The following is a 115,343-nucleotide window of genomic DNA, read 5'->3' on the forward strand; positions in this document are numbered from 1 at the left end:
GAAAGGCGGCCCGCAGGGCCGCCTTTCTTTTTTTACACGCTGCAAAATTTGAACTTTGCTCTTTGCTCTTTGAAATTTGAGAAAGCTTACCAAATCTTAATCCGATCTTCCGGCTTCTTATATAGCTTATCGCCTGGTTTCACATCGAATGCCTTATACCAAGCATCCATATTCACTGGAGCACCAATGGTACGGTATTGACCAGGTGAGTGTGGATCTGTTAATACTTGTTGTGCCTCTGTCTCAGGTAGAGAGGAACCTCTCCAAACTTGTGCCCAAGCTAAGAAGAAGCGTTGGTCAGGAGAGAAGCCATCGATTTTCTTCGTTGACTTACCTTGCTTCGTCATTTTGAATGCTTCGTAAGCCATATTCAAACCACCTAAGTCACCGATATTTTCGCCCATCGTTAATTTTCCATTGACGTGGATGGTGTCTTGAACGGTGTACGCATCAAATTGCTTACCTAAAAGTTCCGTTCTCGCTTTGAACTTTGCTAAATCGTCCTTTGTCCACCAGTTACGTAAAGTTCCGTCTTTGTCGTATTGGCTACCTGAATCGTCGAAACCGTGAGACATTTCGTGTCCGATAACAGCACCGATTCCACCATAGTTGATCGCATCATCTGCGTCAGCAGCGAAGAATGGGAATTGTAAGATACCTGCTGGGAAAACGATTTCGTTCATCACTGGGCTATAGTAGGCGTTTACCGTTGGTGGCGTCATACCCCATTTGCTTCTGTCCACTGGTTTGCCTAATTGCGCTAAGTTTTCTTGGAAGCCCCAAGCACCAGCGCGGCGGATGTTTCCGTAGTATTCAGACGCTGAAATTTCTAAGCCATCGTAGTTTTTCCATTTGTCAGGATACCCGATTTTAGGCGTAAAGGCGTTTAATTTGGCCAAAGCCTTTTCCTTCGTCTCCGCGCTCATCCAATCTAATTTGTTGATGCGAACAGCGAAAGCCTTACGTAGGTTAGCGACTAATTCCACCATTCTAGCTTTCGCCTCTGGCTTGAAATATTTAGCCACATACAATTGACCTAATAATTCACCTAAGGTTCCGTCCGTCATCGCTGACATGCGTTGCCATCTTGGGGCTTGTACTTTTTGGCCTGATAATACTTGTGAATACGCAAAGCTCGCTTTTACGAATGGAGAGCTTAAATAGCCTGCGCTACTACGCAAAACATTCCATGTTAAATAGGTTTTCCAAGTGTCTACAGGTGTTTCGATCAATAATTTGTTCGCTGCCTCGAAGAATTTAGGGGCACCTACTAGAATTGAATCTGGAGCAGATGTGCCAAAGTCTTGGAAAGTCAATGCCCAGTTAAAGGCAGGTGTCTTTTGATTGAAATCAGCAAAGGCAAACTTGTTATAAGTCTTGTACGGATCACGCATTTCGACACGAGCCATCTGCGCTTCAGCTAATTTCTTTTCTAATTGGAATACGGTTTCAGCATTCGCTTTCGCTTGAGCCTCAGGAGTTCCAGTTAACGTAAACAAGGTCGCTACGTATTTTTTGAATGCCTCCTGAATCTTTAGGCTACGTGCATCACTCTTTAAGTAGTAATCGCGATCAGGAAGTGATGTTCCACCTTGTCCTAATTGCGGTACCATTTTCTCTACGTTCTTGCGGTCTTGACCGATGTAGAAACCAAATAAAGGAGAAGCAATCCCTGAAGAGCGTAAACGCGCGATTTCAGTAACCACTTGTGACTTGAATTGCAAACCTGCGATGTGTTGTAAGTCCGCTTGGATAGGAGTGTAGCCTAATTTTTCGATAGCTATACTGTCCATTGCTGCCGCATAGAAGTCAGCGACTCTTCTTTCGACTGAACCTGCGGCCGCTTTCGTGCCTTTGGTCTCATCTAAAATCGTTTTAATCGCATTGATGTTGAAATCGCGTAATTGGTTGAAGGCACCCCAACGTGTTTCTTTGGCTGGGATTGGGTTTTTTCTAACCCAAGGTCCATTAGAATATTCCACGAAGTCATCCCCCGCTTTTACGCTCAGGTTCATGTTGTCGCGGTCAATAAATTTCCCCGGTTTTTCTTGCGCATATAGGCTGCCGCTGAATAGCAATGAGCCTGCAAGGACGAGTTGTAAGTAATTATTTTTCATTTGAAAAAGGTTGATGTGACATTAAATTAATTAATTTACTGAATCTAAACTACCCATATGAAGAAATTGTTACTACTACTGTCCTGCTTTTTAGCATTTAGCCTCTCTGTCCACGCTCAAAAGCCCATGTCACATGAGATCATGATCAAGCTGAAGAAAGTAGGAGCTCCTAAAATTTCACCAGATGGTCGCCACGTCATCTATTCCCGCATCGAAACGTCTTACAATCTAGAAGAACAAACATCAGACCTTTGGATTGCTGCCACGGATGGTTCTTCACAGCCTAGAAAATTAACCAATTCAAAAGGCGGAGAAGACAATTACCACTGGTCTGTCGCTTCAGATAAGATTTATTTCATTGCCAAACGCGATGGCGATGAAGCCCCTCAACTTTACGTTTTACCGTTAGCTGGCGGTGAGGCCCAACGTTTAACCACACTTTCCACCGGAGTAAGTGATGTTAAATTCTCATCAGACGGCTCGCGCATTATTTTCTCCAGCCGCGTTTTCCCTACCGCTTTCACGGATTCGGCAAGCAAGAAATTAGCGGAAGAAAAGAAGAAAATCAAGACCAAAGCACGTGTCTATCAATCGTTTCCCGTTCGTTATTGGGATTCTTGGTTAGATGAAAAACAAGGGCACATCTTCACGATGGACCTAAAGTCAGGTTCAAAGCCCGTGAATTTAATGTCGAATCTAACTCTGGTGAATTCCCCAGGTTTCCGTTTAGGTTCTTATAACTTCAGTGCTGACGGTAAATCAGTGGTGTTTACGGCAACTACGGAATACAATACCACCGCTTATCAATCGGCAAAATCGAATATCTATTCGGTGAGTTTGTCTGGTGGTAAAGAAACGGTTTTAGTAAATGATGAGACTTCTTATACTTCAGCGGAATTTACGGCAGATGGGAAATACCTCATTACATCGGGTTCTGCTATCGGCAATAAATTGTATTACCTGAATCGAATTTACCGCTTTGATGCGTCTTCTTTTTCTGCCAAAAAAGAGCTAGCGGCCACCCTCGATCGTCCCATCAACGATATGGAGATGGCTGGTTCCTCCATCTTTGCTAGTATTGAAGACCAAGGCGTGGATCGTATTGTTGAGATTTCAGTCGCTGATGGTTCAGTTAAGCCAGTTTTAGGCGCAGAAATTGGATCTTTTACCGGGTTAAGTTTATCGTCCAATCCCCGTATTTTTGCCTATCAATACCAAAATGTGGCGACTCCGCCAGAGGTTTGGGTCTCAGCAAATGGTTCATTGAAAGCCATTTCAAAAGCGAATGATGCGGTTTTAGCTGGGTTGGAATTACAAAAACCGGAGGTGATTTGGACTAAATCATCCAGAGGTAAAATGATTCGTTCGGTCGTTTTGAAACCAACCGGTTTTGATGCCTCTAAGAAATACCCTCTCTTCGTTTTAATGCACGGCGGTCCAGCTAGTTCATTCAAAGATGTGTTTGGATACCGTTGGAACCCCTACATTTTAGGTTCGGCGGGCTACGTAATCGTGATGACCGACTACACAGGATCTGTGGGATATGGTGAGAAATTCGCTCAAGATATTCAGTTTGACCCGTTCAAAGGTCCAGGGCAAGAAATCCAAGAAGCGGCGGCAGATGCCATCAAACGCTTCTCGTTTATTGATGGAACCAAACAAGCCGCGGGTGGTGCTTCCTATGGAGGACACTTAGCCAATTGGATGCAGGCGACTACGTCTCATTACAAATGCTTAATCTCACACGCGGGTTTAGTGAACTCGGAGGCGCAATGGGGAACATCGGATGTGATTTGGGGTAGAGAATTGATGAATGGGGGAGCACCTTGGGTACCTACTAAAACCTGGAAGGAACAAAACCCGATGCGTTTTGCTGCGAACTTCAAAACGCCTATGTTGTTAACCGTGGGCGAAAACGATTTCCGGGTTCCCATTAATAATACGCTAGAAAATTGGAGCATTCACCAACGTCTTCAAATCCCGAGCAAGTTAATCGTCTTCCCAGGTGAGAATCATTGGATCCTGAATCCAGATAATTCGAAGTTCCACTATTCGGAAATACAAGGGTGGTTAGCGATGTATTTAAAATAAAAAAAAGTCGCTAGTCACTAGTCGCTAGTCTAAAGTGAATGAGTCTAAAATTAGTGACTCCCGACTATCGACTAGTGACTATCGACTACAGCTTCACCATCTCCCCCGTCCTCACCGACTCATCACACGCAAAAGCGATGCGTAAACTGTTAACGGCATCCTCCACGTGATCTGTTAGGTCGATATTTTCAGTTATGGCTTGTAGGAAATAGGCCTGCTCGCGATCGCAAAGACCTTGGTGATCCGGTTCATCCGTTAGGTTAACCCATTCGTCTTCTTTCGTGAATTCGTTTTTTGCATCGATGTCTGCGTGGTGTACACGCAGGGATTCTGTTTTCGTGTGTGATTCCACGTCATCGGATTTTCCCTCGCCGCCGGCATTTTTTGCGACGATGGAAACAGAACCTTTAGGCCCAAAAACATCTTTCACAAAATACGCATTCTGTGAGATCATGGGACCCCAGCCGGCCTCGTACCAACCTACGGAACCATCTTCAAAGTGAATTTGTAATTGACCATAATTATAGTTTCCAGCCGGAATATCTTCCGTCATTCGCGCGCCAATGGCCGAAACACGCAATGGTTTCGAGCGAGTCATTTGGCACATTACATCAATATAGTGTACCCCACAATCGACGATAGGGCTTAGCGATTTCATCAAATTACGGTGCACATCCCACATGTAGCCATGGGATTGTTGATTTAAGTTCATCCGCATGACCAACGGTTTTCCCATCGTCTTAGCGATTTCGATGAACTTGATCCAAGACGGATGGTGGCGTAAAATGTAGCCCACCACGAGTTTCTTGCCACTTTTTTGAACAGCTTCAGCCACCCGAATAGCGCCAGCTAATGAATCGGCGATTGGTTTTTCTAAGAAAACGTGACAATCAGCTTCTAATGCGGCGATGGCATAGGCTTCGTGGGTATCTGGGTAAGTGGAGATACAAACCGCATCTGGTTTGGAGTCTGATAAGGCGGTGTAATAGTCGCTGTACAGCTTTTGGCCCCCACCTAAAGCTTCATTCAATGCTTCCTTGCTATTTCCCGGGGAAACGAGTCCGCAGATTTCAAATCCGGCTACGTTTTGGTAGGCTTTCGCATGAGAGGCTCCCATGTTTCCGCAACCCACCACGAGCACGCGTATATTTTTCATGTTAATCGATTTAGAATCGTAAATTAGGAAGAATGATTAGAATAATCGAAACTTCGCCTTTACAAATTATGCGCATCCTCCTTATTTTCTTGCTTATGGGTTCCTTGAGTCTTCAGGCCCAAAACAAATCAGGCATCACGGGCAAGCCTGATACGTCCTTTACGAATTATGCTGCCTTGCAAATGGTAGTGAAACAGGATCCCACGATTCGCTTAGCCGAAGTTCAAAGTTCAAAGAGCAAAGTTCAAAGTTTTGTTTACAAGACAATAGATAAACGGAAACTCGTGGTGGATGAATATGCGGTCTCTTCCACTCGCAAGCTACCTACGCTCGTATTTTTCCATGGAGGTGGCTGGAGAACGGGGCATCGTTCACAGCATATTCCTTTAGCAAAAGCCTTAGCAGATCGCGGATATCGGGTCTTTTTAGTCGAATACCGTTTATCCACGGAAGCTTTATACCCTGCTGCGATGCTGGATGCACATGCTGCTTTGCAATGGGTTTCGAAACGTCAGAATGTGGGAGAAATCTATGTGGGAGGTTATTCAGCTGGGGGCCAAATGGCTGCGCTCCTAGGTTCCGTTCAAGATGAAAATACCTACGGCAAAGGAGTCAAATTAGCCGGGACCATTGATATCGATGGGATATTGGCTTTTATTCACCCGGAATCAGGAGAGGGAGATGATAGCAAACGTATCTCAGCAGCGACCCATTATTTTGGGTATAACAAGGTAGAGGGCGAGGCAATCTGGAAGGAGGCTTCCGCTTTGAGTCACGTGACGAAAGGCGATCCGCCGGTATTATTCTTAAATTCGAGCGATGAGCGGATGCACGCAGGGCGTGACGATTTTAGGCAGAAAATGGCTGATTTTGGTATACATTCAGAGTATCACACGTTCGAAAATTCTCATCATACCTTCGTATTAATGAATCACTGGTTCAATCAGGTGGTGGACCGAATGGATCGTTTTATGCGCAAACGTTTAGTGGTGGGAACCGATTTCAAGACGATACAATCCGCAGTAGATGTAGCTCGTCCTGGTCAGGAGATTTTCATTAAAAATGGCAATTACCAAGAAAAGGTATTCATCGATTCATTGAAACACCATTTGTCTTTTGTGGGCGAAAGCAGGGATGGCGTGGTGTTGCGGGAGACGATTGCGCGGGATATTTGGCGTTGTTCAAATCCAGATGATTATGGTGCTGGGGTGTTGAATATCAAAGGGCACGATTTGTCATTTCGGAATATGACTATTATGAATGAATATGGATTCAATGCAACAAAAGATATATCGATTCCTTGTTTGAACGAGGCTGGAAAGGAGACGACCACGACCGTCCAAAAATATGCCTTACCAAGGGAAAAGGGAGAGAAAGAAGGGGAGAAGATCGTCCGTGTAGATGGGCATCAATTTGCAGTTCGTACGATGCCCGGTGCCACCCGATTGTCTTTCGAGCATTGTACCATCCGATCAGGTGGCGGTGATACGGTAAGTCCTTGGGACGTGAATGCGGGAATGTATTATTTGAATGACTGTTTGATCGAAGGGGGAGTGGATTTGTATTGTCCGCGTGGCTATGCCTTGGCTGAGAATTGCACTTTTGTCTGCCATAATACGAGTGCGGCGATTTGGCACGATGGTTCAGGAGAACAAGGGGCGAAGACCGTTTTAAAAAATTGTCGTTTTATTGGGGATCCGGGGTATAAATTAGGTCGCTATCATAGGGAGGCACAATTTTATCTTTTGAACTGTTCTTTTGATAAAAATATGGCGGACGCACCTATCTACCAATCGGGCGATCGAGTGCTCAACTGGGGTCATCGCGTGTATTATGTGGATTGCCATAAGGATGGAGGCGACTTCGTTTGGCATAAAAATAATACGTCGGTGAAAGCTAGTGACCTGACCTTCAAGACTATTTTTGGCAGAAATTGGAAAAAATAATTTATTGTATCATTAAAATACATTAACTTTGTTCTGTTACCTCTAAACTTATCAACTATGAACTCGAGAAGAAGATTTCTTCAGCAGTCTAGCGCTTTTCTAGCGGCTAGCGTTTTAGCACCTCGTTTCTTATCTGCACAATCGTTTACCAATCGTCCGGTGGGTATTCAATTGTTTACCTTTTTTGGAAAATTTGACCAAGATGTAAAAGGGAATTTGCAGAAGATTGCGGAGCTAGGCTATACGGAGATTGAATCTGCTTTCTCGATGTTACCCGGTTTTTATGGGATGAAAGGCAAAGAGTTTATGGCCTTGAACAAGGATTTAGGATTGAATTGGGTTTCGCATCACGTGGTGGGAGCACCCTTGAAACCTCGTCCCGGAATGGACATGTCGCGTTTTCCTAAGATGGTTAATTTGCGCGATGATGCGCAGCAAGCGGTGGATAATGCAGCGGAGGCAGGTGTAAAATACCTCGTGTGCGCCAATATCCCGATTGATACAAAAGAGGAAGTTGCTCAGGCAGTTGAAACCTTAAATAAAGCAGGAGAATTAGCGAAGAAAGCAGGACTTACGTTCTGTTACCATAACCACGATGCAGAATTTAAAGCGGTAGAGGGCCCAAAACCTTTCGACGTATTCGCCTCTCAAGTACCTGCCGACTTATTGAAGTTTGAATTAGATTTGGGTTGGGCTTCAAAAGCGGGAGTAGATGTGGTTGAATTGTTCAAACAACATCCTGGCCGTTTCCCTCTATGTCATATAAAAGACTTCGACTCAGAATTTAAAAATATTCTCCCAGTGGGAGAGGGTGTGGTGAACTACAAGCGCATTTTTGATGCGGCTAAATCAGGAGGCCTAGAGCACTTCTTTGTAGAGCATGATTTCCCGAAAGACGCTTTCGAAAGCCTTCGCATCAGCAAGAAGGCTTTGGACGCCATTTTATAATCCGCCTAACGGTTTTTTAGTGTTTAATGATTGAATTTTGATTCTGGAAAAACATCCCTTTTTAGGGGATGTTTTTTTATTTTAAGACATAAAACTGATAGGGTGCGAAAGCCAAATGATCGTGATCCATCCCGATCTGAACCGTTTTGCCTGACCATAAGTCTTTCATAACTGTCGCCCGTTCTCCGAATGCACCTAACATATAATAGGTCACCTCTTGTGGCTCAGCGCTAAAGTTGAATAAGAAGTAGACTTTTTCTCCATTCAGGTAGCGCTCAAAACCGATGATCGAATTGTTGTGCACCTCTAACCAGTGAATATTTTTCAAGTCAGCCACCACTTTTAGTGATTTACGCAGCTTGATCAATTTTTGTAGATTCGAGAATACCTTATTTTCGATGGAATCCGCTTTATCTACTGCCTCATTCTTCTTCCAATCAATGATCGGGCGGTGCATCCAGCGGTTATCGTATGATTTACCTGGATCCTGTAAATAGGTATAGTCGTTCGTGTAGGCGGCCTCGTCGCCATAGAACAACATCGGTACGCCGCCCACAAATAGACTTTGCGCTTGCATCATCGTGATTTTGTCGATGGAAGTCTGGATATCTGCCGCATTTTTAGACGCGATGGCTTTCTCTAAACCACATAAGGAGGCTAACGAACCTGAAAGACGCGCATCCTGTGTTTTGGGATTTACGGCAAACAGGGCTCCAGTCGCAGGAGACTCGATGCCGCCGCTGTAATAGTTTTTGATATAAGAGCGGTGATCGTAGGGATTAAATCCCGCTTGTTCGATCATCCAATCGTCATAACCTAAGCCGATATCATCGTGGCAACGGGTGTAAGTTAACCAGGTCGCGCCTTTCGGTTTGCGCAATAATTCGTTTTGAGCGGTGCGCATCACGCGGATATCGCCGGTAGCCAAGGCATCCCATTGAACGGCCATTTGAGTGGCGTTATAGGCGAAGTCACACTCGTGTGTAGAGAAACGACCCGTTCCGAAGTATTCCATTATCTGGGCTGGAGCCACAATGGCTTCGCCTAAAATGGCCATTCCAGGTGTTGCCACCTCCACGCACATCTTAATTAATTGCAATAATTGGTGTGCTTCGGGAAGGTTTTGGCAGGCAGTTCCCATTTGTTTCCAAATGAAAGCCGGCGCATCGATGCGGACCACGTCTACCCCTAAGTTGGCGTAGTAAAAGACGTTTGCGAGCATTTCTACGAAGACTTTGGGATTCGTATAATTCAAATCCCATTGGTAATGGTGGAAAACCGTCATCACCCATTTATCCATTTTTTCGTCGTACGTGAAACTACCAGGTGAACTTTCTGGGAAGATTTCTGGCATTGTTTCCTCCATCACATCCGGGATGCGACGGTCGTCGTACATGTAGAAATAGTCTTGGTATTCTTTGATGCCAGCCTTCGCAAGCTTAGCCCATTCGTGGTGATGCGACGTATGGTTTAACACGATGTCGATCATCAAGTACATATCTTTTTGTTGCAGGGCCTTTTGGAACTCGCGTAAATCTTCAATTGTTCCTAATTTCTCCTCCACCACTCGGAAATCTTCCACCGCATATCCGCCATCACTCTCGCCCTCGGGGCTTTTGAACAAGGGCATCAAGTGAAGAAAATTCACACCTAATTTCTCTAAATAAGGAAGCTTTGCGGGTAAATCGGTGATCTTTCCGGCGAAGCGATCCACGTATAAACTCATTCCCACCAGATCTTGGCTTAAAAACCAATTCTCTTCTTTCTTCGCCTTGCCTTCATCTCGCTTTTTTAGCTCTGGGCTGCGATCCGCATAGGCTTGAAAAATAGTTTGGATTAAATCGCTAAACAAAGGACTATCCCCGTAGATCGCTCTGAAATGATTTTGAATATCATCCAAATTAGCTGTCAAACGTTCTTGAAAGCTAGCGTCTTTAATTTTATATGATTTCACAAGCGCATTCGCCTGTTTTTGAAGAGCGGAATTGTACACAGTCTATTAATTAAAAATACTATTATTTAAGTTTTTGAAGGCCTCCATCGCACCTAGGTATTCACAGGTTCTGGCACCAGCCTTGTTCGCGTTTTCTATCATTTTTTTCCAAGCAGAAAAATCAAGATCCTGGATGTTTAATCCATCTAATTGATAAAGTACCGCACCCACAAAGGCATCTCCAGCCCCCGTCGTATCGACTGGTTTCACCGGAATACTCGGAATGATATAGGTTTTACCTGCCAAACCCAATAGCGTGCCCTCTTTTCCTAAGGTAATGGCGAATACGCCTGGACATAGGCTTAATAATGTATCTGTCGCCTCTTCTAAGGTCTCCGTTTCTGTGATTAACATCGCTTCTTCATCCGAAAGCTTCGTAAAATCGGCTTCCTTCAAGAAGAGTAGACTTTGCTTAATGAAGGACGGTATTTTGTCGCCAAACAACAAATGGCGGTAATTCGGGTCAAAACTAACGATTTTGCCGTCTTTTTTCGCCCGGTCTTTCAAGGAATAATACGCCGCATTCAAAGGGCCAGCTAAGAAGGCTGTCGCCGATCCGAAGTGAACAATGTTCACACCTGCTAAATCAATAGCCGCTACTTCAGCCTCCGTTAATTCGGCATCTGCGCCCCGGTTAAAAACGAAATCACGTTCTCCATCTAATAGTAAGGAAACGAAGGCAAAAGTCGTAAAGGTCCGAGGGTCCAAGTGAACGTGTTTCGTGTTCACGTTGAATTCTTGCATCACCGAGATCATTTGGCGACCAAAAGGATCATTCCCCACTTTTGCACTCAAGCTCACCTCGCCACCCAACGCGCCGATGGCTGCTGCTACGTTTGTGGGAGCTCCTCCTGGTTTTTTTAAGAAATTTTGACCGTCTGATAGGCTAGAACCTTTGTCAGTACAAATCATATCAATCAAGGCTTCGCCTATACAAATGACACTCATGCGGATTTTTTAGAAGGGGATGGTTGAATAAAGGCAGTCGCTAGGGCTGCAATGGCTAATAAAGCTCCTGCAAAGGTAATCGCATTTCTGGGATCGTTGTCTAAAAAATGCTTTAAAATGTAGCCAAATGATATATTTTGTAAGATCATCGGGATTACAATCATCATATTAATAATACCCATGTAGACTCCGTAACGCTCCTTAGGAATATCGCTAACCACTAGTAAATAGGGGATTCCCATCATACTTGCCCAACCGATTCCGAAGCCAGAAATAGCGAAGAATAACAAGTTCTTGTTTTCGATGTGAGGGAAAGCGAGGAAACCGGCAGCTGCTAAAATGAGGCAGATCATGTGCACGGATTTGGCCCCATATTTCTTTGCAAAACCGGCTAAAGCTAAAGCCGATAAGAAAGTAACGATGTTGTACCATCCATTCACTAAACCCGTCCAGGAAACGGCCTTTTCATACAATTCCGGATTGTCCTTCGGTGTTGCGTTCCAAACAGACAAGGCGATACTCTTCGAGGAATTTTGCCAATAACAAAATAAGGCATACCACTGGAATAAGTACACTAAAGCTAATTGCCACATTACTTTGGGCATTTCCCCGATCGCGTGGAATATCTCAAAAATGGATTCTAAAACGCTCGTTTTGCGCGATCGAATCTCAGCTAATTCCTCAGCGGTCGGTTCAATTTCCGTGGTCGTGTGCATACTCCACCAGATAGACCCGATGGAACAAACGGCCCCTAAGAAGAAGGAAGCATAAACCCAGGTAGGTAACGAACCGGTCTTGCCGATGAATATCATAGGGAAGATGAAGAGGGATAGGTTGGCTAAGGTTTGGCCAAAACCCGTGAAAAAACTCTGCATCTGAAAGCCTGTAGGCTGTTGATCGTCATTTAATTTATCAGCGACAAAAGCACGGTAAGGCTCCATCGCCGTATTATTTCCAGCATCCAAGATCCATAATAAACTCGCGGCCATCCACAACGAAGACGAGAAAGGATAGAGTAAAAGGCAAATGCTACACAATAGGGCGCCTATGAAGAAATAAGGTTTGCGGCGACCCCAATGAGGATGCCAGGTGCTGTCACTCATCGCACCGATGAAAGGCTGTATCAATAAGCCCGTCACCGGGCCAGCTAGGTTTAATAAGGGGATTTCGTCAGGACTCGCTCCTAGGAAATCGTAGATAGGATTCACCGCACTTTGCTGCAATCCGAAACTATATTGAATACCAAAAAAGCCAACGTTCATGTTGACAATCTGGCTAAAACTTAAAGAGGGTTTCCGTAAGGACATGTCTGATAGGTTTATTAGTAGATTAAATTTAATTATTCTACTCAAGACCTGCAAACTGTCCTACACTGTTGACCTTAATATTCTTGATTTAGGGGGTGAATCATCAATTCATCGATCACCACGTGCGCTGGTTGGTTCATCACATAAAAGATGCTATTCGCCATATCTTCTGGACTTAACCAACCTGCGTGCGATGGATCTCCGGCAGGATCCGCATGAAAATGAGAATCTACTAATCCAGAATAAATCGTGCTTACTTTGATGCCGTCTCGTCTCACCTCTTTTCTTAGGGCTTCTGTGAACGCGTGCTGTGCATATTTAGAGGCGCAATAAAGAGATCCTCCGTCAAAAACACGTTTCGCCACATCAGACGCAATCGAGATGAGGTGGCCTTTTTTAGCGGCTTTTAGGTGCGGCAGAGCTTTTTGGCAAAACAAAAAAGTCCCTTTTACATTCGTATCAAACACCTGATCCCATTGTGTCGCAGTATAGGATTCAGTCGGGCCAAAAGCCCCAATCCCTGCGTTATTAATCACAAAATCAATATGCCCAAAAGTATGTACCGTTTTCTCCACCGCATCCGAGACAAAAGCCTCGTCAGATACATCCCCATCGAAATAAAGTGGGCGATGTCCAATCTCGGTAATTTCTGCCGCCAGGTCTTTCAATTCCCCTTTATTACGTGCGACTAAACTTAATTGGAAGTTGTTTTTTGCTAGTAATAAAGCGAGCGCTCGGCCTATTCCGCGCGAAGCTCCAGTGATGATGGCCGTAGGAAGTGAATTTGACATATTGATTTATTTTATGTTAAATTTAAACAATTCTATGATTATGAGTCAAAAAATAGCGTTTCTTATCAATCCCCTCAAGAAGACCGTTGCCATTGCGAACTATTTTTCTTGGGTAATCGAGACCGTAAAGGTAGAGAAATCGGATTGGGAAATTCAGCTTTTTGCGAAAGAATGGCCATCTGAGCTAAGTGATTTTGATCAAGTTTGGGTGATGGGTGGCGACGGGACATTCAATTATTTTGTGAATAAATACCGTTCTATTACGTTACCAATCGCCTTATTCAAAGGAGGTACAGGAAATGATTTTTATTGGAAATTATATGGAGATCGATCGAGACGTGCACATTTAGATGAGGTATTAGCTGGTCACGTGGAAGCATTTGATGCCGGGGACTGTAATGGGCAACTTTTCTTGAATGGGGTTGGGATCGGAATCGAAGGAGAAGTATTGAAGTCGATGGATTCCATTCGCTACTTTAAAGGTGGCCTGGGTTATTATTTAGCCGCTATTCCTAATTTATTAAAGTTTAAGACCTATCAAATTCTAGGCGGCCGAGAGGTATTCCTCTGTATGGTTTTCAATTCTTCTAGGGCAGGTGGAGGTTTTCATTTCTTCCCCAAAGCCTCCGTTCAAGATGGCCTGCTCGATGTATTATATTGTCAACCGATACCGGTTTGGAAGCGGCTTTATTACATGCCCATTATACAATCAGGGAAACATGTGAATCTGCCGATTGTGGAATTCTCCCAAACGAAAAAGATCAGCATTAAAACCAGTCGTGTCCTGAGTGCACAGGTTGACGGAGAAGTCCAAACGTCTGACCAATTTGATTTCCAAGTTCTTCCTGCTAAATTTAAGTTCATTGTACCTCCATTATGAAAAAAATACTCTTATTCGCCTTAGTTAGTCTACAAGCCTTTTCACAAGACGCAGACAAAAAGAAAGTCTTAGCCAGAATTCAACAACAAGAATCACATTACAGTGCCATCGCACAGAAAATCTGGAATTACGCCGAAGTCGGATATAAAGAAAAACAATCCTCTGCTCTCTTGCAGGAAACCCTGAAACAAGCTGGTTTTACGATAGAGTCAGGTGTAGCTGGAATTCCAACTGCTTTCGTGGCGACTTATGGACAAGGAAAACCGGTCATCGGAATTATGGCCGAATACGATGCCTTGCCAGGTTTATCACAAGATTCCATTCCGACTAAACGCTCCTTGGGAGGAGCCTCTGGGCACGCTTGTGGCCACCATTTATTTGGTACTGGTTCCTCTGCTGCGGCTATCGCCGTAAAAGAATGGTTAAAAGAAACCGGCGGAAAAGGAACGATTAAATTATACGGATGTCCGGCTGAAGAGGGTGGATCCGGAAAAGTATACATGGTTCGGGAGGGTTTATTCAATGACGCCGATGTGATGTTGCACTGGCATCCGAGCGATGCGAATTCGGTTTCGACGGGGTCATCTTTGGCAAACAAAACGGGTAAATTCCGCTTCTATGGTCTTTCATCACACGCGGCGGCCTCACCAGAAAGAGGACGATCTGCTTTAGATGCGGTGGAGGCGATGGACTTTATGGCCAACATGATGCGCGAACATGTGCCCTCTTCTACGCGTATTCACTACGTGATTACGAACGGGGGTAAGGCGCCTAATATCGTCCCAGATTATGCGGAGGTCTATTATTACGTGCGTTCACCGCAGCGCGACATTGTTATGGACGTGTGGAATCGCTTGGAAAAAGCGGCAGAAGGTGCAGCTCTAGGAACAGGAACTCGCTATGAATTAGAAGTAATCGGTGGGGTGTATGAGATTTTGCCAAACGAAAAGTTAGCAACTCTTATGAATTCAAACTTGCAAACGGTGGGAGGATATATCTTGAATCCAACGGAATTAGCTTTCGCTAAACAAATTCAACAAACTCCAGGCATGTTGCAGACGGATTTAGCGTCTACTTCTTCTGTAGTTCCGGGTCGTCCTGATCCAAGCGGCGGAGGCTCGACGGATGTGGGGGATGTAAGTTGGGTAGTTCCTACGATTGGTTTAGGAACGGCGACTTGGGTTCCAGGAACGACCGCGCATAGCTGGCAAGCGGTAGCAGCTGGAGGTACGAGTATTGGTAAAAAGGGGATGATGGTAGCTGCCAAAACGATCGCAGGAACGGCCATGGATTTATTTAAAAACCCAGCTTTAATAGAAGCCGCTAAAGCGGAGTGGTCCAAGCGTAAAGGCGCTGAATTTAAATACAAGGCTCTTTTAGGTGATCGCAAGCCGGCTTTGAATTATAGAGATTAAAATAAAATAGGCTTCGGCCTTTTTTATTTACTTCATTCATCGTAATATTGCAATGTAATAATTAAACAAATGGGAATCACCAAAACAGACCTCTTTACAGAAGAACAAAATGCGATTGCGCAGATGGCCAAAGTACTCGGACATCCCGCACGCGTCGCGATTTTGCAGTATTTGGTGAAATCCAACACCTGCATCAACGGAGACCTTGTCCAAGAATTAGGTCTAGCCCAAGCCACTGTTTCCCAGCATCTACGAGAATTGAAAGAAGTGGGGTTTATTCAGGGAACGATTGAAGGCGTCTCGGTTTGTTATTGCATTAACCCGGAAAAGTGGGCGGAGTTTAGCCAGCTTTTTGGGGAGTTTTTCGAAAATTATTTTGTTGCACAAAAATCTAATTGCTGTTAATATGTCAACTTTTCCACGAATGCACGTCTCCTTGTATGTCAGCAATTTAGCGGCATCGGTGAATTTTTACTCGACTTTTTTCGGTCAGCCAGCCACAAAAGTGAAGCCGGGTTATGCGAAATATGTGTTAGATAGTCCCTCTTTGATTATCTCGTTTATTGAAAATCCAGAGCGCGTTCAGGCAAACTTCGGTCACTTAGGTTTCCAAGTAGAAACTTCGGAAGAGATGAATGCCCGTTTAGAAGTGGCTAGAAAACAAGGGATTGTTTCCAAAGAAGAAATAGGGACATCCTGCTGCTTCGCCGTTCAAGACAAATTCTGGGCTACGGATCCTGACGGTGTTCAATGGGAAGTGTATTATTTCCACGAAGATGCAGAATTCAATGACCCACATTATGCAGCGCAGGATGCATCCGCATGTTGCATGCCTCCAGCAGCAGTGGCTGAAGAAAAACCAAAATTAAAAATCGCCGAAGTGCAAGCCGCAAACGCATGTACCCCAGGCTCAGGATGTTGCTAAGATGAAGGATAGTTTAAACCAAAATTTGGAACAAATTCTCTCCCTCGAAATCCCAACCGAGCGCCGAGAAATACTACAAGTCTTGATTGATTACATCAAAGACAAACGCAAAAAAGAGCAGCCGATTCGACTGAATTTTATCTGCACGCACAACTCGCGCCGCTCTCAATTCTCACAAGTCTGGGCCCAAACCGCCGCTGACTATTTCCAAATCCCTGCCCAATGTTATTCTGGCGGGGTGGAGGTGACGGCTTGCAACGAACGCACCGTGGCTTCCCTAGAGCGAATGGGTTTCATTGTCTCTAAACACGGCCATTCCAACCCCATCTATTTCGCCTTGCACACGCAGGATTCACGTCCCATCATTCTTTTTTCGAAACTATATGATGACGTCATAAATCCGCACGGCATTTTTGCGAGCGTCATGACCTGTTCACACGCAGATGAAAATTGCCCTTTCATCCCAGGTGCGGAAGCTCGAATTCCGGTACGTTATGAGGATCCCAAAGCTTTTGACGATACCACAGAGGAGGCTGCGCAATACGATGCAAGATCGAGGCAGATAGCGGGAGAGATGTTTTATGTGTTTTCGAGGGTGACAATCTAGATTTCTTTGCAGTTAATTTACAGGTATTTCTGAAAATGTCCTTCGAAATATTTTCGCGAAATACCTGTAAATTAGCTTGCAAACAGTAAATCTTTCTTCATATCTCTTAATCTGAAGTACGTGGAGGCGGACATCGTTAGTCACTATTCGATAGTCCGGAGAAAATGAGATTAGAGATTATAGAGTCTAGATTGAAAAAATTCACCATTCACCATTTACCATTCACCATTTACCATTCACCATTTACCATTCTCTCTACTCTATAATCTTACGAGGTGTGATCCCTCACCACCAGCCACTTCCCCTTTACCTTCTTCATCAACAACGTAAAATAGCCACCCACATCACCCACGGTTGGTCTTGTCAAATGCCAGCGGCCTAATACCCAAGCCGTTTTTCCTGCTGTAATATCTACTTCTTGAATGTCAAAATCTAACGTGCCCATCGTCTCGCGATTGGGATATGATTTTAAATAGCGTTTCAACGTCGCCTCCCAGCCTGAAACGACGCCAGACTTTCCAATGAACTTTAGATTAGGGGATTTTTCGTAGTATTCCATAAAGCCCTCAATATCGCCCTTGTTCCATAGTTTAATCTGAGTTTGCAGGACAGACTTGATTTCGTTTTCGTCTTTATTTGTTTGAGCGAAAAGAAGGGATGGGATGAAGAGGAGGAGGTAGAGGAGTGTTTTCATATTGTAAGTTTATTTACAAAGTTCAAAGTTCAAAGAGCAAAGTTCAAAGTTTGAATCAGTTTTTCTGAGTTTATCCCTGAAAGGGATTCCATCTTTGAACTTTGAACTTTGCTCTTTGTGATTTTCTGTCTACTGGCCACTGTCCACTGACTACTGATTTTGGCATTTCGTCTCATTTTCCACCTAACAATTTTTAAAATCCGATTATTGTATCATTTTTGTAGAATAATAAATTAGACCTATGATTAAGAAAATTACGCTAGCCATTTTACTGGCTTTTCCTGTGCTTTCTTCGCTTGCGCAGGCCCCCGATGAAAATCGTTTTGTGAAGTCTGTTTTGGTAGACAAATTAGATGAACCAATGGAGTTTACCTTTTTGCCAGATGGACGTATCCTGTTTGTAGAACGCAAGGGAGATGTGAAATCTTATGATACGAAGACCAAAGAGACGAAGACAATCGCTCACTTAAATGTCAACACGAAATACAAGAACCGTTTGGGTCAAGAGCGTGTGGCAGAGGAGGGATTGATGGGTATTGTTTTGGACCCTAACTTTAGCAAAAATCACTGGTTATACCTTTATTATGCGCATCCAACGGAGACTAAGCACATTTTAGCGCGTATGGAATTGCGTGGCGATGAGTTATTAGTAGAGCAACAAAAAGTGCTTTTAGAGGTTCCTACGCAGCGTGAGGAATGTTGCCATACGGGTGGTGGAATGGTTTTTGACAAATCAGGAAATTTATTCTTAACCGTAGGAAATAATACAAGTAACAGTAATTCAGATGGTTATGCTCCTATCGATGAGCGTCCGGGTCAAGCGTATTGGGATGATCAACGTGGTGCGTCGAATACGAATGATTTACGCGGAAAGATTTTACGCATTCACCCAGAGGCGAATGGTACCTATACGATTCCAAAAGGCAATTTATTTGCGCCTGGAACACCTAAGACGAAGCCAGAAATTTATACGATGGGTCACCGCAATCCTTGGAGACCGAGTATTGACTCGAAAACGGGTTTCTTATATTGGGGTGAAGTAGGTCCGGATGCGTCAGTAGATTCAGAAAAAGGTCCACGCGGGTATGATGAGTTTAATCAGGCCAAAGGTCCAGGTTATTACGGCTGGCCGTATTTCATTGGAAATAACCAAGCCTATGCGGATGTAAACTTTGAGACGATGGCGATTGGACCTAAATTCAATCCAGCGGCTCCAATAAACGAATCCCCTAATAATACCGGTTTACGTGAATTGCCAGCGGCGACGAAGGCGATGATTTGGTATCCGTATGGAACGTCAGAGGAGTTTCCTTTAGTGGGTTCATCAGGTCGTTCAGCGACGGGAGGTCCAGTTTTCAGAAAGGCGGATTTTGCAGGTGCGAAACGCGCATTTCCATCGTATTACGAAGGAAAATGGTTGATCGTAGAGTTTATGCGTGGCTGGATTATGGCAGTTACCATGGATGAAAAAGGAGATTACAAGTCGATGGAGCGCTTTATGCCCTCTACGACTTTTGGCTCTGCGATCGATATGGACTTCAGTCCTGAAGGAGATTTATATGTATTAGAATATGGTTCGGCTTGGTTCCGCGGAAATGAAAATGCGCGTTTGGTGAAGATTGAATACCAAGGCGGAAACCGCAAGCCGTATGTAGAAGCATCTTCAGCTAAGAAGGCGGGTGCTGCTCCATTCACAACGACTTTATCTGCAGATGGAACGAAAGATTTCGACGGAGATAAGTTGACCTATACGTGGACAGTCAAGAAGGCCGGCAAATTCGTGAAAAATTTATCAGGAGCTAATCCGACTTTGCAATTGAGAGATGCGGGTAAATACGAAGTGACTTTGAAGGCGGCAGATCCGAAAGGATTATCGAACACGGCTTCTTTGGAAATCTTAGTGGGTAACGAAGCTCCAGTAGTGGATATCGCGGTGGAAGGAAACAAATCGTTCTATTTCGAGGGGCAGCCTTTGAAATACGAAGTGAAAGTTGAAGATAAAGAAGACGGAACGCTAGGTAAAGGTATTGCCAAAGAGGCAGTTGCAGCGACCGTGGATTATGTAGCTTCAGGGTATGACCCGATCGAGATGGCGCAATCGCACCGCAAGGCTGATAGCGATTTATTTGCCTCTGCAGGTCTTCGTTTAATCAATGCAAGCGATTGCAAGTCTTGTCACCAAATGTCTGTTCGCTCAGTAGGGCCATCGTACAAGGAAGTGGCTGAGAAGTACAAAGGCCAAGATATGGTGGAGAAACTTTCTGACAAGGTAATTGTTGGTGGAATGGGCGTTTGGGGCGAACATGCGATGTCTGCTCACCCGAATATCTCGAAAGCAGATGCGAAAGCGATGGTGAACTATATCTTGAGTTTAGGAGATGCCAAAGCAAGTAATGCCATCGCCACCTCAGGAACCTTAGGTTTGAAAAAGCCAGCGGATCAATCATCTTCAAAAGGGGTATTCGTGGTTCGCGCGACTTATTTAGATAAAGGAAATAAGAAGATGGCTCCAGTTCAATCGGAGAAATGGTTGTTCTTGCGTCACCCAGCCTTGAACGTGGAGAAAGCGGATATGACCAAAGGTATTTTGCAGTTGATCACGCCAGGTCGTTCGACGAATATGGTGGGTCAAAATCCACACTTAGGTTACAAGGATTTAGATCTAACTGGAATCTCAACAATTGAAATTTCAGCTTCAGCACAAGTGCGTTCTAACGCCGCGGGTGGTGTGATTGAAATTCGGTTAGATTCTCCTACGGGAACGGTTATTGGTCAAACAGCACCGATCGAAGTGTCACAAGGTGGATTTGGTGGACCTCCTCCAGCTGCGGCTCCAGGAAAGGGTGCGCCACTAGGAACAGGAGTAGCTGCGCCAGCTTCAGCGCCTGCTGCACCTGCAGCTCCAGCGGCACCGGCTGGTCAAGCGCCACGTAGAATGAATGGTCCATCTGCCCAAAAAGTAGCCATCCAAGCCACTTCAGGTTCTCATGATCTGTATTTTGTGGCAGTTAACCCGAAAGCAACCGAACAACAAATCGTCGTGCAGATCTCGGGTATTGAAATGAAAAAATAGTCTTTTGATTATAGTAATTCTGGGGTCCTCTCTGCTTTAATAGAGAGGACCCCTTTTTTTTTATGCGCTATACCTTAATTTTGTTGTTGATTTCTGGCTCCTTATTGGGCCAAAAAAACATCACCACCGCTTCGGACGCCACGGCGCCACTCCACGCATTACAGCCAGATTACCCCACGCCTTACGGTGCGCCTACAGTTGAAAATATCCAAAAAACCATCGACCGCGTCTTCGCTTATTTAGAAACGGCGACACCTGATCGTTTTGTGGATAAGACGAGCGGCGCAGAAGTGAAAACCTATAACGCAAATGCCCTATTTAGCAAGGGAGATTTTCGTCCGATTTCGTACGAATGGGGCGTGACTTATTCCGGAATGCTGGCTTTAACGGAAGTGACCGGAGATGAGAAATACAAAAACTATGTTTTTAATCGCTTGAATCTGATTAATTCGGGTGTTCCGGAAGCTATAAAGATTCCAGCGGAACAATCACACGTATTGAAAGGTTTAGTTCACCCTCGTGCTTTGGATGACATCGGAGCGATGGGAATGGCGGTGATTAAGGCGAAAAAAGCCGGATTTACGACCGATATGTCTTACATCACGAAGCGTGCTTCGGATTTTATCTTGAAAGAAGAGCATCGCTTACCGGATCGCACTTTGGTGCGGATTCGTCCATTACACCACACGATGTGGCTAGACGATGTCTATATGGCCATTCCTGCGTTGTTGCAGTTAGGGGAATACGAGGAGGCGGTTTTTCAGTTCAATGCCTACCGCAAACGGATGTTCAATCCGAACCAAAATATTTACATGCACGGTTATTTAGTGGACGCGACAGAACATCCTGAATTTCATTGGGGGCGCGCGAATGGCTGGGCCTTGTTGACCAACTGCGAATTATTGGAGTATTTGCCGGCGAATCATCCGGCTCGTCCGGAGATTTTGGCCCAATTGAAAAACCACTTGAAAGGGCTGATGGCTTTGCAGGATGGGACGGGATTTTGGCATCAATTACTGGATAAAAACGATTCCTATTTAGAGACATCTTGTACGGCGATTTATACCTATGTTCTTGCCAAAGGCATCAACAAAGGCTGGCTCGACCCTAAAACTTATGGTCCGGCAGCGATATTAGGTTGGAATGCAGTCAATACGAAAGTAAACGAAAAAGGCCAGGTGGAAGGGACTTGCGTGGGAACAGGTTTAGCCTGGGATCCTGCTTTCTACTATCACCGCCCAATTTCACCATTTGCGGCACACGGCTATGGTCCCGTTTTATTAGCTGGAGCAGCCATGATGGATTTAGTGAAACATCACACTTACCAAATCAATGATTCTGCCGTACATTTGAAATAATTATGAAAAACACGTTTGATTTAACAGGAAAAATAGCGCTAGTCACGGGTTGTAAGCGAGGAATCGGAATGGCGATGGCGCTAGGTTTAGCCGAGGCAGGAGCAGATATTATTGGGGTTTCGGCTAATTTAGAATTGTCGGGTTCTCAGGTTTCCAAAGCGGTAGAAGCTTTAGGTCGCAAATTCAAAGCTTACCAAGCTGACTTCTCAAATCGCGATTCAATGTATGCTTTCATCAAACAGTTGAAAGCTGACTATCCTCGTATCGATATTTTAGTGAACAACGCAGGAACCATTTTGCGTAATCCGGCAGCGGAACATTCGGATGAGTTTTGGGATGAGGTTTTAGAAGTCAATCTGTCATCTCAGTTTATTTTGAGCCGCGAAATCGGTGCTCGGATGATTACTGAAGGCAGTGGAAAAATTATTTTTACGGCTTCTCTATTAAGCTTTCAAGGGGGCATCAATGTGCCGGGTTATGCTGCCAGTAAAGGTGGTATTGCTCGTTTAACGATGGCTTTAGCTAACGAATGGGCAGGGAAAGGAGTAAATGTGAACGCGATTGCTCCAGGGTATATTTCCACCGATAATACGACGGCATTGCGCGAAGATAAAGAGCGCAGCGCTTCTATTTTAGGACGAATTCCGGCGGGAAGATGGGGAGAACCAGAAGACTTTAAGGGTCCGGTGGTGTTCTTAGCCTCTGAAGCCTCTAACTATGTTCACGGAACCATTTTGACCGTCGATGGCGGCTGGATGGGCCGGTAACAAATTTCAAAGACCAAAGAGCAAAGTTCAAAGTTCAGAATTTTCCTATTTGCTCTTTGAACTTTGCTCTTTGAATAGTAGCCTCTGAACTTTGAACTTTGGTCTTTTAACTTTGAAAAAAATGAAAAAATTAACTCTATTATTCGCATTAATCTCCACCTCCCTTTTCGCGCAGAAAATCGATGTGGACAAACAAATCGCGTTAGCAGGCCAACAATATCAATTGATGCTGGCGGCACAACCAGATACGAGCACGACGGTGCACTCGGCGAAGCAAGATGGGACCTACAGAAATATGCCATCGAAGTGGTGGTGTTCTGGGTTTTTCCCGGGCGGACTTTGGTTCTTATATGAAAAGACCAAAGATCCGAAATGGGAATCAGCAGCTCGTTTGTGGACGGCGGCAGTGAAGAAGGAGCAGTTCAATACCGGGACGCACGATTTAGGGTTTATGATGTACGATTCTTTCGGGAATGGCCTGCGTCTGACGAAGGATCCGGAGTATAAGAAAGTGTTGATTCAGTCTGCCAAATCTTTGGCGACACGTTTCGATCCCAAAATCGGCTTAATTAAGTCTTGGAATGGTTTCAAAGGAGGATACCAATATCCGGTGATCATCGATAACATGATGAACTTGGAATTGTTGTTCTGGGCGTCACGTGAGACGGGTGATCCGCGTTTTAAGGAGATTGCGATTATTCACGCGGATAATACGATGAAGAATCATTTTAGACCGGATTATTCGAGCTATCACGTGATTTGCTATGATGTAGATGGTAATGTTTTGGCCAAAAAACAACACCAAGGCTACCAAGACGAGTCTACCTGGACGCGTGGACACGCCTGGGCAATGTACGGCTACGTAGAAATGTACCGCAATACGAAGGACAAAAAATACCTCGACTTCGCCCAAAAAATCTCTGATTTCTACTTAAATCACCCAAATATGCCGGCAGACAAGATTCCGTATTGGGATTTCTATGCGCCTAACATTCCCACGGAGGAGCGCGATGCTTCGGCGGGAGCGATTGCGGCGTCTGCCTTGCTCGAATTGAGTACCTATTCAGGAGAAAAAGGCAAGCGCTATAAAGCAGATGCGGTGAAGATGTTGGAATCGCTTTCGTCTCCAGCGTACCGTGCAGCTTTGGGAGAAAATAATCACTTCTTGATCAAGCATTGCGTGGGAGCAAAATCGCTGAATTCAGAGATTGATGTGCCTTTAATCTATGCGGATTACTATTATTTAGAAGGCTTGTTGCGCTACCAAAAAATGGCTAAAAAATAGACGGCTTTTTGGGCTGAATTTCGTACCTTTGAGGCTTCATTTTTTATCAAGCCCCATGTCAGTTAAGAAAATTCAATCAGCCTTAATTTCGGTTTATTACAAGGACGGTTTAGCGCCCATCATTCAAGAACTTCATAAAAACGGAGTGACACTTTATTCTACGGGAGGGACGCAGTCTTTCATCGAAGAATTAGGTATTCCCGTGATTGCAGTAGAAGATTTAACGGGTTATCCGTCGATCTTTGGTGGTCGTGTGAAGACGTTGCACCCGAAGGTTTTTGGAGGAATCTTACACCGTCGTGATTTAGCGTCTGATGTGGAGGTGGCCAAACAATACGACATTCCTGCCTTAGATTTAGTCATGGTGGATTTGTATCCATTCGAGGAAACAGTGGCATCTGGAGCTTCTGATGAGGATATTATTGAGAAAATTGACATTGGTGGTATTTCTTTAATCCGTGGTGGAGCGAAGAACTTTAACGATGTATTAATCGTTTCTTCTCGTGATCAATATGCGGAGGTGGCGGCGATTTTTGCAGCACACGGTTCTACTTCGACTTCGTTGGAGGAGCGTAGAAGCTTTGCAGGAAAAGCTTTCCAGGTTTCCTCTCATTACGATGGAGCGATTCAACGTTATTTTGCAGGCCAAACAGCTGATTTAGCCAACTACACGACCTTGCCAGCGCACGGCTTACGTTATGGAGAGAATCCTCACCAACAAGGTAAATTCTACGGAGATTTAGCGGCTTTATTTGATAAATTACACGGTAAGGAATTGTCTTACAATAACTTAGTTGACGTAGATGCTTGTTTGTCTTTATTAGACGAGTTTGCTGAAACGGCTTTCGTGATCATTAAGCACATGAATGCGTGCGGCGTGGCAACTGGAACAACCGTGAAAGAGGCCTACGATAAGGCACTTTCTTGCGATCCTATTTCGGCTTTTGGTGGTGTTTTAGCCACAAACAATACCGTGGACAAAGCTGCGGCAGAATCGATCAACCCTTTATTCTGTGAGATTTTGATTGCGCCAGACTTTACGGAGGAGGCTTTGGAGATCTTAAAGACGAAGAAAAACCGTATTTTATTGAAGCGTAACCAAGTTGCTTTCCCTAAAGTAATGTTCAAGACCCTGCTAAATGGTGTTTTAGAGCAAGATAAGGACTTAGTGATGGAAGGCGTAGAAGATTTCAAGACGGTGACGAAACGTGTTCCTACAGACGAGCAAAAGCGTGCTTTAGCGTTTGCGTTAAAGATTTGTAAGCACACAAAGTCGAATACGATTATTTTAGCGAATGATGGACAGCTATTGGCTTCAGGTGTGGGTCAAACATCTCGCGTGGATGCTTTAAAGCAAGCAATCGATAAAGCAAAGGAATTTGGATTTGACTTAAACGGCGCGGTGATGGCTTCGGATGCGTTCTTCCCATTCCCTGATTGCGTTGAAATTGCTGGAAATGCGGGTATTGTGGCTGTTACGCAACCAGGCGGATCGATAAAGGATCAAGATTCAATCGATTACTGCGATGCGAATGATTTAGCCATGGTCATGACGGGAATTCGTCACTTCAAACATTAGGATTATTCAGTTAAAATTTATATTTTTAAGGTTACTAATCAACAGTATTTCCGGGCGATTAAAAAGCTCGTTTTAACACACATTAAATTACATTATGTCAGAAGCACAAGATACATCAGCTCAAGATCGGGCAAATTATGGTGCAGATAATATTCAAGTATTAGAGGGTTTAGAGGCGGTTCGTAAGCGTCCTTCCATGTACATTGGTGATACAGGCTTCAAAGGTCTTCATCACTTGATTTGGGAGGTTGTCGATAACTCCATTGATGAAGCGTTGGCAGGTCATTGCGACATGATCAAAGTAACGATCAATACAGATAATTCCATTTTAGTCGAAGATAACGGTCGGGGTATTCCTACGGGCATGCACACGAAAGAGAAGCGTTCTGCCCTAGAGGTAGTTATGACGGTTCTTCACGCCGGTGGTAAATTCGATAAAGATACCTACAAGGTTTCTGGTGGTTTGCACGGTGTGGGTGTTTCTTGTGTGAATGCCTTATCGACGGATTTAAAAGTAACGGTATATAGCCGTGATGGTAAAATTTACCAACAAGAATATAAAATTGGGGTTCCACAATACCCAGTAAAAGAGGTAGGAACAACAGATCGTACAGGTACATCGGTTTTATTTAAGCCAGATGAGACGATTTTCACGGTGACTGAATACAAATACGAAACAGTTGCGGGTCGTTTACGTGAATTATCTTTCTTGAATGCGGGTATTCGTATTCAGTTGACGGATATGCGTGAATTAGATGAGAATGGCGTAGCGAAAACGGAAGAATTCTTCTCTGAAGGAGGTCTTCGCGAATTCGTGATGTTCTTGGATTCTACGCGTGAGCCATTGCTTTCTGAGCCTATCTACATGGAAGGTGATAAGAATGGGGTTCCTGTTCAAGTGGCGATGGTGTACAATACGTCTTACACAGAGAATGTGGTTTCGTATGTCAATAACATCAACACGATTGAAGGGGGGACGCACGTGGCTGGTTTCCGTGGTGCATTGACTCGTACCTTGAAAAACTACGCAGATAAGTCAGGTGCCTTAGAAAAATTAAAGATTGATATCGCGGGGGATGACTTCCGTGAAGGGTTAACAGCGGTTATCTCGGTGAAAGTGGCGGAGCCTCAGTTTGAGGGCCAAACAAAAACCAAATTAGGTAACGGCGAGGTGTCTGGTGCAGTTTCTGCAGCGATGTCTGATATGTTAGAGTCTTGGTTAGAAGAGCACCCGAAAGAGGCTCGTCAAATCGTTGCCAAAGTAATCTTAGCTGCTCAAGCGCGTCACGCTGCTCGTAAGGCGCGTGAAATGGTTCAACGTAAGACGGTTTTAGGTTCGAACTCGTTGCCAGGTAAATTAGCCGATTGCTCGGATTCGGATCCAGAAACATGTGAGATCTACCTTGTCGAAGGGGACTCCGCGGGTGGTACGGCAAAGCAAGGTCGTAACCGTGCATTTCAAGCGATCTTGCCTTTGCGTGGTAAGATTTTGAACGTAGAGAAAGCACAAGAATACCGTATCTACGAAAACGAAGAGATTAAGAATATGATTACAGCGCTAGGCGTTTCTTTCGGAAAAGATGGAGATGAGCGTGCGTTGAATATGGATAAATTGCGTTACCACAAGGTGATTATCATGACCGATGCGGACGTTGACGGTAGTCACATTCGTACCTTAATTTTAACGTTCTTCTTCCGTTATATGCGTGAATTAGTGGATCGCGGCTGTATTTACATTGCACAGCCACCGTTGTACCAAGTGAAAAAGGGACAGCAAGTGCGTTACGTTTGGACAGAAGATCAACGTACCCAAGCGATTCAAGAATTAGCCGGTGGTGGAAAAGAAGACAACGTAGGCGTACAACGGTATAAGGGTCTTGGAGAGATGAACGCGGAGCAATTGTGGGAAACGACGATGAATCCAGAGTCTCGTACCTTGAAACAAGTGACGGTTGAATCTGCGATCGAAGCTGATTTATTATTCTCGATGTTAATGGGAGATGAAGTAGCGCCACGTCGTGACTTCATTGAAAAGAATGCTAAATACGCTAAAGTAGACGTTTAGAATGAATTTTGATTTTAAGTCGTATCATTTGCGTGGCATTCACGCGGAGACGTTGGAGGAAAAGCAGAAGATCAATCAAGAATTGAAAGACTTTTACAATTCCTTAACAGAGGAGGACAAACGCTTGTTTAATTTAGAACTTCAGAAATTCTTGGCCACAGAAATGGGGCGTTTGGGTTCTGATTATCAAGCCATCAAAAATCAAGTTCCTACAGAATAATATGAGTGAATTAGATAAAATACTGAAACACGATGAGTCAAAAGATTCCCTTGCCGGGAATCTTTTGTCATTACTTACGCCTACGAATTGGAAGATTAATCTGATGGCTCCGCGTGAGCAAAATCGGAAAGTAGATAAATCGACCCAAAAGTCGAACGATACCATCGCGAAATCAAAATTCATCTCGCGTGATTTGTCGTGGTTGAAGTTTGACGAGCGGGTTTTGGATCAGGCGCGTGATACGTCTAAGTCACTTTTTGATCGCTTAAAATTCTTAGCGATTACGGCCTCTAATTTGGATGAATTCTTTACCATCCGAATGGGCTCCTTGTATAATTATATCGATTTAGGGAAAGAAAGGACGGATTATTGTGGTTTGCGTGAGGTGCCATTTAAGCAGGCCATCATTAACGATGCGCAGGAGTTTACCCAGGAAAAGCACCGTCTTTTCATGGAGGAAATCTTGCCTTTATTTCCGGAAAATGGGCTTTTATTAGCTTGTTTAGATGATTTAGACGAAGACGAAAAGGAGGAGGTAGCTACGTATTTCCAGCGGACGATTTATCCGATGCTGACACCGATGGTGTTCGATCATACGCACACGTTCCCGAGTTTGCTAGCGAAGACCTTAATTTTTGGGGTAGTGACAGTGGGTCTTTCAGACAAGAAAAAGACGAGAAACGAGAAGGAACAAAAGATCTCTTTTGTGCAGATTCCGTTGAATTTGAAGCGTTTTTACGTGATTGAGAGAGAGGATAAAGTGTTATTTATCCCGATTGAAGAGATTATACGCCATCATTTGCAAGTTTTGTATCGCAATGTGGAAATTGAATCGACGACCTTGTTCCGTATCACGCGTAATGGAGATTTTGATTTAGTGGAACACGAAGATTCGGATACGGATTTTGTGGATGAGGTGAAGAAGAAGATCAAGGACCGTCGTTTGGGTCGAGTGACGCGTGTGGAGGTGGAGAAATTCCATTCGGATTTCTTGTTGACAGAAATGTTAAAGCGTTGGAATTTAGACCGTTCGGATATTTTTGTCAAAAATTCAATTTTGGATTTTACGTCTTTTTGGCAAATCTTAAAACACGCTGAATTTAAGACGCAACTGGCTGTTAATCCGGCTGTGGTTCCGGCTTTAGGTCTGAAATCGGTGGTCATTGATGATATTTTTGATACCATTAAACGCGGTGATATTTTATTACACCATCCCTATAATAATTTCGAACCCGTTATTCAATTATTAGAACAAGCGGCGGATGATCCCAAAGTCTTAGCGATTAAGATCACCCTGTACCGTATTTCTAAAAACTCCCGAATTTCGAGTGCTTTATTACGTGCGGCGGAGCAAGGAAAACACGTTTCGGTCTTGTTTGAGGTGAAAGCGCGTTTCGATGAGGAGAACAATATTAAGGAAGCAACGAAATTACAGAAAGCGGGTTGCTTTGTGATCTACGGTATTCCGGGATTGAAAACGCACACGAAATTATTGCAAGTCATTCGCAATGAAGGCAATCACGTGGTGAGTTATGCCCATCTTTCCTCTGGAAATTACAATGAGGATACGGCCAAATTATACACAGATATTGGCCTTTTAACAACGGATACTAGGATTACGCAAGATATCTCCGAGTTTTTCAATGTAATCACGGGGCACTCGATGCCTACCCATTACGAGCATTTAATTACGGCGCCGCGTGATATGCGGAATCGCTTGATCGAGATGATCGAAAATGAGGTGAAAAATCACCAGCAAGGTTTGCCGGCCGGAGTTTGTTGGAAGATAAACTCTTTACAGGATTTGAAGACGATGGAAGCACTTTATAAAGCTTCTCAAGCAGGTTTGCCGGTGCTTTTGATTGTGCGCGGTATCTGCTGTATTCGTCCACAACGCAAAGGTTTATCAGAGAATATCTTCATTAAATCGATTGTAGGAGAGTATTTAGAGCATACGCGTTTGTATTATTTCCATAATGCGGGTGAGCCTAAAATTTATGGAGGTAGCGCGGATGTGATGGTTCGAAGCTTTGACCGACGTATAGAATCCTTATTTGAATTAGTGAATACACGCGCGAAGAATCTGGCTATTACTATCTTAGACTGGAATCTTCAGGATACGAAAAATTCGTATGAGATGCAGGAGGATGGGACGTATTGGAAAATCGAAAGCGATGTACCATTTGATATCCATACGAAATTTTACGAAATCAAAGACGAGGATTTGGTTGCCGAACTAGCTTTTGATAAATTTACAGTTAGCCTAGATACGAAACTAGAAACAAAATAGGCGAATTACACCAACAAACAACACATGGAAAGATTTACAGGATTGCTCGGTATCGTTTTGATTTTGGGCGTATCATTTTTGATGTCGAATAACCGAAAAGCGATCAATTACCGGACGGTAGGCGTAGGTCTTTTAATGCAAGTGTTGTTAGCGGTGTTTATTTTAAAGACGGAGACAGGCCAAAACCTCTTCCAGTGGTTAGGCGATTCCATCAATACCTTATTAGGTCAGGCAGATAAAGGCGCGCAATTTGTGTTCGGATCGCTCGTGAATCGTGATTTGATGATCAAGGCCTTTGGTCCCGGAAATGATTATATTTTCTTTTTCAAAGTAGTTCCAACGATCATCTTTGTATCTGTTCTAGTGAATATGTTCTACCATTTAGGCATACTTCAGCGCGTTGTTTCCTTTATCGGAAAAGGCGTTCATTGGTTAATGGGCGTGAGTGGGGCAGAGGCGCTTTCGAATGTGGCATCCACTTTCGTAGGCCAGGTAGAGGCTCAAATCATGATCAAGCCTTATTTGAAAAACATGACGAATTCGGAGCTGATGGCTTCGATGACGGGTTCATTTGCCTGCATCGCAGGTGGTGTAATGGCCGTTTATATCTCCTTGGGAGTTCCAGCAGCGTATTTATTAGCGGCAAGTTTGATGGCTGCACCGGGTGCTTTAGTGATCTCTAAAATTATGTTCCCAGAAACGGAGAAGTCGGAGACGGAAGGAGAAGTGAAATTAGAGTTATCAAAAACACACGCTAATTTAGTGGATGCGATCGCGGCAGGTGCGAGTGAGGGTTTGAAAGTGGGGATGAATGTGATCGCGATGTTGATCGGTTTTATTGCCTTGATCGCCTTAGTGGATTTAGGATTAGGACACATCGGTGCTTGGATCAACTATCCCGAATTATCGATGAACACGATTTTAGGAAAAGTATTCTCTGTGTTTGCTTTTGCAATGGGCGTTCCGGCACAAGATATCGAAGTAGCTGGTGCCTTGATGGGTAAGAAAATGGTGGTGAATGAGTTCGTCGCTTATTTAGATATGGTGCATTTGAAAGCAACGTTGGATCCTAAGACGATCGCCATTACGAGTTTTGCTTTATGTGGTTTTGCGAACTTTTCATCGGTGGCTATCCAAATCGGGGGTATTGGAGAATTAGCTCCCTCTCGTCGTTCCGATTTAGCGAAATTAGGCTTCAAAGCCTTGATTGCAGGTACTTTGGCCTCTTATTTATCAGCAACTTTAGCCGGCTTATTACTGTAATATGCGCATTGATCCCGAAACCGTCGAGCGAATAAAGCAAACGGCTGCGGTGGCAGACGTGATCGGGGATTATGTGACGATTAAGAAGAAAGGCGCGAACTATTGGGCTTGCTGTCCGTTCCACGGAGAAAAGACGCCGTCTTTTTCTATTTCCCCAGCGAAGGGAATTTACAAATGTTTTGGTTGTGGAAAAGCCGGTGATTCTGTGCGTTTCATTATGGATATGGAAGGCCTGAGTTACGGAGAGGCTTTACGTCATTTGGCTAAAAAATACGGTATCGACATCCAAGAAGAGGAAATGACCGACGACCAACTCGTTCGTCAAAACGAGCGCGAAAGTCTTTTAATCATCCTCGAATACGCGAAAGAATACTTCAAAAAACAATTATACGATACAGACGAAGGAAAATCGATTGCCCTGCCTTATTTCAAGGAACGCGGTTTCTCTGACGCCACGCTTCAATCATTCGATTTAGGCTATAGCCCAGAAGCCTGGGATGCTTTCTTGAAAGCAGCCCTCAAACAGGGTTTTTCTCAGGAAATTATTGAAAAAGCGGGTTTAGTTACCCAAAAGAATGACGATGGAAAGGTCTACGATCGATTCCGTAACCGCGTCATATTTCCGATTCACAATGTGTCGGGTAAAATCATCGCTTTCGGCGCTCGTATTCTGCGCAACGACGCAAAGAACCAGGCGAAATACCTGAACTCTCCGGAAACGGAAGTCTACCACAAGTCAGCTACTTTATACGGTATCTCACAAGCGAAGAATGAGATCCGGGCAAAAGATGTTTGCTATTTAGTGGAAGGCTACACGGATGTTATTTCTCTTCACCAAGCGGGAATTAAAAACGTGGTGGCGTCATCTGGAACGTCTTTGACCATTGAACAGATTAAATTAATTGGTCGCTTCACCCAGCACGTTACCGTTCTGTACGATGGTGATTCTGCGGGTATTAAGGCCGCCTTGCGCGGGATGGACTTGATCTTGGAAGAAGGTTTGCAAGTGAATTTAGTCGTATTCCCAGAAGGAAATGACCCGGATTCCTTTGTTCGCAAGATCGGTTCTGAGGCCTTCATTGATTACATTAAGAAAGAAGCGAAGGATGTGATTTCGTTTCAAGCGAATCTGTTCAAAGAAGAAGCAGGGGACGATCCGTTCAAGAAAGCGGAAATGATTAAGGAAATGGTGCAATCCATTTCAAAGATACCCGATGCCATTCAACGCAGTCTTTTCCTTCAAAAGACCGCGACGATGATGCGGATGGATGAAGATGTGCTTTTAGCGGAATTGAATAAGATTCAGCTGAAAAAGATGAAAGGCGCTAGTCAAGATCCTCAGCAAATTTCCGCACAGCAATATGCAGAGGTGCGTCAATTGATTGAGCCCACTTTTGCGGATGAAGATGAGCCGGCACAAGTACAGAATTTGGCCTACTACCAAGAATTAGAATGTGTCCGTTTGTTGATTAATTATGGGCATTTGGAAATCAATCCAGAAAAGGCTCCGGGTTTAACGGTAGTCCATTATTTAATCGATGAATTAGAAGGTACAGTTTTCCAAACGCCCTTGTTTATTCGCATTCTTGATCTTTGTAAACAAGAGTTTGGAGCGCAGCGTGCGCCTAAGCCTGATTTCTTCCTACATCATACCGATGAAGAGATTCAATCTTTCTCGATTAATATCTCGTCTGAAAAACATGCTTTGTCTTCTGAATGGAAAGATAAGCACGAGATTCGGGTGAACACAGATGAAGAGTTGTTAGAGGATTTAGCTTACAAGAATGTGTTGCGCCTTAGAAAGGTATACAATGACCAACATTTGCAGGAGATCTTGAGCAAATTAGATTCAATGAAGGCTGATGCGTCAGAAATGGACGAGGTTTTGCTTGAATTTATCCGTTTGAAGGAAATTCAAAAAAATATTTCCCAGGAATTAGGCACAGTCATCGAAAAATAGCCTATTTTTACTCCTGAATGAAAAAAATACTTGCCATAATGCTATTCTCAGTGCTGCTTTACCAAGCAGGCGGTTTCGCGTTGCAGTATTTATCAGAAGGCAATACCGTAGCCGTTGATCCAGAAACGGAAGAGACAGTTGTCGTTAAAATACCCATCAATTTACCTTATCAAACAGATTGGGTTTCTTCAGAAGAAGTAGAGGGTTCCGTTCGCCAAGGCGATGAGTTCTACGAAATGAAGGAGCGTAAAGTGGAAAATGACACCTTAGTAACAGTGATGGTGAAAGACCGCAATGCGCGAGAGAATTTCTTCGACTTGGCAGAGCAAGTAAACGAACATTTAACTGACGAGCCTGGCTCTACTCCCGTTAAAACGAAATTAATCAATACCCTCGTGAAAGAATATTGTGCTCAGTCTTCAGGCTGGGTATTCTATATTATGGAATGGCCTGTTACAACAGAAGCGCCCATTCATGCTATATTATCTACCAAAGACTTCTCGTCTGAATTTTTCGCGCCGCCACGGCAAGCTTAATTTTTCTTTGATTCCCTTTTTATCCTAGGACAAATCTGTCCCAGGAAATCGTGTATTATTTAAAAAATTAAGCAAATGAAAAAGTTATGTACTCTTTTGTTTTGTTTGCTAGCTTTCGTCGAATTAAAGGCTCAAATGCCTCATGACGCTATCTATATGAACAAAAAATTAGCTTGTGGAGCTTTGGTCTATGGCACTAGTTCTTGGACTACTTATTGGGAAAATGGACTAAAACGGGATAACCCTAATTTAGGGAGATTAACCACTCAATCCGCCACTGCTATGATTGCCTACGGAATTACGCGGGATATTAATGTGATGGCGATGGTTCCCTATGTCAAGACAGATGCAAGTCAAGGCAATTTAATGGGCCAGCAAGGTTTACAGGATGCCTCTGTGTTTGTTAAGACAAAAACGAAGGCCTACCATGGTATCACGGCTCATGGTGTGGTGGGATTCAGTATCCCAGTGACGAATTATGTGCCGGATTTTATGCCCATGTCGATTGGATTAGGGGCAAAAACAATGGTGATTCGTGGAATGCTTTCTTATGCTTTACCCAAGCATTTATATGTGAATTCTTCTATTGCTTATCAGGCTAGAAGTCAGGTGAAAGCTGATCGTGATGCGTATTTAGCGGGTTCAAAGTTGTACCAAACTGATCAGGTAGCCGTTCCAGATGCCTTCGATGCAGCTTTTCGTATAGGCTATCTAAAAAAGGATAACCAGATCGAATTTTTCACGGAACATTTCTCTTGTACGAAAGGGGATGATATCCGCAGAAATGACATGCCATTCTTAACGAATGATATGACAATGACGACGGTAGGTATCTATGGTAAGTACCAACCCAAAGCATTTGGCGTAAATGCACGCGTCGCATATGTGACGGATGGTCAGAATGTAGGCCAAAGTACGTCCATTTCAATAGGTGTTTTGTATCAGTTTAAAATCAAATAAGATGAAATATATTTTTAGTTTTTTGATACTAATCAGCTTAGTATCCTGCGATAAATCGGTCTCAGAATCGATGATTGAGCCTTATGCTCCCGCTAAAGTCGATGAAACGGCCGGTAGCTGGAAAACATTTATATTAACTAATTCCACGGAAGTAGTAGTGCCTGCCTTAAATTCAGATGCCGCTTATAAGAAAGAAGTGGATTCCTTGAAGTCCATCGAAGTGACGGCTTCTCAAAAAGCAGCGGTACTCTATTGGGGTGCAGGTTCCGTTTTACGTTGGAATGAAATTGCACGGGAATTAGCAGCAAGGTATAATATTCCTCCTGCAGCGAACGCTGAGGGTGTTTATCCGGTGCCGAATGCGGCAGACCCTTTGGCAGATCCTAAATTTCCTTTTGCAAATCCACCTTACACAGCCAGAGCTTTAGCCTATCTGAGTGTGGCGCAATACGATGCCTTAGTCAGCGCCTGGAAATATAAATACCAATACAATCGCCCTGCACCATCTGTTTTGGATGCCTCTATTAAACCCTTGTTGCCAGTTTCGACTTTACCAGCCTATCCATCTGAAGATGCGGTGGTGGCTCAAGCAAGCTATGTGATTTTATTAGCGATGTTTCCAGGAGAGGGACCTTTTTTAGCGGCTAAACTAGCGGAAGCTAAAAATGTACCGCTTTGGGCTAAGACAAATGTGAATTCGGACGTGATTGCAGGGGCTAATTTAGGTGCTGCTGTAGCAGCTAAGGTAATGGCTAGAGCGAAAACGGATGGTATGAGCACTTCAAATAACCAAGCGATTGTACCAGATATGATCGCACATGCAAAATCACTCGGATTTACGACGGTTTGGGCGAGTCAAGAATTGCCCGCAAGACCGCCGATGTTGCCAAACTATGGTGCGGTAAAAACGTGGAATTTTGACAGAACCACCTTGGAGTCGATTCGTCCGGCTATTCCTTATTTGCCAGGTTCCGAAGCATTTAATAAAGATTTGGCGGAATTGCAGACCATTAACAAAACCCAAACTAGAGAGCAAGCAGCCATTGCTAATTACTGGGCAGATGGACCAGGCTCGTATACGCCACCAGGACATTGGCATCGCTATGCGTGCGAAGCGGGTATAGAGGCAAAATATTCAGAGGTTCGGATGGCACGCATGTTAGCTTATGTAGGAACGGCTTTGATGGATGCAGGTGTGGCTTGCTGGGAAACAAAATATTTTTATTATAGTCCTCGTCCTCAACAGTTCGATTTGAAGACCTCTGTGGGGTTGCCTAATTTTCCTAGTTATACGTCAGGTCACTCGACCTTCTCATTTGCAGCAGCAGCCGTATTAGTAGACTTTTTTCCGGATAGGGCGAATACATTTATGGCGAATGCACAACAGGCCTCTGATTCTCGCGTCTATGGGTTGATTCACTTCCGAGTGGATTGTACGATGGGTGGAAAACACGGAAAGACAATTGGTGATTACGCCGTGCAACGAGCGAAATCAGATGGGGCTAATTAATTGACTAAGGTCATTTTTTGATTTATTCTCAATAAATACTTTTACACTATGGTAACTATTAGCAAAACACGCCTCCAAGCCCTCGTAACGGCGGCTTGGTTAAACCGCGCGATGATCGCGGTGGTGTATATTTGGTTTGGATTTTTAAAAGTCTTAGGTACTTCTCCGGCAGAAGGATTAGTAACAAAGCTTTTCAATCTTACGTTAGAGCCCTTTATGGGCATTCAGACGTTCCTGTTGATTTTAGGCATAGGGGAGTGTGCGATTGGAATGTTGTGGTTGTCTCCTCGTTTGACTAAAATCGCCTTCTGGGTGATGATAGCACATTTGTTTACGACTTTTTTACCGGTATTATTTTTGGTTGAAGATACGTGGCAATCTTTTTTCTCGCTAACCCTGACCGGTCAATACATTATCAAGAACGTGGTGTTGTTATCCGCGGCATGGTTTGTTTATGTCTTTCGAGAGGAAGCGTAAGTGGATAAAAAAAGCCCCTGACGAGTCAGGGGCTTTTTACTTATAGACCTAAGATCTTTTTGTTGAACTCTTCATCTGCTCCAGTTCCGGCGAAATCATCGAAGACCTTTTCGGTTGCTTTGATGATGTGGCTCGCGATGAACGGCGCACCCTCCGTAGCTCCCTGAACCGGATCTTTGATGCAGCATTCCCATTCTAAAACGGCCCAACCGTCGTATCCGTATTGGGTTAATTTAGAGAAGATGCTTTTGAAATCGACTTGTCCGTCGCCCAAAGAACGGAAACGGCCAGCGCGGTTGATCCAAGATTGGTATCCACCGTACACTCCTTGTTTTCCCGTTGGATTAAACTCTGCGTCTTTTACGTGGAACATTTTGATGCGCTCGTGGTAGAAGTCGATGTATTGTTTGTAGTCCAAAGCCTGTAACACAAAGTGCGATGGATCGTACAATAAATTCGCGCGTTTATGCCCTTTTACTTCGTCTAAGAACATTTCGAAGGTTACGCCATCGTGTAAATCCTCTCCTGGGTGAATCTCGTAGCATAAATCTACTCCGCATTCATCGAAGGTATTTAAGATAGGTAACCAACGGCGACCTAATTCTTTGAAGCCTTGCTCTACTAAACCAGCTGGACGTTGTGGCCAAGGATAAACCGTGTGCCACATCAAAGCACCAGAGAAAGTAGCGTGCGCGTTTAAACCTAAGTTTTGGGACGCTTTAGCTGCGTATTTTAATTGTTGGATTGCCCATTCGGTGCGTGCTTTGGGATTTCCTTTCACGGAATCTGGAGCGAATGCATCGAAACCAAGGTCATAAGCTGGGTTAACCGCGACTAATTGACCTTGAAGGTGAGTGGATAATTCGGTGATTTGTAAGCCTTTGGCAGCTAACATTCCTACGATCTCATCGCAATAAGTCTTCGACTCAGCTGCTTTTTGTAAATCAATGCAACGGGAATCCCAAGACGGAATTTGCACCCCTTTGTAACCTAAAGAGGCTACCCAAGTTGTGATGCTGTCTAAGGTATTAAAAGGGGCTTCATCGCCCATAAATTGTGCCAAAAATATCGCTGGCCCTTGAATCGTTTTCATATGTTCTGATGGTTTAGATTTTCACCCATTGTTGAGAACGCGTTGAATCTAAGATGCGCTCGCAAATTAATAATTCGCGGTAACCGTCTGCGAAAGTAGGGTATTTTGGATTCTCTGGTTGTTTTCCAGCTTCTACAGCGGCGTATACTTCTTTGAATAATTGCTTCGATGTATCTGAGAAACCTTCGTTGTGTCCACCAGGGAAAGTCATTAAGGCACTTGCTTCAGGGTAGGCCAAAGAAGGATCACGCATCAACACCTGATTCGCTTGATCTCTATTACCGATCCACATTTCGTTAGGCGACTCCGAGTTAAACGCGAATGTCTTGTTCGAACCAGAAATTTCTAATTTCAATTGGTTCTTGCGACCCGCTGAAACTTGAGAAACAGTTACACAACCGCGGTTTCCATTGTCAAAACGTAATAAAACGTTCGCATGGTCCTCCGTATTGATGTGTACATCTGCATAGTCTTCTGGTTGCAACATTTTGCCTGAATAAGTCTCTACTGGCTTCAAAGGCTTCTTACGCACTTTGTGAACCGTGTTGAAATCAGCCATAACTTCGACTGTTTTCAAACCTGTGATGTATTCGATGACGTCTAATAAGTGAGAACCGATATCGGCAATAGCGCGGGAATCACCAGATTTGTCCGGCTCTAAACGCCAGTTATAATCCGTGTTGTAGAATAACCAATCTTGCAAATAGCTACCCATGATCGAATAGATTTCGCCTAAATCGCCTTTCTCACGCATCGTCTTCATTTGACGCACTAATGGATAGTAGCGAAGGTTGAAGTGAACCGCATTCACTAAGCCCGTTTTAGCTGCTAATGCAACTAATTCCTCAGCTTCGTGTAGGTCTTTTGCCAAAGGTTTCTCACACACCACGTGTTTCCCAGCTAACAAAGCTGCTTTCGACTGCGAATAGTGTAAGAAGTTAGGTGTACAAATGTGCACACACTGAATATCCTCTTGCTTTAATAGCTCTTCAAACGTATACCAACGGCCAATACCTAATTGCTTAGCTTTTGCTTCCGCTAATTCGATGGTCACTTCGCAAAGCGCAGCTACATCAATGTTAGGTAAACGGCGTAATGCCTCGATATGTGCGGGTCCGATAAAACCGGTTCCTACGATTCCAACTTTGATTTTAGTCATGGTTATTTTATAGTTCAAATTTTGTCCACTTGTTTGTATTGTCTTGGGCTGATCTCACGACATTTTCGATGAAAGCCATTCCCATGATTCCCTCGTCGATTCCTGGGAAATCGTACAAAGGATCCTGCGCTTTTCCTTCCCATCTCGCTCTTAATGCAAAAGCAAAATTGCGGTAGATGTTCGCAAAAGTTTCCACATAACCTTCAGGGTGTCCCGCTGGCTGACGTGTATGCGCATTCGCGGCAGGAGATAGCTGGCCTACGGCCGTACGAATGATCCGCGCTCCTTCGTCGCGCGTCCTAAACACCATCGTATTTGGCTCCATTTGGTGCCAAGTAATTCCCGCCTTGCTTCCATAGATACGGAAGTTGAAGTCGTTCTCTTCGCCATTACAGATTTGCGAGCAATGTAAAATACCTTTGGCCCCATTATCATAATGGATCAAGATGTTGCCATCGTCATCTAGCATTCTGCCCTCCACGAAGATCGTCAGATCCGCGCAAAGCTCCTTAATATGTAATCCAGTGATGTATTCGATCAAATTCTCGCAGTGCGTTCCAATGTCACCAATGGCACCTGCGGCACCACAACGCGCTGGATCTGTTCTCCAGGCTGCTTGTTTTTGGCCTGTTGCCTCTACAAGGTCGATTAACCAACCTTGTGGATATTCCACGATGATCTTGCGAATCTCACCTAGTTGACCTGAGTCCACTAAATGTTTCGCCTCTTTCACCATCGGATAAGCCGTATAGTTATGGGTCAACGCAAAAATCAAGCCTGACTTCTCGATGATTTTCTTCAATTCTTTCGCTTCCGCTAGATTCAAGGTCGCTGGCTTATCGCAAACAACATGGAATCCATTCTCCAACGCCATTTTAGCGGCAGGGAAGTGCACGTGATTAGGCGTTACGATGGAAACGAAGTCCATGCGCTCGCCTTCTGGTAATTCTTTCTCCTTTAAAATCATCTCCTCATACGACCCGTAAACGCGGTTTTCTGGAAGATAAAGGGCTTCTCCGGTAGCTTTTGATTTTTCTGCGCTGGAACTAAATGCGCCGCAAACTAATTCGATTTCTCCGTCTAATTGGGAACCGCGACGGTGAACTGCTCCGATGAAAGCCTCTTGACTTCCGCCGATCATTCCCATTCTGATTTTCCTACTTTGGCGTGATTTTGCCTGTGTAGCAGAACCTCCTTGAATCATAATTATTATAGATTTAGATATGTTACAAAAATAGAGCAAAATTTGGTTTTCTAGCCTCTAAATCGCTCTTTTTTTGAGATAATTGTAAAAATAATTGCCTCTAGATGCCATTATCCGAAAAACTTTTTGTTTTTTTGTTACGATTTTTCCAATGAAGAATTTAATTTTTTTAAGAATAACCAATCTAAACTATTTATCTAAACCCCAAACAATTATGAATCAAACGGTTAATGCCAATCGATTATTTTTGGCGTCATGTTTTGCACTCATCACCACTTCTATGGCCTTCGGGATTCGTGCAGGTGTTTTAACTCAGCTAGGAGTTAGTTTCCAATTGGATAACGAGCAATTAGGTTACGTAAACCAAATGGCTTTCCTAGGTTTCCCTATCGCGATGATTATCGGAGGACCTTTATACAATGTCTTAGGACCTAAAAAAATCATTTGGGTGGCGTTCTTTACGCACGTGATTGGTCTGATTATGACGATTTTCTCAGGTGGATTTTGGACTTTATTGTTATCTACATTCTTCGTAGGATTCGGTAATGGTACGGTAGAAGCTGCTTGTAACCCGATGATTTCTGATATGTTTGAAGGAAAGGACAAGACTAAAATGTTAAACCGTTTCCACATGTGGTTCCCAGGTGGTATCGTAATTGCGACCTTATTGTCTCAATTTATGACAGACAACAACATGGGCTGGCAATTGCAAATCGCAGCTATCTTGGTTCCAGCGGTTATTTATGCGTATTTATTCTATGGTCAAGCATTCCCAGTAGCGAAAGTAGAGGGTGGTGCTTCGACAGGTGAAAACTTCAAAGCGATGTTATCTCCTATTTACCTATTCATGTTAGCTTGTATGGCTTTAACAGCGATCTCGGAATTCGGTCCGGAACAATGGATCGGGCCAATTATGGGTCAAGCAGGAGCCAGTCCAATGATCATTTTAGCGATCGTAACAGGTTTAATGGCAGTAGGTCGTTATTTCGCTGGCCCAATTGTTCACAAATTAGATGCTGGTGGTGTGTTATTAGTTTCGGCTATTTTAACAGCAGTAGGCGTTTACTTAATGAGTGGAGCTACAGGTAATATGGTCTACGTTTCAGCGATTATCTTCGCCTTAGGTGTATGCTATTTCTGGCCAACCATGATCGGTTATGTAGCAGAAAACATTCCATTAACAGGTGCTTTTGGTCTTTCGATTATGGGCGGTATGGGTATGTTTGCAACATCAATCTTCCAACCTATCATCGGTTCTTGGTTAGATGCCAATACAGCTGAGGCTGCTAAGACAATGACAGGTGATGCAGTCGCATTAGCAGCAGGTCAAGCAACAATGGCGCAAATGGTGTTATTCCCATCGATCTTGATCGTGGCTTTTGCAGGTCTTTATTTCTTCGGAAAGAAAGCATCTCACGCTTAGTCTAGAATTTTATTTAATTTAGGGGGCTCGAAAGGCCCCCTTTTTTTATGCGTTACCTGATCTTATTCTCTTTCTTGATTTTTGCGTGCAAGCCTAATTGGCGGATTGATCCGGCCAAAGTAAAGGAGGAATTACAAGCCCAGGCAGCTCAAAACACAGAGCGCAAGATAAAGGTAGAAACACGTTTAGGGGACTTCGAACTTGAGTTAGATGATCGAACACCTTTGCATTCCGTGAACTTTATTCGACTAGTGAAGATGGGTTATTTCAAAGACCGCTACTTCTACCGCAATGTCTACGAGATTGGGATACAGGGCGGAGGAGAGTATTTTGATCGCTTGAACTACCTGGTTCCGGCGGAGTATTTGGATGAGCTGCGACCTGAAAGAGGAACTATTGCGATGGCTCGCTATGATGAAGGGAATCCACTTCAATCCTCGTCACCTACCGAGTTTTTCATTGTGACAGATTCCGAGCAAGCCAGTCGTTTTTATCGGAAATACGTGGTTTTTGGCAAAGTCACCAAAGGGATGGCAGTTGTTGATTCCATCAAAAAGGAGCGTTCTTACGATGAAAAGCCGGTTATTCCGGTGAAGTTTTCGATGTCTGTTTTGGACCCGAAATAAGACTTAAAATAAAGGCGATTGCCATTACAAGTAAGCAGCCTAATACGTTTAGCCAAAGAAAAGCCATCCACTCTACTTTCCAAGCATAGATCACGAAAGCCTCAGCGATGAGCGCGGCAATAAAAACTTGCGTTCCCGTCGTTTTAGGCAAATAAAAGGCACATAGGAATATGCCTAAAATGGTTCCATAAAACCAAGAACCTAGAATATTCACCACTTCTATCAGGCTTCCCATATTCACCGCAAAAGTCGCGACGACTAAACAAAGTGCCCCCCAGCCTAAGGTGATGAGTTTCGAAATCCACCAATAATGCTGATTTCCACGGTCAGGCGCGATAAATCGTTCATAAATATCGACCATCGAAGTAGAAGTCAAGGACCCAAAAGCCGAGGCCATCGATCCCATGGACGAAAGTAAAATCATCGCGATGAGGAAGCCCACAATCCCGATGGGCAATTGATTAATGATATAATGCAAGAAGATGTAATTCGTGTCTTGGGCTTCTGTTTCCGGTTTTGCTGTTTTCAAAAGAGCCACCGCTTTTTCCTGGGTGGCCGCGGCTTGCTTGTTTAAGTCATTGAGGCGAGAATAATCCTTTTGTAGAATGGCTGATTTCTTAGCCTCGAAAATCGCTCCTTTCTCCTGATCAATGGCCTCATGTCCCGGTACTGATGCCCAAATGGCCTCCGTATTCTTATTAAAGAACGTAGGAGGGGCATTAAATTGGTAATAGGTGAATACCAAAATACCCACTAACAAGATGAAGAACTGCATCGGAATCTTGAGGAATCCATTCATTAAAAGCCCTTTCTTAATTTCAGAGGATGAAACACCGGATAAGTAGCGGCCTACTTGACTTTGGTCCGTACCGAAATACGATAACTGTAAAAAGAAGCCACCTATGATCCCAGACCAAATATTGTAGCGATTATTCAAATCAAATTTCCAATCAATCAGATTCACTTTGCCCATCTTACCCGCAATCTGTAAAGACTCTTTTACGCCGATTTCGTCTGGAAGTTGCGCAACGATGTAAACCCCCACGAAAACCATTCCTACGAGGACAACAGCCATTTGTAACATCTGTGTATAGGAGATCGCTTTAGATCCGCCTAGCATACAATAAGCGGTTACGATAGCCGCTGTCACGGCATTGGTCCAGGTTAAATCCCATCCTAGTAAGGTGGAAAGAATGATAGAGGGAGCGGCTATAGTTACACCTGTCGATAAGGCACGCGGAATTAAGAAGAGGAGGGAGGTGAGCACCCGGGTTTTGGCATCAAAACGATTCTCTAAAAACTCGTAGGCGGTGTATACTTTAAGCGAAAAATAATGCGGAATGAAGGTCACCGACAGGATAATCATGGCGATGGGTAATCCTAAATAGAACTGCACGAAACGCATTCCATCGTGGTAAGCCTGGCCTGGAACGGATAAAAAGGTAATCGCAGAAGCCTGCGTGGCCATCACGGAAAGTAAAATATGGTACCAAGGAAGTTCCCGATCTGCTAACAGAAAACCCTGCAAGGAATGCTTCGTTTGCTTTCCTTTCCAGCTGCCATACGCCACAATTCCACCAATAGTAGCCAATAAAACGATCCAATCGAGTGCTTGCATAGCTACTTAAAAGTTTCAGTTAAATAAATGAATGTGGCAATAACCCCGACCAGGAAAGCCATTAAAGCGACATACCAACGACTGAATTTCATAACAGGTTTATTTTTGCCCAAAGTTAATCCAATATTTATATTTAAAAGCTTTTGAATTTTTAAAATTGCTGACTACCTTTGCACTCCAAATTCGCGGGTGTGGTGGAATTGGTAGACATACCAGACTTAGGATCTGGCGCCGCGAGGCATGGGGGTTCGAGTCCCTTCACCCGTACCAATGGCAAGCCCTCAACACCAAAAAGGTTTTGAGGGTTTTATTTTAAAGGCTAATTATAAATAAGAACAAATGAACATTTCACTTAACAAGGCAGGAGATTTAGAAGGTCGTTTGACTGTAGTGGTATCTCCAGCAGATTACGCGGAAAAAGTAGAGGCAAAATTGAAAGATTATCGCAAGAAAGCCTCCATCAAAGGATTTCGTCCAGGTATGGTTCCAGCGGCTCTTGTGAAGAAATTATACGGTCAATCTGCTCTAGTAGACGAAATCAACCACTTGTTAGGTCACGAAGTTTCTGATTATATCAAAGAAAATAAATTGAACCTAGTAGGTGAGCCTTTGCCAGCTGTAGAAGAGGCAGATGCGATCGACTGGGAAAAAGATACGGAATTTACGTTCCACTATGATTTAGGTTTCCACGGAGATTTTACGGTGGATTTGGCCAAAATCAAAGCTATCAATTCGTACGAAATCAAAGCTGACAAGAAAGAAATCGAAGAAACGATTGAAAACTTGAAGAAGCAATTTGGCGATCAAACACATCCAGATGCTGTTGAAGACCGCGATTTAGTTTTCGGAACCTTTACACAAGGTGACTGGGTAGAGAAATCTGCGATCCCAATGCACGCCATCAACGATAAGTCGAAGAAAGTGTTCATCGGTGCGAAAAAAGACGATACACTGAAATTTGCGATTGATAAAGTATTCGTAGATGCGAAAGCTTTAGCTTTAGCAACAGGAAAGAAAGAAGACGAAGTTGCTGATTTGAAAGGAGAGGTTTCATTCGTAGTGGAAGATATCACACGTCAAGTTCCTTCGGAATTAAACGTAGCTTTTTTTGACAAAGTATTAGGTGCTGGAAAAGCGACAGATGAGAAATCATTCCGCGAGCAAGTAGAAACCATCGTGACGGAGAACTACAAGCGTGAAGCTGAATACTTATTACGTATTGACGCTGAGAAAGCGATTTTAGACGCAGTTAAAATTGACTTACCAGAGAAATTCTTACGCACTTGGTTGATTCGTATCAACGAAGGGAAATTCACAGCAGAGCAAATCGATCAAGATTTTGATAATGTGAAGAAAGATATGCGTTGGAACTTGATCAAGAACGAAATCGCTGAGAAATTCGACGTAAAAGTGGAATATCCAGAGGTAGTAGAGAAAGCAAAAGATATGGTACGTGCACAGTTTGGCGGTTATTTATCGTCTAACGAGCCTGGTATCGAAGAAATGATTGAGAAAATCGCGATGGGTTACTTGAGCGATAAGTCGAAGTCAGACAACTTCATGAACTTATACAACCAAGCGTTCGCAGACAAAGTATCTGCTGCGATCGTAGCAAATATTCCTCACAAAGTGACGAAAATCGACGTAGACAAGTTTAAAGAAATCGCAGCAGCGCTTTAATTTTAACATTGTCCTGCTATTTTTTGGAAGCCCCGCACATTGCGGGGTTTTCTGTGAACAAAGGTTCTTATATTTGTGTTCTAGGTAGTATAAATTCTAAAAAAGTCTAAATTTGATTTTTAAACATTGAAATCTATGTATCCAAAGGAGTTATCATCAGAAGAGTTTCGTAAGTACGCAGTTCACCACAGAGGTTTGAACGGTCTTGCGGTTGATCAATATATGAATAACATCGGCAGTCGCCCGATGCACCAAATCGAAGATATGACACAATACATCATTGAGGAACGCCCGATGCGTTTTGCTCAAATCGATGTATTCTCTCGTCTAATCATGGACCGTATCATTTTTATGGGTGTACCGGTGGATGATTATATGGCCAATATCATTGTGGCGCAATTGTTGTTTATGGAGTCTACGGATGCCAAAAAAGACATTGTGATGTACATCAATAGCCCTGGTGGATCAGTTTACGCTGGTTTAGGTATCTACGATACGATGAATTACATCCGTCCAGAAGTGGCTACGGTTTGTACTTCACTTGCAGCTTCGATGGGTGCCGTTTTATTAGCGGGTGGTGCAGCAGGCAAGCGTTCTGCTTTAGAGCATGCACGTGTGATGATTCACCAACCATCCGGTGGTGCGCAAGGTCAATCACGTGACATCGAAATCACCGCTCGTGAAATCGTTAAAATTCGCCAAGAATTATACGAAATTTTAGCGAAGCACTCAGGTAAATCATTCGAAGATATCGAACGTGATTCAGATCGCGATTATTGGATGAAAGCAGCAGAGGCGAAAGAATATGGTTTAATTGATGAGATTTTAACGAGAACTGTCTAGTGGCTAGTAAAAAAACGAGTTGTTCTTTCTGCGGTCGTCCTAAAAACGAGGTGGGTTTATTGCTATCTGGAATCGATGGCCACATTTGTAATAATTGCTTAACGCAAGGATATGAGGTGGTGAAAGAGGAGATGGGTGTGGCTGCTGCAGCGAAAGCAGGGGCAAAGCATTCCTTTGAATTAGTAAAGCCGAAGGATTTAAAAGAATACCTAGACGGATATATCATTGGTCAAGAGGAGGCTAAAAAGCATTTATCGGTAGCGGTATATAACCACTACAAGCGTTTGATGCAGGCTCCTTCGAATGACGAGGTGAAGATCGAAAAATCGAATATCTTGATGGTAGGGGAGACTGGTACGGGAAAAACGTATTTGGCTCGGACGCTAGCCCAAAAATTACAAGTTCCTTTCTGTATCGCCGATGCGACCGTGATAACGGAAGCGGGTTATGTGGGAGAGGACGTGGAAACGATTTTGACGCGTCTATTGCAAGCTGCAAACTATGACGTGGAGAAGGCCGAATGCGGTATCGTTTTCATCGACGAAATTGATAAAATTGCGCGTAAATCAGATAATCCGTCCATCACACGTGATGTTTCGGGTGAAGGAGTTCAGCAAGCGCTCTTGAAATTATTAGAAGGATCTATTGTGAATGTACCGCCGCAAGGGGGACGTAAGCATCCGGACCAAAAAATGATTGCCGTCAACACCGAGAACATCTTGTTCATCTGCGGTGGTGCTTTTGATGGCATCGATCGCCACATCGCGAAGCGTTTGAACTCTCGTCCGATTGGTTTCTCAGGCGATGATACCTTCCATGAATCGTTCGAGAAGGACCAAATCATGAAGTATGTGACAGCACAAGATTTAAAATCATTTGGTCTAATCCCAGAATTATTAGGTCGTCTACCGGTGGTGACGTATTTAAATCCATTAGATACGACAGCCTTATTGTCGATCTTGACGGAGCCTAAAAATGCATTAGTGAAGCAATACGAGAAGCTTTTCGAGATGGAAGGCGTTTCGTTGACATTCGAACACGATGCCCTGGTATACATGGTCGAGCAGGCTATGCAGTACAAATTAGGTGCTCGTGGATTGCGTTCCATTATGGAGGCGGTAATGACCGATGCGATGTATGAAATTCCTTCGCAGACTGAAATGAAGACCTTTGAGGTGGATTTGAAGTATGCGAAATCGAAGTTCGAAAGAACGGTATTCCATCAAATGAAAGTAGTCGCTTAATATGCCAGCTACGCAGCTCGTATTTTTGCACGGTTTTGGAGAAGATGAACGGGTGTGGACAGACTTTTTGCCTTTCCACACCTTTTCATTTCCGGTCATTTGTCCTGCGTATGCGGAATGGACAGATTGCGCTACTTTAGCAGATTATGCGCGAAAAATAGTTGCTCATTTGCCTTCAGAGGCTAATTTTATCCTGGTCGGTCATTCCATGGGTGGTTACATCGCACTAGAAATGGCTTCTCAATTTCCAGAGCGAATCCAGAAAGTGGTCATGTTGCATTCCACTTTTGTGGCAGACACGGAGGAAAAGAAAATCAACCGAGATAGAACAGTTGATTTGCTCGAAAAAAAGGGTACGGCGTTTTTTATCGGGCCGTTCTTGCCTAATTTATTTGCTACCGTATCTCAGGAGCTGATAGCTACTTTAGCAGAGAGGTACCGAACTTTGCCCGCAGCCGGCTTAATTGCAGCTACCAAAGCGATGAGGGATCGAAGCGATTTTACGACTTTTGTTCAAACGTCCAATATCCCCTTTCTATTTATCTTAGGAGAGCAAGACGCTTTGATTTCTCCGGAGTCCATTACTCGTTTTGTAAAGAAATCGGTTGTAATTTTGCCAAACGTAGGCCATCAAGGAACCTACGAAGCGCCAAAAGCTGTTGCCAAGGCCATTAACCAATTTGTGCATGTCTGATATTATTATCGCCTTAGATGGCTTTTCTTCTTGTGGAAAAAGTACAACAGCCCGTCACGTGGCAGCGGCTTTACATTATGCTTTCTTAGATACCGGAGCGATGTACCGCGCGGTGGCGCTGTATTTTCACCGTCAACAAGTGAATACAGCAGATTTGCAAGCTGTGAAAGAAGCGTTAGCACATGTGGAGATAACATTTGAATTTAATCCTTCGAAGCAGGCTTCAGATACGATTTTGAATGGGGAGAATGTGGAAGGGGAGATTCGCAAAATGTACATTTCGGATTTAGTAAGTCAAGTGGCCGCTATTCCAGAGGTTCGTCATGCGATGGTGGCTCAACAGCAACGGATGGGAGAGAAGAAAGCTATCGTGATGGATGGTCGTGACATAGGAACGGTCGTGTTTCCACAAGCTGAATTAAAGATATTTATGACGGCTGAGCCACATATTCGCGCTCAACGCCGCAAATTAGAGCTTTTGCAAAAAGGGGAAGATCTTCCTTTGGAAGAAATTATTGAAAACTTGCGCAAGCGGGATGAGATTGATTCGAATCGCAGCGAAGGCCCTTTGAAGCGTGCGGCTGATGCCATCGATTTAGATACCTCTTACCGTACGATGGATGAGCAAGTGGAATTTGTATTAGATCACGTTCGTCGCGTGCAAGGTGAAAAGCGCTAATCCTTACATCATTGTAGGCCAGGGTTTAGCTGGCACCATTTTAGCCCACCATTTTTGGGAGGCAGGAATACCCTTTAAAATTTGGGATTCGCCTTCGACTCACTTTACTTCTTCTCAAGCAGCGGGTGGAATTTTTAACCCGGTAACGGGCCGAAAATTAGAACAGACTTGGCTGGCGGATGAATTATTTCCCTATCTATTTGACTATTACCCGCGCTTAGAGGCGATTTTAGGAACGCGGTTCTTTTTTCCAATGCCGCTTTTCCGTCCCTTTGCCAATGAGGAAATGAAGAGCTGGTTAGTGGAGAGAAAAGAACAGATACATCATTCGTATTTGCGTTGGGAGTCAAACGGTGTTTGGGTGGAACAGGCAGGCTGGGTAGATGTCGTAACTCTGTTACGCGTTTCTCGCGCCTATTTTGCATCGAAGGGATTGCTCGTAGAGTCAGAATACACCGGAAGTCAGGCGATTTTTTGTGAGGGATTTCACGGTCAGCAAAATCCACTTTGGTCTAGTTTGCCTTTCTTGCCGGCTAAAGGCGAGTTGATGGAGATTCGAAGCGATGTGCCATCTGAGGACTATATTTTGAACAAGAATGGATTTATTGTGCCGTTAGGTTCTCGGCATTTTAAGGTGGGGGCGACCTATGGTTGGAAAGAGTTTACGAACGAGACGACTCCGGAGGCCTTGGAAGAATTAACGAATAAATTAGCCTTAATGGGCGTAGAGGATTTTGAATTGGTTCAGCAAAAAACGGGAATTAGGCCCGCCACTCAAGATCGAAGGCCTTTTGTGGGATTTCATTCACAGGTGGATGCCGGTATTTTCAATGGATTTGGTTCGAAAGGGGTTTCTTTGATGCCTTATTTTGCCAAACAATGGACCGATGAAATCCTCGGAAAATCAACTGTTCATCCGGAAGTATCAATTCGTCGATTTTATCATTTATTTTCCGTTTAAATCTGTAAATTTGGTTTTAAAGTCTCTTGACCCAATGCGCAATTTTACCTCTTTTATCGCGGTAGTGTTTGTCTTACTCTTTGGCAGTATACAGCTCAAAGCACAAGGGGCGCAATGGATTTCTGAAAATCACCGGATTCAATACCAAAAATTTGCTTGGAAGTTCGTAGGAAGCTCTAATTTCGAGGTCTATTATCTTGATAAAAATGAGGCGTTGGCTAAATCTACTTTGGCCTATTTAGAAGCTGATTTTGTGCGTGTCACCGAGTTGATTTCCTATTCCCCGGTGCAAAAAATCAAAGTATTTATGTATCCCAATCACGAAACGTGGTTGCAGAGTAATGGCGGCATTTCCTTAGTGAATGTACAAGACGTAGAAAAGGAGAATTTAGCGAATTTTCGAATTGAAATTGCTTTTAAAGATAATTTAGGAGCTTTTAAGCAAGAGTTAACGAAGCAAGTAGCGCGTATTTATTTACATGATTTATTGTTTGGAGGCTCCGTCAAAGATGTGTTGCAAAATTCGCTACTTCTAACGGTTTCAGACTGGTACGTGCTCGGAATGGCTGCTTACATTGCGGCAGGGGATTCCCCAGAAATGCGTCGTTTTACCTATCAAATCATTTCTGAAAATAAGATTCGCAAACTTCCGTTAGCAAAAGGAAAAGAAGCGGAGCTACTGGGTCAATCGATATGGTCCTACATAGCGTCTACTTACGGAAAACAGGCGATAGGCAATATTTTAAATTTGACGCGGATCATTCGAAATGAGCAATCCAGCGTTTCTAGTACGATTCGAAAGCCTTTTTCGAAGTTTTTAAAAGAGTGGTTTGATTATTACTTGAATGATGCGAAACAACTAGAGGTTAATTCGCAGAAGGTATTTGCTTGGGAAGAATACCAAGGAAAAACCACTTTAATGAACTCCTATCGCGTGAGTCCAGATGGCAAATACGAAGTTTGGGTGAGTGATGACGCAGGTCGCTACAGTGTCTATTTACATCCTATTGGGTCGACTAAAACCCAGGTTATTTTGCAATCTGGCTTGAAAGAGGTGGATCGCCATTCCGATGGCAAGGGGCCTCTACTGTCTTGGTATGGTGCCAATTCCTTAGCTGTCTTGTTTGCTGATCAAGGCTATACGTGGCTAAAGAATTTCAGCTTAGATAAAGCGGGAAAAGTGAGAGGGGAGGACAAAAAGAAGATTGCGAACTTGTCTTATTTGGAGGTAAAAATGTCCTCGAACGGGGCTAAAATGTTAGTCCGGGTGTTAGATAAGGGTCAAGTAGACGTAGGGATTTATGATTTGAAGCGCAATCGGTTGAATCCAGTGACGAAGGATGCTTTTGATGAAACGGAAGCACATTGGCTACCTGATAACCGAATTTTGTATTTAACGGATCGGTATGTGGACTCATTGCCAGCGCCCGCGGCTCCATTTACGTCCGCTTTTGTCTGGAGTCCTGAGGAGCCTGAGAATCCATCCCGTTTGTTTTCAACCTCTGGAAAGCTCTCTAATTTTCAATTTCGATCGGACTCTGTGGCCTATTTTTTACAAGCCCAAAGCAATGGGAATCGACTTATCCGTTTCCAATGGCGGGATACCACCTTTCAGCAAATGGCTGTTCGTTCAGTGGCTTGGGAAAATTTCGAATTAACTCCCACGGGAATTTTTAGTAAGGAAAGAGTGATTTTGACGGATAAAATTGCACGCTATGCTTGGACTTCGATAGATGAATTGACTAATTCTACCTGGATTCCTACGGTCTTGGATCCGGTCGCAATGGCTGCTGTGGATCAAGTAGTTTCAGAGACAACGGATGTAGCTAAAAAATCAAGAAGAGCTCGACTAGAGCGCCAGCAAAGTATTCGCTTAAAAAGAGAGCCAGGTAAGCTCATTGGACCTTTGGACTATGAAAGTTCATTCGTCATGAATGGCTCAGAGGGTCAATTTAAGTCAGACCCCATTAGGGGAATCGGCTATGGATATGAAGTGAAAGCAAATGACTTAGTGGAGAATCATTTATTTAAGGCAGGGGCTTTTTTGACGGCAAATTTACGGAATACGGATATCTGGGGGGAGTATAGCTATTTAGCCAATAAACTGGATTGGAACTTTCGATATGACCGGAAGGTGTTAGGCCAAGATACGGAAACGGCATCACAAAAGATTCGATTTAATCGATTTGCCTTGACCGCGACCTATCCGTTCAATCTATTGAGTCGTTTGTCTGTTACGGGGATGTATTCTACGAACCGCTCATTTTCTCAATTTTCCTTGACTAATCCTGAGGATTATTCAGGTTATGCTGGGACATTAATCAATTATGTTTTCGATTCCACGGTTCCAATGGGTGAAAACCTGCGTACGGGTATGCGGATTAGTCTTTCAGCGGAAGGGCATAAAGAGGTGATTAACTCGGGTGATTTTGTACGTTTAGGGGTGGATGCACGGTACTACAAGAAATTGTCTAATTCCTTTTATGTAGCCACTCGTTTTTCTGCATCCCATCAATTAGGGTCTAAAACGCAAGCTACGATGTTAGGCGGGTTGGAGAATTGGTTGTTTAATCAACAAGAAGCTAGAACACAGGAATCCCCTTTAGGATTAGCCAATTTAGCCCAAAGAGATGTGTTTATGAGTCATTTTGCGGCTCCTTTACGTGGATTTGCCTTAAACAAATTAAGTGGAAACAGTCATTTACTCTTGAATGTGGAGTTAAGGATGCCGGTAAATTCGTTGATGTCGATCGAATCTTCGTCGATTCTAAACTCCGTTCAATTGGTAGGTTTCACAGATGTGGGGACTGCTTGGTCTGGATCGAGTCCCTTCGCGAAAACGAATGGATTTAATACAAATGTGTATGGTGGAAATACGAACCCTTTCCAAGCTACGGTGACGGATTACCGGAATCCATTCTTAATGGGATACGGTTTGGGCGCGCGTGCTACCATTTTCGGTTATTTTGTAAAATTTGACTATGCCTTTGGTATAGAAAATAAGGAGGTGAAATCCCCCGCTACTTACTTAACGTTGGGTTACGATTTTTAGATGAAAAAACACCTGATTTGCTTTCTGCTCCTTTTGCCTTCTTTTCTTTATTCCCAAAGTCTGAGCGTCTCCAATCTCCCCATCGTCCGGTTTAACACGAATACGCGTGTCATACAGGATGAGCCTAAAATCCCCGTTCAGATGGAGATTTTTGATAAGGGGCCTGGCCAATTAAATCAAGTATCTTCTACGCCCACTATCTCCACGGTGGCCGGGGTGGAATTCCGAGGATCTACCTCGCAAGCAGATTTCTACTTCCTGCCGGGTTTAGTAAAAAAGCCTTATGGTATTGAATTGTGGACAGACTCTACAGGTGTTAAATCAAAGAGATTGTCGCTTGTTCAGATGCCTGAGGAATCGGATTGGGTGCTAAATGCTTCTTATAATGACCGCTCCTTTATGCGTGATTTCATCGCTCAAAGTCTGGCGGGCCGTATTGGATTATTGCATAGCAAAGCCAAATTTGTCGAACTCATCATCAACGATGAGTACCGTGGCGTGTACGTCCTCATGGAGAAAGTGAAGCAAGGCAAAAATCGAGTACCCATCTCGGATTTATATCCCACTGAAAATGCAGGGGATGATGTGACTGGAGGCTATTTGCTTAAAATTGATAAAAGTAGCGGCTCTCCATCTTCCTCTTGGAAAAGCAATTATACCTCAGGTATTACCGCTACCCAAAAATGTGAATTTCAAATCGAATATCCTCAGTACGGCATCATCACACAACAGCAATTGATTTACATCCGTGATTATATCAATAATTGGGAAAATAAATTGATGACGGAGGATATGAATGATCCGAAAGCAAGTTTTCGGGACTATATGGACGTTTCCTCCTTCGTGAATTACTTCATTCTAAACGAGGTGACTAGAAATGTTGATGGTTATCGTTTGAGTACGTATCTGTACAAGGACAAAGAATCTTTGGGTGGAAAGATCAAGATGGGGCCCGCCTGGGATTTTAATATCGCTTTAGGTAATGCGGATTATCTAGAAGGTTGGAAGACAGATGGTTTTGTGTACAAGGCAATGGAGAATGATGGGGGCAAAAACGATTATTGGCAAGTGCCTTTTTGGTGGAATAAATTAATGCAGGATGCGAGTTTTCGTAAAGCTTTAGCAACGCGTTGGAAGGCGGTTCGATCTAGCTTTTTGAATACGAACACCCTTTTTGCTACCATTGATTCGGCGCAAATTGCATTGAAGGATCCATTGACGAGAAATTTCCAAAAATACCCCTTAATGGGTAAAAAAATCTGGCCTAATTATTATGTAGGGGCTACCCTGAGCGATGAAGTGAATTGGTTGAAAAACTGGATTCAAGGACGTCTGGTTTGGTTAGATGCCCAAATGGCCGTCTTTGATAGCCCTATTTTGGCTGTGCACGAAGAAGATGCCTCAGCCATCGTGTATCCCAATCCGTCCACTTCTGGACTATTTCAATGGAAATTCAGTTTAGATAAACCATCACTTGTGACCTATTTTATCTCTGATGCGATGGGTCGTATGATTTTGTCCCCTAAAAACGCTAATTTTGGATCAGGAGAGCAGATTCAATCGCTTGATTTGTCTATGTTTCCCTCCGGAACTTACCTACTCTCCTGGAAAACGGAGGATGGGCTCGTCCAGCAAATCAAAATTTTACGTTAATGTCACCTATACTAACCCAATTTCAACGTACTCGTTTTGCTGCGTCTTCTTTAGCGATGGCGAATGGCGATTCGCGTAATGAGGTGTTAGCTAGTTTAGCTGAGCTGATTCGGGTGAATTCGGCTAAAATTTTGAAAGAAAATCAACAGGATGTAGCGCAAATGGCGACTGATCATCCCATGCGTGATCGCCTCCTGTTGACCCAAGAGCGATTAGGTGCTTTAGCTGACAGTGTTATTTCTGTAATGCAATTGCCAGATCCAGCGGGACAGGTCTTATCGAAAAAAACGCTTCCGAATGGCTTAGAATTGTCTAAAATTACCGTTCCACTGGGAGTGGTAGGGGTAATCTTTGAATCGCGACCTAATGTGACGATTGATGTAGCAGCGTTGTGTATTCGCTCTGGAAATGCCGTCGTTTTACGAGGTGGTTCAGATGCCTTTCATACGAATACCATTTTAGTTCAGATGATTCACCGAGCACTCGAAAAGCAGGGATTTTCAACAGATTTGGTCTATTTGATGCCAACCGATCGTGCGCATGTGACGACTCTATTGACCGCGGTTAAATTTATTGATGTCATTATCCCACGAGGTTCAGAGGCCTTGATTCAGCGGGTTCGCAAAGAATCTTTAGTGCCTACGATTGAAACAGGCGCTGGCGTTTGCCATACCTATGTAGCTGCCTCGGCTGAACTATCAATGGCTGTTAACATTGTGGTGAATGCCAAAGTTTCACGCCCCTCAGTCTGTAATTCATTAGACACCATCGTATTGCATCAGTCGATAGCGGCGGAATTTCTTCGCTTAGTGGCAGTGCCTTTGCAGAACTATTCGGTGAAAATATATGCTGATAACGTAGCTTTCGAAACCTTAGCGCAGGTTTCCTATCCCTTCTTGGAAAGAGCAACGGAATCGGATTTCGGCCGGGAGTTTTTGGATTTTGCTTGCTCGATTAAAGTGGTCAGAGATTTGCCTGAGGCTCTTGCACATATTACGAACTACTCTTCTCGACATTCAGAAGCGATCGTATCAAGTGATGAGATAGAAGCGAAGTTTTTCCTATCAACCGTGGATGCGGCAGCCGTTTATTGGAATGCCTCTACGCGTTTTACGGATGGAGGAGAGTTTGGTTTAGGTGCTGAAATTGGTATTTCTACCCAAAAACTTCATGCCCGAGGCCCCTTCGCCTTAGAGAAACTAGTGACAGAGAAATGGATTGGAATTGGTCAAGGCCAAATTCGTTAAAATTCATGATCCAAGCCCATTCGTTGTTTCATCTCGACTAGAATCGGATGCTTTTGGGATAAGAAATCGTATTTGTCGGATTGCGTATAAATCATCTTTTTGTCTGAAACGTCCCCTGCTATCAGGTCTAAACTGATATCGATGGCATCATTCTTCAGTTTCTCGCGTAAAGTGCCTAACAACTCCAGTTTCAGCGAGTCATTAAACTGCTGCATTTGAACCTCGCCTTCTACCTTGATATGAATAATGGAATCGACAAGACTAATCTCGCGGTTCATCATGACATATTTATTGATGAAATTACCCTGTTTGAAACCTTGTGCGATTTGAGTCCAGACAAAATGAAGTTCTTCAAAAGTGAAGGGCTCATTTTGAACTTTTCCCTGCGCAATGACTTCAGCCGCATGTTCGGCTTGACTAGTGCTGACTACTTTCTTTGCACTGCGTAATCCGTGACTGGTGGGTCTAGGAGGGGTTTCAGCAGAGACCACTTGTACGGGTGCTGCTTGTACGGGAGCAATCCCCTGAACGGGAGCCGCCTGAACTGGAGTCTCATGAACTGGTGTCGAAGCCACTGGCGCCGCTTTAGTAGAAACTGCTTGAATAACGGGTTCAGCCGGAGCTACTGGAGCAGCCGAAACCGCAGCCGCAGCTATCGGTTTAGGCTCAGACTTTTTTCCGGCGCCACCCTCCACCGCAGGTTGAGATGCGGTAGGTTGGTAAACCGACGGCAAATAGTTGATTTTCAAAAGAGTCAATTCGACGTGTAAACGGGCGTTCTTCGCTGCTTTGTAATGAATCTCGCATTGGGAACACAAGTTCATGGCAGACAATAAGAAGGACGCAGATGTTTTCGCCGACTGCGCTTGAAATTTCGCCCGATTCTCTTCGCTTAATTCCATTAAGGCAAGCGTCTTCGGATCTTTGGCAAATAACAAATTACGGAAATGCTCCGATAGGCCAGCGATAAACTGCTGACCATCAAAACCTTTGCGCATAATCTCGTCTAATAAAACGAGAGCGTCCGTGTGGTTTTGATTCACAAAGAAATCCGTTAATTGGAAGTAATAATCGCTATCTAGTATGTGTAAGTTTTCCAGCACATCCGCGTGTCTCAGCGCATTGTCCGTAGAGAAGGTCACATTTAAGTCAAACATGGATAGGGCATCGCGAAGACCGCCATCCGCTTTGATGGATATCAATTCTAAAGCCGCTGGTTCCGCCGTAATTCCTTCTTTTTCCGCGATGGAAGAAAGGTGTGAGGCCATATCTTTCCATTGAATGCGGTTGAAGTCAAAGATTTGGCAACGCGATAGAATCGTAGGCAAAATCTTGTGCTTTTCCGTCGTCGCTAGAATAAAAATGGCGTAGGAAGGTGGCTCTTCTAAGGTTTTTAAAAAAGCATTAAAGGCCGCAGCTGAAAGCATGTGAACCTCATCAATAATGTAGATTTTGTATTTGCCGTTTTGCGGAGGATAGCGAACTTGATCGATCAGGTTCCGAATATCCTCTACGGAGTTATTCGAAGCGGCATCTAATTCGTGAATCGTTAATGAAGTATTTTCTTGGAAAGAATGGCAAGAAGTACATTTACCACACGCTTCCCCATCTGTACCTAAATCCTGGCAATTGATGGTCTTCGCTAAAATACGCGCACAAGTCGTTTTACCTACTCCTCTCGGACCACAAAATAGGAATGCCTGTGCTAAGTGATTAGACTTGATGGCATTTTTAAGGGTGGTGGTAATGTGACTTTGGCCTACTACTGAATCGAATAGAGTAGGGCGGTATTTACGCGCTGAAACGATAAAATTTTCCATGATCAAATTTACCTTTTTAAGGGATAATTCCCAAATGCTTTAGGGGATTCTAATCACCGCGCTCACCGGGAAATGATCCGTAGGATATTTATTGTCCCATGTTTCGCTATGGGTCGTATGCTGTAAGACTGAAGGCCCATTTTTGACAAAAATATAGTCAATATGTTTGCCCTCTTGTTCTTTTGAGAAGCCGTTAAAAGAGCTGTATGGTCCATAATGGCCATTTTGGCTAATCTTCTCTGCATCGATAACGTGCGCAGGATTTTTTGTGTCTACTAATACTTGTATGGGCTCGTCATCTGGTGTGGCATTGAAATCACCTGTTAATATCACCGGAGATTTACCCGCGATTTCAGCAATTTTACGCAATACCAGCTTCGCACTTTCTCTGCGAGCCACTTTGCCTAAGTGATCAAAATGGGTGTTGAATACAAAGAATTTTTTACCTGTTTTGATCTCCTGGAATTGGCCCCAAGTCACCACGCGGCGGCAGGCCGCATCCCAGCCAAAACCTACCTTGTCACAAGAGTCTGATAACCAAAATGTTTTCTCTTGAAGCAATTTGAATTTCGATTTCCGGTACATTAAGGCAGAAAACTCGCCTTCAGTTTTCCCATCATCTCGGCCTTTCCCAAACCATCCAAAACCAGGCAATTCCTTCTCTAAATCCGTGATTTGATGTAAGAAAGCTTCCTGTAATCCGATAATATCTGCTTGATGGTAGCGTATCAATTCCCCACAATGCTTCGCGCGGTATTTCCATTGGTTTGCGCCATCTGATTCGGTATCTAATCGCACATTGAAAGTCATGGCCTTTAGCTGGCCAGGGGAGGCAGTAAATTGCGCTGAGGCCGCTGTGCTAGCTAATAAAAGCACAAAACAAGTAAAGGCTTTCAATATGTTCATTACTTGAGGAAATACGCGGTCGTTCTTCCCGTTTTGAATCACAAAATCAGCTCCCCAAAGGTAGTTTTTAGGTTGCGGTTGTAAATCGATTATTTGCATGGTTTCCATATAACTCATACGACTTCTTTTTTGGACATTCTGAATGCGCTCCGGTAAGGGACAATCCACGGTGATCATCTGGGTGATGTGATCAGGCTTCGTGCGCGGTGTGATGAGGGCGGATTCGTATAAACAAAATGGGGCTTCTGGGGCATTTAAAATCCATTCTGAAGCTTGGGAACGAACGGCGGGATGTATGATGGCATTGAGGTGAGCGACATCACCTGGGTATTTTTGTAAGAGGCCTTTGATCCAAGCGCGATTATAAGAACCGTCTGGAAGGTAAGCTTTAGGACCAAATTCCGCGATAATAGCTTCCTTCACCCCAGCATCCTTCTCGCATATTTCCCGCGCTACTTTGTCCGCTTCAAAAACAGGAATCCCTAAACACGAAAAAATCCGGCAAATGGTTGATTTGCCGGATCCTATTCCGCCTGTAATTCCGATGAAAGGTTTCAGGCCTGTATCCATTGAATTACTCTTCTAGGCGAGATGAAGCGTCTTTAGAGATCGCCGTTTTCTCGAAAACCATCCGAACCCCTTTGCTTGAGTCTACTTCGACTACGATCGTCTTTTCGCGAATCGTAACGACCGTTCCGTGTGCGCCACCGATGGTCACCACTTTGTCACCAGTCTTTAATTCTTCAATAAATTTCTTCGCTTCTTTCGCCTTTTTTTGTTGTGGACGAATCATGAAGAAATAAAATACGACAAAAATACCTCCGAAAAGGATAATTTGCATGTACGCTGGACTCTGTGCTTGTAATAATAACATGTGTTTATTTTTTAGGTACTACTTCTACTTTAAATGCCATTCTGTTTTCTGCGGGCAGCGTATTACAGTAGGCGGTAATGGTTTTTTGCAATTTGCCTTCTTTTCCTTTTGAATCAAACTTCACGCGAATAAATCCCTTTTTGCCGGGTTGAATCACCTCTGTGCTCCATTTAGGCGTGGTACAACCACATGAGGCATTTACTGAGATAATTTTCAAGGGCAAATTCCCCGTATTCTTAAAGTTAAAGGTATGAAAAACACTATCTCCCTCTACTAAACGTCCTAAAGAAACAACGGGTTTGTCCACTTTCAGGATGGGGTGTTTTTCTGCACTCGGTTTTAAGGCTGCCGGGATGGCATTTTCGGTGGCATTGTTCGCCTCCTTTTGCTGGTTCGTGCAGGACATGGTCCCCAGTAGACAGAAAAAAAGGAGAATAGAACGCATCTTATTTGGCCTTAATCTGAGTCATCATTTTTTCCACGTCCTCTAGCAATTTCTCTGCCTTGATTTTCGCGTCTTGAACGACTTTTTTACCTTCTGATTTTGCAGAAGTTTCAATAACCTCTTTCCCGTCCACGATATCATTAATCAACTGCTTTAATTGATCACGGTATTTATTCAATTGAAAATACAGTTTACTACGGGTATTTTCTCCTTTATCTGGAGCGTATAAGATACCCACTACAGCACCGGCTGCAGCACCTACAACGAAGGCCCAAAAAGATCTTGATGATTTGCTCATGTTATTTGTTAGCTATGTCGATTAATCCTCGACCTGATTTAGTAATCACTTTTTCGTGAACTAGGCGATTCGAAACGACGTCTAAAATACCATTAATAAACTGGCCAGACTTAGGTGTCGAATAGTTTTTTGCTAGTTCGATGTACTCGTTAATGCTCACTTTTACTGGAATGCTGGAGAATTTAACCATCTCAGCTAAAGCCATTTTAAGAATGATAAAATCGGCCACCGCTAGGCGATCTGATTCCCAGTTTTTCGTTTGGTCCCCGATCCAAGCACTTAATTGCTTGTCTTCCGAAACACTATAATCGAATAATTCCTCAAAGAATAATTTATCGTCTTCCCATTGGATGGCGAGTGGTTGTAAACTTAGGTCTTCCAAAGCCTCTATCTTAAAGGTCTTGTTTGCCATACTCTTCACCACGTCCTTATTCAAAGACCAATTTAAATCTTTTTCCTCAAAATACTCCGTCATGGACTCGTGTTTTAAAAGGAAATTTTTCAATACATACACGACAAAGGCTAAATCGTCTTCAAACTTCTTGCCCGCCGTAGGAAGGTAAGTTAAGAAGGTTTCATCCGTCAAGATGTTTTCGATAAATAATTTCTTGATTAAATTTTCTTCATCTTCAGACCAGCCGATGTGGTTCTTATCGAAGGCACGTTGTAAATCACCCCATTTGGAAAGAATATACAAAACTTTGTTTTTTGCCAAAAGTGACGTCTTCGTGTTGTTCTCTAACAAACGTCTATTCTCATCCCAAAGCGCGATTAAGGGCAATTGTTGTAAATAATACAAGATTTTCAGGTATTGCTTGTTGATGGATTCAACCTCCGTTACCATATCTTGCTTCAGCTTTTTCGCGATTTGTTTCACGTTCGCTTGATACAATTTATAGACAGATTGAGCCGCATCTTGCGCTTCTGCAGGAATCGTTTCTTCGGAAGTAATTTCTTGGAAATACTCTTTTAATTGAATTTCGGCAAGTTGTCGCAGGCCCTCTAAACGAGGCATTTGGTCCTCTTTTGCCACCATTAAAGATAAATCAGGCTGAAAAATGGTCGCTAAACCATCAAAAGCTAATTGATACTGGGCACGTTCTTGTGTATAGAAAGCATACAATTGTTGAAATGCTTTGACACGTAGTAATCTCCTGTTAACCATCCGAAATAAAAGAGCGTCTTGTTTTGAATCCCAAAATTAAGAATTTTAATTGATAAAGGTCCTATCTTTGTAGTCAATTAATCTTTATATGGGCGCATTAGGTCACATCAATCAGTATTTTTGGAAGTACAAATGGCTGCTTTTCCTGGGGATTATCTTTACCTTATTTTCGAATTTCTTTGGTGTATTCCCCGCGCAATTAGTGCGTTATGCACTCGATTTAGTGACGGAAACCATCAACATTTATTTCCTTTTTAAAGGATTTAGCCTCCAAAAAGCCTTCTACGAAATCTTTGGTTTTACCCTCTTCTTCTATGGTGGTCTAATCATTTTAATGGCCATCTTGAAGGGTGTTTTCCTCTTCTTAGTCCGCCAGACCCTCATTGTGATGTCCCGTCACATTGAATTTGAGTTAAAAAACGAAATTTATACGCATTATCAAACCTTGCCATTGTCCTTCTATCGCCAACAAAATACGGGCGATTTGATGGCCCGCATTTCGGAGGATGTGGGGAAAGTGCGGATGTATGTGGGCCCTAGCATCATGTATGGATTGAATTTAATTACGGTATTTATTCTCGTGATTTATTCGATGTGGCAGGTAAATCAGAAATTGATGTGGTACGTCTTGATGCCTTTGCCCATTTTATCGATTAGTATTTATTATGTGAATTCGGTGATCATTCGCAAGTCAGAGGAGATTCAAGCAGCTCTATCGCAGATTTCCACCTTTGCGCAAGAAGCGTTTTCAGGTATTCGGGTGTTGAAGTCTTTTGTTCGGGAGAAGAAATCGGTCGATGCTTTTACGGAGGCGTCCTCTGCTTACCGGACTAAATCGCTCGGTTTAGTGAAGGTGGATTCTCTTTTTACGCCTTTGATTGCCCTTTTAGTAGGCTTTTCAACGATTTTAGTGGTGTATATTGGTTCGCAGGAAGTGATTGCCGGTCGAATGACGGTGGGTAATATCACGGAATTCATCATGTACGTCTTTATGTTAACGTGGCCGGTGACTGCTTTGGGCTGGACCAGCTCGCAAATTCAACGGGCGGCAGCTTCTCAGAAGCGGATTAATGAGTTTTTAGAGGCCAAATCCGAATTGACCACTGGCATGCAAATTCGCCAAGAGATCATTGGTAATTGGGAATTCAAAGGCGTAAGTTTTGCCTATCCAGGTTCTGATCGCTTGGTATTAAACAACGTGAATTTGATGATTTCGGCAGGGGAGTCGGTGGCACTTTTAGGCCAAACGGGTTCTGGCAAATCGACTGTAGCCTTGCTTATGGCACGTTTTTATGATCCAGGTGCTGGAGAGATTTTATTGGATGGCATCTCTTTGAAAGATTGGGATATGGCCTGGGTGCGTTCTTTTGTGGGTTTTGTGCCGCAGGATGTATTTTTATTCTCTACGAGCATTTCAGAAAATATCCGATTCGGTAATGATGCTTTAACGCAAGAAGCCATCGAAGTGGCGGCCAAGCAGGCAGATGTTTATGCCAATATAATGGAGTTTCCTGATCAATTCGAGACGATTCTGGGAGAGAGGGGCATCACGCTTTCAGGTGGTCAGAAACAGCGGGTGTCGATTGCGCGTGCTTTGGCAAAAAATCCCAAGATGCTCATCTTAGACGACTGTTTATCTGCCGTGGATACCCATACGGAACATACGATTCTGGAAAATTTAAAGCAGGTGACGGTAGGAAAATCGTCGCTGATTATTTCTCACCGAGTTTCTTCGGCCCGTCTAGCTAATCGAATCTTTGTTCTAGCTGATGGCCAAATCGTAGAAATGGGCAGCCACGATGAATTGATGGCTAGCAAAACACTCTATTACGAGTTGTACCAGCAACAGTTGAACGAGGAATTACAACAGGTTTCCACTCAGCCGAATTAATTCAATCTCTGCGGTTTTAGCGGCATATTTTGCTTCAATTAAGCGCGTTTCAGCTGCTACCGCATTGCGTTGTACCTCACGTAATTCATAGGAGGTAGCGATACCCACTTTGAAACGATCAAAAGCGATGTCAATATTTTGCTTCGCAATCGTATAATTCTCGGTCTCCAATTGAATCAAATTCATGGAATTCTCATAGGTTACATACGTTTTCTCTAAAGCAGATAACAAGGCATTTTTTAAATCTTCCACTTGCAAAGCTGCAATTTCCGCATTGATTTTAGCGTTTTGAATTCTGCGCTTTTGGTTATAGCCATCGAAGATATTGATCGTCGCACGCAATCCATAATTAAACACATCACTGCTTCCTTTTTCTACCCCAAAACCCGCTCCATTCGCTACATTACTTAACGCATAACCGGCTACTAAATCAATTTGAGGCTTTTGCTGGCTCTGTAAATTCTTCGTATCTAAATCGCTAATTTTTTTACTTAAAATCGCCCCGATCAAGGTCGGATTTTGGGACAAGGCGCTCATTTTTAGCTCGCTCATTTTTAGTTTAGGCAGTAAGTCAATGGTGTTAACGATTTGGAAATCAGCCTTAAAATCTTTGACTAATAGCGCGTTGAAACCTATTTTCGTGTTAGTATACGATTGCTCTTGAGCGATTAAAAGTGCTTTGTCTTCATTATAATCGACCTGCGCAGAATAATAATCCACTTTAGATCCTTGTCCCACTTCGAAGCGATCTTTCGCTAATTTGAGGCGGTCATTGGAAATTTCTAGCCCTTTTTTGAAGTTATTGACACGCAGGTTTTGGCGTATAATATCGTAATAAGTAGAGGAGATCAAGGCAATCAAGTTCTCAATCGACGATTCTGTTTGTTTCGCCCCTAAGTTTTGTAATTCTTTATAGCGGTCACGCAAGACGAACATTCCTTGGCCATCATAGAGTGTCCAGGCCATCGCCATACCCACGTTTCCGGAATTGGAATTCACCCCAGATTGAACTAAAGGGGGGCGTAGGCCTCCAAAAAAGGACTGGTCAATCCCTGAAATAGTGTAATTTTTATTCGCGGTTCCTGTGATGGTAGGAAGGAAGCCCGCATTACCTAAGCTATTCTCATTCGCTGCGATTCGTTCTCTTTGTCTAGAAATCTGAATCGAATATTGCTTCGTGATGCCTTGTTGAATGGCGTCTTCTAATGTCAACAAGTGTTGTGCTTGTGCCGCAATAGGTGACAAAAAAGCGATTAAGGCTAGGCGAAATAGTTTCATAGGTATAGGTTACAAACAATCAATAGAACAAACTTAACAAAATCAAGTCACAATAGGAAGGCCAAAGCCTATAAGTACCCATAAGGCTTTTTGTCAAGAAAAGTTTACATTTGTTTTATGGTAACGCATCTCTATATATACCCCATTAAATCGCTAGGCGCCGTTTCTCTCCGCGAATCTATCTTGGAAAAAGAGGGTTTGCGCGGCGATCGTCGCTTTATGTTAGTTGATTCGAAGGGGATGTTTATTACCCAAAGGACTCGTCCAGCATTGACTCGTTTCGTTTTATCTGAAACGGCTGGCGGTTTTACGGTGAAAGATGCTGTGACGGGATTAGTGAAAGAATTGTCCTGGGAACCACTGCTGGGTGATTGGCTTTCGGTTGAAATTTGGGAGGATCAATTGCTTGCACGTGAGGTGCTGGAGGGCTGGTCTGAGTGGTTTTCTGCTGCCTTGTCTGAAGAGGTGAAATTAGTTCGGATTACACCGGAACAACCTCGGTTGATGAAAGTGAAATACCAGACAGAATTAGCCACAACTACTTCTTTTGCGGATTCTTTGCCGCTGCTTTTAGTCAGTTCTGGATCCTATGCTGCTTTGCAAGAGCGTTTAGAAGAACCCGTTGATCAGTTGCGTTTTAGGCCGAATATTATTGTTTCATCGCTAGAGTCTTTTGCCGAGGATACTTGGGCTGAATTAAAGATAGGAGAGGTCTCTCTTTCAGGTGCCAAACCTTGTGCCCGTTGTCCCCTCGTAAACGTGGATCCACTGACGGGGGAGTCAGATAAAAAGACGCTTAAGGCTTTAGCTTCGTTTCGGACGCTAAATCACAAAGTCTATTTTGGGCAGCAATTTGTCCCCATGTCTGTAGGGAAAATTCAGGTAGGAATGGAAGTTCAAGTTATTCAATCGAAAGATGCGATTTATTAAATACTTGTCTTTAGAGGTGGTGCTGGGTGCGATTTTGTACCAATGCTTCCTATTTGAAGTGTATTTTCATTCCCTTCCCCCTGTTGTTGAAGTCAGCTTGTTCGCCTTAGTTGTTTGGTTTTTGTATTTAGTCGATCGCCAAGTAGACATTATCTTTCAGCCCGTCCAGGATGAACGTCATGAATTTCATGTCCAGTATCGCAAATTCTATAGAGTAATTATTGGCCTTTTAGGTGTTGCCATTGCCTGTCTTTTGCCCTTTCAGCGGTTGGAAGTTTTGCTGGCTGGATTTGTATTGCTGTTTCTCGTTATGGTATATGGATTTGCCTGGCATAAGGGCTGGCTTAGGCTGGAAAAGGAGTTGTTTACGTCGGTACTGTATGGCTTAGGGGTGGGATTAGTGATCTGGGTGCGGGAGCCCAGGTCCTTGATACTTCTGTTGCCTTTGATGGCGCTAGCCTATCAAAATCTGTGTTATTTCACTTTAATGGAATCTCCAAGCGACTTTTACTCCGCTAGGTTGAAAAAAACGGAATGGATTCTTATCGGACTTATCAGTGGAATCTATGCTACCACACAGGAAATCTTCATCGTCTTGCCTTTTTTGGTTACATTTGGCATAACGTATGTATTATCTCGTACGGCTTTCTCTGAAGCAAAACGCTTTTGGGGAGATGTAGCCTTTTGGAGTCCACTTATCTACTTTTTACATGGGATTTTTTCAACATAAAGACGCGTACAAAGCCTTGCAATTCCCTGAATTCAGGGCTTATGTGACCGGTAATACCCTTTTTACGATTGCCTTGTTGATACAGGAGGTGGTTTTAGCCTACGAGATTTATAAGATTACGCATAATCCCTTGGCTTTAGGTCTGATCGGTTTAGCTGAAGCGGTGCCGTTTATTTCGTTGGTTTTGTTTGGCGGACACTTTGCGGATAACCGGGATAAGAAAAAAATCATGCAGGTGACGCTGTCGATGATTATTTTAGCCTCTGTCTTTTTATTGTATTCGAGTACACAATTGCAATCTGCTGATGCGGAATTTCATATCTATTCCATTTATGCGGTTATTTTTATTATCGGTCTTTCCAAAGGTTTTTTCAGTCCCGCCGCCTCTTCACTCAATCCTTTTCTAGTACCTAAAGAGGTTTTTGCGAATGCCGCCACCTGGAATAGTTCGTTCTGGCAGTTAGGCTCTATTTTAGGTCCTGGTGTGGCAGGCTTTTTATATGCATACGCCGGATTATCGGGTTCTTTAGTGACGGTAATTGCCTTATTACTGGGAGTGATGTTTTGTATTTTCCAAATCGAAAGTAGACCTGTCCCAGTGAAAACGGTGTTCCATGAATCGATTTGGCACAGTTTGCGGGAAGGAATTGCGTATGTATTTAAAACCAAAATCATCCTCTATTCGATTTCGCTAGACTTGTTTTCGGTGCTTTTTGGTGGTGTAATCGCCATTTTGCCCATTTTCGCTGAAGATATTTTGAAAGTAGGAGCAGAGGGTTTAGGAATTTTACGCGCGGCACCTTCGGTGGGAGCAGTGGTGACGATGGTCACTTTGGTTTATTTCCCTCCTTTGAAACACGCGTGGCGAAACTTGATTTTAGCCATTGCCGGTTTTGGCCTAGCCACCTTCGTTTTCGGTTTATCGACTAATTTTTGGTTTTCGGTGACGGCGCTGTTCTTTACAGGAGCTTTTGATTCGATCTCTGTGGTCATCCGCCAAACCGTCTTACGCTTCTATACTCCTGACGAAATGAGGGGTCGTGTATCCTCCGTGAATGGCGTTTTTGTGAGTACCTCGAATGAAATGGGCGCTTTTGAGTCAGGAGTAGCTGCCAAGTTTTTTGGCACGGTTCCTTCTGTTTTGATAGGCGCAGGGGTAACGATGGTGCTCGTCAGCCTAGTGGCTATCACCTCTAAAGAACTTTTTGACTTGAAAGTCGACGAAAAAGTCTCCGAATAATTAAGCGTTCTCGTTTGCTATTTTTGCTTTGTTTTTTGCTATTTGTTCTGGCCAGCCTTTCAAGATCTCGGTCAAAGCCTTCTTCGACTCTTGTGCCCATTGAATGCTTTGAATCGCTTGCACATTACTCGCATTTTCTCCTAACAGGCATGGAAGTATTTTAATGTGGTAATCTTCCATTTTCTTTGCAGAAATAATCACCGTCGCATCACAAGACAAGTGGTGGATGATGCCATCTGGTGTTTGGCCTTCTGATACATAAAAATGATCTAATTGAGCTAAATGGATCGTTTTCTCTGCAATTAAATCTTCTCCTTGGAAATGCAATTGCGTGATAAAGTCATCTCCCACGGCTACATACGAAACACGTTGTTTGCCTGATTTCTCCGCAAAAAAATCACCGATGGATTGGAAGAAATTACGCTTCGAAAGCGTAGTAATTCCGAGGCCTTTCGTGTTAGCAGGTAGATGTGACTGTATAAATTGGAATGTGCTGGGCAGGTGAAGAGACATAGTAAAACAGATTATATTTCGATTCTAATTTTAGGCTTAGGGAATTCAAAGTAAGTAGAGAATGTTTTGAACCAGGCGTGAATGACTTCAAATCCAGTTTTGTCTAGCTTGTATTCGATGAATTGCCCCTTTTTATCCGCTTGAATCAGTTTGGCCTGTTTTAATAGATCCAAATGATGCGAAATACTCGGTTTACTCATATCAAACTGGCTAGCAATCTGTCCGGCGTTTTGAGGGCCATTGACTAAGAATTGCAAGATCTCTCTCCGGGTAGGATCGTTGATTGCTTTGAATTTTGTGTCCATCTTAATTAGATAATTAAGCGAATGTCTAAATTAAAATTCAGAAATGCAAATTTTAGACGTCGGATTTACGATAGGCATCGATTAAAGCGAGTTCTCCGTCCTTTCCAGGCTTTGAATTTCCATGTTCCATCCCCAAAACGCCCGTATACCCTTTTTGTTTTAAGTGTCTGAAGATATTTTGGTAATTCACCTCACCCGTTGTAGGTTCTTTACGACCTGGATTATCCCCTATTTGTAAATAGGCAATCTCCTCCCAGCATTTATCCATATTAGCGATTAAATTACCTTCATTTCGCTGCATATGGTACATATCGAATAGGATCTTGCAAGAAGGGGAGCCCACTGCCCGACAAATGCTATAGGTTTGGTCTGAATAGCGTAAGAATAAGTCTGAATTATCGCTTAAGGGCTCTAAAACCATCGTTAATCCCGCGGGTTCTAAAATTTCAACCGCGCGTTTTAGGTTGTCGATCACGTGCCCTGTTTGAATTCCGATGGGAAGATCTCGCGTGAAATTACCAGGAACCACCGTTGCCCATTTCGCATCCACTCGCTTGGAAGTTTCCACTGCTTTTCGACAGGAAGCTAGGAATAAATCGGTCCATTCCTTTTTCCCGGTAGTCATGGTTTGCTTATCGAAAAAACCATCGAATTTGATCACAAAAACGCCCATTTTCATGTTGAGCTTGGCTAATTTCTCCCCGATTTTCTCTTGTAAAGCCACCGGTCTCTCCATTAGTTCGTTGTCCTCTAAAGCCGTGAACCCTTGGTCATACATATACTGAAGTTGATCCAGTTCAGAAGCCCCAGCATGGTTTTTAAACATCCCAAAATGCGGCGCATAGTTTAGCTCAAATTGTTTTTCGCGTACAATTGCGGAGCCTTTGGTGAAAGACGGGATCAATAAACTTGCTCCTAGGAGGGAGGCGAAATCACGGCGATTCATCTTATTTCTTCTTTAAAGTGGATAAATATTCGATAAGGTCAACTAGTTCTGGCGTACTCATTCCATCGGCTAAACCTTCTGGCATCAAGGACTCCGGTAGTTGTTTGTAGGATTTTAGCGCAGATGTTTTAAAACTTTTAACGATTCCACCTGGAATGCGCAACACGATATCCGTTTCGTTCTTCGAGACAATGATCCCTTGATACGTATCTCCGGATTTTGTCTTTACCTCAAAGGTTTCATAGCCAAAACCAATCCCCGCATTCGGGTGTAAAATGGACATATACATTCCTTCTTTTGATAATTTCGTACCTATTTCACTCAATTTAGGACCAAAATCAATGCCTTCATTATTCACCAGGTGGCACATCGTACACGAATTCGTGAAGACGACTTTTCCCTTCACTGCATCTCCTGACATGTTGATTAATTCAGCCATCGCTGGATGGGCCTTTTTGGTTTCAGTTTGATGTTTGGCTAAATAACTATTTGCTTTCATTCGAATGGACTTTCTCCACGCCTTTTGGAGACTTTCCACTACCAAAGGGACATAAGCTGTAGCGATTTTCTTCTTCTCTAATAAGTCTAAGACAAATTCTTCCGTTGGATAAGCATTACCAATTACGCGTGCGGCCTGCATTTGGACTGCTTTACTCAATTTAGGATTGGATGTGGCCTCATACAATAATTGCGCAGATTCTGTTTTCCCCTGCCAGCGCAACATCTCAATTAATGCTAGTTGTTCCGCTTCTTTACCCGTGAAGAATTTCGAGCGGATTAATGCAGCACCTCCAGGCAAATTATACACTACTTGCCCCGCTTTAGAAGATTCCGTCCCAGCTAAAATCATCCCTAACACGCGTGGACTTTCCTCTTTTAATTGGTAATAATCCACTAATTCGAGGTATTGCTTCCCTGAGATTTGCTTTAACAAGGCGGAGAGCACGACTTTGACCTCTGGATGTGAGGCAATGTAAGCCGGTTTCATGTGGCGAACAGCCTCTAGTTGAGCAGAAACATCCGTGGCAAACTTACCGTTGATTAGCGTGAATAATGCCTCTGATTTTTGTTCTCCTGGCATGAAATCTAACGCACGGAAATAGGCTAGCGACTTCGTGTTTCCAATCAATTCGATTAATGCAGGTAATGCTTTCTCCGTTCTTGCTCGCCAAACGACATCCGAATATCCCTTCGAATTTTCTGGTTTTAATGCTGCATAGGCTGCAAAACGCTCGTCCCAGTTACCATCCGCTCCAATTCCCAAAGCCTCTAGATACCATCGATCTGTTCCGTTATGGCGCATCGCTAAACCCGCCCATAATTGATTCACTCCCTCTCCCGAAAGATGGCGCAAGGCGATCGCTAATTCGCGTCTAACAGAGGCATGTTGATCTTTTGCCGCTTTTGCCGCTAGAGTAGACCATTCCGCGAAGGGCTTTTGCTTTGCAGCGCGAATGGCCATCGCTTTCAGGTTTGGATTTGCTTGTTCGAAGGCTTTTAGTATAAATTCATTCGAGCGTGGTCCTTGATTTAATACCCAAAATGCGCGCGCTCTAAAACGCGGATTTTCATTCGTGTTGAATTCGTTTTCCAATACGGATTCAGCCTTAGTCCCCATTTTTTTCAAAGCCTGAAAGGCTAAAAAACGGATTTCTAAGTTAGGATTCTCTAGCGCCTTAAAAGCTAGTTCGGGCGTACTTAAATCAAAGTTTGTTTTTTTATACGCGTGTCCTTTAGGAGCGATTCGGTAGATACGACCTTTGGCCTGATCCCCCGCCTGATGTCCACCTACACCCGGATCGTACCAGTCAGCGACGAAAAGAGATCCATCCGGAGCAGCCGCCACATCCGCAGGTCTAAACCATTGATCTCTAGATGTTATGAGGTTATTAATTCGTGCCTCGTATCCAGCTCCCCAAGGGGTAGTTGCATAGGAGCGAACCACATTAGGACCCGCATCTGTGTGAATCATTTGATTTTGGAAGATAGAAGGTAATAAATTACCCTCATAAATGATCATTCCCGTAGGAGATCCAGCGCCCGTTTGCAGTAAATTAGGTACCACCCCTGGATCATTCAAATGCCAGTGACGCAAAGGAATTTCTTTTTCAATGTTAGTCCGGTTAACATACCAACCTTCGCCAGTCATTTCATCCACATAACCGTAGTTTCCGTGCTCAAAGACGGCATTTATCCGAACTCCTTTGTTTCCATCGTCATCATTATCTGATTGCCAAAGAGCTCCATAGGAATCCACTGCCACTTCGTAATTATTTCTAAAATTATGTCCCAATACCTCGACTTGGCTACCATCTAAATTGCAACGGAAAACCATTCCTTGGCGGTATTTCTTGGGTCCAATCGGATCTCCATCTTGATCCAAGACCGGATTACCTTTGGCATCCAACAATTGCTTTCCCTCATTTCCGATGTTAAAATACAATTTTCCATCCGGCCCAAACGTAAACGCGTGTGCTCCGTGATCGTGCTGATCACCCCCAATGCCGGAGAACAATACTTCTTTGCGGTCCGCCTTGCCATCTCGGTTATCATCAAACATTTTCCAGATGTAAGGACTCTGCGACACGATGACCATGGAATCCAAGACCGCGATCCCTAAAGGAGCGTTGAGCTCAGGCGATTGGTAAAATACTTTCCGACTATCTGCCTGTCCATCCCCATTCGTATCCTCTAAAATCACGATGCGATCCCCTTGTGGATTCGTGGGATTACCGTTAATTCCCGGTCGGTAGTTATAAGCCTCTAACACCCAAACCCGACCTTTCGAATCCACATCGATGTTCGTAGGATTGATCAGCATCGGTTCTGCCGCAAAGGGCTTTACCTCTAGGCCTTCTGGGACTTGTAGCGTAGATACCTTTGTTTGAACGGAATCAGCAGTGTTTTTTTTCAGCTGAACCATTTTAGGGATGCCTAAGCTAACAAGGCTAATCATCCCACCTAGAAATAGGAGCGGTGCTTTTTTAACGATTTTCATTTTCTTAACGAATAGTAGAGAAGGTAGTAGGGGTCATAAAGATCGACTCGATTTTTTCAATAATCTTGCCGTCTTTTTCAGAGTCTGTGGATACTTGTTTCCATTTAGGATCATTTACAAATGCCCCCCAATTCGCTTTCGCAGCCTCTTCTGATGGATGCGCGACAAGGTAAACTAATTTGCTTTGCACAGTTGGATCTTTTTCGATGGTCGTAAAGTACGCGATATTCTTAATGTCATGCGATTTGAAAATTTTCATCGTATGATCTCTGAATCGCGCTAAGATGGCTGGATTTCTGCCTGGTAATTGAGTGTAGGTACGTAACTCAAATACCTGATCTACGGGACCACCGGAAGGTTTGATTTTAGGACTAAAATCTGTTGCGTTCATAAAAACACTCGTTACTTTAGCGACTATTTTGCCTGTTTCCTCTGATTTTTTCGAAACAGTCCTCCATTCAGGATCACTGCCAAAATGCTTCCAAGAGGAATCTCTAGCTGCTTGAGATGGATAGGCTAAAATATAATAAAGGGCATTTTCTGTATTGTTGGTAGGGATCCAATAGCCCACATTCGTCATACCATGTTTTTCGAAAATTTTCGTGGTATGATTCGTAAATCGTTGGATTAAAGCGTCTAATCTGCCCGGATGGCAATAGTAGATGCGCATTTCGAAATAACGGGTGTCTGTTTTTTTAGCGTTAACAGCAAAAGATAATAGACCTGCACACAGCAAGGTCAAAAGGAATAATTTTTTCATAAGGTATAATAGGTTTGTGCGAATTTACGGATTTAATCGTCTTTTCAGTAGTTTGTCGATCATAAAAAAGATCATCTCCGGTTTAAGCGTTCTCCAATTTGGAATTTGGAGGTTTCCGCCAAAATTCAGGTAGTAATCAATCTTGTATTTGGCCCACTCTTCCTCTACAAAAGGCGCAAAATGCATCGCCGCAATCCAGCCATCTTCCACATCCTCAAACCATTCCGCATAATAATCATCCTCAAAAGAACCATGAAAATTCAATACATTTTCACCCACTAAAATGAAGTGCTTAATCCCCGCATCAACAAAATGATCGACCACCGTACGCTTCAAATGCATCACATCATTATGGAGGGTATCATTCCATTCCCCAAACAATTCAATGATCGTATATTTTGCCGTGTAATCCGTGTAAAGAATCTTACAAAATAGTGTTTCTGAGCCTATATCATCCCAAAGCGGATGGATATAATAACCGTAAATATCATTTTCGTAAGTGGTTTCAGAATAATGTCTGCCAAAGAAGGGGGACTTTTTATCGCGTGCTGCGACATAAAGAGATTCCCATTGGAAGGAAGGTTCAATGTTTTGCATACTATAAGAACATAAAAAAGGCTTGAATATGCAACCTTTTGATTTTCGAAGGCATCTATAAGAGCAATTATCAGTTAATTGATAATTTATAGTACCTTGTATTGCAAAGTACCTTTTGTTTTATATCTTTGTAAAAGATTCAGCAAGCAATAATGAAAAAACGTCAATTACTTCTTTTATTACTCGTTTTTTGTAGTTTTCAAGCCATGTCTTTAGGCTTTCCTCATCGCTTATATCCCGCGAAATTTATTAAAAAGACTATCCAAGTTTTTGTAAAGAACTCAAAGAAATAATGTTTAATTTTGGTCGAAAGACTAGAATACTATGAGCTTATTATTTATTGAGTGGAACGCTGATCCGACTATTATCACCCTTTTAGGATTTCCTATCCGTTGGTATGGCTTGTGTTTTGCTTTAGCTTTTTTGGCCGGATTTCAGGTCGTAAGCTATCTATTCAAAAAAGAGGGTAGACCTGTCGAACAAGCGGATCAACTCTTGTTGTATACGATGATAGGAACAGTGGCAGGAGCTCGAATGGGGCATTATTTTTTCTATGAATTCCCCTTGTTATTTGCGGATCCCGTTCGTTTTTTTATTCAAATGATCACACCTCCCTTTTCCGGTTTAGCCTCTCATGGCGCGGCAATTGGCCTATTTGTAGCGTATTATCTGTATACTAAAAAACACAAAGATCAATCTTATCTCTATGTAACGGATAGAATGGTTATTGCTGCCGCATTAGCTGGATTCTTTATTCGTTTTGGGAATTTGATGAATTCGGAGATCATTGGGAAACCGACTGATTTGCCTTGGGGATTCAAATTTTTACGGGATTATGAGTTCAATCCGAGTGGATTAGCTGCCTTTGTGGTGCCTCGCCATCCCTCTCAATTGTATGAGGCATTATCTTGTCTACTTTTGTTTTTTATACTGTTGTATTTGTGGAATCTGAAAAAAGAAAAGACACCGGCGGGTTTATTGACGGGTATTTTTATGATTTTCGTTTTCACGCTCCGCTTCTTTTATGAATTTTTAAAGGAGAATCAGAGTTCATTCGAAAATAGTTTGACCTTAAATATGGGCCAAATCCTTTCCATTCCGGCTGTCCTGTTTGGTATCGGAGTTCTTTTGTACGCTAAAAGAAAGGCTTAATTCGAGTAGTCGAATCGCAGGTGATCTAAATTAGGCAGCTGTTTTTTAGGGCGTTTTACCTCGTAATCGTAAATGACTTGACCTAGGTTTTTATAGAAAGGAAATCCGATGGTATCATAATCGTATTGCTCATCATTGAAGATCTCATCCTCATTACAAAGTAAAACCGCGGTTACCATGAATTCGACTTTCTGGTCAAAATCTACCACATAGGCATTGTCAAGCAAGAATCCGTAGGCATCGCCCACCTTGTTAAAAATGCGAATTGATGGATTCAAAGAGGCATTTTTCTCTGATCCGTAGTACAAGAACTTGCAATAAGTAGCGAACTCCTCCGTGTAAACAGGATCTTTCGATTCAGTCGGATACATAGACATGTAGCGGTACAGAAACCCATAATCCTCTTTAGACAGCTGGAATCGATCTTTTGCTGGGAAGGCATCAGGCAACATTAATCTTTTGAGGAAATCATGTTGTGCCTGCAATGGATAGGCATTTTTTAAACTAAAGTCCAATGGTTTATCTTCCACCACACCCGCATCATTCATGGTTCCTTTTCCTATCAAAATAGGAGCTGCCGCGCTATAGGGTTTGTCGTTAAAGGCTTCAGCTTGGTCCAGAACGACTTTGCCATTGGATATGAATCGAATCGGATTGGTATATTGATTCTCTAAGCGAGGCAGAGGAGTTTGTAAACGGTGGGTAAGTCTAGCACCTTTAAATCCCTTAGAAAGCATCGTTTCGTTGAACGGGCGTTGTCCTAAAAATTCATAGAGGCGATTGTATGCCTCATTATCGGAGACTAATAGAATCTTTTTAATGTAGTGTTCCACGCTCGGTAAACCTGATTTTGCCGTGGTGTCAGTTTTTATCTCTAGTTGAGATGGTCGGGTTTTTAGGGTTAGAAAGGGGGTTGATTTATCAATTTTTAATGTGTTCAGTTTTTCTAAGGCCAAAACACTCGCCGCTAATTTTACGGTACTTGCTGGATAGAAATATTCATTCGAATCTGAGCGGTAGGAATAGGTGGTCAGCGTAGGCCTGTTTTTTGCATCGCGATCAATCTGGGTGTAAAGAATCTGAAGGCGGTATTTTTCCGGGTTGTCCGTTAGTTTCTTGAATTTATCTGGGTTAGATAGCAATAATTGCTCCAGGATGTTGGCGGGTTTTTGAGCGAATGTACTCATGCTGATCATCTCGGTGATTAATAGGAAAAATAGAATTCTACGCATAGCTTTTGATGGCTTCTGTGATGGTATCCATATCTGCTAAAGTAAGGCAGGCAGGTAAGATGGCACGACAAACGGGAGGCGCCGTGATGTCTGGATAGGCAAAATGATTCACTAATATGCCATCGGATTTTAGGTGTTCGAATAAGCCTGGAGCTTTGGAACAGAAAGCCGGATAACCCGGTTCATAGGTCACAGGGGCATCAAATCCCTTGAGATTGTCTGAGAAGCGATCCGCTAAAGCCTTACTTTTCGTGCTCTGCTCTTTATAAGCTTTCATCGATTGCAACCCAGCATAACAAAAGGCAGGATTAGGGGGGGAGGAACCCACCCAAAAAGAATCCTTTTTAATCTCTTCTATGTCTGCTGCTGCACCTAAAATGACGCCAGCGGGTAGTCCGAAGGCTTTGGAGAGCGAAACGGTTTGCAAAATATGTCCAGCACAGGGAATTTGAATATCTTGAATTCCAGCTCGATGTGACTCGTCTACGATCAAATAATCATTCGGGTCCATGGTAGTGGCAAAAGAGAAATCAAAGCTGTTGATCCAAGGAGATCCGATACCGTCTGAGGCGAGGATTTGGCCTTTTTGATGGCTCGATATCCAATCTTTATAGCTTCCAGTGAAGGGAGTATATGGATGGCGCCACAAGGCAGGGTGTGCCTGAGGTGCTAGGTTTAGGGTGAATCCTTTTTGTTGGGCGTATTGTACGGCGATTTGGGCGGCCGCTAGGCCGGAAGAACAGAGGGCTGCGGCTTCTACTTGAAAATAAGTGGCTAGTGCGTGTTCGAAATCCTCCCAAATCGAGAATTGTAAATTGTTGCGACGCGAGCTGCCAAAGTTTTGGGAATACTGTTCAATTCCGTCCGCTAAGGCTTTTTGAAAAGAAGGATGAGATCCAATGTTCAGGTAATTCGTGCCTCCCAGCCAAAGGTATTCAGTTCCTTCAAAGGTAATTTTTCGGCCCGGAATGTGATTTTCTGTTAAGGAATAACTCATAGCAAAGAAGCTCCAGTTCCAGGTAAATTAGCATATGAAACCACGCCGTAGTCGATGGTAATACCTGTCGAAATTTGGTCATCCACTAATAAGCAGCCGTCCATATCAACGTAATCGAGTAAGGGGAGTAGTTGCGCGATGGCGGAGCATCCGATGGTCGATTCCGTCATACAACCCACCATGACTTTTAATCCCAGTGTTCTGGCTTTTTTGATCATGCGTAGGGCAGGCGTTATGCCACCGCATTTCATTAATTTGATATTGATGCCGTGGAAATAGCCCGCACATTTTTCTACATCAGACTCTAGAATACAGCTTTCGTCTGCAATTATGGGCAAGGTAGATTCCTTGAAAACGCGCTTCATTCCCTCCCAATTATCCGCTTTCAAGGGTTGTTCGATGAATTCTACGCCTAGTTTTGCTAATTCTGGGGCGAAATAAATGGTTTGTTCGGGCGTCCAAGCGGTATTCGCATCGACTCTGAAAATAGCGTCTGTTTCTCTTCGTAAGGCTTCCACGATTTCTAAATCGTCGTCGGTTCCCAGTTTTATTTTATACAGGGGAAAGGGAGTCTCCTGCATTTTGGCCACCATCTTCTCTACCGTATCGATCCCGATCGTGTAATCCGTAATGGGATTATCGGAGATGTCTAAGTCCCAAATCTCATACAGCGGTTTGTTGTGTGTCTTTCCCCACAGATCCCAATAGGCTACATCCAGCGCACAAAGGGCGAAGGGGTGTTCGTCTAAAAGGGTTTTGGACATCATCGCCCAAAAATCACTCGGATGAGGTAAAATATCGTGTGGCAACAAATCAAGAATTGACTCGATCTGGGACTTCATTTTCGCCATGGTCACCCCATAGTAGGGGGTCTCAGTCGCTTCCCCAAAACCACTCTTTCCATGCCAGCTCAACTCCACAATCAACGTGGGTTGCACGTCACGCGATTCATGCGTAATCGTGAACGTGTGCTTTAAAGGCAAATCGAAAGTATGTAGTTTCAGTTCCATACGGGCTTATTTGAGGGGAATATAGGGCAATTTCTTCGCTTTATCACCCGCTTTTTGCCAAACCAATCCATCGGCACGAGACCAATTAATTAAGTCCCCTGATCCATTATGCGCTAACACTTCTCCATTCTCTACCGGGATCCACTGATCTAATTCAGCTGAAGGTTTAGGTAAGAATTTGATCTCTTTCACATTGTATTCCACCCATTCACCAGATACCCATGGAAGGAAATAGACCCAGAAACAAGTCAGCGTCGAGATCGGATTTCCAGGGAAAGCGAAAACGACTTTTCCATCAGAACGAGTAGCGACAAGCATCGGCTTGCCGGGTTTTTGAGTAATTTTATGAAAGACGGTTTCAAATCCAGCCTCTGCTAAAACACCCGGAATTAAATCCTTTTTGCCCGCTGAAACTCCGCCGGAAAGCAAGATGATGTCATTTGATTCCAACACCTTATCGATGTTAGCTTTGATTTTTTCTGCTGAATCAGGTAGGTGACTTGAGTTTGCTTTGAAACCTTTGGACAATAACACCGACTTCAACATCATCACATTCGAACTGCGAATCTGGTGATCTTTCGGTGTCTCGTGCAAGCCTACGATTTCGTCTCCTGTAGAGAAAATGTGCACGTGAGGCTTCGATTCTACTTCAATATGGGCTTTACCCACGGTCGCTGCGATCGCAATTTCCACTGGCCCAATCTTCGTTCTTTTCTTCACTAAAACGGAACCAGCTGGTGCATCCGCACCTTGCAGGTGAATGAATTGGCCTTTTTCTAATGGTGTTTTACCTATATAAGTCGCAATTTTTTTCTCAATACTTAGATCCTCGATTTTAATGATGGCTTCCGTGCCACGTGGGGCCGTAGCGCCTGTCATAATTTCCAAAGAACCATCCATCTTTTTGATCGCTTTCACCGGTTCTCCTGCAAATAACATACCTTCAATCTTCCACGTAGGTGCGGTGATATCCTTTACCGCAATGCCGTCCATCATGGCCCGGTCAAAAGGAGGGAAGTCACGATCTGCCACAATTTTTTCGGCGATATTCATCCCTAAGGTTTTCGCCAAAGGTAATTTTTCCGTGCGAAAGGGAATGGTGATGTTTTTAAGGAGTTCAATGGCTTCTAAAGGGCTGATCATGTTTGTTGTTTTACGTAATTGTTAAATTTCGCTATTTTTTGCTAATTCTCCCGTATTTTTGTCTTCTAAATTTCAAATCAGCTATGTCAATTGACTTTTCTCACCTGCAATCAGATGGCACCCCAGGAATGGTGGACGTTAGTTCGAAAAACGAAACGGTTCGGGAAGCGAAAGCCCAATCCATTGTGTATTTAGGGGCGGAAATTGTGCAACATTTTGAGGTAGCCGGTTGGCAAAACAAGAAAGGCAGCATACTTCAAACCGCAGTGATTGCCGGTACGATGGCAGCAAAAAAGACGTCTGATTTGATCCCCTTATGTCATCCCTTGGGTTTGGACTCGTGTAAGTTTGAGACGGAAGTGTTAGCGGATCAGATTGTGATTACTTGCATTTGTCGTTTGGAGGCCAAAACTGGAGTGGAAATGGAAGCCCTAGTAGGTGCCTCTGTGGCAGCCCTGACGGTATACGATATGTGTAAGTCGGTTTCCAAAGGTATCGTCATCAAAGAAACGAAATTGATCTCTAAATCCGGCGGTAAGTCCGATTTTAAAGCCTAATATGTCCTCTCACCACATCATCCGAGACAAACAAGAACCCGCGCTGATTATCGCGAATGGAGAGGCTTGCTCCTTGGATTTGGTGGAACAATTATTGGAATGGTCACCGACGGTGGTGGTGCTGGATGGGGCTTTGGAAAGAGTCATCTCATTAGGCATCAAAGTGGATGTCTGGTTAGGCGACTTCGATCACGTCCAGGCGGCTGATTACAGCGATTATCCATTGAAAAAGGTTCATACGCCGGACCAAAATCTGACAGACTTAGAAAAGGCCTTTGAATATTTACTGGAGGAGGGTTATCCGGCTGTCAATGTCGTTTGGGCCTCTGGAAAGCGGATGGATCACACGCTGAATAATTTTCATTCGCTAGTGCGCTATGGCCGAAAATTGAAGATTGTGTTCTTTGACGATTATTCAACGTCTTATTTATTACCTCCCACCTTTGAAAAGTGGTATCCAGCAGGAACTCCGTTGTCACTCATGCCTTATGGTGAAGCATTTCAAGTAAAATCATCCGGTTTAGTCTACGATTTAAACCACCCTGAGTTGCGCCTAGGAACTCAGACGAGTTCGAGCAATGAGGCACGCGAAGATGGAATCGTGAAAATTTCGTACGAAAGCGGGGCGCTTATTTTGATGGAGTGCCACGATTAATTTTGTCTTGTTCAGACGGTTTGTAAAAGACCGGTCTCGAGGGAACCTCTGGAAAGTAATTCTGCTCCACCCAATTGCCCGGAAAATCGTGCGGGTATTTATAATCAGCTCCGTAATTCAAATCTTTCATCATACGTGTAGGCGCATTGCGTAAATGCAATGGTACCGGTAAATCCCCCGTTTGATCTACATAGGCCATGGCTTTGTTGATGGCGTTGTAGGCGGAATTACTTTTGGGCGAAGTGGCTAAATAGATAACCGTTTGAGATAAAATGATTCTGGATTCTGGATTACCGATCACTCGAATGGAATCGAAACAAGATTGGGCTAATAAAAGCGCATTGGGATTCGCTAATCCAATATCTTCAGAGGCCAAAATCAACAAACGTCTTCCAATAAATTCCAAGGATTCTCCCCCCACTAACATCCGAGCTAACCAATAGACTGCCGCATCTGGATCAGATCCGCGAATGGATTTTATGAAAGCTGAAATGATATCGTAATGTTGCTCGCCGTCTTTGTCGTATTGCGCTAGGTTCTTTTGTAATCGTTCGGTAACTAAGGCATTTGTTACCTCGAGCTCGTTTCCTCCCTCTGTAGTGATTAATAGCTCGAAAAGATTCAATAATTTTCGACCGTCACCTCCCGAGAAATGAAATAAAGCGTCTGTCTCCGTTAGGGTAATTTTTTTATCTCTAAAAAGAGAATCCGTAGCGATCGCTTTTTGAAGCATCGTATGCAGGTGCTCATTCGAAAGCGATTCCAACACATAGACTTGGCACCGTGACAAAAGGGCCGAAATAACTTCGAACGAGGGATTTTCTGTGGTCGCGCCTACTAAGGTGACGATCCCTTTCTCCACCGCATTTAATAGGGAATCCTGCTGGGATTTCGAAAAACGGTGAATCTCATCGATGAATAGGATGGGCGATTGCGCTTCGAACATCCGGTTCTTCTTCGCTAGTTCTAACGTCTCCCGCACTTCTTTTACCCCTGATTGCACCGCAGAAAGGGAATACATGGTTCGCTTCAAGGCGCCAGATAATAAAGTGGCTAGCGTCGTTTTTCCCACACCAGGAGGCCCCCAAAGGATGCAAGACGGCAAATGTCCCGCCTCAATCGCTTTTCGCAAAGGCGCATTTGGACCCACGACCTTTTCTTGGCCGATGTATTCATCCAGGGTAGTGGGGCGCATTCGTTCTGCGAGAGGCTGCATCATCTTTCGAAGTTACGTGAATTTTGTAAAATAGAAATAGAATTTGTAGCTTGGAGAACTAAATAAACCTATCTAAACATGAATACATCACGTCGTTCCTTTTTGCGCAATTCGGCCTTTGGGCTAGGCGCTATCGCTTTTGCTTCCCCTGCTTTGCAGGCTTTAGCTGCGGTTAAATACAAGAAATTAGTAGGAGTACAATTGTACTCGGTGCGCGATGACATGCGCAAAGATCCACAAGGAACCTTGAATGCTTTGGCAGAAATGGGCTATAAATATGTGGAACATGCAAACTATGTGAATCGTAAATTTTATGGTTGGGAAGCCAAAGAATTCAAAAAGCGTCTAGATGATTTAGGGATCAAAATGCCCTCAGGTCACACCGTAATGGGCAAGCCACATTGGGATGATGCGAAAAATGACTTTACGGATCTTTGGAAATATACAGTAGAAGATGCCGCGATAATGGGACAGGAACTAGTGATTAGCCCGTCGATTGACATGGGGATTCGCAAGGATAAAAACCTGTTATTGAAGTACATGGATATCTTTAATAAGTCAGGGGAATTGTGCCAAAAATCGGGCATGCGATTCGGCTACCACAATCATGATTTTGAGTTCTCAGAGAAATTAGAGGGAGAATTGTTATATGACATCATGTTAAATAACACGGATCCTACGCTTGTTGCACAACAGTTAGACATAGGTAATATGATTAATGGTGGCGGAATTCCAGCGGAAGTGATGAAGAAATTCCCAGGTCGTTTCGTTTCCATGCACGTGAAAGACGAAGTGCCTGCACCTTCAGGCCACGAGAAATTTGAATCGACTGTTTTAGGGAAAGGTTCTGGCCAAATCGACGTCCAAGCCCTAGTTAAATTAGGCGATAAGGAGGGTGGAACGAAACACTTTATTATCGAGCAAGAAGCTTACCAAGGATTAAAACCTTTAGACTGCATGAAAGAAAACATCGCGATCATGCGTGGATGGGGATATAAATAAAACACAAATGAAAAAACTAGCCTTAGGACTACTCTTAGCCGCCCCCTTTGTAGCGGACGCACAGTCTTCTTTAAAACCCACAATCGCTCAAAAAGCAGACGCCTTGAAAGATAAGGTCATTGCTTGGCGACGGGATTTCCACGAACATCCTGAACTAGGTAACCAAGAAGTGCGTACTGCCGGTATTGTGGCCGCACATTTACGTTCTCTCGGTATGGAAGTGCAGGAGAAAGTAGGGTACACCGGGGTTGTCGGAGTACTGAAAGGTGGGAAGCCAGGTCCGGTAGTGGCATTGCGTGCCGATATGGATGGTTTGCCCGTAACAGAGCGTGGAGATTTGCCTTTTAAATCGAAAGTGACTGCTGAGTTTAATGGCCAAAAAACGGGCGTGATGCACGCTTGTGGTCACGATTCTCACGTGGCTATTTTGATGGCGGTGGCGGAGATTTTGGCCTCTGAAAAGGCTAATTTAGCGGGTACGGTGAAATTCATTTTCCAGCCTGCAGAAGAAGGTGTTTACAATGATAAGGGGGAGATGATTCTTTCTGGTGCCGAATTAATGGTGAAAGAGGGAGTATTAGAGAATCCGAAAGTGGATGTGATTTTTGGCTTGCATATTGCCTCTGGATCTGATAATGGAGTGATTGAATACAAGCCAGGTGCCACGATGGCTGCCGTAGACCAATTGGATATCAAAGTCAAAGGAAAACAAGCGCATGGCGCTAGTCCTTGGACAGGTGTGGATCCGATTGTTATTTCATCGCAGATTGTCATGGGATTGCAAACCATCGTTTCACGTTCTGTGAATATTACCGAGGATCCTGCCATCGTAACAGTGGGCGCGATTCACAGCGGAATTAGACAAAACATCATTCCCGAATCTTCTCATATGATCGGTACGATTCGTACGTTCGGCGTGGCACAACGTGAATTAGTACACCAACGCATTAAGGATATCGCGACGAACATAGCGGAAAGTGGAGGCGGAAAAGCGGATGTGACCATCGGCACAGGTTATCCTGTGACCTATAACAACCCAGGATTAGTCGAAAAGATGTTACCTACCTTACAAGGGGTGAATGGAAAAGACCGCGTTCGCGTGGTAGCTGCGCATACGGGTGCAGAAGACTTCTCTTTCTTTCAACAAAAAGTGCCTGGCTTCTTCTTCTTTTTAGGAGCGAGACCTGATAACAAGAAAGCAGACGAAGTAGCCGGACACCACACACCGGACTTTCATTTAGATGAAGCCCATTTCCAAGTGGGGGTGAAAGCCTTGAGTAGTTTGGTCGTAGACTATATGGATATGGCGCAACCGAAGAAAAAGAAATAGATTTTGAGAGACGCGCTTGTCGCGTCTCTTTTTTTACGCATATATTCTAAACCTATGAAAAAAATCCTCCTATTCCTTTTACTTGTAGGCCCTGCAGCCTATACCCAAAATCTGAAGCCGGAACTTTGGAATAAACCGTGGAAGGCTTCCTGGATTACGTATGCTGAAAATTCAGCGAACGCGTATAATTTAGTCGGGTTGAAAGATTATGGAGTTTATCGCTTTCAACACAAGGTTCCGTTGCTAGCGAAGCCATCCAAATGTATCATTCACGTTTCGGGGGATAATCGCTATAAATTATATGTGAATGGGACCTGGGTTTCTGCTGGTCCGGCGCGAGGGGATTTGTATTTCTGGAATTTTGAAACGCTTGACATTGCGCCTTACTTGAAGGCAGGGGAGAATACCGTGGAGGCTTTGGTTTGGAATGAGGGGAAAGGAAAGTCGGAAGCTCAAATATCTTATGCGACTGGATTTATTTTACAGGCTGATGAGGAGGCTTTCGCCGCATTCAATACCAACGTTCGCTGGGAGGTGGCTAAAAATGTAGGAGTCAGTCCGCTGGCCGTTCGCGTCCCAGGCTATTATGTGGCAGGTGCGGGGGAATTACAAGAATATAGTAAAGGTTGGTCGCCTTTTATCGGTGCGAAATCGTTAGGTCCTGGTTTAACGAAAGGAGCGTCCATCGACGCGCGTGGTTGGATGTTGTATCCATCAGCGATTCCATCGATGGAATTAACCACGCAAAGATTTGCTTCCATTCGCAAAGGAGAGGGCGATTTGATTCACGGAAGTGCCTTGGTGGTGATGCCAAATACTTCGGTGGATCTGTGGATCGATCAAGGGGTCTTAACGAATGCTTATCCACAATTAACCTTTACTGGAGGTAAGGACGCTAAAATCGGTCTTACGTATGCCGAAGGACTCTATGAAAAGAAAGCGCTAAGCACTACGACGAAAAATGGAAGCCACAAGGGCAATCGGAATGAGATAGATAACAAATATTGGTTAGGCCGAAAAGACAGTCTGATTGCTGACGGTGCTGCACATACCTTTGAATCGATGACCTACCGAACTTTTCGTTATGTGCGTTTGACGGTAAAGACCGAAGCGGAGGCATTGACGCTACAGGATTTCAAAAGTGTGTTTACGGGATTCCCGTTTCAGGCAAAAGCATCGCTGAAAACGGATAATCCCTTGATTCCCCAAATGCTTGACGTGGGTTTCCGTACCGCGCGTTTGTGTGCGATGGAAACCTACATGGATTGTCCCTATTACGAACAATTGCAGTACATTGGAGACGCACGAATTCAGGCGCTTGTGAGTCTGTATTATGCAGGAGACGAGCGTTTAGTGCGCCAGGCTTTAGATCACATGGATCATTCGCGCATCGCGGAGGGCATTACATTGAGTCGCTATCCGACAGATTTGCACCAACAAATTCCAACGTTCTCTTTGTGGTACATAGGGATGTTGCATGACTATTTGCGTTACGGAAAAGACCCTCAATTTTTGAAAAATAAGTTAGCTGGTATGCGCGGTATTTTGGATTATTTTGCGCGGTTTGAAGGGACAGATGGGACCTTGCAAAACATACCCTATTGGACATTTTCGGACTGGGTGAATGCGTGGCCAAGAGGGATTGCACCAGTGGGGCCGTCGGGTCGTTCGGCGGTGATTGATTTTCAGTATATGTGGGTATTGCAAAATGCGGCTGAAGTAGAACGCTATTTTGGCTATCCAGAAATGGCGGCTAAATACGAGGCGAAAGTGAAAGCCTTAAAACCTGTGTTGCAAAAACTATACTGGGATGCAGGCCGCGGATTATATGCCGATACCGAGGTGCATGATAAGTATTCGCAGCATGCTAATTCGTTAGCGATTTTAGCTGGAATGCCGGCTGCAGGTGTGGCAGATAAATTACTAGCTGATAAAAATATGGCGCAGGCGACGATTTATTTCAAGTATTATCTGCATTTGGCTTTGGCCAAAGCTGGGAAAGGCAACGACTATTTGAATTGGCTTTCTATTTGGAAAGAAAACATCGATATGGGATTGACGACTTGGGCGGAGACTTCTGACATTTCTACCTCGCGTTCTGATTGCCATGCCTGGGGCTCTAGTCCTAACATCGAATTCTTTCGCATCGTCTTAGGGGTGGATTCAGATGCACCGGCTTTTGCGAAGGTGAAGATCGAACCACATTTAGGTGAACTTTCGCAAGCAGAGGGTATTGTGCCGCATCCGCAGGGTGAAATTCAGGTGCAATACAAACCAGGGAGTGCTTCGATTACGTTACCGGGAACAGTAACTGGAAGTTTTGTTTGGCAAGGAAAAAAATACCCATTGAAAGCCGGAAAAAATTTAGTCACTATCCCTAGGTAGGATAGGACGGTTGATTGCTTTTGCCTCTGTAGTTTTAAGAAAAAAATAGAACCATGTACAAACACGTATCTGATCTCTGGGACGACGCTAAAGCAGCGGCACTCGCAGGAAATGAAGTCGACTTATTCATCTACCGCTCGAATATTTTAGGGGCGGATTTACGCATCACGAATTACGGCGGGGGAAATACCTCGGTGAAATTGCAGGATAAAGATCCTTTAACGGGTTCTGAAACGGAAGTGATGTGGATCAAAGGTTCCGGTGGTGACATTGGTACCTTGAAGAAGTCAGGCTGCGCGGCTTTGTATGTGGATCGTTTACGTTCGTTGACAAATGTCTACCGCGGTTTGGAACACGAAGATGAGATGGTGGAATTATTCAACCATTGTATTTTTGATTTGTCGTCCAAAGCACCTTCCATCGACACGCCTTTACACGGCTTCTTGCCTTTCAAACACATCGATCACTTGCATCCAGATGCGGCGATTGCAATAGCTGCGTCAAAAGATGGGGAGCAAATTACGAAAGAGCTTTTCGGCGGATTAATCGGCTGGGTAGGTTGGCAACGTCCAGGCTTCGATTTGGGCTTACAATTAAAAGCCTGTTTAGACGAAGCAGCTTCACGCGGTGTGCAATTGCGCGGCATCATGTTAGGTTCACACGGCTTGTTTACTTGGGGAGATACCTCGTACGAATGCTACGTGAATACGTTAGAAGTCATTGAAAAATGTGCGGATTACATTGAATCGAAAACGGCAACCGTTTTTGGCGGTGCTCGGATGTCTTCGTTTTCTGCAGAAGAAAGAGCTGCAAAGGCAGCTGCCTTAGCACCTGTTCTTCGCGGATTCTGTTCGTCGCATGTTCAAATGGTCGGACATTTTTCTGACGATGAGCGCGTGTTGCAATTCATTAATTCGAATGATTTAGATCGTTTGGCACCTTTAGGAACTTCTTGTCCGGATCACTTCTTGCGGACGAAAATTTCGCCTTTGGTCTTGGGGTCGGATGTTTCCGTGGAGGCATTGACTCCTTTGTTCGAAGATTACCGCATCATGTACGGATCGTATTACGATTCTTGCAAACATGCGAATTCCCCCGCGATGCGTGACCCGAATCCAGTCGTGATTTTATACCCAGGTGTGGGTATGTTTACCTTTGCCAAAGACAAGCAAACGGCCCGCGTTGCCGCTGAATTTTATACCAATGCCATCAACGTAATGCGGGGTGCGGAGGCGATTTCGTCGTATACTTCCTTGCCTCGTCAGGAGGCTTTTGATATCGAGTATTGGTTATTAGAAGAGGCAAAGCTTCAACGCATGCCTAAGCCAAAAGCACTTTCAGGACGTGTCGCATTTGTGACTGGATCAGGTGGGGGAATCGGTAAGGCGATTGCCAAAAAGATGGCTCAAGAAGGTGCCTGCGTAATTTTAAATGACGTGAACGCGGATCGTTTAGCGGAGGCAAAAGCGGAGTTTATTGGTTTATTCGGGAAAGATGTGGTTTCCACGGTGATTGCTGATGTAACGAATCAGGAATCGATTGAGGCGGCGATGACGCAGGCTTGTCTGGATTTTGGTGGGGTGGATTTGATCGTGAATAACGCGGGAATATCCATATCAAAAGGAATCCTGGAACATACGCAGGCCGACTGGGACAAATTATATGACATCTTAGTGAAGGGACAATACTTGGTTTCGCAGGCGGCGATTGCCGTGATGCGCAAGCAGGGATTAGGTGGAGACATCGTGAATATTGTGTCGAAAAATGCCTTTGTCGCGGGACCTAATAACGTAGGTTACGGCAGTGCGAAAGCAGCTCAGGCACACATGACACGCTTATTAGCCGCTGAATTAGGACCGGATCATATCCGGGTGAATACGGTGAATCCAGACGCGGTCATCGCGGATTCGAATATCTGGGCAGGCGGATGGGCCGAAGGTCGCGCGAAAGCCTATGGCATCACCGTGGCTGAATTACCAGCTTATTACGCGAAACGTACCCTATTAAATGAATCTATTTTGCCGGATGATATAGCCAATGCATGTTTTTCATTCGTGGGAGGCTTATTGAATAAGTCCACCGGAAATGCGTTAAACGTGGATGGTGGTGTAGCCGCAGGATTTTTAAGATAATGATGATGATGAATATATCGAACCATAACGAAGCCTTGTTGGCGCAACACACCCGCCGATTGGATTTTTTGAAATCCGAGGTGAACTTGCCAGCTGGCATTTTGCAAAAATTAAAGGATTTTCAAATCGCGATTCCTTCTTGGGCCTTGGGCACGGGAGGAACGCGTTTCGGTCGGTTCTCTGGCGGAGGCGAACCGCGAAATTTGGAAGAGAAAATCGCTGATGTCGGTTTATTGCATGCCTTGAATCAGTCATCGGGCGCGATTTCTTTGCATATTCCTTGGGATATCCCTACGGATCCCGCGGCGATTCGCACGCTAGCTGCTCAACACGGTTTAGCATTCGATGCGGTGAACTCGAATACCTTTCAAGATCAAGCGGATCAAGCGCATTCCTATAAGTTCGGGTCCTTGCAACACGTTTCTGCGGCGACTCGGAAACAAGCGATTGATCACAACATTGAAGTGATTAAGCAGGGCGTCTCGCTTGGATCTAAGGCATTGACCGTTTGGTTATCAGATGGATCTTGTTTTCCAGGTCAATTGAACTTCCGTCACGCTTATGAGCGCACGGTAGATAGTTTACGGGAGATTTATGCGGCGCTACCTGCCGACTGGTCTTTGTATTTGGAATACAAAGCCTACGAACCGAACTTCTATTCGACGACCGTGGGTGACTGGGGTGCGTCGTATTCGATGGTGAATAAATTAGGGCCGAAAGCGAAGACCTTGGTCGATTTAGGACACCATTTACCCAATGCCAACATCGAACAAATCGTTTCGATCTTATTGATGGAGGGTAAATTAGGTGGTTTCCACTTTAATGACTCTAAATACGGCGATGATGATTTGACAGCAGGTTCGATCAAACCGTATCAGTTGTTCTTGATCTTCAGCGAATTAGTGGACGGGATGGACGCGAAAGGAATGAATCATGCCAAAGACCTAGGTTGGATGATCGATGCCTCACACAACGTAAAAGATCCCTTAGAAGATTTATTGCAATCGGTGGAGGCAATTCAAATTGCCTATGCTCAGGCCTTATTAGTAGATCGTGCAGCCTTAGAAGCAGCGCGCGAAGCCAATGATGTGGTACGTTGTCAGGAGATTTTACAAGCTGTGTTTCGTACGGATGTGCGGGCATTAGTGGCACAGGCTCGTTTGGAATTAGGCGGAGCCTTGGATCCGATCGCCCTATACCGTCAGGAGAAAATGCGGGAACAACTTATCAAGTCTCGCGGTGCAAAAACAGTAGCGACTGGATTGTAATATGAGCGTTAAAACACCTGTCATCGCGGTATTTGACATAGGAAAGACGAATAAAAAGGTCTTTCTGTGGGATACTTCGTTTCAGATTGTGTTCGAGAAACAACAGCATTTTGCGGAGATGGTGGATGAAGATGGATTTCCTTGCGAGGATTTGCCAGCACTTCAGCAATGGATTGTTTCCACGTTTACAGAAATATGCCAAATACCTGAATTTGAACTCATCGGCTTGAATTTTTCTGCCTATGGTGCTTCGTTTGTGTATGTGGATCAAACGGGGGAGCCGGTGGCGCCCATGTATAATTATTTGAAACCAGCTTCCGCGCCTTTTCCCTATGCAGATTTTGGAGGAGATGCAGAATTTGCCCGTAGAACGGCATCGCCCATTTTAGGTAATCTGAATTCGGGTTTGCAGGTATATGCGGCTCGTTCAAAGCCTTTTTGGTCGGAGGTATTCAAAGCCTTTCATTTTCCCAATTACCTCGCATCCCTTTTTACGGGTAAGTTTTTATCAGAGATTACATCCATCGGTTGCCATACAGCTCTATGGGATTTCGACAAGGGTCAATACCATCCTTGGGTCACTTCTTTTGAAGATCGATTAGCTCCTATTTCTGCTGCGGGTTTTATCGACATCGATGGAATTCATTATGGTCTTGGACTGCATGATTCCTCTGCTGCGTTAGTTCCCTATTTGCGCACGGTTTCGGATGAATTTGTACTATTATCCACGGGGACTTGGTGCATTGCGATGCATCCGTTCAATGAATCTCCCTTAACAGCAGAAGAATTAGCGAATGATGTCTTGTGTTATTTACAGCCAAACGGAAAACCCGTGAAGGCCTCTCGCTTATTTGGAGGTCATTTTCATGAGGAGCAGGTGGCTCGGATGCAGCAGCATTTTGGGGGATCGTTTACCGATTGTCAGTTTAGCGATTCCGTTTTTGAATTAAAACCGAAAGCATCTTCCGTTTTTGAATCAGCATTCGCGTCTCGTGATTTGAATGATTTTCCGGATTTGGCTTCGGCATATGACCAATTCATGGTAGATTTGGTAGGCCAACAAATCTGTAGTCTGAACTTGTTGCTGAAAGACGCACCGGTCAAACAATTGCTGGTGGATGGAGGTTTTAGTAAAAACGAATGGTATATGCGCTTACTAGCACGTGCCTTTCCAGATGTAGAAGTGTATGCCGCAGAAGTTGCCCAAGCCAGTGCTTTAGGGGCTGCTTTACTGGTTTACGAAGGGGAATTACCCCAAAATTTAATTCAATTGAAACGATATTAGGATGCGCGTTGCCCTGTTTGTCCCTTGTTACATTGACCAATTCTATCCGCAGGTTGCGGTGGCGAGTTTGGAATTGTTAGAGAAACTGGGTTGCGAAGTTGTCGTTCCTGCGGACCAAACTTGTTGTGGCCAACCAATGGCCAATTCTGGCTTTGCATCCTCTACGGAAGGTTGTGATACTAATTTTACTACCAATTTTGCGGGTTTTGATTACATCGTGGGGCCATCCGGTTCTTGCGTATTACATCTAAAAGAGCATCATCCATCGGAGAAAATACGGAATTCGGTTTACGAGATTTGTGAATTTTTGACCGATGTTTTGAAGGTAACTTCCTTGTCTGCAAAATTTTCGCATCGGGTAGGTTTGCACCAAAGCTGCCATGGACAACGTGGTTTACGTTTGAGTTCCATGACAGAGCGAAATGAAAAGTCTTTTTCGAAGTTAGAAGATCTATTGGGACTCGTAGAGGGTGTTGAAATATTAAAACCTGAACGTGCAGATGAATGCTGCGGTTTTGGTGGCACCTTCTGTGTGACTGAAGAAGCTGTTTCCGTGAAAATGGGACAGGATCGAATCAAAGAACACGATGCGAATGCGGTGGAATATATTGTGGGAGCGGATACTTCGTGCTTGATGCATATGGAAGGGATTTTGCGCCGGCAAGGTTCTAGTATCCAAGTGAAACACATCGTAGAAATATTGAATCATGCCTAGTCACGCGGAGGCTTCGGAGAAATTTATTGCGGACGCTCAGCGGACCGACTGGCATGATGAAACCTTGTGGTTTGTGCGTGAAAAGCGCGATAAGGCCGCGATGGTATTGCGCGAATGGGAAGCGCTTCGTGAACATGCCTCCCAAATCAAAGATCATACCCTAGCGAATTTAGGCAGCTATTTGCAAGCCTTCGAAGCGAAAGCGCAGGCGAATGGAATACATGTGCATTGGGCGGCTGACGCTGCAGAACATAATGCGATTGTACACCAAATAATTGCCAAACAAGGTTCGAAAGTCCTAGTGAAGAGTAAATCGATGCTAACGGAGGAATGCCATTTAAATGATTATTTGGCAAACAAAGGCATCGAAGTAGTCGATACGGATCTAGGTGAACGTATTGTTCAATTTAGAAACGAAGCACCTAGTCACATCGTATTACCAGCCATTCACCTGAAAAGAGAGGATGTGGGCGAGACGTTCCATCAGCATTTAGGAACGCCTAAGGGTAATAAAGATCCACAATTTCTAACGGAGGCAGCCCGCCAACATCTTCGTGGTCATTTTTTGGCCTCTGAAGTAGCCATCACCGGTGTGAATTTCGCCATTGCTGAAACGGGCGAATTCGTCGTTTGCACAAATGAGGGTAACGCGGATATGGGAGCACATTTGGCTAAAGTCCATATTGCTTGCATGGGTATTGAAAAGATTATTCCTAAACGGGAAGATTTAGCTGTGTTTCTACGATTGCTTGCCAGAAGTGCCACAGGACAATTAATCACGACCTATTCCTCGCATTTTCATAAGCCTCGCGAAGGACAAGAAATGCATATTGTTCTCTTGGACAACGGCCGTACACGTCAACTCGCTGACCCGAAATACAAGAATTCGTTGAAATGCATCCGCTGTGCGGCGTGCTTTAACACCTGTCCAGTATACAGAAGAAGTGGGGGACATAGCTACCATCAACCGGTCGCAGGGCCAATTGGATCTATTTTGGCTCCGAATATTGACAAAAAAGCGAATGCGGATTTACCTTTTGCGAGTACCCTGTGTGGTTCTTGTTCGAATGTGTGTCCGGTGAAGATCAATATTCATGAGCAATTGTGGTTTTGGCGTCAAGACTTGATGGCGGCTGGATTAGCACCGGTTGGCAAAACGATAGGCATGAAGCTGATGGCGTTCACCTTAGCCCATCCGGCGATTTATCGAATAGGAGGGTCGTTGTTGCGCAGATTCTCGGGAATGCTAAATACACGTTTAAATCCTTGGTATAAACAGCGGGAGATGCCAGAAGCACCCAAGGTGAGTTTTCAAGAGTGGTATAAAAAACGATGAGCGCAAGAGAACAGATTTTAGGAAAAATGGAGGCACTCGAACCAGTGAATCATCCAGGCAACTTTAAAGGGGCATCAGTAGATTTTGATTTCCAAGCTTCCTTGGAGGTGGTAGGAGCGCGTGTTTTGACCGCCGAAGCATTGGAAATCGAATTTCCACGTAGGCGTAGATATGACAAAACCTTAGATGGTTTGAGTTTAGCCGAGGTTGAGGTCCTGGAAATCGATGGCGAATTTGGAGTAGCAGAAAATGGGGCGATTTGGTTAACAGAAGAGGCGATGCCGCATCGAGTGGCGCCGTTTATTTGCCAACATTTAGTGATCAACGTTTCTAAAATTGTTCCGAATATGCACGCTGCTTATGAGGAATTAAAAAAACCGAGCTCTAGCTTCGGTTTGTTTTTAGCTGGTCCATCCAAGACTGCAGATATTGAGCAATCGCTCGTGATTGGGGCACACGGTGCCCGGAGTTTGACCGTGGTAATCCGCGCTTAATTTTGTATTTTTGCTTCGTATGAAGCTCATTTTCTTCTTTATTGTCCTGTTTTTCCAGCTTTCAGCGCAAGCCTTTCAAGGCACGCAGGAGAAAATCCAACGCTACAAACCCTTCATTGATTCCTTGTCTCAAGTGTATGGGATTCCTCCGAAATTAATTATTGGGGTGGGGATTTGTGAATCCGGTTTTGGTCAGTCTAAGCAATCCATAAAGCAGAATAATTACTTTGGTTTGCGCGGTAAATATTCGCGTAAAAAGAAGTCTAGTTTCAAACATTATGCGCGCCCAGAGGATAGTATGGTAGATTTTTGCGAGGTTTTGGCCAGCAAAAAATACTACCTTATGCTAAAAGGAAATCCGGATGCGATGAAGTGGACCCGTGCAATGGCAAAGGCGCATTATGCGGCGAACGCGAAACGCTGGATTCGGTTAATGAAAAAATCATTTACGTTGATTAATTAAATGAATAGGCTTTATTTGGTTTGGGCGTCAATATGTTTCATTTTAGCGTGTTCTGCGCTGTATTTGTACAGTTATATACCTAGTACCTATTTGCTGGCTGATCAAGAAATCAAGAAGTTATTCGAGATAGAAAAAGCCGCAGAACAGGATGCTAAAATCATCGAGGTGGCTGAAATTGACACGATTCCCACCTATGTAATTCCTGCAGATACAGCCCAAATGGTGTATTCTGCCATTCCTGAGCCCATTTTGCCGGACTCGAGTGTGGATGATTCTACGCAGCATCGGATTTTGTTAATTGGGGATTCAGAAGCTGGTGGGATGAAGAATGTGTTGAATGATTACTGCCAAAGCAACGGCCACAAACTCGTCGCCACCGTCGAATGGGCATCTGCCACTTCCTTGAACTTTGCGAAATCCGATACGATTTCCAAGATTATCAAACGCTACCGTCCCAGCTTCGTATTTGTTTTATTTGGCCTAAATGAAGTCTTAGCAAAGGATTATGTGACTCGAAAAACCCTCGCTAAAGGTTTTCATAAACGCCTGAGCGGAATCCCCTATGCTTGGATTGGACCTACGAATTGGGGTTATGATTACGTAGTTTCAGATGCATTTCAAGCCGCAGCTGATTCCGCGGCTTTTTTCTCCTCTAAGCACTTAGTGCTCCCTAAAGCAGTGGATGGTAGACATCCGTCCTTGCCAGGTTACCGAATTTGGATGGGAAATGTGGCGAATTGGTTGCAGGAATCGAGTCGTTGGAAGATTCGGATGATGCCTCCAACGCGGTTTGGCTATCCTAAAAAATACAAAGCAATTGTGTTAAATGCAGCAGATTATAGAGGTTATTAAGCAGGCGTTTGGGTCGATCCCATTTGAGCAGCTCCTTCGTGAATTCATGCTGTATTCCACGAAAGAGCCTTGGTTTTTTACGGAGTTTTCATTCCTGTTTACGTTCGGTATTTTTCTCTTTTTCTATGCGCTCCTTTTTACGCAGAATTCGTTCAGAAAAATTTATTTAATCGCGTTTAGTTTATTCTTTTATTATAAATCGAGTGGCCCTTTTTTAGCCCTTTTTGTCTTCCAAATTGTGGTAGATTTTCTTTTTGCGCGGAAAATAGAAAATAAAGAAGGCACCTCAAAGCAAATTTGGCTAGGCGTCGCCATTCTCTTTAGCCTTTCCTTTTTGCTTTATTTTAAGTACCCTAATTTCATTTTAGAGAACACGAATTGGCTTTTATTGACTCATTTCGAGCCGGTGGATTTGTTTCTGCCCATCGGGATCTCTTTTTATACCTTTCAGTCGATTTCCTATATCGTGGATGTGTATCGCGGCGAGATTCGGTCTTCTAAAAGTTTCCTCGATTATGCTTTTTACATGACCTTTTTCCCACACTTGGTGGCGGGACCCATCGTCCGGGCGAAGGATTTTTTAGGCCAAATAAATTCCCCAGAAAACCTGGATGCACGCCGGTTTAAAGAAAGTTTGTTTCGGATTGTGACTGGACTAATCAAAAAATTATTGATCGCGGATTACCTCGGGAAATACGTGGATATGGTGTTTGACAATCCGGCTTTGTATACGGGTGGGGAGAATCTCTTGGGTGCTTTAGCCTATAGTTTTCAGATCTATTTCGACTTTTCTGGGTACTCTGATATCGCCATTGGATTAGCCTTTTTGTTAGGTTATCGGTTGAAGGAGAATTTTGAAAATCCGTATGGATCCACTAATGTGACCGAATTTTGGCGCAAGTGGCATATTTCCCTCTCTACCTGGTTGCGCGATTACGTCTACATCCCGTTAGGTGGAAATCGAAAAGGGGCATTGAATACTTACCTTTTTTTGTTGATTACGATGTTAGTGGGTGGTTTTTGGCACGGGGCGAGTTGGCAATTTGTTTGCTGGGGAGCAGCACACGGATTAGCGCTAGCACTTCACAAAGCGATTCATAAACACCTTCCTGAGGGTAAGTGGATGGACTTTTTAGGGGGCATTTTTACGTTTAGCTTTGTCACTTTCTGTTGGATTTTCTTCCGGGCACGTGATTTCGATACGGCTTTGTTGATGCTAAATCAAATGGCTATAGCGACTTCGGAGACTGATTTTATTGGTTTTTGGTTTTCTCGAAATGAATTGGCTATTTTACTCGTGGCCCTATTATCTTGGACAATAATTCCAGGAAATTGGAAGCGAAAAGCATTTGAATTAACATTTTATGTGCCTTCCTTCTTTTGGTTTTTCTTCTTATTAGCGGCCCTGCAATTAATTATTCAATTCCGCGACACCTTGGTGCAACCCTTTATCTACTTTCAATTTTGAGGTATGTATTTCTGCTCTTCTGGGTGTTTGCTTTTCCTCTTTTGGCCAAAGTGGATTCCACCCAAGTCTGCCATTCCTGCAATGTTATTCAGCGGGATGCTGACCTAGCCGCATTAGCGTCTAAATGGAAGTCTGGAACTTTGAAAGTCCTGCATCTGGGGGATTCACACGTACAAATTGGTCATTTCTCAGGTGAGATTAAACGACTATTGGGAGTGAAAACGGAAGGAATTCAATTCCCCTACAGTCTCGCGAAAAGTGTGGATGGTCGTGTCCTAAAATCCAAATCGATGGGTCGCTGGGAAGGAACTTCTATTCTAAAACCTTCTACTGGTTGGAATATCGGTTTAGCAGGTTATGTTGTTTCTACGCGGGATAGTGCTGCACAAATCACCTTTACCTTACGCGATTCCTTGGCCACACTGAATCAGATTCGGGTTTGGACGAGTGCTGATTCTTATTCAATGGTTCCGGATGTGGGACCGGAATTTATTTTAGAGAAACGTGGTTACCAAGGAAAAGTGGCCTATTGGGATTTTAAAAGCTACACCAATGTAAGTCAATTTACCCTAGGTCTTCAAAAAAGCGCTTCCAATCAAGATGTATTTACCCTGCACGGGGTGGAAATTTTGTCTTCAGAAGCTCGTACTGATTACCTGGATTTAGGTGTTGCTGGAGCGCAGTTTACACATCTGAAGTTCCGAGGGAACTTGGTTTTGGACCAAATTGAACTCCTAAAGCCGGATCTACTGATCTGTTCCTTTGGAACTAATGAAGCCTACAATGCAAACTGGAATCCAGCAACCTTCCGCCAGGCGGTAGCCGAATTTATGCAAGATGTGAAGTCCAAATCCCCTGAAACGGTATTTCTTTTCACCAGTCCACCCGATACGCGAAGTCAGAAACGCATCCCCAAATTTCAGCAGGAGGTTGTTCAAACCTTGTCTGAATTGCCCGCTGCGTACTATGATTTGAATCAGGTGATGGGTGGTTTTGGTTCAAGCGCAGATTGGGTAAAAAATGGTTGTTTCCTGAAGGATCAATTGCATTTAACGAAAGAGGGATATCAGTTACAGGCTAAATTATTCGTTTTGGCCCTATTTAAATCCTGGGGTGATCAATCCTCATTCGAAACGTTGCAAAATCAGGTCACTCAGCACACGTTCAGCATTGGAATTCCTAAATAATTCCTATATTTCGTACTCATTTCATCCTGCTTGAATTATAAACCTATGGCCATCAATTGCACAGTTAACAAGAAAAAGGTCTCTTTGGATATCGATCCCAATACTCCCTTATTATGGGCACTCAGAGATCATCTGTCCCTTTTAGGAACTAAGTATGGTTGTGGTATCGCACAATGCGGTGCTTGTACGGTATGGGTAAACGGAGAGCCGATGCGTTCTTGCGTTCTGCCTATTTCTGCCGTTTCTAATGCGCAAATTACCACGATTGAAGGATTAGATCCAGCTGGTAAACACCCCGTTCAAGTGGCTTGGGATGAGCTAGATGTTCCCCAATGTGGCTATTGCCAAGCAGGTCAAATTATGACCGCTGCTGGCCTTTTAAAGAAGAATCCGCATCCAACAGATCAAGAAATTGTGGATGGTATGTCCGGGAATATTTGCCGTTGTGGAACTTATCACCGCATTCAAGAAGCAGTCAAATTAGCCTCTAAAAAAATCAAGAAATGAAAACGTCAAGAAGAGATTTTATTCAAAAAGCCTCCCTATTTACGGGTGTATTTACCTTAGGTTTTGATTGGTTTTCAGCCGAAGCTTCCGCAGAAACTTCCGCGATGGAAGTGGTCACAGGAGCGGGTCGATTTAATGCCTTTTTGTCGATCGATAGCTTGGGCAAAGTCACCTTATTTTCTCCCAATCCAGAAATTGGACAAGGGATAAAAACGGCTTTCCCCGTGGTGGTGGCAGAGGAATTAGATGTGGATTGGGCACAAGTTCAAGTGGAACAAGCGAATCTAGATACAAAACAATTCGAACGTCAATTGACAGGAGGGAGTGGCGCCTTAAAACACTCGTGGGAACGATTAAGAAAGGCGGGTGCTACAGTGCGGAAGATGATGTTGCAAGCGGCAGCGGATCAATGGAAAGTGAATGTAGCGCAATGCAAAACCTCGAAGGGATTTGTATTAGGTCCAGCAGGCCAAAAAGCCTCCTACGGATCCCTTGCCGAAGCTGCTGCTAAATTACCCGTTCCGTCCGAAGTTACGTTTAAGGATCGCAAGGATTATAAACTTATTGGAACGCGTGTAAAGGGAGTTGATAATAAAAATGTAGTAACTGGTAAGCCTTTATTTGGGATCGACATCCGTAAACCAGGGATGGTTTTTGCTCAAATCGTGCGTCCACCTTTTGGGGCAACGTTGAAATCGTTTTCGGCGGAGGATGTAAAGAAAATGCCGGGGATCTTAGACGTGGTTTCCTTCAAAAATAAAGTGGCCATCGTGGGAGAGAATACCTACGCCATCTTGCAGGCTCGCGCAAGTTTGACTTGTGATTATGGTTCAGAACTTCCTTTGGAAAACAATGAAACCCATGCTAACTGGTTTGACGAAGGAATGAAATCAGAGAAGGCTCAAGTGATGCGTAAAGATGGAGATTTCGCCACTGCCATTGCTTCTGCTGCTAAAGTAATCGAAGCCACCTATGAGTGCCCCTTCATTTCTCATTCTCCGATGGAGCCGATGAATTTCTTTGCAGATGTGAAGGCAGACTCGGTTCTGCTGGCTGGCCCCACGCAAGTTCCGCAACCGGCCCAGAAAGCAGTTTCAGATTTATTGAAAATACCAGTGGATAAGATTCAAGTGGAATTGTCCAAAATGGGTGGGGGTTTTGGCCGTCGTTTAAGTAATGATTTTGTGCTAGAAGCGGCTGAATTATCCAGTTTGATCAAGAAACCTGTTTTAGTGATGTGGACGAGAGAGGATGATATGATGGGTGGAACCTACCGTCCAGCGGTTCGCTATCGTTTTAAGGCTGGATTAGATTCAAATGGCGAAATAATTGCCTTTGCTTTGCGTGGAGTGGGATTAAATGCCGGTAACTCCACACGTCAAGATAATTTCCCCGTAGGAGCCATTGAAAATGTGTTGATTGAATCGATTGATCAAAAATCTACCGTTACAACAGGTCCATGGCGCGCGCCTATTACGAATTTCTTGGGATTTGCGGAGCAGGCTTTTTTAGATGAGGTGGCAGAGGCTGCCGGAAAGGATCCGGTGCAGATGCGTTTAGCCCTTTTGGAAAAAGTAAAAACAAAACCTGTCGGTAAAATTACCTATGAACCTGTTCGCTTTGAGGAAGTGATCAAGCAAGTAGCTGAAAAGGCGCAATGGAAGAAAAAACCAGGTGTTCACCAAGGATTTAGCGTTTATTATTCTCACTTATCCTACGTAGCCCAAATCGCAGAAGTCAAAGTCGAAAAAGGCAAACCCAGAGTAACGAAAGTGACAGCGGTGACTGATTGTGGGGAGGTTATCAATCTGAGTGGCGCTGAAAACCAAGTGAAAGGGGCTATTATTGATGGAATGGGCCACGCTATGTTTGCGAAATTAAATTTTCAAGCCGGCGTTGCCAGTCCTCAAAATTTCAATGTCTACCGGATGATCCGCGGAAATGAAATTCCAGTGATCGATGCGCATTTTGTGAATAATGGAATTGCTCCTACCGGATTAGGCGAACCTGCTTTACCACCCACTGGCGGTTCCATTGCCAATGCCATTTATGCGGCGACTAAGAAACGCCATTACAAGCAGCCGTTTAGCTAGATGAAGATAACCTGGCTGGACAATCTTCGTGTAAATGCAACCATAGGGGTGATATTAATTCACGCCTCGGCAACTATATTATTTCGATTCACGAAGGTTCCGGCTGATTTTTGGTGGTTCGCCAATCTGTACAATGGAGGTTATCGCTACGTGGTGCCTATTTTTGTCATGTTATCTGGCGCTTTGTTATTGCCGCGCGAGGAAGCGATTGGACCTTTTTTGAAGAAGAGTTTTATGCGCATCGTTTTGCCATTTCTCTTCTATAATATGCTCTTTTCGATCTTTAATTGGCAAGTACGATTGCGTGGAAAATCGTTTGGTCTGGCGGAAGGATTGAACTGGGTAGGGCAGCAATATTTTAATGGCGCTTCCTACCATTTTTGGTACATCTACATGATCATTGGGGTCTATCTGTTTATCCCCATCATTGGTCGTTGGATTAGATCTGCGCCTGAATCCCATATTCAGTATTTTTTAGGTATTTGGGGCTTGACGATTTTGTTCAATAACCCGCATTTCCCCTACCTTAAATTGCCTATTGCGTTAACGGATTTCACTGGTTATGTGGGTTATTTAGTGCTGGGTTATTACCTGAGCACGAAGGAATTTTCCGTAGGGATTAAATGGAAGGCTTTTGCTGTTTTTGCGCTGGGTACGATATGGACGATGCTAGGGTCTTATTATTTTACCGCGGAGAATGGGAAGTTTTATGGATTATTATATGCTAATTTTTCGCCCAGTGTTGTATTAGCAACGATTGGTTTGTTTTTATTTTTTCGGTACCAAAACCTTGATATCCGCATCTTATCTCCTTTTCGAGATTGGGTGAGTTCGCATAGTTATGGAATTTATTTAGTGCACATTATCGTGTTGTTTTATTTAGCCAAAGCGGGTGTTTACGGCGAAATGCTTCACCCAAGTATCGCGGTGCCATTGACTGCGCTTGCTTGTCTGTTGATTTCGGGAGGAATTGTGTGGATTTTGCGTAAAATACCCCTGATTAAATACGTGGCGGGTTGATTGATTGTGGGGGTATTTTTGTACATTCGTTAGAATACCTTTAACCACTCATACCTAACCATTTAATGCACGAAATTTATAAGTTTGGCCACAGCCTCGCTGTGTTCATGAGCTTTTTCATTATCCTGCTTTTACTGTTAAAATCCTCTGGACCTTTCTTTAAGAGTCCGAAGCGATTCCTTTTCTTCTATTTCCTTATTTTTGGTTTATTCACGCTTCTTCACTACTGCCTATTTGTGGAATGGCACGTGGAAATTGTAGCAGTTCTTTTCGGAAATTTTGACGCTTTTTTTTATTTGCTGTACCCTTTAGCGTATTTCTATGTGCGAGGTATGCTGAAGGAAAAGGAGGTTTTAAAGCCAAAGGATTTGCTTCATCTAGTTCCATTTTTCATCCAGGTCCTGGACATGTTGCCTTATTCGCTTACTTCTTTTGCGCACAAGATACTCATCGCAGAATTAATTAAATTCGATATTCATGAAGTAGTGAAACAGCAAGTAGGCTTCTTCTTTTCTGCTCGTTTCCATTTCTATGTCAAGTTGCTACTCAGTAGTTTCTATATCTTTTATAGCTGCCAACTCTATTTGCTATTCCGTCCTCGAACCGCGAAAAATTTCATTTTGCATTATTGGATTCCTGGATTTTTACTCGTTCAGATTCTCTTAATTCTCTTTTTAACCTATTTTTTCTTGATTCTTCCTAGTTCGAACCAATTCAAAATAACCTATCAAGGAAATTCTCCTTGGAATTACTTAGGGCTGGGTTCGTATTTAGTGCTTTCTTTAAGTGTCTTTTATTTTCCGGAATTTTTGTATGCTCCTTACATTAATGAAGAGCGAGAGGCTAAATTAAAAATACCCAATTACGAATTGTCCGCAGAAAAATTAATTGAAATAGAAACGAAATTGGATTTGTATTTAGAAGAGTATAAACCCTTTTTAAAGGCAACTTTTTCTTTAGCTCAATTATCAGCCTCTTTAGATATTCCGGTGCATCATTTTAATTATTACTTCAGGAAGACACAACAATCTAATTTTCTTGAGCAACGAATGCGCTGGCGCATTCGGCATGCGAAGGAATTAATTGATGCAGGGAAGGATAAAGTAATTACGTTAGAAGCCATCGGTCTAGAGTCTGGTTTTCAATCTAGAACGACTTTTTTTGTGAACTTCAAGGAATTAGTCGGCGAATCTCCCTCTGCTTACTCAGAAAGAAAAAACCGTATGTAAGGTCTTTTTTGGGTGTTTCTTTAGGTGATTTGTTCGGATTTTCGAAAATGGAACATGCACTTAGCTAAATTTTCTTTTCTCTCCAGCTTTAGTGGTATTATTGTTTAAGCGAATTGATAGCGCCTAACCACTAAGAAATAATAATAGAACAGATGAATGCGGGGAGCGAGGGTTAATGACCCTTTGCTCCTTTTTTATTTGATATGCCCGTCCTCCATCTCGATGATTCGGGTCGTCCTGGCAGCAAATTCATTATCGTGGGTAACAATTAATAGGGTCTGCTTGTATTCTTCCGCTAACTCTTGAAAGATGTTGAATACGATTTCTGAATTCTTTTTATCGAGGTTTCCAGTAGGCTCATCACCCATAATTAATAGCGGATCGTTAATGAGTGCACGAGCAATGGCCACGCGTTGTTTTTGACCACCTGATAATTGGTTGGGGTCTTTTAATGCTTCCTTCTCAATGCCTAGTATTTTTAGTTTTTCGTAGGCTCGATGTTCGATTTCTTTCTCTGAAAACTGTCCTAGTTTTAGACCAGGAAGCATTACATTGCGTAAGACGGAGAATTCGTTCAAAAGGTAATGAAATTGAAAAACGAAACCGATTTTTTCATTTCGAACGATAGCCAGTTCGCCCTCTTTTTTGTCCCGCATCGAAACACCATCTATGATTAGATCCCCTTCGTAGTCCGTATCCATCGTGGATAAGATATACAACAAGGTAGACTTACCGCAGCCAGATCTTCCTATCACAGAGACAAACTCACTTTGCTTCAGTTGAAAGCTAACCTTATCTAATATTTTCACGGTCACTGGATCGTGAAAGTATTTCGTAATTTCTTTAGCCTCTAGTACAACCTTGTTCATATTATTTCCCTCTGATGATGATGACAGGATCTATTCCACTCGCTTTTCTAGAAGGGAAGAAACCGGCAAAATAGGTGGTGACAATGGCAAATGTACCCCCGATTAAATAGAACCTCGGATTGTAATTGATAGGGTAGGTTTTGATGGTCGGTAATGATTCAGTATTGAAAGGGATTTGATCGATAAGCGAGGATAATCCAAATCCCATCAAAAGTCCCATCAGTCCACCAAAAATACCAATGCTCAACGCAATCGAGATAAAGATCTGATTGACATCCTTGCCAGAGAATCCTACGGCCTTTAAAATAGCGATGGAATCCATTTTCTCGTAAATCATCATATTCAAGATATTGTAAATCCCGAATCCTGCCACTAATAAGAGGGTGATGCCCACGGCATAGGATATGAGTGTTCTGACTGAACTTCCCGTCTCGAATTGCGAGTTTGCCGTTTGAATATCTACCGCATTTAATTCGTAAATTCGCTGGTATTCCTTTGCTACTTCGGGCGCCCAAAGGATGTTTTTTAACTTAACCTGAATATCCGTTATGTAATTGCTAGGCTGTCCTAGTAATTTTTGGGTAGTTCCAATGGAGCAATAGCTTTGGACATTATCTAAGTCTTGAATGCCAGATTGAAAAATGCCTACCACCCGTAGTGCCACTTGATCCCCTTTGCTAGTGGTCACCTGAATGACATCTCCCACATTCGCCATCATTTTTGAGGCGACGCCTTTGCCTAAAATAATGCTATTAGGTATGTTTTTTAAGTCAATGTAATTGCCAGATGTCACATAATCACTAAACTTGAATAAACGATTTTCCTCTACCGGATCGATTCCAAAAATCGCCCCAGTCAAATCCACTGCTCCCACATTGTAAAATACTTGGGCATTAATTTTAGGGGCAACTCCCAGGACCCGGTCATCTTTTCTAATTGCCTCTAGGATGGTTTTGCTGTTATTAATTCCTAACAACTCGTTTTTGGGTTTGATCGAAGAAACAAAGTTGTGCCCTTTCGGATTGATGAAGTCAGCAGGTTGTCTTTCTGAAATTTGAATTTCTTTATAAATGCGAACATGAGCCGTCCGATTCGTGATTAACCCATCTAGCATGTCGTTTAGCCCTGACATAAAGCTAAGCACGGTAACAAACATCGTAATACTAATGGTTACCCCAATGGCAGCGATCAACGTTTGTTTCCAGCGGGCAATTAACAAAGAAAAAGCAACTTGATAGACGAGTTTGAATTCCATTATTTAGGCTTTACGATTTCATCCGTAGCTTTCAGGCCTGAGAGAATCTCTGCTTTTTGAAAATCCTTTAAACCAATTTTTACCACTCTTTCTTCGCCAGAAGCTAACGTCACGATGGAATCATTCTTCAAGTAATTCCTTGGTATTAAAATGACCTTTTCTTTTTGATTTAGTAAGATGTTAGCCTCAAATGTGATGTTAGGAAATAATTTAGGGGGCGCTTTAGTGAATGCAGCCTCGACTAAAAACGTTTTACTCCGTTCGTTCATTATTTCGGAGATTTTGGTCACCTTCGCTTCGAACACTTGTTTTTTATAGCTGTCAAGGGTAACTAATACTTGCTGCCCTTTTTGAACCCGTAAGATATCATTTTCATCGACTTGCAATTCTAACACGAAATCCTTGAAATTACCTATTACTGCGATAGGCGTTTGTGGACTAACAATCTCGCCTTTTGATTTTAATAAGCTGTAGATAATACCGTTTGTTTTAGATCGTAAAGTGAAATCTTGAGCTTGATTGGTGGAAATCTGTAAATTTTTCTTCGCTTGTGAAGAGGTAAATGCTAAAGCGCGTTTTAACTCTTTGTATTTCTGAATAGCGGATAAATAATTCGACTTAGAGGTCTGGAAGGCTAATTCTTTCAGTTCAAAATCCACTTTAGTTCCGATTTGTTGGTTCCAAAGATTTTTTTGTCGGAAATAGAGGGAAGAGTCAACTTTGAATTTGTTTTTCGCGGTCTCAATTAGCAATTGAGCGTCGTCTAATTTTCCCTGATTCGCAGAGAAGTCATTGAAACTGGCTGCTAAAGCAGCATTTTCTGCACTATATTGTTGAGTTTCGTTTGTGATAGTCAATAGTGGGCTTCCCACGTGAACAGAATCACCCTCTTGTACTAAAATTTCATTGATGATACCGTTTACTGTTACAAATGCCTGGTATTGGTCTGCCGCCTTTAAAACTCCAGAAGCGTAAATGGATTCGGTAATGGGACCTTCTGTGGGGTGGCTAGTTTCTTGTTTCTTTCCACAAGATAAAAGAAGGATCCCTATGGCAAAAAGGACTATGTGTTTCATATTGTAAATTACCCAAAAAAGGAACACATTAGAATGATGCGAATCATTTTATTCTAAAATAGATGTTCGAATTCTTTTAATTCAGTCAAATTTTCTGGAATGGCACTAATTTGCCTACTTTTCCTCTGAATTAGAAATAGGCTAGGGGTAGAAAATACGCCGTATTCTTTTCGCACCTTTTCGTCAGCTTTTATCATTTTCCAATGAGAAGGAAAGGTCCAGGGATTCATTTCCTCATCGATCTGTATGGCTATGACAGGTAATTTCGACTTTTCTGAATAGGGAATCAAATCAACTAACAGTTCGGTACAATGAAAGCAAGAGGGACTGTAAAATAGTAATAAAACGGTGGGTTTGTCAGCTATATACTGAGAAAGCTGAAAGTTGTTTATGTGAATCTCAGGCGCCTTTTCTCCGATTTGTAGTGTTCTAATTCGTTCTATTTGTGCATTGATTTTTGAACGACTCAGAGCTGGGCAAGCTGGATCCAAGCTGAATTCTTCTAGCTTTTCAATCCACTTTTTTCTGCCTGTTGAAGCGATTTTTCTATAGTAGAAATCGACAGCCTCCCCATATTTACTAGCGGATTTCGCTTTTACTGTTCGAATGTGAAGGATCACTTGTTCGATCGAAAGATACTTTGCGAGTGGTTGCTCAAATACAGGAAATGTTTTCGCCGTACTTTGTCCAAAAAGCGACAACGAAAATAATAAAAAGACGAGTTTCATAGGCAGTTAATCCCGAATGCAGCGTACTGAAAGTCCCGCATCCTTATCATTATTGGATATTTGATTGTAGGTCTGCGTGGTATAAATGACTAAGCCTTTTGCGTAGGTAATATCAGAAGAAGTGGAGCTCCAATAAAAAAATTTCGATCCCCTATCAGTTAAAGAAGTCGTACTTCCAGTACTGATAAAACCTGCGGCATGCATTTTTAAAGGGCCGGCATATGCTTGAGCTCTCAAGTTTGCATTATTGACATTTGTCCATTCTGTAACGGTGGGAATGCGCCACCCAGCTCCTAATTCAAGTGTGCAAGGGTCTTTTGCGGCTTCCCAATTTGTCGTTTCCGTATTCGTGTTGGTGGTAGGGAAGCTAGGGGTGGTCGATGTTCCATTGTTTTTATACCCTTTTTTCTTGTTGAATTGCCAATACCAACCTGCAGCGGCCTCCGTTGCATCTGTTTCAGAAATGGCTTGATTAGTTGATCCTAAATTTTGAGTAATCCAGCATTTTGGAGAACCACTCAATGACGAGCTAACAGTGCCGTAGGTGACTGTTTTGTTTACAGGTGCTACTCCATTTACCGTTGTGTGGATAATCGTGATGTTGTTTCCGCACACAAATGTGATTGTTTTTTTACCAAAACGCTCTAAACCTTTCCCGCTCCCAATTTTTCCACTAAAGTCTACGTATAAATTGGGATTCGAATGGCGAAATCCTGTTTTAGTTAATTGCGCAAAACTCAAAAAAGGTATAACAAGTAATAATAGGGTTCTTTTCATTACATTAATAGAAATAGTCAATTTGAACTCGATCACCCGCAACTAAAGTATATGCGTCGTTATTGGCCGGGATATAGGTGAATGTAGTTCCGGTGAGACTAAATGCGGTTTTCGAAATGCGAACTCCATTAATGTAAAGTCGTAATAAGGCATTGCTAGATTTAGTCTGGGTCAAGCTAAAAGTTGTTTGTCCCACAGTCGCCGTATATTCATCTGAAACTTCGCGAACTAAACTGAAATCAGTTCCTTGTACGGCAGCCGTCATGGCAGAAGTCCCATTTCCTTTCACGATTCCAGTAATTGAAGTAGCACCTGAACCTCCATTTCCCACAGCTAAAATTCCAGTGACACCGGAAGTCAATGGTAAGCCTGTTAAGTTCGTGGCTAAACCAGAAGCTGGAGTCCCAAGCACAGGAGAAGTCAGGGTAGGGGCGGTCAATGTTTTATTAGTCAACGTCTCAATCCCAGTCAAGCTAGCTTTTAGATTTAAGGCAGTTTGTGTAGCTGTGCTGATAGGTTTTAATACATCTGTAGTGTTATCTACAGCAGCTAGGCCCACCATCGCTTTTGTGATGCCTGAAACGAGACCTGTAAACGTAGGAGAAGCGATAGGTGCTTTTAAGTTTAGATCCGTGATATCAGCTTTAAGTGAAAGATCACTGGTATTAGCTTTTAGATTGAGGGCGGATATACTTGCCTTTAGGTCTAATGCAGATTGAGTCGCCGTGCTGATAGGTTTTAAGGCGTCAGTGGTATTATCTGCATTTCCTAGGCCTACCATTGTTTTCGTGATTCCAGAGACCGTTCCTGTAAAAGTGGGGGCATCGATTGGGGCTTTTAAAGCTAGTGATGCACTACTTGCTTTCGCATCCAAAGCGGTTTGTGTGGCCGAGCTAATTGGTTTGAGCAAATCACTCGTATTGTTTACATTACCTAAACCTACTTTTGTAGCGCTAATTCCCGTGGCTATTTTTGCATCTGTAATAGCACCAGCTGCTATCGTTGGACTAGAGGCCGTACCCGATAAATCCCCGGCTAACCTAATTTTACCAATTAAGAGTGATGTTGCATCCAACGTAATTGAAGCGTCTACATAGGCCTTGTTGGCAGCATCTGTATTAAGTGTAGGCAGGTCAGTGAGCGTGATTTTTTTATCAGTTGGGAAAAGCAAATTCCCTTGCATTGTGCTTCCTGCTAATTGAACATAGCGGGCATCTGTCGTTCCAATATTATTGGTTATTTCATTCCAAATCGTACTCACATAAATAAAGGTTCGACCATTGTTCGATCCTGTAGGATCGCCAGAGACGATAAAGATATCACCTTCCACGGGAGTGCCACTTGTAGTAAATGTTCCATTGTTGTATACACCAGTATAATTACGACCAAGTGAGATGGCAATTTCTCCTGCAGCGTTAGGAGACACCCCATTTACTTTTTTAACGGTACCTTTTAAATCTAAAGCCGCCTGCGTAGCGCTACTAATCGGCTTGTTCGCATCTGACGTATTATTCACATTGCCTAAGCCCACCATGCTGGCTGTAATTCCGGAAACGATTCCGGTAAATGTGGGAGAAGCAGTGCCCGCCTTCGTCGCTAAACCAGCTTCTAAGTCTGTTGTATTAGCTTTTAAATCTAGGGCAGTTTGGGTAGCGGAACTAATTGGTTTAGCTAAATCAGTCGTATTATTTACGTTTCCGAGGCCCACCATAGATGAGCTAATCCCTGAAACATTACCTGTAAAGGTAGGTGAAGCGATGGGTGCTTTCAGGTTCAGATTAATGATATCTGCCTTTAGTGCTAAGTCAGTCGCATTAGCCTTTAAAGCTAAATCCGTATTCGTTGCTTTTAAATCTAAGGCACTTTGTGTGGCGGTGCTGATGGCTTTATCTAGGTCAGAGGTGTTATTTACATTCGAAAGGCCTACCATGGCGGATGTAATACCTGAAACAGAGCCAGTAAAGGTAGGTGAAGCGATAGGCGCTTTTAAGTTTAGATCTGATAGGTCTGCTTTTAAGGCGAGGTCTGTTGTATTCGCCTTTAAATTGACGGAGGTAATACTTGCCTTTAAATCGAGTGCTGTTTGAGTCGCTGTGCTGATCGGTTTTGCTAAATCGGCGGTATTATCCACATTCCCTAAACCCACCTTAGTGGCACTAATACCTGATGCGATTTTCGCATTTGTGATGACACCCACTGCAATTTCTGGACTAGCTGCTGTACCCGTTAGATCTCCGGCTAGTCTGATTTTTCCATTTAGTAAGGACGTGGCGTCGAGTGTTTTCGATGCATCGACATATTCTTTATTCGCTGCATCTGTCGAAATGGTAGGTAAATCAGTCAGGCTTATTTTTTTTCCAGAGGGGAAAAGTAAATCACCTTGCATGGTACTTCCTGCTAATTGCACATACCTTGCATCAGTCGACCCAATGTTATTCGTAATTTCATTCCAATCTGGATGAAGGTAAATGAATGTTCGTCCATTATTGGCGCCTATGGGATCCGTAGAGACAATGAACACATCCCCATCTACGGGAGGCGCACTCGTGATAAATACACCTCCATTATACAATCCGGTATAATTTCTTCCCAAGGAAATGACTACATTTCCATTTGCGTCGGGAGAAATACCATTTACTTTTTTGACTGTACCTTTTAAATTAAGTGCTATTTGAGTGGCTGTACTGATAGGTTTGTCTTGATCTGCTGTGTTGTCCACTAATTCTAAGCCTACTTTAGCTGGATTAATGCCAAAGGCAATCTTTTGATCCACTACACTCGAATCGCGTAACTTTGAACTATGAACGGCTCCATTGATAATTTTTTCAGGAGTAATGGCATTTTCCTTAATCAATGGTGCGGTAGCAAGGCCACTTAAATCACCTGAAAGTTTAATTTTACCTGGTAAAATGGCGGATGCTAATGGGACATCATTCAGGATAATTTGATCAATTTGCTGTTTGATTTCTAGTCTTAAAGCCGTTAAATCGGTTTGGTTTAGTAAGCCTGCATCATTCTGAAACGCAGAAAGTTTAGTAGGAGTCCCCTTTACATTGAGGTAATCTACAGACTTCGCATATAGTGCATAAGGGCTATATTGGAGGATAGAGCGACTAATCTCCGTGTAAGTGGAGGTCGATGGAAATTTAACCTCTACTTGTAGTGTTTTTAGGGTATCAGTCCAAAGGATATCATCAAATGAGGTGTTACCTGTTTTAATTCCCTTGCCTATAATAACATTGATTAGGCCATATTCATCTGTTTGGGTGAGAATTGTCTCTTGGTAATCAAGGCGGGTAGAAGAGAACAGACTAAATTTTAATTCAATCCCCTTGTTAGCTAGCGGCTGCCCGGTATAATTATTGCCAGGCATGGAGATCGGGTTAGGGTCTAAAATTACCGCTTGATAATTAATACCCGTTTTTTGGCCAAAAGAAAACAGGGAAATCCCTATAAATAGGATGGTGTAAAGAATTTTATACATAGCTATTTTAGAAGAGAATATTGAATTCCAAAACCGAATGAAACAGGATTGATAGCGAATTGGCTTCCGTCTTTCTGGTTAGTATTGAGTTGCCAGTTGTTAGAAAAGAAGGCATAAATAGCTACTTGATCATTCAACTGTTTGGCTAGCTTCACTTGCGCCCCCACATGCCATAAAATTCGGTCAAATTGAGGGTTGCCTTGTAAATCATAGACTTGATTTCCCATTTTTTGAGCGCCTAAAATGAGTTGCTTAACTTGCAACGTTCCGCCATAAGAAAGACTAATTCCTCTGCCTAAACGCGATTTTATGCCTAAGCCTGTGTTGAGTCCGACATAAGTTGAAGTATAGGAGAAGGGAGTATTTTGTGTCTCTCCTACCGCATTAAACTGGTCGATAGCGAGCCCCACTTGGTAATCAAGTTTACGCAGAAAAGCAGACGGTGTTTTAGAGGAATCCAGTAGTTGATGAGTGCGATAAATGGAAAGGTGCAAACCAGCATCTGGTCGAATGGAATTCTGGGCTATCCCTGCAGGACTTTGGAAGCGAAGATGGGCTGCATTTAAACCCATCTGATAATTCCAATCTTGGGCAGAAAGCCTTAAGATGGGAATTATGCAGATAAATAGAAAGGTATAAAGTAGGGTTAGGTATTTTCTGGGACTCATTATTTTCGTGGTTAGGCATTTATTCAAAGGCTAAAGCAAGCTACATAAAAGGTTTTAAATGCGTTATAACATAAATTATATAGAAATTGATATTTCCGTAAAATGCATGTTTAGAGTTAATTTAGGGCATTTATTGGTGTTTCAAAATGGCAAATTATCAGTAAACTGATAATTTTATTTATCAATTAGGATACCAATTAATTTATTTGCAAAGAGTTAAAAATGATCCCTTCATTTTTTGGTATATTGCCCTTAAAACCAAGCTCAATGAAAATTACCTACCTAGAAAATTATGCTACTTTAAGTGAAAAGGCTGCACAATTGATTGCATCAGAAGTTAAAAATAATCCTGAATTACTCTTTTGTGCTGCGACCGGTGGGAGTCCTACGGGGATGTATGCAGAAATGTCAAAACAGAAGTCGATTTATGCTAAAATGCGGGTGATGAAAATGGATGAATGGGGAATTATTCCCTTAACTCATTCTGATTCGTGTGAAACGTATCTAAAAAAGCACCTATTGGGCCCTTTGGAGATCTCAGATGACCGATATACGACTTTTGATACGGCACCCGAAGAAGTGGATGCTGAGTGTAAGCGGATTAGTCAATTTACGATGGAGAATGGCCCGTTTGATATTTGTATTTTAGGATTAGGTAAAAATGGGCATATTGCCTTTAATGAGCCTGGTGCTACTTTAAATCCTGATTTTCACAAAGCCATTTTAGCGGACTCTACTATAGCGCATGATCCTGCCTTATCGCAAGGAAATGAACCTGCCTATGGGCTTTGCGTAGGTATGGAGGGGATCATGCAATCAAAGAAAATTATTTTCTTGATTACAGGAAAGGGAAAGCAAGAAGCTGTTAAACGGATTATGGAACGTAAAATTGGTACTGATTGTCCCGCATCATTTTTATGGATGCATCCTAATGTGGAGTGCTTAATCGATTCTTCTGCGATTTAATCTTTGAAGGGATGGCGTTGAATCCAATTTGTTTTTGGTTCTAAGAAAGGAAAAATCCAGCTCAGATTTTGGTGTATTAACGTATAGGAATGGCGCATAAAACCGTTCAATTGTACCGGAATAGCTCCTATTGAACTTTTAATTTCAAGTGCTGTTCTTCCCAAAATGATCCGTTCAAAACCCTGTGAAATACCGCAGTTGATAATGTCATACAACATATTCAAATAGAGCATTTTCTCTCGTTGAATGGAGTCATCATAGCCTAAAAAATAAGTTTCTAATTCATTTCCGTGGCGAATAACAGTGGTAAAGCCCACGAGTTGCTCGTTATCATAATAGCCGCGAAGAATAAAGTCATCAGCCATTTGTTTTTTGAAAACAGAAAAATGTGTTTCTGGTAGAATAAAAGTATTAAATGGGGCATTTGTGGCAACGTGCAGATACAGAGAATAGATCGTTTCCTCGTTTTGTGCGATTTCTTCTAGACTCAATTCTTTAGTCCGAATAGAAATGCCTTTCTTACGACATCGCTTAAATTGATCCCGGTATTTTTTTGTCAAATCAGCCACATAATCTTCCTCTGTTTTCCAGGTAGAATTAATCTCGAAAACCATATTGGGTTGAGAGCTAAACGGATAATCAGATGAAAAGGCAGGTATTTCAAATGGTTTTGATTGCGCTACTGTAAAGTCTTTGAAAATAGTTAAGTGAGGTTTATTGGGCCAAAGCAGGCAAATCTCCTTCAGTTTTTCCAGTACCTTTTTTTCATTCGCATCGGGCAAGCAGCTGTAGGCATTTTGGCCACTCAATAAATTGTTTCCAACAATCAATAATTTCGAGGCAAATTGACGGAATAAGAAATTCCGAACCTGAGTTAAAAAATAATGATCCCTCTCACCAAAACTACTCAGAAGGGCTAAATCTATTTCTTGGAATAAAGCCGTGGCGATTAATTTTTCACCTTCAAATACACCAACAAACGTATTGCGCATATTCGCAGGGGCTGATATTTCCAAAACCCCTAAATAGCGGCGCTGCAAGAAAATGCACGAATTCGATACCTGATCCCAAGTTTCAGGTAAATCACTAACGTTTGTGTAAAGTTGATGGATCAAGTAATTTATTATTTACAAAAGAACAAAGAGCAAAGAGCAAAGCAAAAAGTTCAAAGTTGGAATCCCCTGCGGGGATGACCTCATGAAATGTTTGACGCTGCGCGTCTTCAAAGAACAAATAGCAAAGCAAAAAGTACAAAGTTGGAATCCCCTGCGGGGATGACTTCGTGAAATATTTGACGCTGCGCGTCTTCAAAGAACAAAGAGCAAAGCAAAAAGTTCAAAGTTGGAATCCCCTGCGGGGATGACCTCGTGAAATGTTCGTCCTCCGGACTCATTCCCTCCGGACTGTCCACTGACTACTGTCAACTAGCGACTAGCGACTGTCACGAAGTGACTATGTGGCCCCGGCGGGAATCGAGTCGAGCGCGACCCCGGCCTCATCTAGCGTTTAGAAGGGGCGCTCTTCTGCTTCCCTCTGGGTGGCCCCGGCGGGAATCGAACCCGCATCTAGCGTTTAGGAAACGCCTATTCTATCCGTTGAACTACAGCGCCAATATCTCTACTCTCTACTCTATAATCTATACTCTATAATCTCTACTCTCTACTCTATTATCTCTACTCTGATTCCGGTGTATACCCATCACTATGCCCCATCAAGTGATTTCCCTCCAGCCAGTTCGGGAAAATCTGCATGTGTTTGTCTTTTAGGGTGTCCATAATCGTCTCGCGAAGTTCGGCTAAATTACTGCGTTGTTCTGCGGAGATGAAAACGGTTTTAGGTGTATTGGTTTGCCAGTGTGTTCGTTTTAAAAAGGCTGTTACTCGGTCCATTTTACTTAATTCTGGTTCGCCATCTAGACCCACTTCGGATCCTTCAAAGAAAATATCTTCGACAGGGAAGAGGTCGATTTTGTTAAAGACTAGGATGGTTGGTTTGTCACCTACGCCCATTTCGTTTAGGATTCCTTGAACGACTTCGATTTGCTCCTCAAAATTCGGGTGGGAAATATCTACCACGTGCAATAAGACATCCGCCTCGCGCACCTCATCTAAGGTCGATTTAAAGGATTCGATTAAGAGGGTAGGGAGCTTGCGAATAAAACCTACGGTATCCGTTAATAAGAAAGGAATGCCTTCCCAAACTACTTTGCGGACGGTGGAGTCGACTGTAGCGAATAATTTGTTTTCGGCGAAGACATCCACTTTCGCTAATTTTTGCATCAATGTAGACTTGCCAACGTTTGTATAGCCCACAAGTGAAATGCGAACCATTCGGTCCCTATTTTTTCGTTGCGTATACGATTGCTTATCTATGTGTTCTAATTTATCTTTCAAAAACGAAATGCGATCGTTTGCGATACGGCGATCCGTTTCTAATTCTTTTTCACCTGGACCACGCATACCTACACCACCTCGTTGTTTCGAAAGGTGAGACCACATACGGGTTAATCGGGGTAACATGTATTGGTATTGTGCGAGTTCTACTTGCGTTTTGGCCTGAAGTGTTTTTGCTCTTTGGGCAAAAATATTGAGTATGAGTAAACTCCGATCTAATACTTTCATCTCTTTGCCTAAAAGCGAGATTTCATATTCGATATTACGGACCTGAGACGGGCTTAGGTCGTCATCAAAAATAAGCATGTCCACATCTTTAGCCACTAGATAGGCAATGATATCATCTAATTTCCCCTTTCCCACGTA

95 protein-coding genes, 2 tRNA genes and 1 pseudogene (1 of these 98 running past the window's edge) are annotated in these 115,343 nt (G+C 43.3%); 59 read left to right on the plus strand and 39 right to left on the minus strand.

Going from position 1 to position 115,343, the window contains the following annotated elements; all coding sequences use genetic code 11:
- Positions 1 to 86: 86 nt before the first annotated feature.
- Entirely contained in the window at positions 87 to 2,117 is a 2,031-nt protein-coding gene (locus tag EWU21_RS07040; RefSeq protein WP_130896110.1) for a M13 family metallopeptidase, read from the minus strand.
- Positions 2,118 to 2,174: 57 nt separating this feature from the next.
- Here EWU21_RS07040 and EWU21_RS07045 point away from each other — a divergent pair, with 57 nt between their 5' ends.
- Complete coding sequence (locus EWU21_RS07045; RefSeq protein ID WP_130896111.1) at positions 2,175 to 4,208, plus strand: S9 family peptidase; 2,034 nt, start codon at positions 2,175 to 2,177, stop codon at positions 4,206 to 4,208.
- Positions 4,209 to 4,293: 85 nt separating this feature from the next.
- Here EWU21_RS07045 and EWU21_RS07050 read toward each other — a convergent pair whose 3' ends face one another.
- Positions 4,294 to 5,364 carry a Gfo/Idh/MocA family protein gene (locus EWU21_RS07050; protein WP_130896112.1) on the minus strand — a complete coding sequence of 357 codons (1,071 nt, stop codon included), beginning with the start codon at positions 5,362 to 5,364 and terminating at the stop codon, positions 4,294 to 4,296.
- A gap of 32 nt (positions 5,365 to 5,396) precedes the next feature.
- On the opposite strand from EWU21_RS07050, the gene EWU21_RS07055 reads away from it, so the two are divergent.
- Complete coding sequence (locus EWU21_RS07055) at positions 5,397 to 7,310, plus strand: alpha/beta hydrolase fold domain-containing protein (protein ID WP_130896113.1); 1,914 nt, start codon at positions 5,397 to 5,399, stop codon at positions 7,308 to 7,310.
- 57 nt (positions 7,311 to 7,367) lie between these two features.
- Complete coding sequence (locus EWU21_RS07060; protein ID WP_130896114.1) at positions 7,368 to 8,258, plus strand: sugar phosphate isomerase/epimerase family protein; 891 nt, start codon at positions 7,368 to 7,370, stop codon at positions 8,256 to 8,258.
- Positions 8,259 to 8,334: 76 nt separating this feature from the next.
- Here the strand turns inward: EWU21_RS07060 and EWU21_RS07065 are convergent, their stop codons facing one another.
- The 4 genes from EWU21_RS07065 to EWU21_RS07080 form a co-directional block, all read right to left on the minus strand.
- Positions 8,335 to 10,212 (minus strand): alpha-amylase family glycosyl hydrolase, encoded by a 1,878-nt coding sequence (locus EWU21_RS07065; protein WP_161566488.1) that lies wholly within the window; start codon positions 10,210 to 10,212, stop codon positions 8,335 to 8,337.
- Positions 10,213 to 10,257: 45 nt separating this feature from the next.
- The gene (locus EWU21_RS07070; RefSeq protein WP_130896116.1) at positions 10,258 to 11,199 is read right to left on the minus strand and encodes a carbohydrate kinase family protein; all 942 of its coding nucleotides are present in this window, start codon (positions 11,197 to 11,199) and stop codon (positions 10,258 to 10,260) included.
- A complete protein-coding gene (locus EWU21_RS07075; RefSeq protein WP_130896117.1) occupies positions 11,196 to 12,506 on the minus strand; it encodes an MFS transporter in 1,311 nt (436 codons plus the stop codon). Before EWU21_RS07075 ends, EWU21_RS07070 begins: the two co-directional genes overlap by 4 nt.
- 74 nt (positions 12,507 to 12,580) lie before the next feature.
- A complete protein-coding gene (locus EWU21_RS07080) occupies positions 12,581 to 13,297 on the minus strand; it encodes an SDR family oxidoreductase (RefSeq protein ID WP_130896118.1) in 717 nt (238 codons plus the stop codon).
- A gap of 40 nt (positions 13,298 to 13,337) precedes the next feature.
- Here EWU21_RS07080 and EWU21_RS07085 point away from each other — a divergent pair, with 40 nt between their 5' ends.
- From EWU21_RS07085 to EWU21_RS07105, 5 genes are all read left to right on the plus strand, one after another.
- A complete protein-coding gene (locus tag EWU21_RS07085) occupies positions 13,338 to 14,177 on the plus strand; it encodes a diacylglycerol/lipid kinase family protein (protein WP_161566489.1) in 840 nt (279 codons plus the stop codon).
- Positions 14,174 to 15,592, plus strand: coding sequence for an amidohydrolase (locus tag EWU21_RS07090; protein WP_130896120.1), 1,419 nt, complete (start codon positions 14,174 to 14,176; stop codon positions 15,590 to 15,592). Before EWU21_RS07085 ends, EWU21_RS07090 begins: the two co-directional genes overlap by 4 nt.
- Before the next feature lie 69 nt (positions 15,593 to 15,661).
- Positions 15,662 to 15,997, plus strand: a complete 336-nt coding sequence (locus EWU21_RS07095; RefSeq protein WP_130896121.1) for an ArsR/SmtB family transcription factor — start codon at positions 15,662 to 15,664, stop codon at positions 15,995 to 15,997.
- A 1-nt stretch (position 15,998) separates the two neighbouring features.
- Positions 15,999 to 16,517 (plus strand): ArsI/CadI family heavy metal resistance metalloenzyme, encoded by a 519-nt coding sequence (locus EWU21_RS07100; protein ID WP_130896122.1) that lies wholly within the window; start codon positions 15,999 to 16,001, stop codon positions 16,515 to 16,517.
- A 25-nt stretch (positions 16,518 to 16,542) separates the two neighbouring features.
- Positions 16,543 to 17,124, plus strand: coding sequence for a low molecular weight phosphatase family protein (locus EWU21_RS07105; protein ID WP_317127226.1), 582 nt, complete (start codon positions 16,543 to 16,545; stop codon positions 17,122 to 17,124).
- A gap of 268 nt (positions 17,125 to 17,392) precedes the next feature.
- Here EWU21_RS07105 and EWU21_RS07110 read toward each other — a convergent pair whose 3' ends face one another.
- Positions 17,393 to 17,818 carry a YybH family protein gene (locus EWU21_RS07110; RefSeq protein ID WP_130896124.1) on the minus strand — a complete coding sequence of 142 codons (426 nt, stop codon included), beginning with the start codon at positions 17,816 to 17,818 and terminating at the stop codon, positions 17,393 to 17,395.
- Between the two features lie 241 nt (positions 17,819 to 18,059).
- Here EWU21_RS07110 and EWU21_RS07115 point away from each other — a divergent pair, with 241 nt between their 5' ends.
- From EWU21_RS07115 to EWU21_RS07180, 14 genes are all read left to right on the plus strand, one after another.
- Positions 18,060 to 20,891 (plus strand): PQQ-dependent sugar dehydrogenase, encoded by a 2,832-nt coding sequence (locus EWU21_RS07115; protein WP_130896125.1) that lies wholly within the window; start codon positions 18,060 to 18,062, stop codon positions 20,889 to 20,891.
- Positions 20,892 to 20,953: 62 nt separating this feature from the next.
- Positions 20,954 to 22,249, plus strand: coding sequence for a glycoside hydrolase family 88/105 protein (locus EWU21_RS07120; protein WP_130896126.1), 1,296 nt, complete (start codon positions 20,954 to 20,956; stop codon positions 22,247 to 22,249).
- A 2-nt stretch (positions 22,250 to 22,251) separates the two neighbouring features.
- The gene (locus tag EWU21_RS07125; RefSeq protein WP_130896127.1) at positions 22,252 to 23,016 is read left to right on the plus strand and encodes an SDR family oxidoreductase; all 765 of its coding nucleotides are present in this window, start codon (positions 22,252 to 22,254) and stop codon (positions 23,014 to 23,016) included.
- A 121-nt stretch (positions 23,017 to 23,137) separates the two neighbouring features.
- Positions 23,138 to 24,301, plus strand: coding sequence for a glycoside hydrolase family 88 protein (locus EWU21_RS07130; protein ID WP_130896128.1), 1,164 nt, complete (start codon positions 23,138 to 23,140; stop codon positions 24,299 to 24,301).
- A 55-nt stretch (positions 24,302 to 24,356) separates the two neighbouring features.
- On the plus strand, positions 24,357 to 25,880 hold the full coding sequence (gene purH / locus EWU21_RS07135; RefSeq protein ID WP_130896129.1) for a bifunctional phosphoribosylaminoimidazolecarboxamide formyltransferase/IMP cyclohydrolase: 1,524 nt from the start codon (positions 24,357 to 24,359) through the stop codon (positions 25,878 to 25,880).
- Between the two features lie 94 nt (positions 25,881 to 25,974).
- Positions 25,975 to 27,945: a DNA topoisomerase (ATP-hydrolyzing) subunit B gene (gene gyrB / locus EWU21_RS07140; RefSeq protein WP_130896130.1), complete on the plus strand. Its 1,971-nt coding sequence runs from the start codon at positions 25,975 to 25,977 to the stop codon at positions 27,943 to 27,945.
- Between the two features lies 1 nt (position 27,946).
- Positions 27,947 to 28,165, plus strand: a complete 219-nt coding sequence (locus EWU21_RS07145; RefSeq protein WP_130896131.1) for a hypothetical protein — start codon at positions 27,947 to 27,949, stop codon at positions 28,163 to 28,165.
- Position 28,166: 1 nt separating this feature from the next.
- On the plus strand, positions 28,167 to 30,455 hold the full coding sequence (ppk1, locus tag EWU21_RS07150; RefSeq protein WP_236633199.1) for a polyphosphate kinase 1: 2,289 nt from the start codon (positions 28,167 to 28,169) through the stop codon (positions 30,453 to 30,455).
- A gap of 24 nt (positions 30,456 to 30,479) precedes the next feature.
- Complete coding sequence (locus EWU21_RS07155) at positions 30,480 to 31,718, plus strand: NupC/NupG family nucleoside CNT transporter (RefSeq protein WP_130896132.1); 1,239 nt, start codon at positions 30,480 to 30,482, stop codon at positions 31,716 to 31,718.
- Position 31,719: 1 nt separating this feature from the next.
- A complete protein-coding gene (gene dnaG / locus EWU21_RS07160) occupies positions 31,720 to 33,678 on the plus strand; it encodes a DNA primase (protein WP_130896133.1) in 1,959 nt (652 codons plus the stop codon).
- Positions 33,679 to 33,695: 17 nt separating this feature from the next.
- The gene (locus EWU21_RS07165; protein ID WP_130896134.1) at positions 33,696 to 34,214 is read left to right on the plus strand and encodes a hypothetical protein; all 519 of its coding nucleotides are present in this window, start codon (positions 33,696 to 33,698) and stop codon (positions 34,212 to 34,214) included.
- A 75-nt stretch (positions 34,215 to 34,289) separates the two neighbouring features.
- Positions 34,290 to 35,174, plus strand: a complete 885-nt coding sequence (locus tag EWU21_RS07170) for a hypothetical protein (RefSeq protein ID WP_130896135.1) — start codon at positions 34,290 to 34,292, stop codon at positions 35,172 to 35,174.
- 1 nt (position 35,175) lies between these two features.
- Positions 35,176 to 36,684 (plus strand): phosphatase PAP2 family protein, encoded by a 1,509-nt coding sequence (locus tag EWU21_RS07175; protein ID WP_130896136.1) that lies wholly within the window; start codon positions 35,176 to 35,178, stop codon positions 36,682 to 36,684.
- A gap of 48 nt (positions 36,685 to 36,732) precedes the next feature.
- The gene (locus EWU21_RS07180; RefSeq protein ID WP_130896137.1) at positions 36,733 to 37,161 is read left to right on the plus strand and encodes a hypothetical protein; all 429 of its coding nucleotides are present in this window, start codon (positions 36,733 to 36,735) and stop codon (positions 37,159 to 37,161) included.
- A gap of 40 nt (positions 37,162 to 37,201) precedes the next feature.
- On the opposite strand, the gene EWU21_RS07185 is transcribed toward EWU21_RS07180, so the two are convergent.
- The 3 genes from EWU21_RS07185 to EWU21_RS07195 are packed head-to-tail and all read right to left on the minus strand — an operon-like array spanning position 37,202 to position 40,560.
- Positions 37,202 to 38,254 carry a sugar phosphate isomerase/epimerase family protein gene (locus EWU21_RS07185; RefSeq protein WP_130896138.1) on the minus strand — a complete coding sequence of 351 codons (1,053 nt, stop codon included), beginning with the start codon at positions 38,252 to 38,254 and terminating at the stop codon, positions 37,202 to 37,204.
- 13 nt (positions 38,255 to 38,267) lie between these two features.
- A complete protein-coding gene (locus EWU21_RS07190) occupies positions 38,268 to 39,413 on the minus strand; it encodes a Gfo/Idh/MocA family protein (protein ID WP_130896139.1) in 1,146 nt (381 codons plus the stop codon).
- A 7-nt stretch (positions 39,414 to 39,420) separates the two neighbouring features.
- Positions 39,421 to 40,560 carry a Gfo/Idh/MocA family protein gene (locus EWU21_RS07195; protein ID WP_130896507.1) on the minus strand — a complete coding sequence of 380 codons (1,140 nt, stop codon included), beginning with the start codon at positions 40,558 to 40,560 and terminating at the stop codon, positions 39,421 to 39,423.
- 271 nt (positions 40,561 to 40,831) lie between these two features.
- Here EWU21_RS07195 and EWU21_RS07200 point away from each other — a divergent pair, with 271 nt between their 5' ends.
- Together EWU21_RS07200 and EWU21_RS07205 are read left to right on the plus strand one after the other, a co-directional pair.
- On the plus strand, positions 40,832 to 42,040 hold the full coding sequence (locus tag EWU21_RS07200) for an MFS transporter (protein WP_130896140.1): 1,209 nt from the start codon (positions 40,832 to 40,834) through the stop codon (positions 42,038 to 42,040).
- A gap of 47 nt (positions 42,041 to 42,087) precedes the next feature.
- Positions 42,088 to 42,666: a peptidylprolyl isomerase gene (locus EWU21_RS07205; RefSeq protein ID WP_130896141.1), complete on the plus strand. Its 579-nt coding sequence runs from the start codon at positions 42,088 to 42,090 to the stop codon at positions 42,664 to 42,666.
- On the opposite strand, the gene EWU21_RS07210 is transcribed toward EWU21_RS07205, so the two are convergent.
- Positions 42,623 to 44,284, minus strand: coding sequence for a sodium:solute symporter (locus EWU21_RS07210; protein ID WP_130896142.1), 1,662 nt, complete (start codon positions 44,282 to 44,284; stop codon positions 42,623 to 42,625). The genes EWU21_RS07205 and EWU21_RS07210 overlap by 44 nt on opposite strands.
- 185 nt (positions 44,285 to 44,469) lie before the next feature.
- Between EWU21_RS07210 and EWU21_RS07215 the strand changes: the two genes are divergently transcribed.
- The 10 genes from EWU21_RS07215 to EWU21_RS07260 all read left to right on the plus strand — a co-directional run bounded on the left by EWU21_RS07215 (position 44,470) and on the right by EWU21_RS07260 (position 56,337).
- Positions 44,470 to 44,554 (plus strand) — tRNA-Leu (locus EWU21_RS07215).
- 69 nt (positions 44,555 to 44,623) lie between these two features.
- Positions 44,624 to 45,964: a trigger factor gene (locus EWU21_RS07220; protein WP_130896143.1), complete on the plus strand. Its 1,341-nt coding sequence runs from the start codon at positions 44,624 to 44,626 to the stop codon at positions 45,962 to 45,964.
- A gap of 135 nt (positions 45,965 to 46,099) precedes the next feature.
- Positions 46,100 to 46,807, plus strand: a complete 708-nt coding sequence (locus EWU21_RS07225) for a ClpP family protease (RefSeq protein WP_130896144.1) — start codon at positions 46,100 to 46,102, stop codon at positions 46,805 to 46,807.
- Entirely contained in the window at positions 46,807 to 48,051 is a 1,245-nt protein-coding gene (gene clpX / locus EWU21_RS07230; protein WP_130896145.1) for an ATP-dependent Clp protease ATP-binding subunit ClpX, read from the plus strand. The genes EWU21_RS07225 and clpX overlap by 1 nt, the downstream gene beginning before the upstream one ends.
- Before the next feature lies 1 nt (position 48,052).
- Positions 48,053 to 48,745 carry an alpha/beta fold hydrolase gene (locus EWU21_RS07235; protein WP_130896146.1) on the plus strand — a complete coding sequence of 231 codons (693 nt, stop codon included), beginning with the start codon at positions 48,053 to 48,055 and terminating at the stop codon, positions 48,743 to 48,745.
- A complete protein-coding gene (gene cmk / locus EWU21_RS07240; protein WP_130896147.1) occupies positions 48,738 to 49,424 on the plus strand; it encodes a (d)CMP kinase in 687 nt (228 codons plus the stop codon). The genes EWU21_RS07235 and cmk overlap by 8 nt, the downstream gene beginning before the upstream one ends.
- Positions 49,411 to 50,385: an NAD(P)/FAD-dependent oxidoreductase gene (locus EWU21_RS07245; protein ID WP_161566490.1), complete on the plus strand. Its 975-nt coding sequence runs from the start codon at positions 49,411 to 49,413 to the stop codon at positions 50,383 to 50,385. The genes cmk and EWU21_RS07245 overlap by 14 nt, the downstream gene beginning before the upstream one ends.
- 34 nt (positions 50,386 to 50,419) lie before the next feature.
- On the plus strand, positions 50,420 to 53,437 hold the full coding sequence (locus EWU21_RS07250; protein WP_130896149.1) for a BamA/TamA family outer membrane protein: 3,018 nt from the start codon (positions 50,420 to 50,422) through the stop codon (positions 53,435 to 53,437).
- Entirely contained in the window at positions 53,438 to 55,090 is a 1,653-nt protein-coding gene (locus EWU21_RS07255; protein WP_130896150.1) for a CotH kinase family protein, read from the plus strand.
- Positions 55,090 to 56,337: a glutamate-5-semialdehyde dehydrogenase gene (locus tag EWU21_RS07260; protein WP_130896151.1), complete on the plus strand. Its 1,248-nt coding sequence runs from the start codon at positions 55,090 to 55,092 to the stop codon at positions 56,335 to 56,337. Before EWU21_RS07255 ends, EWU21_RS07260 begins: the two co-directional genes overlap by 1 nt.
- Here the strand turns inward: EWU21_RS07260 and EWU21_RS07265 are convergent.
- From EWU21_RS07265 to nusB, 6 genes are read right to left on the minus strand one after another with little or no spacing between them, the layout of a single operon-like run.
- A complete protein-coding gene (locus EWU21_RS07265) occupies positions 56,334 to 58,157 on the minus strand; it encodes a DNA polymerase III subunit gamma/tau (protein WP_130896152.1) in 1,824 nt (607 codons plus the stop codon). The genes EWU21_RS07260 and EWU21_RS07265 overlap by 4 nt on opposite strands.
- A gap of 39 nt (positions 58,158 to 58,196) precedes the next feature.
- A complete protein-coding gene (coaE, locus tag EWU21_RS07270; protein ID WP_130896153.1) occupies positions 58,197 to 59,633 on the minus strand; it encodes a dephospho-CoA kinase in 1,437 nt (478 codons plus the stop codon).
- A gap of 4 nt (positions 59,634 to 59,637) precedes the next feature.
- Positions 59,638 to 59,937 carry a preprotein translocase subunit YajC gene (yajC, locus tag EWU21_RS07275; protein ID WP_130896154.1) on the minus strand — a complete coding sequence of 100 codons (300 nt, stop codon included), beginning with the start codon at positions 59,935 to 59,937 and terminating at the stop codon, positions 59,638 to 59,640.
- A 4-nt stretch (positions 59,938 to 59,941) separates the two neighbouring features.
- Positions 59,942 to 60,382, minus strand: a complete 441-nt coding sequence (locus tag EWU21_RS07280) for a DUF1573 domain-containing protein (protein ID WP_130896155.1) — start codon at positions 60,380 to 60,382, stop codon at positions 59,942 to 59,944.
- Position 60,383: 1 nt separating this feature from the next.
- Positions 60,384 to 60,680, minus strand: a complete 297-nt coding sequence (locus EWU21_RS07285) for a YtxH domain-containing protein (protein ID WP_130896156.1) — start codon at positions 60,678 to 60,680, stop codon at positions 60,384 to 60,386.
- 1 nt (position 60,681) lies between these two features.
- Positions 60,682 to 61,845, minus strand: coding sequence for a transcription antitermination factor NusB (gene nusB, locus EWU21_RS07290; RefSeq protein ID WP_130896157.1), 1,164 nt, complete (start codon positions 61,843 to 61,845; stop codon positions 60,682 to 60,684).
- Positions 61,846 to 61,933: 88 nt separating this feature from the next.
- Between nusB and EWU21_RS07295 the strand changes: the two genes are divergently transcribed.
- Positions 61,934 to 63,736: an ABC transporter ATP-binding protein gene (locus EWU21_RS07295; RefSeq protein ID WP_130896158.1), complete on the plus strand. Its 1,803-nt coding sequence runs from the start codon at positions 61,934 to 61,936 to the stop codon at positions 63,734 to 63,736.
- Here EWU21_RS07295 and EWU21_RS07300 read toward each other — a convergent pair.
- Entirely contained in the window at positions 63,707 to 65,014 is a 1,308-nt protein-coding gene (locus EWU21_RS07300; RefSeq protein ID WP_130896159.1) for a TolC family protein, read from the minus strand. The two genes, EWU21_RS07295 and EWU21_RS07300, sit on opposite strands and share 30 nt — an antisense overlap.
- Positions 65,015 to 65,131: 117 nt before the next feature.
- Here EWU21_RS07300 and EWU21_RS07305 point away from each other — a divergent pair, with 117 nt between their 5' ends.
- Genes EWU21_RS07305 through EWU21_RS07315 form a run of 3 tightly spaced genes read left to right on the plus strand, consistent with a single transcriptional unit; the run spans position 65,132 to position 67,914 of the window.
- On the plus strand, positions 65,132 to 65,944 hold the full coding sequence (locus tag EWU21_RS07305; RefSeq protein WP_130896160.1) for an MOSC domain-containing protein: 813 nt from the start codon (positions 65,132 to 65,134) through the stop codon (positions 65,942 to 65,944).
- Entirely contained in the window at positions 65,931 to 66,674 is a 744-nt protein-coding gene (locus EWU21_RS07310) for a hypothetical protein (RefSeq protein ID WP_130896161.1), read from the plus strand. The genes EWU21_RS07305 and EWU21_RS07310 overlap by 14 nt, the downstream gene beginning before the upstream one ends.
- Complete coding sequence (locus EWU21_RS07315) at positions 66,655 to 67,914, plus strand: MFS transporter (protein ID WP_130896162.1); 1,260 nt, start codon at positions 66,655 to 66,657, stop codon at positions 67,912 to 67,914. The genes EWU21_RS07310 and EWU21_RS07315 overlap by 20 nt, the downstream gene beginning before the upstream one ends.
- Here EWU21_RS07315 and EWU21_RS07320 read toward each other — a convergent pair whose 3' ends face one another.
- The 6 genes from EWU21_RS07320 to EWU21_RS07345 are packed head-to-tail and all read right to left on the minus strand — an operon-like array spanning position 67,915 to position 74,033.
- Positions 67,915 to 68,427, minus strand: a complete 513-nt coding sequence (locus EWU21_RS07320; RefSeq protein WP_130896163.1) for a hypothetical protein — start codon at positions 68,425 to 68,427, stop codon at positions 67,915 to 67,917.
- Positions 68,428 to 68,438: 11 nt separating this feature from the next.
- A complete protein-coding gene (locus tag EWU21_RS07325; RefSeq protein WP_130896164.1) occupies positions 68,439 to 68,732 on the minus strand; it encodes an autorepressor SdpR family transcription factor in 294 nt (97 codons plus the stop codon).
- Between the two features lie 52 nt (positions 68,733 to 68,784).
- Positions 68,785 to 69,678, minus strand: a complete 894-nt coding sequence (locus EWU21_RS07330) for a hydroxypyruvate isomerase family protein (protein ID WP_130896165.1) — start codon at positions 69,676 to 69,678, stop codon at positions 68,785 to 68,787.
- A gap of 1 nt (position 69,679) precedes the next feature.
- Complete coding sequence (locus EWU21_RS07335) at positions 69,680 to 72,676, minus strand: PVC-type heme-binding CxxCH protein (RefSeq protein WP_130896166.1); 2,997 nt, start codon at positions 72,674 to 72,676, stop codon at positions 69,680 to 69,682.
- 4 nt (positions 72,677 to 72,680) lie between these two features.
- The gene (locus tag EWU21_RS07340; protein WP_130896167.1) at positions 72,681 to 73,436 is read right to left on the minus strand and encodes an NIPSNAP family protein; all 756 of its coding nucleotides are present in this window, start codon (positions 73,434 to 73,436) and stop codon (positions 72,681 to 72,683) included.
- Between the two features lie 24 nt (positions 73,437 to 73,460).
- Positions 73,461 to 74,033: a hypothetical protein gene (locus EWU21_RS07345; protein WP_130896168.1), complete on the minus strand. Its 573-nt coding sequence runs from the start codon at positions 74,031 to 74,033 to the stop codon at positions 73,461 to 73,463.
- 324 nt (positions 74,034 to 74,357) lie between these two features.
- Here EWU21_RS07345 and lgt point away from each other — a divergent pair, with 324 nt between their 5' ends.
- Positions 74,358 to 75,185, plus strand: coding sequence for a prolipoprotein diacylglyceryl transferase (lgt, locus tag EWU21_RS07350; RefSeq protein ID WP_130896169.1), 828 nt, complete (start codon positions 74,358 to 74,360; stop codon positions 75,183 to 75,185).
- Here lgt and EWU21_RS07355 read toward each other — a convergent pair.
- The 4 genes from EWU21_RS07355 to EWU21_RS07370 are packed head-to-tail and all read right to left on the minus strand — an operon-like array spanning position 75,182 to position 79,567.
- Positions 75,182 to 76,417, minus strand: coding sequence for a serine hydrolase (locus EWU21_RS07355; protein ID WP_130896170.1), 1,236 nt, complete (start codon positions 76,415 to 76,417; stop codon positions 75,182 to 75,184). The genes lgt and EWU21_RS07355 overlap by 4 nt on opposite strands.
- Entirely contained in the window at positions 76,410 to 77,414 is a 1,005-nt protein-coding gene (locus tag EWU21_RS07360) for an aminotransferase class I/II-fold pyridoxal phosphate-dependent enzyme (protein ID WP_130896171.1), read from the minus strand. Before EWU21_RS07360 ends, EWU21_RS07355 begins: the two co-directional genes overlap by 8 nt.
- Positions 77,411 to 78,424, minus strand: a complete 1,014-nt coding sequence (locus EWU21_RS07365) for a dipeptide epimerase (RefSeq protein ID WP_130896172.1) — start codon at positions 78,422 to 78,424, stop codon at positions 77,411 to 77,413. The genes EWU21_RS07360 and EWU21_RS07365 overlap by 4 nt, the downstream gene beginning before the upstream one ends.
- Before the next feature lie 6 nt (positions 78,425 to 78,430).
- Positions 78,431 to 79,567: a molybdopterin molybdotransferase MoeA gene (locus tag EWU21_RS07370; protein WP_130896173.1), complete on the minus strand. Its 1,137-nt coding sequence runs from the start codon at positions 79,565 to 79,567 to the stop codon at positions 78,431 to 78,433.
- An 83-nt stretch (positions 79,568 to 79,650) separates the two neighbouring features.
- On the opposite strand from EWU21_RS07370, the gene moaC reads away from it, so the two are divergent.
- Both moaC and EWU21_RS07380 read left to right on the plus strand, forming a co-directional pair.
- Entirely contained in the window at positions 79,651 to 80,124 is a 474-nt protein-coding gene (gene moaC, locus EWU21_RS07375; protein WP_130896174.1) for a cyclic pyranopterin monophosphate synthase MoaC, read from the plus strand.
- A gap of 1 nt (position 80,125) precedes the next feature.
- Complete coding sequence (locus EWU21_RS07380; protein ID WP_130896175.1) at positions 80,126 to 80,779, plus strand: thiamine diphosphokinase; 654 nt, start codon at positions 80,126 to 80,128, stop codon at positions 80,777 to 80,779.
- Here EWU21_RS07380 and EWU21_RS07385 read toward each other — a convergent pair.
- Complete coding sequence (locus EWU21_RS07385) at positions 80,754 to 81,998, minus strand: replication-associated recombination protein A (RefSeq protein ID WP_201738098.1); 1,245 nt, start codon at positions 81,996 to 81,998, stop codon at positions 80,754 to 80,756. The two genes, EWU21_RS07380 and EWU21_RS07385, sit on opposite strands and share 26 nt — an antisense overlap.
- Before the next feature lie 75 nt (positions 81,999 to 82,073).
- Between EWU21_RS07385 and EWU21_RS07390 the strand changes: the two genes are divergently transcribed.
- From EWU21_RS07390 to EWU21_RS07470, 17 genes and pseudogenes are all read left to right on the plus strand, one after another.
- Positions 82,074 to 82,997, plus strand: a complete 924-nt coding sequence (locus EWU21_RS07390) for a sugar phosphate isomerase/epimerase family protein (RefSeq protein ID WP_130896176.1) — start codon at positions 82,074 to 82,076, stop codon at positions 82,995 to 82,997.
- A gap of 7 nt (positions 82,998 to 83,004) precedes the next feature.
- Positions 83,005 to 84,327: an amidohydrolase gene (locus EWU21_RS07395; RefSeq protein WP_130896177.1), complete on the plus strand. Its 1,323-nt coding sequence runs from the start codon at positions 83,005 to 83,007 to the stop codon at positions 84,325 to 84,327.
- Between the two features lie 54 nt (positions 84,328 to 84,381).
- Positions 84,382 to 86,712, plus strand: coding sequence for an alpha-L-rhamnosidase-related protein (locus tag EWU21_RS07400; protein WP_130896178.1), 2,331 nt, complete (start codon positions 84,382 to 84,384; stop codon positions 86,710 to 86,712).
- A gap of 53 nt (positions 86,713 to 86,765) precedes the next feature.
- Complete coding sequence (locus EWU21_RS07405; protein ID WP_130896179.1) at positions 86,766 to 88,844, plus strand: bifunctional aldolase/short-chain dehydrogenase; 2,079 nt, start codon at positions 86,766 to 86,768, stop codon at positions 88,842 to 88,844.
- An 8-nt stretch (positions 88,845 to 88,852) separates the two neighbouring features.
- Entirely contained in the window at positions 88,853 to 90,112 is a 1,260-nt protein-coding gene (locus tag EWU21_RS07410; protein ID WP_394364238.1) for a TIM barrel protein, read from the plus strand.
- A gap of 1 nt (position 90,113) precedes the next feature.
- Positions 90,114 to 91,397 carry an FGGY-family carbohydrate kinase gene (locus EWU21_RS07415; protein WP_130896181.1) on the plus strand — a complete coding sequence of 428 codons (1,284 nt, stop codon included), beginning with the start codon at positions 90,114 to 90,116 and terminating at the stop codon, positions 91,395 to 91,397.
- A 1-nt stretch (position 91,398) separates the two neighbouring features.
- A complete protein-coding gene (locus EWU21_RS07420) occupies positions 91,399 to 92,112 on the plus strand; it encodes a (Fe-S)-binding protein (RefSeq protein WP_130896182.1) in 714 nt (237 codons plus the stop codon).
- The gene (locus EWU21_RS07425; protein WP_130896183.1) at positions 92,105 to 93,448 is read left to right on the plus strand and encodes a lactate utilization protein B; all 1,344 of its coding nucleotides are present in this window, start codon (positions 92,105 to 92,107) and stop codon (positions 93,446 to 93,448) included. Before EWU21_RS07420 ends, EWU21_RS07425 begins: the two co-directional genes overlap by 8 nt.
- A complete protein-coding gene (locus EWU21_RS07430; protein ID WP_130896184.1) occupies positions 93,445 to 93,942 on the plus strand; it encodes a LutC/YkgG family protein in 498 nt (165 codons plus the stop codon). The genes EWU21_RS07425 and EWU21_RS07430 overlap by 4 nt, the downstream gene beginning before the upstream one ends.
- A 19-nt stretch (positions 93,943 to 93,961) precedes the next feature.
- A complete protein-coding gene (locus tag EWU21_RS07435; RefSeq protein ID WP_130896185.1) occupies positions 93,962 to 94,405 on the plus strand; it encodes a glucosaminidase domain-containing protein in 444 nt (147 codons plus the stop codon).
- Positions 94,406 to 95,257, plus strand: coding sequence for a hypothetical protein (locus tag EWU21_RS07440; protein WP_130896186.1), 852 nt, complete (start codon positions 94,406 to 94,408; stop codon positions 95,255 to 95,257).
- Positions 95,232 to 96,725: an MBOAT family O-acyltransferase gene (locus tag EWU21_RS07445; protein WP_130896187.1), complete on the plus strand. Its 1,494-nt coding sequence runs from the start codon at positions 95,232 to 95,234 to the stop codon at positions 96,723 to 96,725. The genes EWU21_RS07440 and EWU21_RS07445 overlap by 26 nt, the downstream gene beginning before the upstream one ends.
- Positions 96,726 to 96,748: 23 nt before the next feature.
- Positions 96,749 to 97,912, plus strand: a complete 1,164-nt coding sequence (locus tag EWU21_RS07450; protein WP_161566491.1) for a GDSL-type esterase/lipase family protein — start codon at positions 96,749 to 96,751, stop codon at positions 97,910 to 97,912.
- 45 nt (positions 97,913 to 97,957) lie between these two features.
- Entirely contained in the window at positions 97,958 to 98,419 is a 462-nt protein-coding gene (locus tag EWU21_RS07455; protein ID WP_130896189.1) for a (2Fe-2S)-binding protein, read from the plus strand.
- A gap of 104 nt (positions 98,420 to 98,523) precedes the next feature.
- A pseudogene (locus EWU21_RS07460) lies at positions 98,524 to 100,311 on the plus strand (molybdopterin cofactor-binding domain-containing protein); the annotation flags it as partial.
- A 201-nt stretch (positions 100,312 to 100,512) separates the two neighbouring features.
- The gene (locus EWU21_RS07465; RefSeq protein ID WP_130896191.1) at positions 100,513 to 101,532 is read left to right on the plus strand and encodes an acyltransferase; all 1,020 of its coding nucleotides are present in this window, start codon (positions 100,513 to 100,515) and stop codon (positions 101,530 to 101,532) included.
- A gap of 65 nt (positions 101,533 to 101,597) precedes the next feature.
- Positions 101,598 to 102,761 (plus strand): helix-turn-helix domain-containing protein, encoded by a 1,164-nt coding sequence (locus EWU21_RS07470; protein WP_130896192.1) that lies wholly within the window; start codon positions 101,598 to 101,600, stop codon positions 102,759 to 102,761.
- A 194-nt stretch (positions 102,762 to 102,955) separates the two neighbouring features.
- On the opposite strand, the gene EWU21_RS07475 is transcribed toward EWU21_RS07470, so the two are convergent.
- From EWU21_RS07475 to EWU21_RS07505, 7 genes are read right to left on the minus strand one after another with little or no spacing between them, the layout of a single operon-like run.
- Positions 102,956 to 103,630 (minus strand): ABC transporter ATP-binding protein, encoded by a 675-nt coding sequence (locus tag EWU21_RS07475; RefSeq protein ID WP_130896193.1) that lies wholly within the window; start codon positions 103,628 to 103,630, stop codon positions 102,956 to 102,958.
- A 1-nt stretch (position 103,631) separates the two neighbouring features.
- On the minus strand, positions 103,632 to 104,885 hold the full coding sequence (locus EWU21_RS07480; RefSeq protein WP_130896194.1) for an ABC transporter permease: 1,254 nt from the start codon (positions 104,883 to 104,885) through the stop codon (positions 103,632 to 103,634).
- Positions 104,885 to 105,961 carry an efflux RND transporter periplasmic adaptor subunit gene (locus tag EWU21_RS07485; RefSeq protein ID WP_130896195.1) on the minus strand — a complete coding sequence of 359 codons (1,077 nt, stop codon included), beginning with the start codon at positions 105,959 to 105,961 and terminating at the stop codon, positions 104,885 to 104,887. The genes EWU21_RS07480 and EWU21_RS07485 overlap by 1 nt, the downstream gene beginning before the upstream one ends.
- Before the next feature lie 53 nt (positions 105,962 to 106,014).
- Positions 106,015 to 106,689: a peroxiredoxin family protein gene (locus EWU21_RS07490; protein ID WP_130896196.1), complete on the minus strand. Its 675-nt coding sequence runs from the start codon at positions 106,687 to 106,689 to the stop codon at positions 106,015 to 106,017.
- A gap of 6 nt (positions 106,690 to 106,695) precedes the next feature.
- On the minus strand, positions 106,696 to 107,466 hold the full coding sequence (locus EWU21_RS07495) for a fibrobacter succinogenes major paralogous domain-containing protein (RefSeq protein ID WP_130896197.1): 771 nt from the start codon (positions 107,464 to 107,466) through the stop codon (positions 106,696 to 106,698).
- Positions 107,467 to 107,470: 4 nt separating this feature from the next.
- Entirely contained in the window at positions 107,471 to 110,950 is a 3,480-nt protein-coding gene (locus EWU21_RS07500) for a hypothetical protein (protein ID WP_130896198.1), read from the minus strand.
- A gap of 2 nt (positions 110,951 to 110,952) precedes the next feature.
- A complete protein-coding gene (locus EWU21_RS07505; RefSeq protein WP_130896199.1) occupies positions 110,953 to 111,618 on the minus strand; it encodes a hypothetical protein in 666 nt (221 codons plus the stop codon).
- 267 nt (positions 111,619 to 111,885) lie between these two features.
- On the opposite strand from EWU21_RS07505, the gene EWU21_RS07510 reads away from it, so the two are divergent.
- Positions 111,886 to 112,584, plus strand: coding sequence for a 6-phosphogluconolactonase (locus EWU21_RS07510; protein WP_130896200.1), 699 nt, complete (start codon positions 111,886 to 111,888; stop codon positions 112,582 to 112,584).
- Here EWU21_RS07510 and EWU21_RS07515 read toward each other — a convergent pair.
- From EWU21_RS07515 to hflX, 3 genes are all read right to left on the minus strand, one after another.
- The gene (locus tag EWU21_RS07515) at positions 112,581 to 113,699 is read right to left on the minus strand and encodes a GNAT family protein (protein ID WP_201738099.1); all 1,119 of its coding nucleotides are present in this window, start codon (positions 113,697 to 113,699) and stop codon (positions 112,581 to 112,583) included. The two genes, EWU21_RS07510 and EWU21_RS07515, sit on opposite strands and share 4 nt — an antisense overlap.
- 419 nt (positions 113,700 to 114,118) lie before the next feature.
- Positions 114,119 to 114,195: transfer RNA gene (locus tag EWU21_RS07520), tRNA-Arg, on the minus strand.
- Positions 114,196 to 114,257: 62 nt separating this feature from the next.
- Positions 114,258 to 115,343: the 3' portion of a GTPase HflX gene (gene hflX / locus EWU21_RS07525; RefSeq protein ID WP_130896202.1), read on the minus strand. It continues 192 nt past the right edge of the window; the window shows 1,086 of its 1,278 coding nt (coding positions 193-1,278); the start codon falls outside the window, past its right edge; its stop codon occupies positions 114,258 to 114,260.

The organism is Aquirufa antheringensis (assembly GCF_004307425.1).
GTDB lineage: Bacteria > Bacteroidota > Bacteroidia > Cytophagales > Spirosomataceae > Aquirufa > Aquirufa antheringensis.

Coding starts and splice junctions, on each gene's coding strand:
- EWU21_RS07165 (WP_130896134.1), top strand. CDS start 33,696: ATGAAAAAAATACTTGCCATAATGCTATTCTCAGTGCTGCTTTACCAA.
- nusB (WP_130896157.1), bottom strand. CDS start 61,845: ATGGTTAACAGGAGATTACTACGTGTCAAAGCATTTCAACAATTGTAT.
- EWU21_RS07355 (WP_130896170.1), bottom strand. CDS start 76,417: ATGCGTAGAATTCTATTTTTCCTATTAATCACCGAGATGATCAGCATG.
- EWU21_RS07495 (WP_130896197.1), bottom strand. CDS start 107,466: ATGAAAAGAACCCTATTATTACTTGTTATACCTTTTTTGAGTTTTGCG.
- EWU21_RS07440 (WP_130896186.1), top strand. CDS start 94,406: ATGAATAGGCTTTATTTGGTTTGGGCGTCAATATGTTTCATTTTAGCG.
- EWU21_RS07390 (WP_130896176.1), top strand. CDS start 82,074: ATGAATACATCACGTCGTTCCTTTTTGCGCAATTCGGCCTTTGGGCTA.
- EWU21_RS07075 (WP_130896117.1), bottom strand. CDS start 12,506: ATGTCCTTACGGAAACCCTCTTTAAGTTTTAGCCAGATTGTCAACATG.
- EWU21_RS07315 (WP_130896162.1), top strand. CDS start 66,655: ATGGGATTTTTTCAACATAAAGACGCGTACAAAGCCTTGCAATTCCCT.
- EWU21_RS07435 (WP_130896185.1), top strand. CDS start 93,962: ATGAAGCTCATTTTCTTCTTTATTGTCCTGTTTTTCCAGCTTTCAGCG.
- EWU21_RS07425 (WP_130896183.1), top strand. CDS start 92,105: ATGCCTAGTCACGCGGAGGCTTCGGAGAAATTTATTGCGGACGCTCAG.
- ppk1 (WP_236633199.1), top strand. CDS start 28,167: ATGAGTGAATTAGATAAAATACTGAAACACGATGAGTCAAAAGATTCC.
- lgt (WP_130896169.1), top strand. CDS start 74,358: ATGAGCTTATTATTTATTGAGTGGAACGCTGATCCGACTATTATCACC.
- EWU21_RS07100 (WP_130896122.1), top strand. CDS start 15,999: ATGTCAACTTTTCCACGAATGCACGTCTCCTTGTATGTCAGCAATTTA.
- EWU21_RS07205 (WP_130896141.1), top strand. CDS start 42,088: ATGCGTTACCTGATCTTATTCTCTTTCTTGATTTTTGCGTGCAAGCCT.
- dnaG (WP_130896133.1), top strand. CDS start 31,720: ATGCGCATTGATCCCGAAACCGTCGAGCGAATAAAGCAAACGGCTGCG.
- EWU21_RS07370 (WP_130896173.1), bottom strand. CDS start 79,567: ATGATCAGCCCTTTAGAAGCCATTGAACTCCTTAAAAACATCACCATT.
- purH (WP_130896129.1), top strand. CDS start 24,357: ATGTCAGTTAAGAAAATTCAATCAGCCTTAATTTCGGTTTATTACAAG.
- EWU21_RS07045 (WP_130896111.1), top strand. CDS start 2,175: ATGAAGAAATTGTTACTACTACTGTCCTGCTTTTTAGCATTTAGCCTC.
- EWU21_RS07500 (WP_130896198.1), bottom strand. CDS start 110,950: ATGTATAAAATTCTTTACACCATCCTATTTATAGGGATTTCCCTGTTT.
- EWU21_RS07400 (WP_130896178.1), top strand. CDS start 84,382: ATGAAAAAAATCCTCCTATTCCTTTTACTTGTAGGCCCTGCAGCCTAT.
- EWU21_RS07455 (WP_130896189.1), top strand. CDS start 97,958: ATGGCCATCAATTGCACAGTTAACAAGAAAAAGGTCTCTTTGGATATC.
- EWU21_RS07320 (WP_130896163.1), bottom strand. CDS start 68,427: ATGTCTCTTCACCTGCCCAGCACATTCCAATTTATACAGTCACATCTA.
- EWU21_RS07115 (WP_130896125.1), top strand. CDS start 18,060: ATGATTAAGAAAATTACGCTAGCCATTTTACTGGCTTTTCCTGTGCTT.
- EWU21_RS07300 (WP_130896159.1), bottom strand. CDS start 65,014: ATGAAACTATTTCGCCTAGCCTTAATCGCTTTTTTGTCACCTATTGCG.
- EWU21_RS07420 (WP_130896182.1), top strand. CDS start 91,399: ATGCGCGTTGCCCTGTTTGTCCCTTGTTACATTGACCAATTCTATCCG.
- EWU21_RS07445 (WP_130896187.1), top strand. CDS start 95,232: ATGCAGCAGATTATAGAGGTTATTAAGCAGGCGTTTGGGTCGATCCCA.
- EWU21_RS07055 (WP_130896113.1), top strand. CDS start 5,397: ATGATTAGAATAATCGAAACTTCGCCTTTACAAATTATGCGCATCCTC.
- EWU21_RS07305 (WP_130896160.1), top strand. CDS start 65,132: ATGGTAACGCATCTCTATATATACCCCATTAAATCGCTAGGCGCCGTT.
- EWU21_RS07345 (WP_130896168.1), bottom strand. CDS start 74,033: ATGCAAAACATTGAACCTTCCTTCCAATGGGAATCTCTTTATGTCGCA.
- EWU21_RS07085 (WP_161566489.1), top strand. CDS start 13,338: ATGAGTCAAAAAATAGCGTTTCTTATCAATCCCCTCAAGAAGACCGTT.
- EWU21_RS07380 (WP_130896175.1), top strand. CDS start 80,126: ATGTCCTCTCACCACATCATCCGAGACAAACAAGAACCCGCGCTGATT.
- EWU21_RS07250 (WP_130896149.1), top strand. CDS start 50,420: ATGCGCAATTTTACCTCTTTTATCGCGGTAGTGTTTGTCTTACTCTTT.
- EWU21_RS07145 (WP_130896131.1), top strand. CDS start 27,947: ATGAATTTTGATTTTAAGTCGTATCATTTGCGTGGCATTCACGCGGAG.
- EWU21_RS07130 (WP_130896128.1), top strand. CDS start 23,138: ATGAAAAAATTAACTCTATTATTCGCATTAATCTCCACCTCCCTTTTC.
- EWU21_RS07510 (WP_130896200.1), top strand. CDS start 111,886: ATGAAAATTACCTACCTAGAAAATTATGCTACTTTAAGTGAAAAGGCT.
- EWU21_RS07190 (WP_130896139.1), bottom strand. CDS start 39,413: ATGACTAAAATCAAAGTTGGAATCGTAGGAACCGGTTTTATCGGACCC.
- EWU21_RS07050 (WP_130896112.1), bottom strand. CDS start 5,364: ATGAAAAATATACGCGTGCTCGTGGTGGGTTGCGGAAACATGGGAGCC.
- EWU21_RS07110 (WP_130896124.1), bottom strand. CDS start 17,818: ATGAAAACACTCCTCTACCTCCTCCTCTTCATCCCATCCCTTCTTTTC.
- EWU21_RS07155 (WP_130896132.1), top strand. CDS start 30,480: ATGGAAAGATTTACAGGATTGCTCGGTATCGTTTTGATTTTGGGCGTA.
- EWU21_RS07080 (WP_130896118.1), bottom strand. CDS start 13,297: ATGTCAAATTCACTTCCTACGGCCATCATCACTGGAGCTTCGCGCGGA.
- EWU21_RS07265 (WP_130896152.1), bottom strand. CDS start 58,157: ATGGAAAATTTTATCGTTTCAGCGCGTAAATACCGCCCTACTCTATTC.
- EWU21_RS07285 (WP_130896156.1), bottom strand. CDS start 60,680: ATGAGCAAATCATCAAGATCTTTTTGGGCCTTCGTTGTAGGTGCTGCA.
- EWU21_RS07040 (WP_130896110.1), bottom strand. CDS start 2,117: ATGAAAAATAATTACTTACAACTCGTCCTTGCAGGCTCATTGCTATTC.
- EWU21_RS07405 (WP_130896179.1), top strand. CDS start 86,766: ATGTACAAACACGTATCTGATCTCTGGGACGACGCTAAAGCAGCGGCA.
- EWU21_RS07365 (WP_130896172.1), bottom strand. CDS start 78,424: ATGGAACTGAAACTACATACTTTCGATTTGCCTTTAAAGCACACGTTC.
- coaE (WP_130896153.1), bottom strand. CDS start 59,633: ATGGATACAGGCCTGAAACCTTTCATCGGAATTACAGGCGGAATAGGA.
- cmk (WP_130896147.1), top strand. CDS start 48,738: ATGTCTGATATTATTATCGCCTTAGATGGCTTTTCTTCTTGTGGAAAA.
- EWU21_RS07385 (WP_201738098.1), bottom strand. CDS start 81,998: ATGATGCAGCCTCTCGCAGAACGAATGCGCCCCACTACCCTGGATGAA.
- EWU21_RS07475 (WP_130896193.1), bottom strand. CDS start 103,630: ATGAACAAGGTTGTACTAGAGGCTAAAGAAATTACGAAATACTTTCAC.
- EWU21_RS07415 (WP_130896181.1), top strand. CDS start 90,114: ATGAGCGTTAAAACACCTGTCATCGCGGTATTTGACATAGGAAAGACG.
- EWU21_RS07335 (WP_130896166.1), bottom strand. CDS start 72,676: ATGAAAATCGTTAAAAAAGCACCGCTCCTATTTCTAGGTGGGATGATT.
- EWU21_RS07220 (WP_130896143.1), top strand. CDS start 44,624: ATGAACATTTCACTTAACAAGGCAGGAGATTTAGAAGGTCGTTTGACT.
- EWU21_RS07280 (WP_130896155.1), bottom strand. CDS start 60,382: ATGCGTTCTATTCTCCTTTTTTTCTGTCTACTGGGGACCATGTCCTGC.
- EWU21_RS07225 (WP_130896144.1), top strand. CDS start 46,100: ATGTATCCAAAGGAGTTATCATCAGAAGAGTTTCGTAAGTACGCAGTT.
- EWU21_RS07175 (WP_130896136.1), top strand. CDS start 35,176: ATGAAATATATTTTTAGTTTTTTGATACTAATCAGCTTAGTATCCTGC.
- EWU21_RS07340 (WP_130896167.1), bottom strand. CDS start 73,436: ATGAAAAAATTATTCCTTTTGACCTTGCTGTGTGCAGGTCTATTATCT.
- EWU21_RS07260 (WP_130896151.1), top strand. CDS start 55,090: ATGTCACCTATACTAACCCAATTTCAACGTACTCGTTTTGCTGCGTCT.
- EWU21_RS07360 (WP_130896171.1), bottom strand. CDS start 77,414: ATGAGTTATTCCTTAACAGAAAATCACATTCCGGGCCGAAAAATTACC.
- EWU21_RS07235 (WP_130896146.1), top strand. CDS start 48,053: ATGCCAGCTACGCAGCTCGTATTTTTGCACGGTTTTGGAGAAGATGAA.
- EWU21_RS07170 (WP_130896135.1), top strand. CDS start 34,290: ATGAAAAAGTTATGTACTCTTTTGTTTTGTTTGCTAGCTTTCGTCGAA.
- EWU21_RS07125 (WP_130896127.1), top strand. CDS start 22,252: ATGAAAAACACGTTTGATTTAACAGGAAAAATAGCGCTAGTCACGGGT.
- EWU21_RS07195 (WP_130896507.1), bottom strand. CDS start 40,560: ATGGGAATGATCGGCGGAAGTCAAGAGGCTTTCATCGGAGCAGTTCAC.
- EWU21_RS07185 (WP_130896138.1), bottom strand. CDS start 38,254: ATGAAAACGATTCAAGGGCCAGCGATATTTTTGGCACAATTTATGGGC.
- EWU21_RS07200 (WP_130896140.1), top strand. CDS start 40,832: ATGAATCAAACGGTTAATGCCAATCGATTATTTTTGGCGTCATGTTTT.
- EWU21_RS07490 (WP_130896196.1), bottom strand. CDS start 106,689: ATGAAACTCGTCTTTTTATTATTTTCGTTGTCGCTTTTTGGACAAAGT.
- EWU21_RS07210 (WP_130896142.1), bottom strand. CDS start 44,284: ATGCAAGCACTCGATTGGATCGTTTTATTGGCTACTATTGGTGGAATT.
- EWU21_RS07485 (WP_130896195.1), bottom strand. CDS start 105,961: ATGAAACACATAGTCCTTTTTGCCATAGGGATCCTTCTTTTATCTTGT.
- EWU21_RS07325 (WP_130896164.1), bottom strand. CDS start 68,732: ATGGACACAAAATTCAAAGCAATCAACGATCCTACCCGGAGAGAGATC.
- EWU21_RS07310 (WP_130896161.1), top strand. CDS start 65,931: ATGCGATTTATTAAATACTTGTCTTTAGAGGTGGTGCTGGGTGCGATT.
- EWU21_RS07060 (WP_130896114.1), top strand. CDS start 7,368: ATGAACTCGAGAAGAAGATTTCTTCAGCAGTCTAGCGCTTTTCTAGCG.
- EWU21_RS07430 (WP_130896184.1), top strand. CDS start 93,445: ATGAGCGCAAGAGAACAGATTTTAGGAAAAATGGAGGCACTCGAACCA.
- EWU21_RS07480 (WP_130896194.1), bottom strand. CDS start 104,885: ATGGAATTCAAACTCGTCTATCAAGTTGCTTTTTCTTTGTTAATTGCC.
- EWU21_RS07180 (WP_130896137.1), top strand. CDS start 36,733: ATGGTAACTATTAGCAAAACACGCCTCCAAGCCCTCGTAACGGCGGCT.
- EWU21_RS07295 (WP_130896158.1), top strand. CDS start 61,934: ATGGGCGCATTAGGTCACATCAATCAGTATTTTTGGAAGTACAAATGG.
- EWU21_RS07465 (WP_130896191.1), top strand. CDS start 100,513: ATGAAGATAACCTGGCTGGACAATCTTCGTGTAAATGCAACCATAGGG.
- EWU21_RS07120 (WP_130896126.1), top strand. CDS start 20,954: ATGCGCTATACCTTAATTTTGTTGTTGATTTCTGGCTCCTTATTGGGC.
- moaC (WP_130896174.1), top strand. CDS start 79,651: ATGTCAATTGACTTTTCTCACCTGCAATCAGATGGCACCCCAGGAATG.
- gyrB (WP_130896130.1), top strand. CDS start 25,975: ATGTCAGAAGCACAAGATACATCAGCTCAAGATCGGGCAAATTATGGT.
- EWU21_RS07470 (WP_130896192.1), top strand. CDS start 101,598: ATGCACGAAATTTATAAGTTTGGCCACAGCCTCGCTGTGTTCATGAGC.
- EWU21_RS07095 (WP_130896121.1), top strand. CDS start 15,662: ATGGGAATCACCAAAACAGACCTCTTTACAGAAGAACAAAATGCGATT.
- EWU21_RS07090 (WP_130896120.1), top strand. CDS start 14,174: ATGAAAAAAATACTCTTATTCGCCTTAGTTAGTCTACAAGCCTTTTCA.
- EWU21_RS07505 (WP_130896199.1), bottom strand. CDS start 111,618: ATGAGTCCCAGAAAATACCTAACCCTACTTTATACCTTTCTATTTATC.
- EWU21_RS07070 (WP_130896116.1), bottom strand. CDS start 11,199: ATGAGTGTCATTTGTATAGGCGAAGCCTTGATTGATATGATTTGTACT.
- EWU21_RS07410 (WP_394364238.1), top strand. CDS start 88,853: ATGAATATATCGAACCATAACGAAGCCTTGTTGGCGCAACACACCCGC.
- EWU21_RS07255 (WP_130896150.1), top strand. CDS start 53,438: ATGAAAAAACACCTGATTTGCTTTCTGCTCCTTTTGCCTTCTTTTCTT.
- EWU21_RS07330 (WP_130896165.1), bottom strand. CDS start 69,678: ATGAATCGCCGTGATTTCGCCTCCCTCCTAGGAGCAAGTTTATTGATC.
- yajC (WP_130896154.1), bottom strand. CDS start 59,937: ATGTTATTATTACAAGCACAGAGTCCAGCGTACATGCAAATTATCCTT.
- EWU21_RS07395 (WP_130896177.1), top strand. CDS start 83,005: ATGAAAAAACTAGCCTTAGGACTACTCTTAGCCGCCCCCTTTGTAGCG.